At 42.7% G+C, this 115,343-nt stretch carries 96 protein-coding genes, 1 tRNA gene and 1 riboswitch (1 of these 98 cut by a window edge); of the genes, 62 read left to right on the top strand and 35 right to left on the bottom strand.

Annotated features, from left to right (window positions below; genetic code table 11):
* The 5 genes from AC1RM2_RS10700 to AC1RM2_RS10680 all read left to right on the top strand — a co-directional run.
* Positions 1-558, top strand: partial view of a LytR/AlgR family response regulator transcription factor gene (locus tag AC1RM2_RS10700; RefSeq protein WP_492985088.1) — the 3' portion only. It extends 198 nt beyond the left edge of the window; the window shows 558 of its 756 coding nt (coding positions 199-756); its start codon lies off the left edge, out of view; its stop codon occupies positions 556-558.
* Between the two features lie 34 nt (positions 559-592).
* Complete coding sequence (locus AC1RM2_RS10695; RefSeq protein ID WP_492985087.1) at positions 593-1,504, top strand: alpha/beta hydrolase; 912 nt, start codon at positions 593-595, stop codon at positions 1,502-1,504.
* On the top strand, positions 1,468-1,947 hold the full coding sequence (locus AC1RM2_RS10690; protein ID WP_492985086.1) for a hypothetical protein: 480 nt from the start codon (positions 1,468-1,470) through the stop codon (positions 1,945-1,947). Before AC1RM2_RS10695 ends, AC1RM2_RS10690 begins: the two co-directional genes overlap by 37 nt.
* A 90-nt stretch (positions 1,948-2,037) precedes the next feature.
* The gene (locus AC1RM2_RS10685; protein ID WP_492985085.1) at positions 2,038-3,582 is read left to right on the top strand and encodes a glycoside hydrolase family 10-like protein; all 1,545 of its coding nucleotides are present in this window, start codon (positions 2,038-2,040) and stop codon (positions 3,580-3,582) included.
* A 474-nt stretch (positions 3,583-4,056) separates the two neighbouring features.
* Entirely contained in the window at positions 4,057-4,524 is a 468-nt protein-coding gene (locus AC1RM2_RS10680) for a hypothetical protein (RefSeq protein ID WP_492985084.1), read from the top strand.
* 31 nt (positions 4,525-4,555) lie between these two features.
* Here AC1RM2_RS10680 and AC1RM2_RS10675 read toward each other — a convergent pair whose 3' ends face one another.
* Positions 4,556-5,413, bottom strand: coding sequence for a transglutaminase family protein (locus tag AC1RM2_RS10675; RefSeq protein WP_492985083.1), 858 nt, complete (start codon positions 5,411-5,413; stop codon positions 4,556-4,558).
* 43 nt (positions 5,414-5,456) lie between these two features.
* On the opposite strand from AC1RM2_RS10675, the gene AC1RM2_RS10670 reads away from it, so the two are divergent.
* The gene (locus AC1RM2_RS10670; RefSeq protein ID WP_492985082.1) at positions 5,457-6,071 is read left to right on the top strand and encodes a hypothetical protein; all 615 of its coding nucleotides are present in this window, start codon (positions 5,457-5,459) and stop codon (positions 6,069-6,071) included.
* Positions 6,072-6,197: 126 nt separating this feature from the next.
* On the opposite strand, the gene AC1RM2_RS10665 is transcribed toward AC1RM2_RS10670, so the two are convergent.
* Positions 6,198-7,331 (bottom strand): BamA/TamA family outer membrane protein, encoded by a 1,134-nt coding sequence (locus AC1RM2_RS10665; RefSeq protein ID WP_492985081.1) that lies wholly within the window; start codon positions 7,329-7,331, stop codon positions 6,198-6,200.
* Positions 7,332-7,455: 124 nt separating this feature from the next.
* Between AC1RM2_RS10665 and AC1RM2_RS10660 the strand changes: the two genes are divergently transcribed.
* From AC1RM2_RS10660 to AC1RM2_RS10560, 21 genes are all read left to right on the top strand, one after another.
* The gene (locus AC1RM2_RS10660; RefSeq protein WP_492985080.1) at positions 7,456-7,929 is read left to right on the top strand and encodes a hypothetical protein; all 474 of its coding nucleotides are present in this window, start codon (positions 7,456-7,458) and stop codon (positions 7,927-7,929) included.
* A gap of 123 nt (positions 7,930-8,052) precedes the next feature.
* Positions 8,053-9,033 carry a deoxyhypusine synthase family protein gene (locus tag AC1RM2_RS10655; RefSeq protein WP_477354056.1) on the top strand — a complete coding sequence of 327 codons (981 nt, stop codon included), beginning with the start codon at positions 8,053-8,055 and terminating at the stop codon, positions 9,031-9,033.
* A gap of 251 nt (positions 9,034-9,284) precedes the next feature.
* Complete coding sequence (locus AC1RM2_RS10650; protein WP_492985079.1) at positions 9,285-10,544, top strand: c-type cytochrome; 1,260 nt, start codon at positions 9,285-9,287, stop codon at positions 10,542-10,544.
* A gap of 37 nt (positions 10,545-10,581) precedes the next feature.
* Positions 10,582-13,638, top strand: a complete 3,057-nt coding sequence (locus AC1RM2_RS10645) for a TAT-variant-translocated molybdopterin oxidoreductase (RefSeq protein WP_492985078.1) — start codon at positions 10,582-10,584, stop codon at positions 13,636-13,638.
* Positions 13,639-13,665: 27 nt separating this feature from the next.
* On the top strand, positions 13,666-15,138 hold the full coding sequence (gene nrfD / locus AC1RM2_RS10640; protein WP_492985077.1) for an NrfD/PsrC family molybdoenzyme membrane anchor subunit: 1,473 nt from the start codon (positions 13,666-13,668) through the stop codon (positions 15,136-15,138).
* A 2-nt stretch (positions 15,139-15,140) separates the two neighbouring features.
* Positions 15,141-15,677 carry a DUF3341 domain-containing protein gene (locus AC1RM2_RS10635; RefSeq protein WP_492985076.1) on the top strand — a complete coding sequence of 179 codons (537 nt, stop codon included), beginning with the start codon at positions 15,141-15,143 and terminating at the stop codon, positions 15,675-15,677.
* Positions 15,661-16,245, top strand: coding sequence for a c-type cytochrome (locus AC1RM2_RS10630; RefSeq protein ID WP_492985075.1), 585 nt, complete (start codon positions 15,661-15,663; stop codon positions 16,243-16,245). The genes AC1RM2_RS10635 and AC1RM2_RS10630 overlap by 17 nt, the downstream gene beginning before the upstream one ends.
* Positions 16,246-16,258: 13 nt before the next feature.
* Positions 16,259-17,521 (top strand): quinol:cytochrome C oxidoreductase, encoded by a 1,263-nt coding sequence (locus AC1RM2_RS10625; RefSeq protein WP_492985074.1) that lies wholly within the window; start codon positions 16,259-16,261, stop codon positions 17,519-17,521.
* Positions 17,522-17,568: 47 nt separating this feature from the next.
* Positions 17,569-18,762, top strand: a complete 1,194-nt coding sequence (locus tag AC1RM2_RS10620) for a cytochrome c oxidase subunit II (RefSeq protein ID WP_492985073.1) — start codon at positions 17,569-17,571, stop codon at positions 18,760-18,762.
* A gap of 122 nt (positions 18,763-18,884) precedes the next feature.
* Complete coding sequence (locus AC1RM2_RS10615; RefSeq protein WP_492988245.1) at positions 18,885-20,684, top strand: cytochrome c oxidase subunit I; 1,800 nt, start codon at positions 18,885-18,887, stop codon at positions 20,682-20,684.
* Positions 20,685-20,817: 133 nt separating this feature from the next.
* Positions 20,818-21,879, top strand: a complete 1,062-nt coding sequence (locus AC1RM2_RS10610; RefSeq protein WP_492985072.1) for a COX15/CtaA family protein — start codon at positions 20,818-20,820, stop codon at positions 21,877-21,879.
* Positions 21,876-22,757: a heme o synthase gene (cyoE, locus tag AC1RM2_RS10605; protein ID WP_492985071.1), complete on the top strand. Its 882-nt coding sequence runs from the start codon at positions 21,876-21,878 to the stop codon at positions 22,755-22,757. Before AC1RM2_RS10610 ends, cyoE begins: the two co-directional genes overlap by 4 nt.
* 4 nt (positions 22,758-22,761) lie before the next feature.
* Entirely contained in the window at positions 22,762-23,346 is a 585-nt protein-coding gene (locus AC1RM2_RS10600) for a cytochrome c oxidase subunit 3 (protein WP_492985070.1), read from the top strand.
* 21 nt (positions 23,347-23,367) lie between these two features.
* The gene (locus tag AC1RM2_RS10595; protein ID WP_147053244.1) at positions 23,368-24,090 is read left to right on the top strand and encodes a cytochrome c oxidase subunit 3; all 723 of its coding nucleotides are present in this window, start codon (positions 23,368-23,370) and stop codon (positions 24,088-24,090) included.
* A 13-nt stretch (positions 24,091-24,103) separates the two neighbouring features.
* The gene (locus tag AC1RM2_RS10590) at positions 24,104-24,448 is read left to right on the top strand and encodes a cytochrome C oxidase subunit IV family protein (protein WP_147053243.1); all 345 of its coding nucleotides are present in this window, start codon (positions 24,104-24,106) and stop codon (positions 24,446-24,448) included.
* Positions 24,448-25,146 carry an SCO family protein gene (locus tag AC1RM2_RS10585; RefSeq protein ID WP_492985069.1) on the top strand — a complete coding sequence of 233 codons (699 nt, stop codon included), beginning with the start codon at positions 24,448-24,450 and terminating at the stop codon, positions 25,144-25,146. Before AC1RM2_RS10590 ends, AC1RM2_RS10585 begins: the two co-directional genes overlap by 1 nt.
* 5 nt (positions 25,147-25,151) lie before the next feature.
* Positions 25,152-25,727, top strand: a complete 576-nt coding sequence (locus AC1RM2_RS10580) for a DUF420 domain-containing protein (protein ID WP_090642399.1) — start codon at positions 25,152-25,154, stop codon at positions 25,725-25,727.
* Between the two features lie 264 nt (positions 25,728-25,991).
* Positions 25,992-26,273, top strand: a complete 282-nt coding sequence (locus AC1RM2_RS10575; RefSeq protein ID WP_492985068.1) for a hypothetical protein — start codon at positions 25,992-25,994, stop codon at positions 26,271-26,273.
* 163 nt (positions 26,274-26,436) lie between these two features.
* Entirely contained in the window at positions 26,437-26,841 is a 405-nt protein-coding gene (locus AC1RM2_RS10570) for a DUF983 domain-containing protein (RefSeq protein WP_492985067.1), read from the top strand.
* Positions 26,819-27,481, top strand: a complete 663-nt coding sequence (locus tag AC1RM2_RS10565) for a DUF2461 domain-containing protein (RefSeq protein ID WP_492985066.1) — start codon at positions 26,819-26,821, stop codon at positions 27,479-27,481. Before AC1RM2_RS10570 ends, AC1RM2_RS10565 begins: the two co-directional genes overlap by 23 nt.
* A 23-nt stretch (positions 27,482-27,504) precedes the next feature.
* Positions 27,505-28,311 carry an OmpA/MotB family protein gene (locus AC1RM2_RS10560; RefSeq protein WP_492985065.1) on the top strand — a complete coding sequence of 269 codons (807 nt, stop codon included), beginning with the start codon at positions 27,505-27,507 and terminating at the stop codon, positions 28,309-28,311.
* A 167-nt stretch (positions 28,312-28,478) separates the two neighbouring features.
* On the opposite strand, the gene AC1RM2_RS10555 is transcribed toward AC1RM2_RS10560, so the two are convergent.
* The 3 genes from AC1RM2_RS10555 to AC1RM2_RS10545 form a co-directional block, all read right to left on the bottom strand.
* Complete coding sequence (locus AC1RM2_RS10555) at positions 28,479-28,712, bottom strand: hypothetical protein (RefSeq protein WP_492985064.1); 234 nt, start codon at positions 28,710-28,712, stop codon at positions 28,479-28,481.
* 168 nt (positions 28,713-28,880) lie between these two features.
* The gene (locus AC1RM2_RS10550) at positions 28,881-29,183 is read right to left on the bottom strand and encodes a DUF4286 family protein (RefSeq protein WP_492985063.1); all 303 of its coding nucleotides are present in this window, start codon (positions 29,181-29,183) and stop codon (positions 28,881-28,883) included.
* A gap of 194 nt (positions 29,184-29,377) precedes the next feature.
* Entirely contained in the window at positions 29,378-31,183 is a 1,806-nt protein-coding gene (locus AC1RM2_RS10545; protein ID WP_492985062.1) for a tetratricopeptide repeat protein, read from the bottom strand.
* 152 nt (positions 31,184-31,335) lie between these two features.
* Here AC1RM2_RS10545 and AC1RM2_RS10540 point away from each other — a divergent pair, with 152 nt between their 5' ends.
* From AC1RM2_RS10540 to AC1RM2_RS10530, 3 genes are read left to right on the top strand one after another with little or no spacing between them, the layout of a single operon-like run.
* Positions 31,336-33,222, top strand: coding sequence for an alpha/beta hydrolase family protein (locus tag AC1RM2_RS10540; RefSeq protein ID WP_492985061.1), 1,887 nt, complete (start codon positions 31,336-31,338; stop codon positions 33,220-33,222).
* Between the two features lie 5 nt (positions 33,223-33,227).
* Positions 33,228-34,871 carry a sensor histidine kinase gene (locus tag AC1RM2_RS10535; RefSeq protein ID WP_492985060.1) on the top strand — a complete coding sequence of 548 codons (1,644 nt, stop codon included), beginning with the start codon at positions 33,228-33,230 and terminating at the stop codon, positions 34,869-34,871.
* 3 nt (positions 34,872-34,874) lie between these two features.
* Positions 34,875-35,567, top strand: coding sequence for a response regulator transcription factor (locus tag AC1RM2_RS10530; RefSeq protein ID WP_492985059.1), 693 nt, complete (start codon positions 34,875-34,877; stop codon positions 35,565-35,567).
* 87 nt (positions 35,568-35,654) lie between these two features.
* Here AC1RM2_RS10530 and AC1RM2_RS10525 read toward each other — a convergent pair whose 3' ends face one another.
* The 3 genes from AC1RM2_RS10525 to AC1RM2_RS10515 are packed head-to-tail and all read right to left on the bottom strand — an operon-like array spanning position 35,655 to position 38,469.
* The gene (locus AC1RM2_RS10525) at positions 35,655-36,272 is read right to left on the bottom strand and encodes a class I SAM-dependent methyltransferase (RefSeq protein ID WP_492985058.1); all 618 of its coding nucleotides are present in this window, start codon (positions 36,270-36,272) and stop codon (positions 35,655-35,657) included.
* A gap of 1 nt (position 36,273) precedes the next feature.
* Positions 36,274-37,161 (bottom strand): UbiA prenyltransferase family protein, encoded by an 888-nt coding sequence (locus AC1RM2_RS10520; protein ID WP_492985057.1) that lies wholly within the window; start codon positions 37,159-37,161, stop codon positions 36,274-36,276.
* A 27-nt stretch (positions 37,162-37,188) separates the two neighbouring features.
* Complete coding sequence (locus AC1RM2_RS10515; RefSeq protein ID WP_492985056.1) at positions 37,189-38,469, bottom strand: metallophosphoesterase; 1,281 nt, start codon at positions 38,467-38,469, stop codon at positions 37,189-37,191.
* Between the two features lie 133 nt (positions 38,470-38,602).
* On the opposite strand from AC1RM2_RS10515, the gene AC1RM2_RS10510 reads away from it, so the two are divergent.
* Positions 38,603-39,571, top strand: a complete 969-nt coding sequence (locus AC1RM2_RS10510; protein WP_492985055.1) for an Rpn family recombination-promoting nuclease/putative transposase — start codon at positions 38,603-38,605, stop codon at positions 39,569-39,571.
* 144 nt (positions 39,572-39,715) lie between these two features.
* On the opposite strand, the gene AC1RM2_RS10505 is transcribed toward AC1RM2_RS10510, so the two are convergent.
* The 3 genes from AC1RM2_RS10505 to AC1RM2_RS10495 all read right to left on the bottom strand — a co-directional run bounded on the left by AC1RM2_RS10505 (position 39,716) and on the right by AC1RM2_RS10495 (position 43,545).
* On the bottom strand, positions 39,716-41,221 hold the full coding sequence (locus AC1RM2_RS10505) for a sigma 54-interacting transcriptional regulator (protein WP_492985054.1): 1,506 nt from the start codon (positions 41,219-41,221) through the stop codon (positions 39,716-39,718).
* 109 nt (positions 41,222-41,330) lie between these two features.
* Complete coding sequence (locus tag AC1RM2_RS10500) at positions 41,331-42,428, bottom strand: vWA domain-containing protein (protein ID WP_477360016.1); 1,098 nt, start codon at positions 42,426-42,428, stop codon at positions 41,331-41,333.
* Positions 42,429-42,666: 238 nt separating this feature from the next.
* Positions 42,667-43,545, bottom strand: coding sequence for a carbohydrate kinase family protein (locus tag AC1RM2_RS10495; RefSeq protein WP_492985053.1), 879 nt, complete (start codon positions 43,543-43,545; stop codon positions 42,667-42,669).
* 163 nt (positions 43,546-43,708) lie between these two features.
* On the opposite strand from AC1RM2_RS10495, the gene AC1RM2_RS10490 reads away from it, so the two are divergent.
* Both AC1RM2_RS10490 and AC1RM2_RS10485 read left to right on the top strand, forming a co-directional pair.
* Complete coding sequence (locus AC1RM2_RS10490) at positions 43,709-44,128, top strand: YybH family protein (protein WP_492985052.1); 420 nt, start codon at positions 43,709-43,711, stop codon at positions 44,126-44,128.
* Positions 44,129-44,184: 56 nt separating this feature from the next.
* Complete coding sequence (locus tag AC1RM2_RS10485; protein WP_492985051.1) at positions 44,185-45,177, top strand: AAA family ATPase; 993 nt, start codon at positions 44,185-44,187, stop codon at positions 45,175-45,177.
* Between the two features lie 4 nt (positions 45,178-45,181).
* Here the strand turns inward: AC1RM2_RS10485 and AC1RM2_RS10480 are convergent, their stop codons facing one another.
* Positions 45,182-46,030 (bottom strand): helix-turn-helix domain-containing protein, encoded by an 849-nt coding sequence (locus AC1RM2_RS10480; RefSeq protein WP_492985050.1) that lies wholly within the window; start codon positions 46,028-46,030, stop codon positions 45,182-45,184.
* A gap of 124 nt (positions 46,031-46,154) precedes the next feature.
* Between AC1RM2_RS10480 and AC1RM2_RS10475 the strand changes: the two genes are divergently transcribed.
* Complete coding sequence (locus tag AC1RM2_RS10475) at positions 46,155-47,132, top strand: phytanoyl-CoA dioxygenase family protein (RefSeq protein WP_492985049.1); 978 nt, start codon at positions 46,155-46,157, stop codon at positions 47,130-47,132.
* Between the two features lie 64 nt (positions 47,133-47,196).
* Here the strand turns inward: AC1RM2_RS10475 and AC1RM2_RS10470 are convergent, their stop codons facing one another.
* The 3 genes from AC1RM2_RS10470 to hemW form a co-directional block, all read right to left on the bottom strand.
* On the bottom strand, positions 47,197-47,751 hold the full coding sequence (locus AC1RM2_RS10470) for a hypothetical protein (RefSeq protein WP_492985048.1): 555 nt from the start codon (positions 47,749-47,751) through the stop codon (positions 47,197-47,199).
* A gap of 179 nt (positions 47,752-47,930) precedes the next feature.
* Positions 47,931-48,812, bottom strand: a complete 882-nt coding sequence (locus tag AC1RM2_RS10465; protein WP_492985047.1) for a cupin-like domain-containing protein — start codon at positions 48,810-48,812, stop codon at positions 47,931-47,933.
* 206 nt (positions 48,813-49,018) lie between these two features.
* Complete coding sequence (hemW, locus tag AC1RM2_RS10460) at positions 49,019-50,140, bottom strand: radical SAM family heme chaperone HemW (RefSeq protein WP_492985046.1); 1,122 nt, start codon at positions 50,138-50,140, stop codon at positions 49,019-49,021.
* 661 nt (positions 50,141-50,801) lie between these two features.
* On the opposite strand from hemW, the gene AC1RM2_RS10455 reads away from it, so the two are divergent.
* Entirely contained in the window at positions 50,802-55,370 is a 4,569-nt protein-coding gene (locus AC1RM2_RS10455; protein WP_492985045.1) for a T9SS type A sorting domain-containing protein, read from the top strand.
* Between the two features lie 90 nt (positions 55,371-55,460).
* Here the strand turns inward: AC1RM2_RS10455 and AC1RM2_RS10450 are convergent, their stop codons facing one another.
* Positions 55,461-57,968 carry a mechanosensitive ion channel family protein gene (locus tag AC1RM2_RS10450; protein WP_492985044.1) on the bottom strand — a complete coding sequence of 836 codons (2,508 nt, stop codon included), beginning with the start codon at positions 57,966-57,968 and terminating at the stop codon, positions 55,461-55,463.
* 144 nt (positions 57,969-58,112) lie between these two features.
* Here AC1RM2_RS10450 and AC1RM2_RS10445 point away from each other — a divergent pair, with 144 nt between their 5' ends.
* The 9 genes from AC1RM2_RS10445 (at position 58,113) to porN (ending at position 66,438) form a co-directional block, all read left to right on the top strand.
* Entirely contained in the window at positions 58,113-58,703 is a 591-nt protein-coding gene (locus AC1RM2_RS10445; RefSeq protein WP_492985043.1) for an ATPase, read from the top strand.
* A complete protein-coding gene (locus AC1RM2_RS10440) occupies positions 58,681-58,872 on the top strand; it encodes a DUF8506 family protein (protein ID WP_492985042.1) in 192 nt (63 codons plus the stop codon). The genes AC1RM2_RS10445 and AC1RM2_RS10440 overlap by 23 nt, the downstream gene beginning before the upstream one ends.
* Positions 58,873-58,922: 50 nt before the next feature.
* Positions 58,923-59,633: a hypothetical protein gene (locus tag AC1RM2_RS10435; protein ID WP_492985041.1), complete on the top strand. Its 711-nt coding sequence runs from the start codon at positions 58,923-58,925 to the stop codon at positions 59,631-59,633.
* Between the two features lie 83 nt (positions 59,634-59,716).
* Positions 59,717-60,694, top strand: coding sequence for a DUF4271 domain-containing protein (locus AC1RM2_RS10430; protein ID WP_492985040.1), 978 nt, complete (start codon positions 59,717-59,719; stop codon positions 60,692-60,694).
* Positions 60,695-60,706: 12 nt separating this feature from the next.
* Complete coding sequence (locus AC1RM2_RS10425; protein WP_492988244.1) at positions 60,707-61,471, top strand: uroporphyrinogen-III synthase; 765 nt, start codon at positions 60,707-60,709, stop codon at positions 61,469-61,471.
* Positions 61,472-61,723: 252 nt separating this feature from the next.
* The gene (gene porK, locus AC1RM2_RS10420; protein ID WP_477357616.1) at positions 61,724-63,037 is read left to right on the top strand and encodes a T9SS ring complex lipoprotein PorK/GldK; all 1,314 of its coding nucleotides are present in this window, start codon (positions 61,724-61,726) and stop codon (positions 63,035-63,037) included.
* Between the two features lie 46 nt (positions 63,038-63,083).
* Positions 63,084-63,893, top strand: coding sequence for a type IX secretion system motor protein PorL/GldL (gene porL / locus AC1RM2_RS10415; protein WP_477357614.1), 810 nt, complete (start codon positions 63,084-63,086; stop codon positions 63,891-63,893).
* 40 nt (positions 63,894-63,933) lie between these two features.
* The gene (gene porM, locus AC1RM2_RS10410) at positions 63,934-65,448 is read left to right on the top strand and encodes a type IX secretion system motor protein PorM/GldM (RefSeq protein WP_492985039.1); all 1,515 of its coding nucleotides are present in this window, start codon (positions 63,934-63,936) and stop codon (positions 65,446-65,448) included.
* Positions 65,449-65,454: 6 nt separating this feature from the next.
* Positions 65,455-66,438 carry a type IX secretion system ring subunit PorN/GldN gene (porN, locus tag AC1RM2_RS10405; RefSeq protein WP_492985038.1) on the top strand — a complete coding sequence of 328 codons (984 nt, stop codon included), beginning with the start codon at positions 65,455-65,457 and terminating at the stop codon, positions 66,436-66,438.
* Positions 66,439-66,629: 191 nt separating this feature from the next.
* Here porN and uvrC read toward each other — a convergent pair whose 3' ends face one another.
* The 4 genes from uvrC to AC1RM2_RS10385 form a co-directional block, all read right to left on the bottom strand.
* Entirely contained in the window at positions 66,630-68,441 is a 1,812-nt protein-coding gene (uvrC, locus tag AC1RM2_RS10400) for an excinuclease ABC subunit UvrC (RefSeq protein WP_492985037.1), read from the bottom strand.
* Between the two features lie 162 nt (positions 68,442-68,603).
* Positions 68,604-70,856 carry a penicillin-binding protein 1A gene (locus AC1RM2_RS10395; protein WP_492985036.1) on the bottom strand — a complete coding sequence of 751 codons (2,253 nt, stop codon included), beginning with the start codon at positions 70,854-70,856 and terminating at the stop codon, positions 68,604-68,606.
* A gap of 5 nt (positions 70,857-70,861) precedes the next feature.
* Positions 70,862-73,921, bottom strand: a complete 3,060-nt coding sequence (gene porW, locus AC1RM2_RS10390) for a type IX secretion system periplasmic lipoprotein PorW/SprE (protein ID WP_492985035.1) — start codon at positions 73,919-73,921, stop codon at positions 70,862-70,864.
* A 52-nt stretch (positions 73,922-73,973) separates the two neighbouring features.
* Entirely contained in the window at positions 73,974-74,129 is a 156-nt protein-coding gene (locus AC1RM2_RS10385) for a hypothetical protein (protein WP_492985034.1), read from the bottom strand.
* Positions 74,130-74,314: 185 nt separating this feature from the next.
* Here AC1RM2_RS10385 and AC1RM2_RS10380 point away from each other — a divergent pair, with 185 nt between their 5' ends.
* The 12 genes from AC1RM2_RS10380 (at position 74,315) to AC1RM2_RS10325 (ending at position 88,695) form a co-directional block, all read left to right on the top strand.
* Entirely contained in the window at positions 74,315-74,545 is a 231-nt protein-coding gene (locus tag AC1RM2_RS10380; RefSeq protein ID WP_492985033.1) for an AtpZ/AtpI family protein, read from the top strand.
* A complete protein-coding gene (locus AC1RM2_RS10375) occupies positions 74,545-74,931 on the top strand; it encodes a hypothetical protein (RefSeq protein ID WP_492985032.1) in 387 nt (128 codons plus the stop codon). Before AC1RM2_RS10380 ends, AC1RM2_RS10375 begins: the two co-directional genes overlap by 1 nt.
* A gap of 16 nt (positions 74,932-74,947) precedes the next feature.
* Complete coding sequence (atpB, locus tag AC1RM2_RS10370) at positions 74,948-76,108, top strand: F0F1 ATP synthase subunit A (protein WP_492985031.1); 1,161 nt, start codon at positions 74,948-74,950, stop codon at positions 76,106-76,108.
* A gap of 40 nt (positions 76,109-76,148) precedes the next feature.
* Entirely contained in the window at positions 76,149-76,358 is a 210-nt protein-coding gene (gene atpE, locus AC1RM2_RS10365) for a F0F1 ATP synthase subunit C (protein ID WP_492985030.1), read from the top strand.
* 81 nt (positions 76,359-76,439) lie between these two features.
* Entirely contained in the window at positions 76,440-76,952 is a 513-nt protein-coding gene (gene atpF / locus AC1RM2_RS10360) for a F0F1 ATP synthase subunit B (protein WP_492985029.1), read from the top strand.
* 133 nt (positions 76,953-77,085) lie between these two features.
* Positions 77,086-77,634: an ATP synthase F1 subunit delta gene (gene atpH / locus AC1RM2_RS10355; RefSeq protein WP_090642521.1), complete on the top strand. Its 549-nt coding sequence runs from the start codon at positions 77,086-77,088 to the stop codon at positions 77,632-77,634.
* A 33-nt stretch (positions 77,635-77,667) separates the two neighbouring features.
* Positions 77,668-79,242 (top strand): F0F1 ATP synthase subunit alpha, encoded by a 1,575-nt coding sequence (atpA, locus tag AC1RM2_RS10350; protein WP_477449130.1) that lies wholly within the window; start codon positions 77,668-77,670, stop codon positions 79,240-79,242.
* Positions 79,243-79,383: 141 nt separating this feature from the next.
* Positions 79,384-80,265 carry an ATP synthase F1 subunit gamma gene (gene atpG, locus AC1RM2_RS10345; RefSeq protein WP_492985028.1) on the top strand — a complete coding sequence of 294 codons (882 nt, stop codon included), beginning with the start codon at positions 79,384-79,386 and terminating at the stop codon, positions 80,263-80,265.
* A 626-nt stretch (positions 80,266-80,891) separates the two neighbouring features.
* A complete protein-coding gene (locus tag AC1RM2_RS10340) occupies positions 80,892-84,128 on the top strand; it encodes a SusC/RagA family TonB-linked outer membrane protein (RefSeq protein WP_492985027.1) in 3,237 nt (1,078 codons plus the stop codon).
* 26 nt (positions 84,129-84,154) lie between these two features.
* Positions 84,155-85,591 carry a SusD/RagB family nutrient-binding outer membrane lipoprotein gene (locus AC1RM2_RS10335; RefSeq protein ID WP_492985026.1) on the top strand — a complete coding sequence of 479 codons (1,437 nt, stop codon included), beginning with the start codon at positions 84,155-84,157 and terminating at the stop codon, positions 85,589-85,591.
* A 27-nt stretch (positions 85,592-85,618) separates the two neighbouring features.
* Complete coding sequence (locus AC1RM2_RS10330; RefSeq protein WP_492985025.1) at positions 85,619-86,680, top strand: DUF1735 domain-containing protein; 1,062 nt, start codon at positions 85,619-85,621, stop codon at positions 86,678-86,680.
* Positions 86,681-86,967: 287 nt separating this feature from the next.
* A complete protein-coding gene (locus tag AC1RM2_RS10325; RefSeq protein WP_492985024.1) occupies positions 86,968-88,695 on the top strand; it encodes a glycosyltransferase family 39 protein in 1,728 nt (575 codons plus the stop codon).
* A 7-nt stretch (positions 88,696-88,702) separates the two neighbouring features.
* Here AC1RM2_RS10325 and AC1RM2_RS10320 read toward each other — a convergent pair whose 3' ends face one another.
* The 6 genes from AC1RM2_RS10320 to AC1RM2_RS10295 all read right to left on the bottom strand — a co-directional run bounded on the left by AC1RM2_RS10320 (position 88,703) and on the right by AC1RM2_RS10295 (position 97,204).
* On the bottom strand, positions 88,703-89,644 hold the full coding sequence (locus AC1RM2_RS10320) for a PIG-L family deacetylase (protein WP_492985023.1): 942 nt from the start codon (positions 89,642-89,644) through the stop codon (positions 88,703-88,705).
* Between the two features lie 25 nt (positions 89,645-89,669).
* Positions 89,670-89,742, bottom strand: a tRNA-Cys gene (locus AC1RM2_RS10315).
* Between the two features lie 123 nt (positions 89,743-89,865).
* Positions 89,866-91,305, bottom strand: a complete 1,440-nt coding sequence (locus AC1RM2_RS10310; protein ID WP_492985022.1) for a SusD/RagB family nutrient-binding outer membrane lipoprotein — start codon at positions 91,303-91,305, stop codon at positions 89,866-89,868.
* A 5-nt stretch (positions 91,306-91,310) separates the two neighbouring features.
* Positions 91,311-94,493 carry a SusC/RagA family TonB-linked outer membrane protein gene (locus tag AC1RM2_RS10305; protein WP_492985021.1) on the bottom strand — a complete coding sequence of 1,061 codons (3,183 nt, stop codon included), beginning with the start codon at positions 94,491-94,493 and terminating at the stop codon, positions 91,311-91,313.
* Between the two features lie 457 nt (positions 94,494-94,950).
* Positions 94,951-95,523 (bottom strand): peroxiredoxin family protein, encoded by a 573-nt coding sequence (locus AC1RM2_RS10300; protein ID WP_492985020.1) that lies wholly within the window; start codon positions 95,521-95,523, stop codon positions 94,951-94,953.
* Between the two features lie 119 nt (positions 95,524-95,642).
* Positions 95,643-95,756: riboswitch (SAM riboswitch) on the bottom strand.
* 449 nt (positions 95,757-96,205) lie between these two features.
* Positions 96,206-97,204 (bottom strand): phosphotransferase enzyme family protein, encoded by a 999-nt coding sequence (locus tag AC1RM2_RS10295; protein ID WP_492985019.1) that lies wholly within the window; start codon positions 97,202-97,204, stop codon positions 96,206-96,208.
* A gap of 534 nt (positions 97,205-97,738) precedes the next feature.
* On the opposite strand from AC1RM2_RS10295, the gene AC1RM2_RS10290 reads away from it, so the two are divergent.
* From AC1RM2_RS10290 to AC1RM2_RS10270, 5 genes are all read left to right on the top strand, one after another.
* Positions 97,739-98,728 carry a WG repeat-containing protein gene (locus AC1RM2_RS10290; RefSeq protein WP_492985018.1) on the top strand — a complete coding sequence of 330 codons (990 nt, stop codon included), beginning with the start codon at positions 97,739-97,741 and terminating at the stop codon, positions 98,726-98,728.
* A gap of 13 nt (positions 98,729-98,741) precedes the next feature.
* Complete coding sequence (locus tag AC1RM2_RS10285) at positions 98,742-100,412, top strand: M1 family metallopeptidase (protein WP_492985017.1); 1,671 nt, start codon at positions 98,742-98,744, stop codon at positions 100,410-100,412.
* Between the two features lie 187 nt (positions 100,413-100,599).
* On the top strand, positions 100,600-102,270 hold the full coding sequence (locus tag AC1RM2_RS10280) for a M1 family metallopeptidase (RefSeq protein WP_492985016.1): 1,671 nt from the start codon (positions 100,600-100,602) through the stop codon (positions 102,268-102,270).
* A gap of 228 nt (positions 102,271-102,498) precedes the next feature.
* The gene (locus AC1RM2_RS10275; RefSeq protein ID WP_492985015.1) at positions 102,499-103,236 is read left to right on the top strand and encodes a head GIN domain-containing protein; all 738 of its coding nucleotides are present in this window, start codon (positions 102,499-102,501) and stop codon (positions 103,234-103,236) included.
* A gap of 87 nt (positions 103,237-103,323) precedes the next feature.
* Positions 103,324-104,691 (top strand): IS4 family transposase, encoded by a 1,368-nt coding sequence (locus AC1RM2_RS10270; protein WP_492985014.1) that lies wholly within the window; start codon positions 103,324-103,326, stop codon positions 104,689-104,691.
* Between the two features lie 113 nt (positions 104,692-104,804).
* Here the strand turns inward: AC1RM2_RS10270 and AC1RM2_RS10265 are convergent, their stop codons facing one another.
* From AC1RM2_RS10265 to AC1RM2_RS10255, 3 genes are all read right to left on the bottom strand, one after another.
* Entirely contained in the window at positions 104,805-106,172 is a 1,368-nt protein-coding gene (locus tag AC1RM2_RS10265; RefSeq protein ID WP_492985013.1) for an IS4 family transposase, read from the bottom strand.
* Between the two features lie 87 nt (positions 106,173-106,259).
* On the bottom strand, positions 106,260-106,985 hold the full coding sequence (locus AC1RM2_RS10260) for a DUF2490 domain-containing protein (RefSeq protein WP_492985012.1): 726 nt from the start codon (positions 106,983-106,985) through the stop codon (positions 106,260-106,262).
* 63 nt (positions 106,986-107,048) lie between these two features.
* Complete coding sequence (locus AC1RM2_RS10255) at positions 107,049-108,080, bottom strand: lipid A deacylase (protein ID WP_492985011.1); 1,032 nt, start codon at positions 108,078-108,080, stop codon at positions 107,049-107,051.
* Positions 108,081-108,252: 172 nt separating this feature from the next.
* Here AC1RM2_RS10255 and AC1RM2_RS10250 point away from each other — a divergent pair, with 172 nt between their 5' ends.
* Positions 108,253-108,717 carry a DinB family protein gene (locus tag AC1RM2_RS10250; protein WP_492985010.1) on the top strand — a complete coding sequence of 155 codons (465 nt, stop codon included), beginning with the start codon at positions 108,253-108,255 and terminating at the stop codon, positions 108,715-108,717.
* Between the two features lie 279 nt (positions 108,718-108,996).
* Here AC1RM2_RS10250 and AC1RM2_RS10245 read toward each other — a convergent pair whose 3' ends face one another.
* Genes AC1RM2_RS10245 through AC1RM2_RS10220 form a run of 6 tightly spaced genes read right to left on the bottom strand, consistent with a single transcriptional unit; the run spans position 108,997 to position 115,219 of the window.
* Positions 108,997-110,097 (bottom strand): hypothetical protein, encoded by a 1,101-nt coding sequence (locus AC1RM2_RS10245; RefSeq protein ID WP_492985009.1) that lies wholly within the window; start codon positions 110,095-110,097, stop codon positions 108,997-108,999.
* Positions 110,078-111,727, bottom strand: coding sequence for an FAD-dependent oxidoreductase (locus tag AC1RM2_RS10240; RefSeq protein WP_492985008.1), 1,650 nt, complete (start codon positions 111,725-111,727; stop codon positions 110,078-110,080). The genes AC1RM2_RS10245 and AC1RM2_RS10240 overlap by 20 nt, the downstream gene beginning before the upstream one ends.
* Positions 111,728-111,740: 13 nt before the next feature.
* A complete protein-coding gene (locus AC1RM2_RS10235; RefSeq protein WP_492985007.1) occupies positions 111,741-113,249 on the bottom strand; it encodes a polyamine aminopropyltransferase in 1,509 nt (502 codons plus the stop codon).
* 5 nt (positions 113,250-113,254) lie between these two features.
* A complete protein-coding gene (locus AC1RM2_RS10230) occupies positions 113,255-113,434 on the bottom strand; it encodes a hypothetical protein (protein ID WP_492985006.1) in 180 nt (59 codons plus the stop codon).
* A 5-nt stretch (positions 113,435-113,439) separates the two neighbouring features.
* Positions 113,440-114,864, bottom strand: coding sequence for a DUF4178 domain-containing protein (locus AC1RM2_RS10225; protein ID WP_492985005.1), 1,425 nt, complete (start codon positions 114,862-114,864; stop codon positions 113,440-113,442).
* A gap of 1 nt (position 114,865) precedes the next feature.
* Positions 114,866-115,219 (bottom strand): S-adenosylmethionine decarboxylase family protein, encoded by a 354-nt coding sequence (locus AC1RM2_RS10220; protein WP_492985004.1) that lies wholly within the window; start codon positions 115,217-115,219, stop codon positions 114,866-114,868.
* Between the last annotated feature and the right edge of the window lie 124 nt (positions 115,220-115,343).

Raw genomic sequence — 115,343 nt, 5'->3', positions numbered from 1 at the left:
GTGTTGAGGGCTTTTGATAAAATAGATTTTGAAGTGATATTCATCACTGCCTATGATAAGTATGGTATTCAGGCCATTAAATTTTCGGCGCTGGATTACCTGCTGAAACCGATAGACATTGCCGAATTTAAACTGGCCATTGAAAAGGCAACGCGAAAAATTAACAGCAGGCAGCAAAATTATAGCATCCAAAACCTGTTGGCGTACATTAAGGCTGGCCAAAAAGAAACACCCAAAATAACCCTGCCCACACTAACCGAGATCAGGTATGTGAAAATTACCGACATCACCAGATGCGAGGCATCAAACAACTATACCACTTTTCACCTGCACAGCGGTGAGCAGGTATTGGTGTGTAAAACGCTGAAGGAGTTTGCCGATATTTTAAAACCTCATCATTTTGTACGTACCCATCAATCGCATTTAGTGAACGTTCAATTTGTAAAAAGTTATCTAAAAGAAGATGGAGGAACCTTGTTGCTGAACGATCAAACCAAAATACCCATCTCCCGGCAAAATCGCGAATTGGTAAAAGATATCTTGGGTAAAAGTTTATAATAAAAAACCTATAATTGCATATACCCAATAAATTATGAAACCCATTTTATCAGCCTTTATTTTCACCATGGCAACAACCATAGCCTATAGCCAGGAAAAACCGATGCCTTTGTATCCTAAGGGTGTACCAAATTCAAAACCTACCCCGGCAACATACTTAGAGAAAACCAATGGCGACTGGATTACCGGTGTAAGTGTCCCAACGCTAACCGCATATCTGCCCGAAAAGGGTAATGCTAATGGCGCGGCTATTGTGGTTTGCCCGGGCGGAGCTTACGCTGGTTTGGCTAATGCTCACGAGGGTATGGCCATATGCAAGGAATTTAATAAGATAGGTGTAACCGCCTTTTTACTGAAATATCGCTTGCCAAGTGATGAAATAATGGTTGATAGGTCGATTGGCCCCCTGCAGGATGCGCAGATGGCCATATATACCGTTCGTAAAAATGCAAAGGAATGGGGCGTTAACCCTGCAAAAATAGGTATCATCGGCTTTTCGGCGGGCGGGCACCTGGCATCAACCGAGGGGACACATTTTGATAAGCCGGTTATTGATGATAAAGACGACATCAGCCTGCGCCCTGATTTTATGATGCTGATTTATCCCGTAATCAGCTTTGGCGAGCAGGCGCACGTGGGCTCGCGCGAAAACCTGATTGGCAAAACACCATCGCAGGCACAGTTGGACCTATACTCAAACGAAAAACAAATTACTGCCAATACGCCGCCTACATTTTTGGTACATGCCGGGGATGATGGTGCAGTACCCGTACAAAACAGCCTGATGTTTTACGATGCCTTATTGAAAAATAAAGTAAAGGCCGAAATGCATATTTTTCAGGAAGGCGGCCATGGTTTTGGCATGAATAATTCCAAAAACAAAGGCAAATGGTTTGACTGGGCAGCCAATTGGCTGGAGGAGAATGGTTTTTTGAGCGGGAAGTAATTATAAGCCGAATGAAGAGCCTTTTATTAACAATACTGCTGAGTGCCTTGGTTTTACCTGTGCTGGCGCAAAAAATCGCTTACAAAAATGTTGCGAATGAAGGCCTTGTGGAAGTTTTGAATAACATAGAGAATTATCATACAATTGAAGCAAATAGCTTTGCTGCTAATGTTTTTGTTGTGGCCAGGCCCCATGAAAGTACCGGAAACCCCGAAACAGATGAAACTATGGAAGCCATTTACATCGCCACTTCCGAGTTTGATTTGGCACCGGAACAACATTTATTCAAGCTTACATCAGTTTATAATGCTAAAATTATCAGTTGGTCTAAGTCAAAAAAAAATCCGCAGTTTGTATTTACGTATGGACCTGTGAATAAGCTCAGCAAGGTGACAGTTTCGATATCGTTAAAAGGTTTGAAGATAGACGAAAAAGCAATGTGAAAGGTATAAAGTAGTGCAGCATTTTGATGTGTTTTAATTTATAAATCTTAGTTTTCAAAACTTCACGACCCTGGATTGGTTTAAATTACGATGCAACACAAACTGTCTTTTATAACTCTCCTTCTTCTCATTTTTCTTAAATCGAGTGCACAGCAAATCGTTGATAGTACTTCTGCCGCTCACCCTAAACGCGAATTCCGCGGCGTTTGGGTAGCTACTGTCGAAAATATCGACTGGCCGGCTACGCCCAATGAAACTACAGCCCAACAGCAACAGGAACTATTAACCATTTTAGATGTCCATCAAAAAACGGGTATCAATGCTATTATGCTCCAGATTCGGCCGGCGGCCGACGCTTTTTATGCCAAAAGCCGCGAGCCCTGGTCCAAATGGCTTACCGGGAAGCAGGGCCTGGCACCCAACCCTGTTTATGATCCCCTGGAGTTTGCCGTTACCGAAGCGCACAAACGCGGGATGGAGTTGCATGCCTGGATAAACCCATACAGGGCTACCAAAGATAGCGCCTACTCACTGCTTAGCCCGCAGCATATTACCCGTATAAAACCCGAATGGTTTTTTACTTACGGCGGTATGAAGCTTTTTAACCCCGGCCTGCCCGAGGTAAGGGAATACATAGTTCAGGTAGTGTTAGACCTGATTGATAATTATGACCTGGACGGCATCCACATGGACGATTATTTTTACCCTTACCATGTAGCAGGCCAGCAGATAAACGATCAGCAAGCCTATCAGCAATACGGCAAAGGTTTTACCAATATTGACGATTGGCGGCGCGATAATGTAAACACCCTGATTAAAATGCTGAATGATAGCATCCATCAGCACAACCCACGGATGAAATTCGGCATTAGTCCGTTCAGTATCTGGGCCAATAAAACCCAGTTGGCCGATGGCTCTGATACACATGGCAGCGATTCGTACTTTGCCCTGTATGCCGATTCGCGCAGGTGGGTGCAGGAAGGTTGGGTAGATTATATTAACCCGCAACTGTACCGCCCCATTGATGATAAACTGGTGCCGTTTAAAACAATGATTGACTGGTGGGGCAACAATGCCTATGGCCGGCATTTGTACATTGGGCAGGCACCATACCGCATTATCGAAAATAAACTGCCCGGTTTCAGATTGCCCGGCCAGCTTCCGGGCCAAATTCAGTACCTGCGTAAAAATTCAAGGGTGCAGGGTAGTGTATATTTTAGTTCCAATTCATTAATGAATAATCCGCTGGGTTTTACAGATTCGCTGCGGGCCAATTATTACCATTACCCGGCACTGCCGCCGGTGATGCTCTGGCGCGATTCAATAGCGCCAAATGCGCCGGTAGGGCTTATCGCGAAGCCAGAGGCCAATGGCGTTAAACTGATGTGGCAAACGCCACTGATGGCCAAAGATAATGAGCCGGTTTATGGGTATGTAGTTTATCGTTTTAGCACAGGTGCTAAACTAAACTTAGATAATGCCGAAAACATATTAAGCATTCAATATAACAACAATACCATTTATTTGGATACTACCGCCGAGAAAGGTAAAACCTATATTTACGTAGTTACGGCAATTGACCGGCTGAAAAACGAAAGTGAAAAAGCGTTGCCGGTGGAAGGTATGAGATTTTGACGCTAAATAATTCAATGGAAGCTTTGGTATCGTTTTTAACAATTGTATTTTTCCTAATGTCTTATTGCTGGCTTTTTTATAAAACTATCAATATACGGATACGCTTGTTGTTTGCCTCGATGACTAGCCTGCTTATAGGCTGTATCATGGTAACCCTTTCGCTATTTGTAAAGAGTGACGCGCTTATTGGTGTTATTTATGTGTATTTTCTATTTGTTTGGATGAGTATCCTACTTAATATGGCTATCATTTTCATCAGTTGGATTAGCACTAAAGGAAGGCGATGATCATATCTGCCATAATTAACCCTCCCTTAATAAATATCGGCAAGAAAATATGAATTTATTAATTGGGAGACGGCTTTTCTTTAAATATTAGTTATTTGTAACCCAGTTAATAATTCATAAGTTTGAATTGAAGCAGCGGGTGTATTACTTGTATAGCTACACAACATTATTAACCCAGCTAATCCACATGGAAGTTTTATCCTTGATTATTGGTGTCAAAAATTCCAACCCGGGGGATCTCGAAAATCTAATAAAAGATATAGGGTTAAATACATCATTATTTAATGCTTGTCAGGTAAATTTACATGTTATGGATCTTCGTGAGGAGTATGCAACCATGAGTAAATTCCTAAAGGAGCAGGGACTTGAAGATGATAACCCTTTTTTTAATGAATTTGATATAGATCCATTTGGGCTTAGTATTAACTTTGATATAACAAGAAAATTCAAAAACTTGGAATTGCTTGAGCCCATAGTTTTTACACTGGCCCGGAAGGTGTCTGAAATGCTTGAAACAGAAACTATCGTAATGTTTCAAACAACACCTGTAGGCCTTTTCAATAATGGCGTTTTAATAAATACTTTTGAGAAGTATAGTGTGGCCTTTTTTAAGAACAAGGTATGGAAACCCAATATTAACCCGAAGGTTTTATAACTCTCGATTTTATATCCTTTTGCTCTAATTCCTACCCCAAAATAGCCAATAGTTCATTCAACTCCACCACCTTCTCGGCCGATCCTAAATTTTCGTAGGCGCTTATCAGGTTGCGGATAACCCGTTTAATGATATCGGTGTTGGAGCAGGGTTCATAAAACTGCTTATCAAATTTAAGGTTAAGCTGTTTTAAAAACATATCTACATCCCGGCGGCCAAAAATGAACCCTTTATTAAAAGCATTGATGTAAAACAGCACGCCGCCTTCAAAATTGTTCTCCATACTTTCATCAACATAAGCCAAAATAAAATGCTGGGGCAGGTTTACGCCATATACGGGCACATCCAGTTTTTGGGCAATGATGGAGTAAATGATGGCCAACGATATCTGGTTGCCTTTTTTTGTTTCCAATACCTGGCTCAGGTAGCTGTTTTGTGGGTCGAGGTGGTTGGACGTATTGCCGCTGAAACCGTAAATGTTGTAAAATACGTGGTTAATAAGCTTAATTTGTTCCTTAGGGCTGGCCTCGTTCATCATGTGAATCCAGATGTCGCGTTTGATGGCTTCTATCTGGTTAATTACTTTTTGCTCGTCCAGGTCGGGGTATTGATAGCGGTTGATGATCAGGACGCCTTGCAACAGATCGAACGCGCCGCTTTGGTGCCACAGCTGCAGGTCGGTTTTTAACGATCTAAACTGAATTTCATGCACAAGGTTGGCTATCCGTTCTTGTTGAACAGCATCAAAAGCCTGCTCAAAAGCGGTTTCAAGGTAGGCAATTACCTCGCTGCCGTAGCCAAGCAGTTTTTCGTGAACGTGATCATATATCTCGTTATCGGGGTCGTCCAGCAATCGGATCAAAGAGTTTACTTCTGTCGGATTTATCATACGCTATCATGCTAAAATACTAAACTTTTTTACTTTTGCGGCGATGTGGAATCTCAGATTTGTGCAAGATTATCTAAAACACCGGTTTACGGCCAATAACCGCCATGGTATACACTCGCCATTTGTATATAAACTGATAGACCATGTAATTTATGATTACACCAGTCAACAAGTATATCAGGAGCCCGGATTTGCATGTGGAACAGGCGAGGGGAGACCCGGGTTTAAGCCGAAAGTTGCCCAATTGGTTTACCGGTTAACAAAACATTTTAACCCGGCGATAGTAGTTGAGTTGGGGACAAATAACCAGCAAGCAAGCCCTTATCTGCAAAAAGCAGCGTCCGGCGCCAAATTCTACCTCCCCCAAAATGAAACCGAATTCATTACATTAAATAAAACACTATTGGGTCTGGTAGTTTTTCATGGCGAAAATCTCAAAGAAAAAATACTGCCTTACTTCAATGAATACCTGGACAAAATTAATCCGGATACCGTGATGCTTTTTACAGGTATGTATACCACTAAAAACCTGAAGCAAGCCTGGAGCCAAATCAAGCTAAACCCCAAAGTTACCCTCACCATTAACCTGTTTTGGATAAGCCTGGTATTTTTTAAGCAAGACAGGAAAGAGCGGGAACATTTTAAGGTGAAATATTAATTTGTTCATGGTTGATAGTTCATGGTTCATGGCTGTTTAGGGAGTTCCTGGTGATTTAAGGAAATTTGATTTTTTACAACTTATTAAGTTCGGGCTATGAACCATGAACTATAAACCATGAACAAACTAAAACGCCTGCCCCAGCGCCGCATAAAACCCGCTTTGGCGTTTTTCGCCGGGGTTCTTTTGGCCTATGCCATAGTCGGCGCGGATGCTCAGGCCTTTTTCAATGTCGAAAAAGTAGCGTACGCCGCCACCATAGTTGGGTTTTAGCTGTGCCCAGCTAAAGCTTTTGTTAAATACTTCGCCGGTTCCTGCAAAGCCTACCAGGCCAACCCGCCGGCTCAGGCGGTAGCGCAGCTCTGTTTGGCCGGCAAGCATGTTACGGTCGCGGTACCGGCCATTATAATAACCGCGCATGAGCTCATCATTCCCCAGCGCAGGCAGCCAATAAAACGGCGAACTGTGGCCTGTAAGACTCTGTTCTTGTATGTCTAACCCTAAAACCAATTTTTTTGTCAAAGCAAAAAACTGTGAGTATTCTATATTGAAAAAGCCGCCGTTATAGCCCTTATTGCCAAATCCTTTAATTATCTCAAACGAGCTGGTAATTATCATCCCTTTTGTAGTGTAGGTATTGTTATTGCGGCTATCAAATGTTATACTTGGGCCAATATATATGTTACTGCCCCCGCCGTGATTTTCTACCCTTGGGTCGGTGTAAAAAATAGTATTGGTTGGTTCGGGGGGGATTCTGTATTGAATAGCCCCGGCCACTATGCCTGCGTAAAGCCTGTCAGATAGTTTCTTTTCAACGCCTGCATACAATTTAGTTCGTTTTTGACCAATGCGCACCACATCGGCGCTACGGGTATCGTTGCCAATACCATAAAAGTTAACCGGAAAATTGATGAAACCAATACCTGCGGTATAATGGTAGCCATTATCGGGTGTCCAATAGCTGGTATTTAAACTTAAGCGACTTTGGCCTTTGGTGGTTATTGTGGCGTAGCCAAAAATACTTGATACCCGGGTGCTGCTTTTTAACGAATCGCTGTAAAACGAATACAGGCCTGCTCCGCCTACCTCGAGGCCGGTTTCGGGTGCCGAGCTAAGCACAGGTAAAATTACAAAACTACTTTTTTTGCTGGTATCCTTATTTAAATACATTTTGCGTAAAAACTTTGGGAGAATGTGCGATTGTGAAAAAGCGGTTTGCAGGCAAAATATCAGCAGCAGCGAGGTAAAAAATGTTTTCATATAAATTCAGCTAATATAACCCCATTTTTGTGATAAGGTTGATAGGGGAGGACATTTTAAAGTAAAACCGTATAATTCGGTAAAATGATTACATTAGTTTCATCGAAACCATATCTGATAATCAATGCGTTTTTACGACACCTACCAACAAAAGGTGAACACCTGGTGTTTTATTATTTTAACGGGAACCATCATCTGGACATTCTTTTTCAGGGAATGGGATAACCGAACAGAGAGGGCTACGCAATTAGCAAAACAGGATCACAATATACCGGCGGATACCGACATTGTTAAAATAAAAGCCCTGCTGGTTAAGTTATCCAACAGATACGATTTTCCTGTTGATAGTATAGCAGAAAAAATCAAAATGATACATGACCTGTCATACAATAAAAAAATGATAAACTATCTCGATACAAATAGCTTCGGAAAATACTTTCTTAAAGTGAACAACCTTAAACTTTTGCAAATGATTGATAAACTTGATGATGGAAAGATTCCGGGTGGAGGTTCAGGTTTACTTAACTTCCGGATTCAAATGGGCATATTAATGTTGGGGCTTAAAGAATTTAGTGGCGATACTACTAAATCAAAGTGATGAGTCCCGGCAAGCTTTGTATAATACCGGTACTTCATCAATGTAGCTAAAAGGTAATATTAATTTAAAAATCATAATCCCGCAAAATTCCTACTTTTGCAGCTGAATTTTTATTGATACATTATGAGCATCACACGAGGACCAATTTCGCAGTTTATTGAACGCAACTACCTGCATTTTAACTCCGCAGCATTAATGGATGCCGCCAAGGGGTATGAAACCCACCTTGATGAAGGCGGTAAAATGATGGTTACCCTTGCCGGCGCAATGAGCACCGCCGAACTGGGGATTTCATTGGCCGAGATGATTCGCCAGGATAAAATAGCCATTATCTCCTGTACAGGTGCCAACCTGGAAGAGGATATCATGAACCTGGTAGCGCACTCGCACTACAAAAGGGTGCCCAACTACCGTGATTTAAGTCCGCAGGAAGAGTGGGATTTGTTAGAGAATCACTACAACCGCGTTACCGATACCTGTATTCCCGAAGAGGAAGCTTTCCGCAGGCTACAAAAACACATCCATAAAATATGGAAAGATGCTGATAACAGCGGCGAGCGTTATTTTCCGCACGAGTACATGTACAAGATATTGTTAAGCGGCGAGCTGGAGCAATATTATGAGATAGACCCTAAAAATTCATGGATGCTTGCCGCTGCCGAAAAAAACCTGCCTATTGTGGTACCCGGATGGGAAGATAGCACCATGGGTAATATATTTGCATCATACCTTATCAAAGGCGAGCTTAAAGCATCGACCATGAAGAGTGGTATCGAATATATGGCCTGGCTTGCCGATTGGTATACCAAAAACTCATCGGGCAAGGGCATAGGCTTTTTCCAGATAGGTGGGGGTATAGCAGGCGATTTCCCGATATGTGTGGTGCCTATGCTTTACCAGGATATGGAGATGCATGATGTGCCTTTCTGGAGCTATTTTTGCCAGATCTCGGATTCAACAACATCATACGGTTCTTACTCGGGCGCAGTGCCAAACGAAAAGATAACCTGGGGCAAGCTGGATATTCATACACCTAAGTTTATTGTTGAGAGTGATGCCACCATTGTAGCCCCGCTTATATTTGCCTGGATATTAAAACAATAAAAAGTTTATAATCGATATTGATGGTGAAACCATTAATAAATTTTCAAAATGGCATTAATATGCTTTAAAGAGTATTTAAATGACATTTTTGTGTTTATTTAGAACGATTATAAATTATAGGTTACTGTCATTTATGTGTCAGCGATACTGTAATAAATTTTACTTTTGTGGCTGTAAAAAGCAGATGGGTTACACATCTTTACAGCAGAATAAAACATTAATATAAAAATTATTTAGCATAAATACACTTTATGAGAAGTTTCTCATTGATTTTTAAACAATTCTCAAGGTCGGTTTTACTGATTGTTGGGTTTGCTTTCTGGGGTTTTTCTGCTGCTTACGCGCAAACAGACGCTGCTAAGGGCGAAACCATTTTTAAAGCCAATTGTACGGCCTGTCACAAGATAGCAGAGCGAATGACCGGCCCTGCACTTGGTCCGCAGCTTACCTCTGAAACCGATGATAAGTACCTTATCAGTTGGATTCAGAATAACCAGGCCTTAATTGCTGCCGGTAACCCTAAGGCTCTTAAAATTGTTAAGGAGTTTGATGGTAAGGCAATGACCACCTTTACCAACCTTTCTGACGCCGATGTTAGTAATGTAATTACTTACATCCGTGCCGATTGGAAAAGGATTCAGGACGAAAATGCAAAAAAACCGGTTGGCTCTGTTGAAGCAAAAGGCCCAAGCGAACTGGTTGTTTGGGGTTTAATCGGTATTGTGATTATCGCTTTCATCCTGATCATTGTTTTAAACAAAGCTGCAGGTTCGTTAGAGCGTGTTTTGGCAAGCAACCCAAACATTGTAGTTGAAGAAGACGCAGTTGTTGCCGAAGCCGACAAAAACGTACTGCTTAAAAAAATCCTTAAAAACAAAAAACTCGTATTCTTCATACTGGTTTGCGGCACCATTGCTATGGGCAGCTGGGGATGGGTTACCTTGTGGAACACCAACGTGCACACTGGTTACCAGCCGGTACAACCAATAAAATACTCGCATGAGTTGCATGCCGGGCAAATGAAAATTGATTGCCAGTATTGCCACGGCGGTGCTTACAAATCAAAAAATGCTTCTATCCCATCATTAAACGTGTGTATGAACTGTCACAAGGTTGTTAAAACCGAATCGGCAGAGATTCACAAAATCTACGATGCTTTGGGTTACGATCCTAAAACTGATAAATACGATAGCACCGCAGCCAAGCCAATCCAATGGATTCGTGTTCATAACCTGCCCGATCTGGCTTACTTTAACCACTCGCAACACGTAAAGGTTGCCGGTATTAAATGCCAGGCTTGCCACGGTCCTGTTGAAACCATGAAAGAGGTTTACCAATACTCGCCGCTTACCATGAAATGGTGTATCCAGTGCCACAAACGCACCGAGGTTAACGCCAAAGGCAACGCTTATTACGACAGCATACTTGCAGCACATGATAAGATAAAAAAGGGCGAAAAAGTTACTGCCGCTGTTTTAGGTGGTATCGAGTGCGGTAAGTGCCACTATTAATAAATAAGAATTTAGCATTACAGTTTATATAGCTTAAATGGACAGCAATAAAAAATACTGGAAAGGTTTAGAAGAACTAAACAAAACCCCAGAATTTGTTGAGAAAAATAGAAACGAGTTTGCAGAGCCTATCCCTATTGAGGATTTGCTGAGCGGATCTGGTTTATCGGCTAAAACCCCACGCCGCGACTTTTTAAAGGCGCTTGGCTTTGGTGTTGGTGCTGTTACGCTGGCTGCTTGTCAAAAAGTGCCTGTACACAAATCAATCCCTTACCTTATAAAACCTGAGGAAGTTACACCCGGTGTAGCTAACTACTACTCTTCATCATATGAAGGGCAGGCTATTTTGGTAAAAACCCGTGAAGGCCGCCCTATTAAAGTAGAAGGTAACCCTAACGATATTTTTGCAAAAGGTGGTTTAAGCGCGCAGGGCCAGGCTTCGGTGCTTGACCTGTACGATGCAAACCGCACCCAGGACCCTAAAATTAATGGCGCAGATGCAGCATGGCCCGAAGTAGATGCGTATGTATTACGCGAGCTTGCCGCTGTTGCAGCATCAGGTAAAGGCATCCGTATAGTTACGTCAACTGTACACAGCCCATCTACCTTAGGTGTTATTGCCGATTTTATTGCAAAATACCCAACTACAAAACACATCAATTACGATGCGGTATCCTACACCGGTATTATCCAGGCTAATCAAAACAGCTTCGGTAAAGCGGTATTGCCACATTACAATTTTGATAAAGCAGAAGTGATTGTAAGCTTCGGCGCCGATTTCCTTGGTTCATGGATCTCGCCTGAAGAGTTTACCCGCCAGTACGTATCAAATCGTAACAGCAAATCGCTTGAAGCAAAGAAAATGTCCCGCCACATTCAGTTTGAGGCAGGAATGAGCTTAACCGGTACCAATGCCGATAACCGTTTCCCGGTTAAACCATCTGAAGAAGGTATCGCTTTATTAAGCTTATATAACGCTATTGCCGGTACAAGCCTTGCAGGCGCAAAAAAATTAAGCAACAAGGCAGCCGATACAGCTATAACTTTAGTTGCTAAAGAATTAGTAGCGGCAAAAGGTAAAGCGCTGGTAGTTGCAGGTTCAAATGATGTGGCTACACAAACTTTGGTAAACGCCATCAACTCCTTATTAGGAAGCTACGGCAACACTATTGATTTGGATAACCCGTCAAAACAATATGCCGGTAACGATCAGGATTTTGTTGGCTTTGTAACTGAATTAGCCGCTGGCTCAATTGGCGCGGTTTTATTCCTGAATGCTAACCCTGCTTACGATTACTTTAAGGCAAAAGAATTTACAGAGGCACTTAAAAAAGCACGTTTAACGATATCATTCTCTGATCATGGCGACGAAACCGCTTTACTGTCAAAAGTAGTAGCTCCAAATCACCATTATTTAGAGTCATGGGGCGATGCCAACGCTGTTGAGGGTTATTATACCATAATACAGCCAACCATCAACCCGGTTTATACTACCCGCCAGGCTGAGCATAGCTTATTAGTTTGGGCCGAAAACCCGGTTAAAGACTACTACACTTATGTACGTAACACATGGGATAAAGGCTTATTAGCAAAAGGTGGCTTATCCGGTCAAAAAGGATGGGAAAGCTTATTGCAGGCAGGAATGGTAAAAACTGCTCCTGTAGCTGCCGGAGCATACACTTTCAGCCACGATTTAAATGCAGTAGCACAAACTATTGTTGATCATAGCAACAGCCTTGTATCTGGTGATAAATTTGAATTACAGGTTTATCAATCGGTAGCGATGGGCGATGGTAAACGCGCCAACAACCCATGGTTACAGGAGCTGCCAGATCCGGTATCTAAAGTTACCTGGGATAACTTCGCGGCCATGTCGATGACTGATATCCAGAAATTGGGTTTCGAAGAAGGTGATGTAATTAAAGTAGAAGCTAACGGCTACTCGGTTGAAGTTCCCGTATTGGCTCAACCAGGCCAGGCACAGGGCACTATATCAATTGCTGTTGGTTACGGCCGCGTTAGCGCAGGCCTTGTAGGTAACAACGTTGGTAAAAACGCTTTCCCTTTCTATAGCTACCGTAACGGTACTTTCCAAACTACTGCGGTTATTACCGACTTCAAAAAAACAGGTATTATATCGCCGCTTGCGCAAACACAAACCCACCACTCATACGAGGGCAGGAGCGTTATTCGTGAGGCTTCATTTACAGCATACAAAAAGAACCCTGCTGCCGGTAGCGGTAACGAGGGCGAACATAAAGATTACAACAAAACATCGCTTTGGGACGATCATGACCGCCCTGTTTATAACTGGGTTATGGCTATTGACCTTAACGCCTGTACTGGTTGCGGCGCCTGCGTTGTAGCTTGTAGTGCCGAAAACAACATCCCGGTTGTAGGTAAAGACGAGGTAAAACGTCGTCGTGAAATGCACTGGATCCGTATTGACCGTTATTACAGCTTTAACGATCATGGCGACAGCGAAGAAGCGATAACCAAAGAGAAAGATATTGCCAAGCTTACCAATTTTGATAACGTATCGGTTGTTCACCAGCCAATGCTTTGCCAGCACTGCGACCACGCACCTTGCGAAACAGTTTGCCCGGTATTAGCAACCGTTCACTCATCAGAAGGTTTAAACCAAATGGCTTACAACCGTTGTATAGGCACACGTTATTGCGCAAATAACTGCCCTTACAAAGTACGCCGCTTTAACTGGTTTAACTACTGGAACGACTCGCGTTTTGATAACTACCTGAACAACGAGCACACACAATTAGTATTAAATCCTGATGTTACCACACGTTTCCGTGGGGTAATGGAAAAATGCTCTATGTGCGTTCAACGTATCCAGGCCGGTAAGTTGAAAGCCAAAATCGAAAAACGTCCGCTTAAAGATGGCGAGATCAAGGTTGCCTGTCAGCAAACCTGTTCTGCAAACGCTATCGTTTTCGGTAACGCCAATGATCCTGAATCTGAAGTTTCAAAAGCATTAAAGAGCGAAAGAACTTACTACGTACTTGAAGAGTTAAACGTACAGCCAGGTATTGGTTACCAGGTTAAGGTTAGAAATTTATCAGAATTAGAGGCTTAAATTTTTTATATACAGATAACAAAATATATGTCATCTCATAGTGAATCAATAATAAGGGAACCGTTAATTACGGGTGAAAACATCACCTACGGTCAGATTACTGACGATGTATTACGCCCCGTAGAAAATATGCCGGGTAAGGCCTGGTGGATCGGTTTTAGTGTAGCATCATTGGGCGCCTTACTTTGGGTTGTTGCCATCAGCTACACATTCTGGTTTGGAATTGGCGCCTGGGGCTTAAACAAAACAGTTGGATGGGCCTGGGACATTACCGGCTTCGTGTGGTGGGTAGGTATTGGTCACGCCGGTACGCTTATCTCGGCAGTATTGCTGTTGTTCCGTCAAAACTGGCGTAACTCCATCAACCGCTCGGCCGAGGCGATGACCATCTTCGCGGTAATTTGCGCCGCCACGTATATCGGTGCGCACATGGGCCGCCCATGGATGGCTGTTTATTCATTACCATTGCCAAACCAATACGGCTCATTATGGGTAAACTGGAACTCTCCGCTTATCTGGGACGTATTCGCGATATCAACTTACTTCTCGGTTTCATTGGTATTCTGGTACACAGGTTTATTGCCTGACATTGCTACCATCCGTGACCGTGCAACAGGTTTACGTCGCCGTATATATTCAGTAATGTCATTCGGCTGGACAGGTTCAGTTAAAACCTGGCAACGTTTCGAGACTGTGTCATTAATCCTGGCCGGTATCTCAACACCACTGGTACTATCGGTACACACGATTGTATCTATGGACTTTGCAACATCACTGGAACCAGGGTGGCACACTACCATCTTCCCTCCATACTTCGTTGCGGGTGCTATCTTCTCGGGTTTCGCCATGGTACAAACGCTGTTATTAGTAGCGCGTAAAGTATTAGGGTTAGAAAACTACATCACCATGTTCCACATCGAATCGATGAATAAAATCATCCTTTTAACCGGTTCAATAGTGGGTGTAGCTTACTTAACCGAGCTTTTCATCGCATTTTACTCTCAGGCGGAATACGAGCAATACGCGTTTATGAACCGTATCTCGGGTCCGTACTGGTGGGCGTATTGGAGCATGATGACTTGTAACGTAATTACGCCGCAGTTATTCTGGTTCAAAAAAATCCGTACCAATATTCCATTGGCCTGGACACTATCTATCGTAGTAAACATCGGTATGTGGTTTGAGCGTTTCGTTATTATCGTAACCTCGCTGCACCGTGACTATATCCCTTCAAGCTGGGCTATGTTTTACCCAACCTGGGTTGATGTGAGCATCTTTATCGGGTCTATCGGTTTATTCTTTACCATGTTCCTGCTGTTTGTGAGGGTACTGCCTTCAGTAGCAATGGCCGAGGTGAAACTGATCCTGAAAAGTTCAAGTGAGCAAGCTAAGAGAAAATTACTTGCAAGTGGCCATGTTGAACCAGCCGAGGCTGAGTTCTACATCAATTCATTAGGCAAGTTTGATAGTGTTGACCAATCATCATACGAAAAAGTATAAAAATGAGTAGCACCAAATATATATTAGGAATTTTTGATGATCCCGATGATCTGATGCACGGTATCGACAAATTACAAAAAAATAGTGTCCCTATTTACGATGTTTATTCTCCATGCCCAATTCACGGTATCGATGCTAAATTAGGCATTAAGGATTCGCGCCTGGGTTATGCAGCCTTCATGTTTGGCTGTTTAGGCGGCACCATCATGTTCAGCATGGTTTATTACATGCTTGTACACGATTGGCCAATCAACATCGGCGGTAAAAACTTTTTTGCCATCCCCGATTTTGTACCGGTAACCTTTGAGTGGACCGTATTGTGGACAGCCTTTGGTATGACATTTACATTCTTTTTTGCCACGCACCTTTTCCCGGGCCGTGCACCAAGAGTAATGGACCTGCGTGCCACCAATGATAAATTTGTTATTGCCATTGATGCAAGGGGCAACACGCCAAACGCAGATATTGATAGTATATTAAAAGAAGCAGGAGCTGTAGAAGTTAAGCATAACGACAGAAAATATGTTAGCTATGAATAAGATTAAAATAATAGGAACATTGGTTATGATTATCGCTGCTTCGATAGTTGTAACATCATGCAAAGATAAAAGGAGTACAGGTTGGGAATATGCGCCTAACATGTATGAGCATCTCGCTTACGATCCTGATCAAAAGAACAATAATTTTAAGGATGGTAAAACAGCACAGTTACCACCGGCCGGAACAATCCCGGTAGGTTTTACTAAGTTTGATTATCCTAATACTAAAGAAGGTTATGAGCTGGCAAGCGTTGAGGTTAAAACCGTAATTGCGCAAACCCAGGCAAATTATGCTGATGGAAAATTGCTTTTTGCACACTACTGCTCGCCATGCCATGGTTTAAGCGGCCAGGGTGACGGTTTAGTGGTTGCGCATGGTTATCCACCTCCGCCGTCTTATTCAAAAGGACAATCATCACGCGGCGGCGCTATGAAGGATTTAACTGACGGTAAAATTTATCATACTATTACTTACGGTGTAAACGCGATGGGCTCTTATGCTTCGCAGTTGAACCCCGAAGAACGCTGGAAAGTGATCATGTATGTTCACCATTTACAAACTTTATAAGAAATAATATTTAATGAGCACTCATAATAGTTTCGACGAGCAATTTGTGTTTACCGGTAAGGTAAAGACATTGAGCCTGATTCTAATTGTAATCGGGCTGGTAGTTACGATTGCCGGTTTTTTTGTTGAAGGCGAACGTACATTTGCAAACTTGTTGTTGATGGGCTACTACTTTTGCTGTGTTTGTATGGCCGGTGTATTTTTCTGTGCTTTGCAATACGTGGCACAGGCTGGTTGGTCAGCATCGCTTATTCGTGTACCGCAGGCATTTGCAAAAACTTTGCCTATTGCTGCAAGCATCTTAGTTTTGATAGTTATTGCTGGATTATTTACTACCCATACTACCGAGATTGAAGGCAAGCAAGTTGTTGCGCCTTATTTATACAAGCTTTGGGCGATAGCAGGTGTTGAAATAAAAGGTAACGCCAATTTCGACCCAATCATAGCCGGGAAGCACATATTTTTAAATAAAGGGTTCTTTTTAACCCGTCTGGGTGTGTTTTTGGGAAGTTATATAATTTTCGGACGGCTTTTGGTTTCATACTCTGAAGGTGAGGATGAATTGGGTGGAATGTTCTACTACAAAAAGAGCTTCGCTATTTCATGCTTGTTCCTGGTAATATTTGGTTTCACAACGCCAATATTTGCTTTCGATGTTATCATGTCGTTGGAAGCACACTGGTTTTCGACCATGTTTGGCTGGTACAATTTCGCTGCCATGTGGGTTAGTTGCTTAGCTATCATTACCCTAACAATTATTTATTTAAGGCAAAGCGGTTACATGCAGTGGATTACACAAGATCACTTGCACAACCTGGGCCAGCTGATGTTTGGTTTCTCTATCTTCTGGACTTACGTATGGTTTGCTCAGTTCTTACTGATCTATTATGCCAATATCCCCGAAGAAACAGTTTACTTTATCCGTAGATGGGAGCCTGAATTTAAACCATGGTTCTGGTTAAATATTGTAATTAACTTTTTAGCGCCGTTGTTGATCATCATGTCACGTGATTCAAAACGTACCACTCAGGTGTTAAAGGTTACCTGCTATATTTTAATTGTTGGTCACTGGTTAGATTATTTCCAGATGATAATGCCTGGAGCCGGCGGTCCGGCAAAGCCGTGGTATTTTCAAATCCTTTGGATCGAAATTGGTATAGCAGCGGGCTTCGTAGGTTTGTTTATATTTTTGACGATGAACGCGTTAAGCAAGTTTAAATCGATAATACCTAAGAAACACCCTTTCCTGCAGGAGAGCCTTCATCATCACATATAATAATTGTTATTTTTGCATCAAATACAGAATACCAAACAAACATTAAAATGGCATTCAAAAAATTAATAAATTCTAAAACCATACTATCGTTTTTTGCAGCGTTTATGCTTTTTGGCACAAACCTGCTGATGGCGCAAACTCCGGCTACTTCAGCCGGTACAGGCGAAGATGCCAACCAGGTTGACTGGACGGGCGTTGCCTATTATGTGCTGATATTTTTTCTGATATGCCTTGGTGTAGCTGTAATAGGTAAAATTCTAAAGATCTATGACCTTACCCTTAAAATTCAAGGAAAGAAAGGTTTAAAGTGGAACAATGTAATGGGCTTTATTTGCCTTATATTCCTTATAGCAGGTGTATACGGCTCTTATTGGTCATTTACTGTTCAAGGCAGCATGACATTGCCCGAAGCTGCTTCGGTTCACGGGGTGAAAATAGATGAAATGTTCACGGTTACTACTATTTTAACCATGATCGTTTTCTTTATCACCCAGATTTTGTTGTTTGGCTTCCTGTTTCAGTACCGTCACTCCGACAAACGCCGCGCACACTTTTTACCGCACAACAATACCATCGAAAAAGTGTGGACAATTGTACCGGCTATAGTGCTTACTATTCTGGTAGTGTTTGGTTTCTTTACCTGGCAAAAAATTATGGATGATACTGATGCCAAAGGCGAGGTAAAATCTATAAACATTGATATCACCGGTCATCAGTTTAAATGGGAATTACGTTACCCTGGTAAAGATGGTAAATTAGGCCCTAAAAACTTTAAGCTGACAACTGCCAACAACAAATTGGGTGTGGATTTTACCAAGAAAAGCAGCTTCGACGACTTGTCTGCTGATACCATGTATCTACCGGTAAACAGATCGATAAAATTAAACATACAGGCACAGGATGTAATCCATAGTGTTTATATGCCACACTTTAGGGTGCAGCTGAACGCGGTACCGGGGTTACCGACATACTTTAAGTTTACCCCGACCATTACTACCGCGGAGATGCGTCACAGACTTGATGACCCGAAATTCGAATATTTAGTGTACTGTAATAAAATTTGTGGCGGTGGTCACTACAACATGCAAATATATGTGCGTGTAGTTTCAGAAGCCGAATACCTGGAATGGTTGTCGCACCAAAAACCTTATTTAACCGATGGTTTAAAAAAGGAATTGCATTTCGCTGATGCGGAGCCGCAAAAGGCAGTGTCACAAAACAGGTTAGCGTTAAATAATTAATATAAGATAAAAGAGCGATTATGTCAACAGTAGCAGTTCACGATCACGTAGTAGCACACCACGACGAGCACGGTCACGAACATCACCATAACGAAACTTTCGTGTCTAAATACATATTTAGCATGGATCACAAAATGATCGCCAAGCAATTCCTTATCACAGGTATTACTATGGCGGTTATCGCAATGATTTTATCAATCCTTTTCAGGATCCAACTGGCTTATCCAGATAAAACATTCCCTTTATTAACTACATTACTGGGTCACTTTGCGCCAAACGGCCGTATCAGTACCGAGTTTTACCTGTCGCTGGTTACCATTCACGGTACCATCATGGTATTCTTTGTATTAACTGCCGGCTTGAGCGGTACTTTTGCCAACTTATTGATCCCCTTGCAGATTGGTGCACGTGATATGGCTTCGCCATTCATGAATATGTTATCGTACTGGTTCTTCTTTATGGCCAGTGTGATTATGTTATCGTCATTTTTTGTTCAAAGCGGCCCTGCAAGCGGTGGCTGGACAATTTATCCGCCGCTATCTGCATTGCCAAAGGCTATGCCGGGTTCTGGTGAGGGTATGACATTGTGGTTAATCAGTATGGTGCTGTTTGTAGCCTCTTCATTAATGGGTGGTATCAACTATGTAAGTACCATATTAAATATGCGTACAAAAGGTATGGACCTTTGGAAGATGCCTTTAACTGTATGGGCTTTATTCCTTACCGCTATATTAGGTATCCTTGCATTCCCTGTACTTGTTGCAGGTGTAGTGTTGCTGATATTTGACCGTAGCTTTGGTACCAGCTTTTACTTATCTGACATTGTATTGAACGGTGTGCCGCAGCCTTATGAAGGTGGTAGCCCAATCCTGTTCCAGCATTTATTCTGGTTCCTGGGACACCCTGAGGTATATATCGTTATTATGCCTGCAATGGGTATCTCTTCTGAAGTTATGTCGGTAAACTCACGTAAGCCAATTTTTGGTTACCACGCGATGGTTTACTCACTGATAGGTATTACTGTGTTATCGTTTATTGTATGGGGTCACCACATGTTTGTGACCGGTATGAACCCATTCCTTGGTGGTGTGTTCATGATCACTACATTGATTATCGCGGTGCCATCTGCAGTAAAAACCTTTAACTGGCTGGCCACACTTTGGCGTGGTAACATCAGGTTTACACCTGCCATGTTATTCGCTATCGGGATGGTGTCATTCTTTATCTCTGGTGGTTTAACAGGTATCTTCCTGGGTAATGCTGCTTTGGATATCAACCTGCACGATACTTACTTTGTTGTTGCCCACTTCCACCTGGTAATGGGTTCGGCAGCTATATTTGGCATGCTTGCCGGTGTTTACCACTGGTTCCCTAAAATGTTTGGTAAACTGATGGATGAGAAGTTAGGTTACCTGCACTTTTGGTTAACATTCATTGGTGCTTACCTGGTATTCTTCCCAATGCACTTTATGGGTCTGGATGGCGTTCCCCGTCGTTACTATGCGTTCACCGAGTTTGCTTCCATGCAAAAATGGTTAACTATAAATACGTTTGTTACATGGGCGGCTATCATGGCGGCTTTGGCGCAGGTGGCCTTCATTTATAACTTTATCGTATCGATATTTGCTGGTAAAAAAACCACTCAAAACCCATGGCAGTCAAACACCCTGGAGTGGACAGCACCGGTAGAGCATTTACATGGCAACTGGCCGGGCGAAATTCCAACAGTTTACCGTTGGCCATATGATTACAGCAAGCCAGGGGCCGAAGAGGATTTTATACCACAAACAGTACCTTTCTCTCAAACCATGAGCTCAAACCTGCCTCACGATTTTGAAGATAACCCTGCCGGTATGGATGAGTTGAAAAAATTTAACGACAAGCTGAAAGCAAACGACAGCGAATCACCAAAAGAATCTTAATACTGATCTGATCTTTTAGGGTACCGTGTTAAGTCTTAAGTCGGTAGTCTTAAGTTCTCAGTAACAACTAAGAACTTGAGACCTGGAACTTCCGACTTGACGAGGTACCCTTAATTTTTAGAAGATATTTTAAATGAACACAGCCGCACCCAACAAACGTTTTCAAAAAACAGGCCTCATAACAATCGTTCTACTTTTTGTTTTGATACTTGCGGGTGGCGTTGTACGTAGTTCAGGTTCGGGTATGGGATGCCCTGATTGGCCTAAATGTTTTGGCCGCTACATCCCGCCAACAAGCAGCGCCGACCTGCCTAAAGACTATAAGCAAACTTATGTTGAAAAGCGGCTGGCCAAAAATCAGCGTTTTGCCAAGACACTGGATGTTTTTGGTTACAGCGAGTTGGCCCGCAGAATTCGTGAGGATAGGTCGATCCTGGTACCCGAGGAGTTTAATGCCGGCAAAACCTGGACAGAATATATAAACCGTTTAATCGGCGCAATATCCGGGATATTTTTGTTGCTATCTGCCGTTTATTCGTTCGGCTATTGGAAAATCGATAAGAAGATTACCATATTAAGCATATTTAATTTGATCCTGGTGGTTTTCCAGGCCTGGCTTGGTTCTATCGTGGTATCAACCAACCTGGTGGCCTGGATAGTTACGGTACATATGTTATTGGCCCTGGCCATACTTGCCATATGTATTTATACTTACCATTTGGCCCGGGTTTATGGTAATGGTAAATTAAATACAAGCCCGGTTATATACATTGTAACATTGGCTGCATTGGTGCTAAGCGTGTTGCAAATAACATTTGGTACCGAAGTAAGGGAAAAGATAGATGCGGTTGCAGCCCATTTTCAGGGCGGTTATCGCAATAACTGGATAAAAGGGGCGGGCGAAATTTTTACACACCATCGCGATATGGCAATTTTAGTATTCGTGATAAACGTGGTGTTGTATGCATTGATCCGCAAAAAGTTTAACCGGCATTCAATCCATCAGCAGTTAATGAGTTTTAACTTTTTAATGATCATGCTGCAGATTGTTACCGGCATCCTGCTTTCGTATGCGGCCTTGCCGCCGGTAGCGCAGGCAGCACATATTGTATTGGCAAGTTTAATATTTGGGGCGCAGTTTTATTTGCTGTTGAATTTACATCAATCGGTTAACGTTAGGGGGGTAAGCAAATGAAATGGAATGATTATTCGAAATTTGTAAAATTGAGGCTCACTTTTATGGTGACGTTATCGGCCTCGATATCTTTTTTGATTGGCAGTATGGCTAATAACCATGCACACTGGGTAAGTGGTATCAACTGGGGAAACTGGGTAAAACTGATTGTAGGTGGTTTTTTGGTTACATCAGCGGCCAATGGCTTTAACGAGATGATTGAAAAAGACCTGGATAGGCTAATGAAACGCACTATGGATCGGCCTTTACCATCAGGTAAAATGACTAACGGACAGGCGCTTGTTTTGAGCCTGGGTATGGGTATGGCCGGTACCTATTTATTAGGAAGCCTTAACCTGCTAACAGGCTTGCTATCGGTGTTTTCTATATTGCTATATGCTTTTGCTTACACACCACTAAAACGTAAATCGCCGATAGCGGTATTTGTTGGGGCTATCCCTGGCGCGTTGCCCGCGCTTATTGGATATGTAGCCGCGCAACAGCACGGCCGCATTGACGAAATAGCGTTAATATTATTTGCTATCCAGTTTGTGTGGCAGTTTCCGCACTTTTGGGCTATTGCCTGGGTGTTGGATGACGATTATAAATTAGCCGGTTTCAGGCTGTTGCCTACAGGCAGCCGCAATTTAGGAAGTGCGGTAATTACCTTTATATTTACACTGATATTGGTACCGGTAAGTTTGTTGCCAACTATTTATCACTACGGCGGTTACTATGTTGGAGCGGTATCATTAACATGTAGTATTGTTTTTTTATACCAGGCTTATAACCTGTTGCGCACACAGCAAATTGAAGCGGCCCGTAAATTGATGTTTGGGTCATTTATGTATTTGCCAATAGTGCAATTAATGTTTTTATTTGATTTTATAGGAAAGTGAAAGTATGATGGCTTCGATTCAAAAAAATCCTGACAGGCTCGATCTGGAACCCAAAAAATTCAACATGTGGATTTTTATATTCACGTCGTTTATGTTTTTTGCGGCTTTTACCAGCGCGTTTATAGTTTATAGTGGGGGCAGGGGACATGGCCTTAACGTGATTATGCCCAGTGCTTTTATGTATAGCACGGCCGTAATTATAATGAGCAGTGGTACGTTATTTTTGGCGCAAAGGGCAGCTAAAAATATGCAGGTTGGCGTACAACAATTTTATTTGTGGCTAACATTTTTGCTGGGCGCGGCTTTCTTTGCCATCCAGGTTTATGGCTGGTACGTGTTAACCTACAAAATGAATGTATATTTAACAGATCCTAATGCGTCGCGTTCCTTCGTTTTTGTAATGACGGGCTCGCACCTGGTACACATTGTTGCAGCTATATTACTATTATTGAGCACCCTTTGGGGTACATACAGAAGTGTTCCGCAGGTACGTAACCTGTATAAAATGCAAATGACTTCTATTTTTTGGCATTTTCTCGGAATTATATGGATTTATCTGTATGTTTTTTTACTTTTGAACCAAAATTAACACACCATTATTTAAGTACAAATGAGTACAACAGTATCACAAATTGATGAAGTAAAAACAACTCCGTGGTCTGGAGGGAGGTCTCCCTTCAATGTTGAGTACGGAAAAATTATGATGTGGTTTTTTCTCCTTTCGGATGCATTTACCTTTTCGTCATTATTAATTTCTTACGGTTCACTTCGTTTCAGCGCAAGTGTTTGGCCGGCAGCAGATAAAGTTTTCCAATCGGTACCTGGCTTGCTTGATAGCGGCGCCCCGTTAGTTTTCGTGGGTATCATGACCTTTATACTTATCCTTAGTTCTGTTACTATGGTATTAGCTGTTGAGGCTGGTCATCGTAACGCAAAAAAGGAAGTTGTTTGGTGGATGATAGCCACAGTTATTGGTGGTTTTATGTTCCTGGGTTGCCAGGCATTAGAGTGGGCTCACTTACATCATGAAGGATTTTGGTGGGGTAGTACGCCTGCGTTAGATGAGTTAGGTAAATTCTTCAATGAAGGCGGTACCGAAGCAGCAAGGCATATGACCGCGCAGGAGTTTGCCAACCTGTTTTTCACCATCACCGGTTTTCATGGTTTCCACGTATTTACAGGAGTTATCATCAACATCATCATTACTGTTAACGTATTGTTAGGCACCTACGAAAAAAGAGGCAGCTACTTGATGATTGAGAAGGTTGGCCTTTACTGGCACTTTGTAGACCTTGTTTGGGTATTTGTGTTTACCTTCTTTTACTTAGTTTAAAAATATTACATATATGTCAACAGAATCACACGAAGTTCACCACGAGGCTGGCGATCATCAATCAATGACCAGGGGGAGAATAGTAAAAGTTGCCCTTATATTGTCAGCTATTACAGCGGTTGAATTTATTATCGCTTTATACCTGGTGCCCAAAGGTATCCTTCCGATACATTTTGCTAATCCTGTGTACATTGTATTAACACTGTTTAAAGCGTTTTACATTGTTGCCTACTTTATGCACTTAAAGTTCGAAAAGCTTGGTTTGGCTTTGGCTATTATTGTCCCAATTTTATTTATAATCGGTTTAATCCTGGTGCTTACTAACGAGAGCCATCACTGGATTGATCTTAGGGGGTAATGAAAACTGCCATCTGGAAAAAAATTACAGTCCTGGTGCTCATATTAGCAGTACCAGGATTTTTGTATTATTTACTAACCGCAAAAGGCAAAAACAGGTATAAGCCGCTTGCCCATTTTGGCCCAAAGGAGGTAGCCAAAACCAGCCACCGGTTTCACGGTAAGGATATCCCCGATACCAATTACTACCAGCTGCCCTCATTTAAACTAACCGACCAGGATGGTAAAACCTTTACGGAAGCCAACCTTAAAGGAAAGATATTTGTGGCGAGTTTTTTTTATACCCATTGCCCTACCGTTTGCAGCACCATCAATAATAATTTAAGTTACCTTGTAGGTACTTATTGGAAAAACAAGATGGTGTATTTTACATCAATTACGGTTGATCCGGAAAGGGATACGCCGGATGTTTTAAAAAAATACCTGCAAAGTTTTAAGCCCGAATCAAACCGCTGGGTGTTTTTAACCGGCGATACCACATCAGTATATAACCTGGCCCGCAAAGGCTTTTTGGTTGATGCAGTACAAACAGGCAAAGACGATTTTATATACAGCGACAAGCTGATATTGATTGACCAGGACAAGCACATCCGTGGTTATTATTCAGGAGCCAACACCAATGATGTAAACCGCCTGAATGATGAGATAAAGGTGCTGATAGCCGAAGAGCTGCGTAAAGTTGATAAAGCCTTATATTAACAGATATGACCGATAAATTTATACTTCGTTTTGTTGCAGCCGTTACCATATTTGTAATAGCGGTTGTTGTAGTATTAAACAGGCACCTGATTCCGGGCCCCGCGGTTGCACCGGCATTTACGCCATACCTGCCTATGCTTAACGCGGTGCTAAATGGCGCCTGTACGGTGCTTTTATTGCTATCCTTATACTTTATTAAGCAAGGCAACATCACGGTGCATAAGCGGCTTAATATCCTTACGTTTTGTTTGTCATCAACATTCCTGGTATCCTATATCCTGTTTCATTACCTTATGCGCCATGATACCTTGTATGGCGATGCCAATTTCGACGGCATCCTGTCTGATTCGGAACGAGCGCAGGCTGGTGGAATGCGTACTTTGTACCTTTCTATTTTAACGCCACACATCATACTGGCGGCAGGTGTATTGCCGTTAATATTATTAAGTTTTTACCGCGGCCTGCAAATGCAGGTTGAAAAACACCGTAAACTGGTACGCTGGACGTTTCCGATATGGCTGTTTGTAACCATTACCGGGGTAATTGTTTATTTGATGATAAAGCCTTATTATAATTTTTAACAGGTAGGTATATAGCCCGGCATGCTTATTTGGGCGATGCCTTTGGCCCGGGCTGTGCATTCATACGCCTGCAGGCGTTGCGCTCGTGGCCGGTATCCATTTCCATCCCTATCGCATGGTCTGAATCAGAATTCACAGAATTAGCAAATTTTCAGAATTTACATTGCAACTGACTTAACCATATAATTTGATAACCTTATTTCATCAAATAACCCAATCGGTCCCCATTCGATTTATCCCAATTTATTCCTTAAATTTGCCTTTATGAAACGGGTTTCAAAAATCATTCTTTTCGTAATAGCGCTTGGTTTAATGGTGGGCGTAAGGCAGCCTGTAAAGGCCCAGTGCGCGCAATGTGCTGCAACTGTAGAGACTAACACCAAAAGCGGCGGTAACGCGGCTAAAGGCCTTAATAAAGGCATTCTGTTTTTGCTTGGCGCTCCTTACTTTGCAGTTGCCGTAGCAGGTTATATCTGGTACAAAAAATATCGCCGTAAAAACGTCAACCTTAACGAATTGCGGCACGAGACGCTTAATCTTAACTAACATACAGAGAAAGATCGTCATTGCGAGGTACGGCGCAATCCCCTACATGCACATCACCATGCCTATCGGGGATTGCTTCGTGCCTCGCAATGACGGAGAAATATGTTAGGATAGTAATCAAAATAAAGAAGGCTTTACGTTAACATTTTCCCCATTACCCACTATGCCCGAAACGCCAAAATCATGGGCTATGCTCAATTGTAAATGCCCGCGTTGCCGTAGGGGCGATATGTTTCGGGGCGGGCCATATAGTTTTGCAAACAAAATAAATTTAAACTGCCCGCATTGTAACCTGTACTTTGAAATTGAGCCCGGTTATTTTTATGCGGCTATGTATGTTAGTTACGCGCTTAATGTGCTGGAGGCCTTATGCCTTGCCTGGCTCACTTACTTGGTTACGCACAATTCCGATTCGCCATGGTTATATCTTGGTGTATTAATAGGCGGCTGTATTTTTCTGGCACCTATTAATTTCAGATATTCGCGGGTGCTTTTGTTATACTGGTTATCGCCAAAGATACATTACCAGGCTTATTTAGATACCGATGATTTACCAGGAAAGTCTTGAGTTTTTAAAAGATCTGGCCGAAAATAATAACCGCGAGTGGTTTACGGCCAATAAAGAACGCTACGATGCCGCGCGTGAAAACGTGATTGATTTTACCGGCCAGCTGCTTGCCAAATTGCAAAAGATCGACCCGGCCATTGATGAAACCATCGACGCCAAAAAACGCGTGATGCGCATTTACCGCGATATCCGTTTCAGCAAGAATAAAACACCATATAAAAATAATTTCGGGGTAAGCATTCCGTCCGACGGTTCAAGAGGAGGTACGGTGGAGTTTTATTTGCAAATTCAGCCGGGCAATTCTTTTATAGGTGGTGGTTACTGGATGCCCGAGGCGCCCCACCTGAAAGTTATCCGCCAGGAAATTGATTATAACGCCTCGGAATTGAAAGCTATTATTGACGATAAAGCCTTTATAAAGCTATTTGGCGATTTCAGAAAACAAGAACAGCTAAAGTCTGTTCCTCGTGAATATAGCGCCGAAAATGAAAACATCGATCTGCTGAAACTAAAAAGTTTTGTTGCCTGGCACAAAATTACCGACGAGGAAATAACTGCAGAGGGGGCCGTGCAACTGGTAGCCGATATTTGCAGCAAAATATACCCGTTGAATGTTTTCCTGAAAAATGCGCTTGCATAGTATACCCATTTAATATCTATTTTATGAAAATCAAATATCTTGTATTAGTCGCTATTTTTTGTTTGGGCTTTAACTCATGTAAAATATTATCGCCAAAAGAGTATAAATCATTAGTAGCGCAGCGCGATTCATTGAATACCCGTACCGGTAACCTGGAAGAAGAACTTTCGCGTCTGCAAAACGATACCGCGCGCCTGCACCGCCAGATTAACGATTTGCGCGACAACAACAACGCCTTAAATAACAACCTGGATGTTACATCAACCAAAGCAAATCAATTGGCAGCCGACTTGCAAAAACGCGAAGCGCGTTTAAAAGAGGTAGAAGAAATCCTAAAAAAACGCGATGAGGCTACCAATGCCCTAAAAAACAAATTGCAAAAAGCATTATTGGGCTTTCAGCAAAGCGGCTTAACGGTTGATATCCGTAACGGCAAAGTATATGTATCACTTACGGATAAGCTGTTGTTCCCCTCGGGCAGTATCATTATTGACGATAAAGGTAAAGAGGCGCTCAAACAACTGGCTGCAGTATTGAACAAAGAACCAGACATTAACATGGCTGTTGAAGGTCATACCGATGATAAAAAAGTAAAAAACCTTGGCCAGATAAAAGATAACTGGGACTTGAGCGTGCTGCGTGCCACATCGGTAACCCGTTACCTCACCGAAGTAGAAATGGTAGATCCGCACCGCCTTACCGCCACAGGCAAAGGCGAGTTTCAACCCATTGACACCGCCGATAGCGACGAAGCCCGCACCAAAAACCGGAGGATAGAAATTGTACTCACCCCCAAACTGGATGAACTGTATAACCTGATAAGTAAATAAACAAAAAGCTCCCGCATTATCCGGGAGCTTTTTGTTTATATGCGCTGCTGCCGCGGGTTTTCAACCCGTGGTGATTATGGTTTCAGCTTTCAGCTGAAATTTGGCTAAAGGCTTAAAGCATGCAACCGAAGAGTTAATAAGCTACTCAACAGCTTTAGGTGTCCAGACTATTTTAAGCCCCATTTTCCAAATAGCTTTACAACTTCATCATGGGTGACAATTTCGCTACCATCGGCCTGAGCGATTCCTTCTAACACATCTTTTTGTTGATCGTCAGTTAACTCGTCAAACCAATCAGCTTTTCTATCTGATAAAAAAGCTTTTACATCCATAATTAAGCTTTCGTCATTAATACCGATAATGGTTTGCAAAATATCTAATTTCTCTGCTTGTATATTCATGACCTAAAGTTTAATACTAAAATAAACATTTATTTTGTCAATTTAGATACAAAAAACCAAGCCCGCAGCCCGCGTTAGTGATAGCAGCGGATACCGGCCATGTGGCTAAGGCCTGTGTAGTATGAGCGGATAGCACGGGCCGCAGGCAACGCCCTGAAAATTGAAAGTTTATTCCATCTCTTCCATTAGCGTATTAAAAATCACAAACTTTTCATCAAACATTTGCTGATGGGTAGCCTGCAACTTGTGCAAGTGATTCATGTAATACTGCTGAAACTGATCAATGCTATTGGCATTATATTGAATACAGTAGGTAACCCCCTCGTTCGGAGAATCGATAACCCTTAAAACGCGGTGCGAGCTAAAATGCCCGGTAGCCATTACAGCCGGAATATGGATGGTTTTCATATAATGAAGCCACTCATCATGAATAGCTTCGTCAAGTATTATGGTATCGTTATATACAATCATGGGGCAAATTTAGTTCATTGGTTTATTAGTTCACTGGTTCATTGGTATTAATTTGCCAATAGCACGGGTGATCTGTAACCTTTTTATCAGGTTAGTTCATTGGCTCATTAGTACACTGGTTAATTTGCCAATAGCACCGGTGTGCTAATAAACTTTTTACCAATGAACTAATGAACCAGTGAACCAATGAACGATCAGGAATCCGCTTTATCGCCCCTCAATAATCTAAACCGTTTACGGGCTTCATTAATCCAGAGACTGCCGGGATAATCGGTGATTATTTTTTGATACCAGGCTTTGGCGTTTGTTTTATCATCAAGGTGGTTTTCGTAAATATCGCCCAGCATAAAAACGGCGTCATCAGCCCAAAGTTCGGTAGGGTGATCGTTGAAGATTTTTTTGAGCAGGGGTACCGCATCGTTATAGTTTTTCTGCTGAATGAAAATGCGCGATTTGGCCATCAATATATCGTCACTAAGGCTGTTGCCCGGGAATTTTTTGTCGATACTATCTAAAGTCATCAAGGCCTTTTCGGGTTGTCCGGCAAAAATCTGGAGGTCGGCCCGGGCATATATTTTTAACGCAGCGCCGGCGCTATCGGCCGCGGTATTGTCATTAATTAACAAGAGCAGGTTGAGGGCGTCATTTGCTATTAATTGCGATGTAGCCGCCTTTAATACATCCAGCTGCCCTTTGGCCCAGGTAAAATCGCCGGTATAATAGGCCATTTTTGCATTGCGAAATTTGGCATCCTGGCCTATATTGGTATTCTCAAAGCTTTTTTCAACCTGGCTATATGTCAGGGTAGCTTCCCAGGGTAGGTTATTCAGCATGTATACATCGCCCAAATCAAGCTTACAGCCGGCAAGCAACTCGGCGCGGATGTTAGGGATACTGATAGCACTCTCCAATAATTTTTGAGCATCATTAAGCTTGTGGAGTTTAAATGCCTGTAAATTGGCCAGCTTTTGCATGGCAAAAACCGTATTGTTGTTGCGCCCAAATTCGGTAAGCAGGGCTATGTAGTCCTGTTCAAGGCCCAGCAAGTCGGCAGGCAGGTATTTGCCGGTAGTAACTTTTAAGTTTTTGGTGTTGATAAGTTCGATCTTAGCGGGGATATATAGCGGATTGCCTGCACCTTTGGCAATAATATATTCATAACCACGAATGGCTGCATCATAAGCCTCACTGCTGGTGAGGGTGCGGCATAGTTCGTAAATGTTGTTACCGTCATCATTTTGCCTGCGGCTGAGTGCCAGCGCCTGGTTAAGTGCCAGGTCGTATTCTTTTTGCTGCATATACTGCCAGGTAAGCAACTCAATATAGATGGTTTGTTGCGGGTCTTTTTGAATGCGCCTAAGGAGTGCTGCCTTAAGCAGGTCATAATCGGCGGCGCCTTCAAAAACTATGGCAAAATTGCTTTCGGCCTGGGTAATAAAACTTGGGTTTGCCGGCAAAAAATTAAGATACTCATCGGTGAGTGATATCTTATCGCGTTTAAAGCGATAAAGATTAATGAGCTCATAGGTAAAAGCTTCGTCGTTTTTAAGTAGTTTACGGCCTTGTATAAATATTTTTATGGCATAGTCAATATTCGCATTCTGGTAAAACTGGTTTGCCAGGCTGGCAATCTCCATTTGGTCGGGCGGCAGATTTTTCAGCAGATCGTCATATATGCCGTTTGCTTTATCAAGTTTGCCCTGTTGGGTGTATATGGTGCCCAGCATTATCGGGTACTGGTTTATGTTGGGGTGTTTGCGCTGCAATTTTTTGGTAATGCTTTCGGCCTCGTCAAATTTTTTGAGGTTTAAAAGGGTATTTACATAATAGGAGTAATAAGTTTCGTTGTTTTGCTTGTATAGTTTTTGGTAAATTTCAAGCGCTTTTTGGATTTCGCCATTGGCATTGTATTGCATGGCCAATTGAAGTTCGTTATCTTGCGCAAACAATGTACTGGTACTAAGTAAAACAAAACTAATAATTGTAAATAAAACCCTCATCTAATCAAAAATAAGTAATTAATACGAATGCTGAAGCCATTTTTAGTTAATATCCGTATAAAGGTAATACCGGGTAAAATTGTAGTGACATTTTGATAACGTTAACTAATTTTATCTAATTTGACCTGATTAATAAAATGGCATAAGCAAATATGTTTGGGCGTTTAAGGTTTTTTCTTTTTATTGTATTTACAACAATTATATGTTCATGCAAACATGTAAAGCAAATTCCAATTGCCGATTTTTTTAAAACCCCTGAGAAAACTTTCTTTAAAATATCTCCCGACGGTAAGTACATAGCATACCTGAAGCCATATAAGGATAAACAAAACCTATTCATACAATCGCTGGCCGATGGTACCGAACACATGGAAACATCCTTTGAGGATTATCCTGTAAACGGATGGTATTTTTGGACTTATAATAATCAACTGGTTTTTAACCAGGATATTGTAGCAAACGATGGGTTTAAAATGTACGCGCTTGATATATCTACACACCAGATGCGTACAATCCTGTCGCTCGAAAAAGTACGGGTAAACCTGGTTAACCGCAACAAGCAGCAGCCAGACGTTATCACCATCAGGATGAACAAGCGCGATCCTGCTAATTTTGACATCTACCGCCTGAATATTAAAACAGGAGAGCTTTCGCCCTATCTCATCAACCCTGGTAATATAACCGAATGGTTCCCGGATGCGGACGGGAAAATCCGACTGGTAAAATCGTCAGATGGGGTAGACGAAACTATTTTATACCGGCCCGATGATAACTCGGCCTTTAAACCAATTATCCAGAATAATTTTAAAAACTCGGTAAGGCCGATTGCTTTTGCTGGCCTGAAAAATAATTTTTACGCGTTATCAAACGTAAACCGCGATAAAATGGCGCTGGTTGAAATTAATGCCGAAGATGGAAAAGAACAACGTACCATTTTTAGTAATAGCAATGCCGATTTAATGTATGTTGAATATTATAAAAATAAACATCGCCTTGAGTTTGCCAGCTGGGATGAGGCCAAACCGCGAAAATATTTTTTATCACCCGATATACAACGTCTTTATAAAAAGTTGGGAGACTTGCTAAAAGGTAACGAAGTAAGGGTAGTTGACCGGGACAGTTCTGAAAATAAGTTTATCTTGTATACCTATACCGATCGCAGCCCGGGCACCTACTACCTTTACGAGGCCAGCACGAGTAAGCTAACTAAACTGGGTGATACTAATCCATCTTTAATTCCTTCGGAGTTGTGTTCCATGCAGCCTATTGCCTACAAAGCCAGCGATGGCCTGACTATTAATGGCTATTTGACCATGCCCTTGGGTAATAAAAAAACTAATTTACCTGTGGTGGTAATGCCGCACGACGGCCCCTGGGCGCGCGATACCTGGGGCTATGACGAGCAGGTGCAGTTTTTGGCCAACAGGGGTTACGCGGTTTTCCAGATGAATTACCGCGGATCAACCGGCTATGGCAAAGCTTTCAGAAGTGCGGGTTACAAACAGGTTGGGGGTAAAATTCAGGATGATATAACCGATGGTGTACATTGGCTGATTGATAAAAAAATAGCCAACCCTAAAAAGATAGCCATTTTTGGCGGCCGCTTTGGTGGTTTTTCGGCATTGTACGGTGTGTCTTTCCATCCTGAGTTATACAATTGCGCGGTTGTACAATATGGGCTCATTAACTTTTTTACCTATATTAAAGATGCCCCGCCGTTTTTTAAACCTTATTTGCAAATGACATATGAAATGGTTGGCAACCCCGAAACGGATGCCGATAGGTTAAGGGCCATATCGCCGGTGTTTCATACCGATAAAATAAAGGTGCCTTTAATTATTTTCCAGGGCGCTAAAGATCAGCGCGCCAATATTAGCGAACTGAACCATTTTGTGTACGAATTACGGAAGCATGATGTGGATGTAAAGTATTTTTTGAAACCCAATGAACGCGCTTTTTTCAGGAGTGAGCGCAACCGCCTTGAAATGTATACCGAGATAGAAAAATTCCTGGATTACAATATGAGGGTTAAACCATAACGGTTATGCCGGCACAAAAAACTGCTTACCGGAAAAATTTTTTGCTGATCATCATATTCCTGGTGCTCATATCCATAACATTTGTGGTAGCGCTTTTTATATCGTACAGCCTTACATCTAAATACGTTGAAAACGAGTTCTCGTCAAAAAAGGTAGATGTACTGGAGCAAACGTTAAAACCATACTACGATTTTTTCCAGAATAAGATCCCCGAGATACAATTTTACGGTGGCTTTTTGGATTCGGCTTCGGCCCGCAAATATGCTTCAACGGTTTTTAAAGAATACCGGTTTGTAAAAAAGATTGTTTTTTATGATGTGCAGATAGGTACCCGGGTGCCAGTGGTGCCGCATGCCAATAACCTGGATATCTCGGTAAAAGCAATTTACCTTTACGGCCAGGGCAAAGATAAAATATGGGGCGCAAGGCAACGGCATATCGGCGACGAACCGGATTTTGCCGCGATGGCGTCCAAATTACGCAACTATATTGCCTTTTCGGATACAACACGCCTGCCCAGCCAGGATGAGATGTATAAAACCTTCTGGGACGTAAAACCTAATAAAATAACCTATACTAATACTTTACGTCCTCTTGATGTTAAAAACTACCGCGAGCTGCTGAGGGGCAAAACAGTATCGGAGCCGTATAAACAAAATATGATGACCTTTTACCTTGAGCCACTTTTGCTAAAGGTAAAAAATACCCATCATGAGCTTTACCAAAATGTATCGATACAGCCGGTAGTTTATGATCCTATTGATAGCGAAGGAAACAAACTGATAACCGAGGTTTCATTTCCTGGCGCTTTTTCTGATTATAAGTTATTTTTTAGCTCAGAGCAAGGATACCTCACTGCCGAAACCAACCGGCGATTTATGCCTATTGGGGCTGCAGTATTGGTGATAACGCTTTTTTTGGTTGCTATAGGGTGGCTTATTTACCGTAACCTTAATGTGAATATCAAGTTGTTTAAACTCCAGTACGATTTTATAAACAACTTTACCCATGAGTTTAAAACCCCTGTAAGCGTAATAAAAATTGCCGGCTCAAACTTAAAGGGTGATGGGGAGCTTACCGAGCGGCAACGTAAACATTATGGAAAAATTTTGGATGAAGAGGCAGATAAGCTAAACGATTTGATGAACAAGTTGTTGTCATTCACCCAGTTGGAAAATAAATCGATCAATATCAAGAAAGAAGAAATTGTTGTGGCCGATTTTGTAGAGCGCTATATTGACACTTTTAAAATTAAATATCCCGATTTTAAACTGAATTATACCAGTAACGGCGTACATACTTTTTATACCGACCCGGTGCTTTTGGGTAGTGTTTTTCAAAACCTGGTTGAGAATGCTTACAAGTATTCGCACCCTAAAAAAAAGGAGCTTAACATTAATATCATACAAAAAAAGGGAAATATCGTGTTCTCTTTTATAGATAAGGGGATAGGGATTCCCCGGCATGAGCAGCACAACGTGTTTAAGAAATTTTACAGGATAGAGAACCAATATAACCAAAACGGGAGCGTTGGTTTGGGTTTGGCATTTTGTAAAGAACTGGTTAATTTTATGGACGGCGAGATAACGGTGAACAGTAAGATTAACGAAGGTTCGGAATTTATAGTTACGCTCCCAAACGAAAATTAAAGTATGAACAAAGAAATCAAAATTGCGCTGGTTGAAGATGACGAAAACCTGCGTTTCCTGGTTGCCGAGCGTTTGCAAACCGAAGGTTACAAAGTGCTGGAAGCCGACAACGGCGAGGATGCGGAAACCATGATACTGGCCGAGCAACCCGATATTGTGCTGCTTGACTGGATGCTGCCAGGCAAAACAGGATCGGAAGTTTGCGGTAATATCAGGGAAAGCGGGTATGATAAGCTGGTGATTATGATGACCGCCAAAGCCCAGGATGTTGATAAAATTGAAGCTTACAATTTTGGAGTATCAGACTACATCACCAAACCGTTTAATATGGATGTGCTGGTGGCTATGATTGACAGCAAAATCAAATTCAGCCTGAATAGCGAGAAGGCGGAATCATATAAGTTTGCCAACATGGAGCATCTGCCTAATACCCACTTGCTCATTCGTGATGGCCGTAAAATTGAACTTACTATATTGGAGAACCGGATATTACTATACTTCCTTAAAAACAAAAACAAGGTTATTAACCGCGAAGAACTGATGATGGAAGTGTGGGGTTACAATGCCGACGTAAATACCCGCACCCTGGATATGCATATTGTACGCCTGCGCAAAAAGATAGAAACAAATGCCGATTCGCCGCAATATTTACAAACTGTGCGGGGGATAGGGTATAAGTTTGTGTATAATCAGTAAATGATTTCGGAATTGGGATGTTCGATTTCGGATTTGGAATTGAATAGATATATGATAACGCCATTGCTATACCAGGTAATGGCGTTCCTATTTCCTATAAACCCTCGCTACAATAAAATCGCCAAAAAAAGTTCGTTCGCTTTTGGGGGAGTACTTGTTGCGATTAAAGCAAGCCTCAATCTCCGGTAGCTTATTAGCTTCTATACCGTCAATCAGCCTGAAAAATAAAAACATGCTTTTTAAAAGGACGCGCTGCCACCATTTACCTGTTACCTGAAAATCGCAATTGAGCCAAAGTGCAACAGGTTTTAGTAACGAGTAGATCTTATTGAATACCGTTTTTAATGTTGCTTCGGTAAAATTATCGAATAAAAAAGGGGTTATCGCTACATCAAAGCCTGGCGGTAGGCTTACGTTTTCAATAACATCATTTATAAAAATAATCTCATTACCGCCGGTATCCCTCTTTCGGGATAATGCCATCATCCGTTCTGCTGCTTCTACATAAGTTATCTTTAGCCCTGTTGGGTGTAACCGTGTAATTTCTTCCAATATCCAGCCCGTACCGCCGCCAACTATGAGTACATTATTGTTAGGCTGTATATGATCGATTAAATAAAGCTGCGTATTGATTATAGCTTTACCATAAACTAAACGCGAAAGGAGATCATAAAAACTGGCCGAATTATTAAAGCTGGCAGCCATATCAATGGCCTTTGAAAATGAGGTTAACGGCTAACAACACTACGTATTGAAGGATAAGTACGCCATCCATAAAGAAGAAGTAATAGTATTCGTCTTTTTTCCAGGCCGATTTAAAAATAAGCCAGCCTGTTAAGAATACTGTAAGTGTTAGCGCGAAAAAATCGAGGCTAAAGCCGTTATTCCTGAAGATGAATAATAACACCACGTAGCCGGCCAGCAACACCTGGCAAAACAGGTAAGCATTTTTTTCGCCCCAGACTACCGGGATGGTTTTCAAACCCATTTTGCGGTCGTCAAAAAGGTCGCGGATATCAAAAGGGATAGTAAGCGCACCTATGAATAAAAAGCGCTTGGCAATCAATATAGTAGTATCGCGCATGGATACGCTGGCGGCATGAAAATGCATGGCCTCCAGTATAGGGAATAGCACGCAGCTCATTGTCCATACCAGGGTAATAAGAAATGGTTTTAGGCCAGGTATATTGCGCAGCCCGAATTTTTGCTCGCCTACAGCAAACAAGGGGAGGCCATAGGCAAATGATAAAATACCCAGAAAAACGAGAAGGATTTTTGATTCAATGGTGATCAAAAAAAATAACGGTACCAGCGATAACAGCGAAACTATGGTAAACGTAACCATGAGCCGGTAATGGGCAAAAAACCAGCGTACGCGCTTATAAGGCGATGTTTCGGGTTTTTGAGGCTTGGTAATAATAATACAGAAGTTATATATTCCTAATGTAGAGGTAAACAGCAAACCCAATACCGGCAACACCGGTTTTGACCCTATTAAATGGAATGTTACCAACGCCTGCGCCACCGCGCAAAGCGACATAAAGATATTACTGAACAGCAGGAAATCAAAAACAGACTGAAGCGTTCTTTTCATTGGTAATGAATGTGCCTGGGGTTGATGTTACGTAAGCTTACCCAAAGGAGCATGCCCGGCTTTTAATGTAAATATCGTAATCTCTGGTAATATTCCAACTCTGCCGTATAAACCAACAAAGCCATAGCCTACATTTACGTATAATTGTTGCATGCCTTGGTGGTAGTGGCCCGCCCATTCGTTATAAACGTATTTTATTGGGCTCCACTGAAAATCATTTGTACGCACACCAAATTGCATACCATGCGTATGGCCCGAGAACATGACATCAATTTGCGGGTAATCTTTTAAAACCTGTGCCCGCCAATGTGAAGGATCATGTGATAGCAGGAGTTTTACCGGCAGGTCATCCGTGTTTTTGGTGGCCAGGTCCATGCGGCCGTATTTAGGGAAGCGGCTATGCAGGCTCCAGTTTTCGATGCCAAGGATACCTATTTCTTCGCCATTTATTTTAAGGCGGCGGTTCTCGTTGCGCAATAAGTCCCAGCCCATGTTTTTGTGGGTGAGTATCAGATCCTGGTGATCCTTTATTTTATCGGCTGCATTTGGCCAGTCGCCATAATCGCCATAATCGTGGTTACCGAAAGATGAGTATACGCCAAGCGGCGCTTTTACTTTGCTAAAAATATCCTGGTAATCTCTCATTTCGTTGGCCTGGCTGTTAACCAGGTCGCCGGTGAAAAATATAAAATCTGGCGCCTCTTTCAAAAGCATCTCTACCCCGCCCAGTACAGCTTTTTTATTGTAAAAACTCCCGGAATGGATATCAGAAATTTGCCCCAGTTTAATGCCGTCAAATGCTTTTGGCAAGTTGGGCACGTATAGGGTTTGATAACGTACATGGTAATCATATAACCCCTTGGGCATCTTTATTTTTATAGCAGCCAACGGAATAGCGCCGGCAAGCAACCCGGCTTTCAATAAAAATTCTGACCGGGGAATGGTATCCGGAGGAACCAGGGTATTATGCGCAGATGTTTGATTTTTAAACCTGTTTTTACGCCATACCAGCAATCTCTTTACATCGTCAATGAGCAGGAAGGGTAAAAATGTGAGTTTACCTATAAATAACAGCGAAAATATGAGCAGGCCGGCTGCACGAACGCCAAGGCCTGCAAAATGTACATAAACACCGGTAAGTAAGCCCAAAATGACAATGAGGCACGCTGCCCAATACAAAAAGGTAAATGCTTTTTTTTGCAGGAAATACCATTTCTGAAAAGCTCCGCGAATGCCGTTTAATACGTAAAGATCAATTAGCAAAAGTGCCGAAATGATTAATATGATATTAAGTGCCTGTTCCGTCATCTATAGCAAAGGTATCAATATTAAAGTTTTTTTGTGATTGAATAAAAGCTAATCTGGTGTAGTTCGGTAAATCCGCGGGGCATTAAGCCTTTCAGGAGCAATTTGGGAATAATATATTCTTTTATATTTGACGATGCACAAAAGTAAACCACCTGTTATCGGGAAATATATAGATCCCCTGGTAGATTTTGCCTTTAAAAAGATATTTGGAAGCGAACCTAATAAGGATTTGCTGACTGCTTTTTTAAACGAAGTTTTCAGAGGGCGCAAACACATTGTTGATTTAGTTTATAATAAGAACGAGCATCCTGGAGATTTAAAAGATGAAGGTGCTGCTATATTCGATTTACTTTGTACTGGTGCCGGCGGCGAACAATTTTTGATAGAGGTGCAAAGGGGGCGGCAGGGGTACTTTAAGGAAAGAGCTTTGTTTTATACCAGTCGCTTAATAAGCGACCAGGCACCAAAAGGCAGGCGTAGCGATTGGGCTTATAATTTAACCGAGGTATATCTGGTTGCTTTGCTGGAAGATTTTACATTAGAGATTGACACTGAGCTGGGCTACTTACATGATATTTGCCTGTGTAACAGGGAAACCGGTAAAATATTTTACGATAAACTGGGTTATACATATATTGAATTGAGTAGATTTGTGAAAACGGAGACCCAGTTGGAAACCGATTTAGACAAATGGCTGTACGTTTTAAAAAACATGAGTCAAATGGATAAGATTCCGGTTTACCTGCGGAAACCGATATTTGAAAAACTATTTAACATAGCGGAATATACTAACCTGAGCAAGGAGGAAAAAACGATGTACGATAGCAGCTTAAAATACAAATGGGACAATAAAAATGTACTGGATTATGCTTTAAATGAAGGTAGAGAGGCTGGTAGACAGGAGGGTATTAAAGAAGGTATTATAGAAGGCAGGCAGGAAGGTATTAAAGAAGGCAGGCAGGAAGGTATTAAAGAAGGCATGGAAAGGGGTAAATATGAAGAAGCCGTTGCAATTGCCCGTGAAATGAAAAAGGAGGGCTTCCCGGCTGTTCAAATAGTAAAGTTCACCAAACTATCAATTGAAGAGATAGAAAAGCTTTAGTTTATATATTGGAAAACCTGCAACTCGTAAAAGTTTGCAGGTTTTTTAATTAGATTTGAAGGGCTGGTAATTTAATCCTTCTCCAGCATCCAAATAGTGCTATATCTAAAGTTGTAGAACGCTAAAATTTCTTCAAGGATTTAATTAATAACGGTCATCATCTAAATCAAGGTCGTCTTCATCAGGTTGCAGGTTAAACAAACTGTTAAACATATCTGAAAAGGCAAAGCCATTATCCAAAAAGCCTTTGTTTAATTGAGAAAATTCAGACAGGCCGTGCAGTACAAACTCCATCAGCAATAAAGTTTGATTTTCGTTCAGGCGTGGATGCATTTTTTTAACCAGGTCTTTTAAACCGGCAACTTCAGATAGTTCTCTTTTATAGTCAATTGCCGACATGTCATCAACTAAAGCCAGGTTATTGCCTTCGCCAAACCAATTGATAATGCTGGCATAAGGGTTTACGCCTTTAGTCTTTTTAGCCTTTTCAGGGTCGGGGAAAAACGTTAGCAGCAATGTTTTAATAGCTTTACCTATCAGGATGTTGGCCACTTTGCCGGGGCCTTCCAGTTCGCCCTCATAAACCAGTTCAATTTTGCCGGTTATAGCCGGGATGACGCCCAAAAAGTCGGTAATACGTACAAAGGTGCTTGGTTCATGGTTCATGATCATGCGGCGCTCGGCATTGCTCACCAGGTTTTCATAAGCCGATATGGTTAAGCGTGCCGATACGCCCGATTTTTTGTCGATATATTCGGAGTTGCGGGCCTCAAAAGCAATTTGCTCAATAAGGTCTTTTACCAGGTCATCGGCTTCAACGGTGTTACGCTGCTCGTCGGTCAATGATGCTTCCTGCTGGGTGATCTTCCTTGAAATTTCGACCGTACGGGGGTAGTGTGTTAATATCTGGCTTTCAATCCTGTCTTTCAGCGGTGTAACAATGGAGCCGCGGTTGGTATAATCTTCAGGGTTGGCTGTAAACACAAATTGGATATCTAAAGGCAAGCGCAGCTTAAAACCGCGTATCTGGATATCTCTTTCCTGTAAGATATTAAATAATGATACCTGGATACGTGCCTGTAAATCGGGCAGTTCGTTAATTACGAATATACCGCGGTGTGCACGCGGGATTAATCCAAAGTGAATAACTCGTTCATCAGAATAGGTTAGCTTTAGGGTGGCAGCTTTAATGGGGTCCACATCGCCAATTAAATCGGCTACGGTAACATCGGGCGTAGCCAGTTTTTCTGTATACCGCTCTGAGCGGTGGATCCAGCCTATTGGCGTTTCGTCTCCTTTTTCTTCGACAACGCTATGCCCGTACCATGATATCGGATTATACGGGTCATCAAACAAATCTGATCCTATAATATAAGGCACATATTCATCAAGTAAATTGATTAGCAAACGCGCTATACGGGTTTTAGCCTGGCCACGTAAGCCTAATAGTAAAATATTGTGGCGCGATAAAATGGCTGTTTGTAAATCGGGTATTACTGTATCCTCAAAACCGATGATACCTGCAAATCCACCTTCGCGTTTTTTAAGCTGTTCTATAAGGTTAGCACGTAATTCATCTTTTACCGAGCGACTTTTATAGCCACTTTTTTTTAGCTGACCGAGGGTTTTTATATCTAATAATTTACTCATGTTTCTTTTATAGTCCGGAAGTCGGCAAAAACCGAAAATCCGAAGGTTATTGATGATTTGATGTGGCTTCTTTCGGACTTTCCGGACTTCCGGTCTTTCCGACTAAAGCCTATCTAACCGTTTTTCTTCTATTCTTAATATAATCTTCAAATATGTATTCACCTAAACCATTCAACGAACTGTAAAAGGCCTTGCCGCCGTTAGTTTCGGTAAATTTACGTACAAACTGCTGCAAATAAGGGTCTTTGGCTATCATAAAGGTAGTTATAGGTATTTTTAAACGCTTGCACTGTGCGGCCATGTTCAGGGTTTTGTTAACCACTTTTCTATCCAGGCCAATGCTATTTTTATAATACTTGGTACCTTCCTTTAAGCAGGTAGGCTTACCATCGGTAATCATAAATATCTGCTTGTTGTGCGTTTTACGGCGGCGCAATAAATCGGCGGCCAGCTCCAGCCCTGCATAGGTATTGGTATGGTAGGGGCCAACCTGTAAATAGGGCAGGTCCTGCAGGGTTATAGGCCAGGCATCGTTACCAAAAACAACAATATCCAATGTGTCCTTAGGGTATTTAGTGCGTATGAGTTCGGCCAAAGCCATGGCTACCTTTTTGGCCGGAGTTATCCTGTCTTCGCCGTAAAGGATCATCGAGTGTGAAATATCTATCATCAACACAGTAGAGGTAAGGGTTTTATAATCCATTTCCTCTACTTCCAGATCGCGCTCGGTCATCATAAAATCGCCTATGCCATGATTAACCTGGGCGTTATGGATAGATTGGGTCATATCTATCTGATCCAAACTGTCACCAAATTCAAACTCCCGGCGTTCGGCATTTTTTTCATCGCCCTGCCCTGATTGTGGCGAGCGGTGATTGCCTTTACCTGATTTTTTAAGTTTGCCAAAAATCTCCTCTAATGCCGATTGGCGGATGCTTTGTTCGGTTTTAGCCGTGATATTAAAACCACCGGTTTGCTGGTCGTCGCTTAAATATCCCTTTTGTTTAAGTTCATCAATAAAATCGCCCATACCATAATCATCGTTGGTAAGGTTGTATTGTTTATCAAGTTCGTTTAGCCAGGCTAAAGCTTCGCCTGCATCGCCCGATGTATAATTGAGCAACTCGAGGAATAATTTCAGTAATTCTTCAAATCCGCCTTTAGGGATCTGGTTGGGGGTAAACCTGGAAAATCCAAAACCACGCATATCTTGTCCTTTCTGTACTATAAAGGAACGGATAATTATTCTGAAAAGTTTCGCGGTATGAGGATTAAAACAAATTGTTAGGTATGTATGACAATTGATTAGATGTGTGGATTTCAGATTTCAGATGTGCAGATTTTATTTGAGAATTTGAAGATTTGAAAATGAAAAGGCAAGATTATCCAGCAGTAAATGATATTACTATCAACCATAAAGGTATTTTTGAATTTTTACTTTTGAATTAAATATACACCAAACTATTCAAAAGCTCGGTAGGGTAAATAGGGTTGGCACCACGCTGGCTGGCAACATAGGCACCTACGGTACATGCTTTATCCACAACCATTTGCATAGGGTGATTGGCCAGCAGCCCTGCCACAAATGTGGCCAGGAAGGCATCGCCCGCACCTACCGAATCGCCAACTTTTACGGGGCATCCGGGGCTTTCATAAAACTCATAATCGTGCCACACTATAGCGCCGTGCTCTCCGCGGGTTACGCAGATGGTACGGTTATGGTATTTGGAGCGGAACTCGGTTATCTGGTCGCGTAACGAACTGCTGCTGCCACCAATTAAAAGGTTGGCCTCATCTTCGTTCATTTTTACTACGTCGGCACGGGCTACCAGTGTTTCGATAGTGGATAGTGTATAATGCGGCGGGCGCAGGTTTACATCAAATATTTTTAGGGCATCAGTTTCGTCGAGCAGGTTGAGCAACGTTTCACGAGTTTTGGTTGAGCGGCAGGCAAGGCTGCCGTAAACAATGGCTGCCGAGTTTTTGGCTGCGGCATTTAGCGCATCGGTTGTTTCAATACAATCCCATGAAACAGGCTCGGGAATGATGTAAGTAGCCTGGTTATTCTCGTCAAGCTGCACGGTAACCTCGCAGGTTGGGTATTCATCCTCTTGCTGGATGAGGTCGGAATACAGGCCGTTTGATTTCAGGAATTCAATCAGCATGTCGCCACTGTTATCCAAACCAACCGAGCTTGCAAAGGCAACGTTTACGCCTTGCTGTACCAGGTGCCTGGCCACATTCATAGGCGCGCCGCCCGCTTTTTTACCATCGCCAAAAGCGTCCCATAAAACTTCGCCGAAGCTTAATACCTGGTTTTTCATAAAAGAGTTTTTTGTTAAGGCAGTGAAATCAAAGATAACAGGATTTTTGACACGGTTTAAGGATTTAGCAGGATTTTAATGTAAGACAAAAGTCATCGAATGTGTACAAAACAAAATCCTGTTAATTCTGTCAAATCTTGAAAATCGTGTTTATATTCAACGTATGAAAAAACTTACATTTTCTTTTCTTCTTATCCTTACGATTTGTGTGTGCCGTGCGCAGGATAAACAAGCAATAGCAAATTTAATGTATACCCAGGAAAAAGCCTGGAACCGTGGCGATGTTGAAGATTTTATGCAGGGCTACTGGAAATCAGATTCGCTGGTGTTTATAGGCAAAACCGGACCCGATTATGGCTGGCAAACCACGCTTGATCATTATAAAAAGCGTTATCCGGGTAAGGCGGCCATGGGGCAGCTTAAGTTTACCCTGTTGCAGGTTAAAGTACTCGATGCAACCAACGCTTTCGTTTTAGGTAAATGGCACCTTAAGCGAATTAAAGATGAGCTTGGGGGTTATTATACTCTTTGGTTCCGCAAAATTAAAGGCGAGTGGAAAATAGTATGCGATCATACGAGCTAAATATCATATTTGAGATTTGCTTAAAAGCTTTATACATTTGGCCGGGATTTTAATGGATGAAAAGAGGTTTGGTTATAGGCAAGTTTATGCCTTTGCACAAGGGGCACATTGCATTAATTGATTTTGCTTTACAGCATTGCGATGATCTTATTGTTTTGGTAAGCGCCAGTTATGACGAACCTATATGGGGAAGTCAGCGGTTGGAATGGGTTAAGGAAACCTATAAAGACAACAGTAAAGTGAGGCCGTGGCTGTTAAACTACGACGAAGCCGTATTGCCAAATACCTCCGCATCCTCAGAAGGGGTGTCCCGCATCTGGGCCAATTACTTGCAAAAGGAGCTGCCAGCCATTGATATTATTTTTGCTTCAGAAACGTACGGTGCCTACATGGGGAGGTTTTTGAATTGCGAAAGCATGATATTTGACGAGCCACGAAAAATTGTGCCTGTATCGGCTACCCAGATCAGGGAAAAACCTTTTGCTTTCTGGAACTTTTTGGCCGATGCTGCCAAGCCTTATTTTACCAAAAAGATATGCCTGCTGGGTACCGAGTCTACCGGGAAAACCACGATGGCAAAACGGCTGGCCCATCATTTTCATACGCTTGATGTACCCGAAATGGCCCGCGATATTTTGGAGCACACCAACGAATGTACCGAAGAAGATTTACTGCAGATAGCCGAACTGCACGCCAAGACCATCAACGAAAAGATAAAAGAAGCAAACAAAATTTTGTTTGTAGATACCGACCTGAATACTACCCGGTCATATAGCCACTTTTTGTTTGATAAGGATTTACAAGTGCCCGAATGGGTTGAAGCAACCAACCATTTTGATTTGTATATATACCTGGATGTTGATGCACCCTATGTACAGGACGGCACCCGCCTTAACGAAAACGACAGGAACCGGCTGGACGAAAGCCACAAACAGGAGTTAGCTAATCATGGTATCCATTATGTGTTAATACAGGGCGATGATTGGGACGAAAGGTTTGAAAAAGCAGGTAAAGCAGTAGTGCAGTTTATTAAAACGGGGTCCGTTTAGGATTTTACTTGTTAACCCAATGCCTTTTAAAATCCGACGGATTTTGGCCCACCATTTTGTTGAATAGTTTGTTAAAGTACGATAGGCTTTCAAAGCCAACAGCGTAACACACTTCGGTTACATTTTTATCCTGCATCAACAGGTTTTTGGCAACATCAATACGGTACTGGTTTACAAAATCGGTGAAGGTGATGTTGGTTTGTTTTTTGAAATACCTGCAAAATGCTGCTGTGGTAAAATTTACTTTGGCCGCTACCACATTTACATCGGGGCTGCGGTTGTAGTTACTGCCTATGTATTCATACACGGCCCCCATCCTGATTTTATCTTTCAAAAAAAATTGCAGGCTAATATCGTCATCATTTAAAATGATCATCTCGGCAGAATTGGCCAGTACCTGGAAAATCTCCATCAGCGCCAATAACTGCCCGAATGAGTTTAACGCCGGTAACTGCTTTAACTTTTGTACGGCAATACTTTTGGTTTCGCCATGAAATGCAATGCCGTTGGCCGCTTTTTTAAATAGCTGGTTAATAGGGGTAAACTCGGGTGTTATACCAACCGCTGTGCCCAAAAAATCTTCCCTCAACTGAACAACAATCTGGTGGTATTCGCTACGGAGGCGGTAGTCAAAATTAAGGTGGGGCAAATTACTGCCGATTAAAACCAGGTCGCTTTGGGTATACCCTGATATATGAGAACCAACATGCCTTATTCCGGCATCAGCCTCTACGTATACCAACTCATATTCGGGGTGGTAATGCCACAAGAAGGTGTTGCGGAGCCTGGGCGAAAATAGCTTGAATGATTTGCCCGGTTCAAAATCAACTACCTCTAACTGTATTTTATCCATGCCTTATTGTCAACCGATGTTTAATAAAGGTACATATTTGGTCAATGTAGAGCAAATAATGGTCATTGTAAAGAATAGCCACCTTTGCCATAGACGGTAGATTTGTATTATTAAACCAATACAAATGATGAAGACGACAGACGCCACCATGACCATGACACCCGGACCGGAAAACGCTCATAAAGAAATCCCCGGCAATCCATCTACAGCCAAAACCAGCAGCATTCGCCTCAACGAACGAAAGAATAACGAACCATTGTCCATACTCACTGAAGCAGACTGGAAGTTTTGGGTAGACAACGGATACGTGATCATAAAAAATGCCGTTCCTAAAGAACAGGTTGCCAAGCTGGCCGCTTACCTGTGGCAATACGAAGGTAAGGATGCTGATAATATAGAAACCTGGTATAAAAGGCCCAACGCCCAAATGCAAATGACCGAGCTGAATAACACGGGCATGGTTGAGATTTATAACCAGCAATTGATGTGGGATAACCGCCAATACCCCAAAGTTCATGCAGCCTTTGCCGATATTTGGGGCACCGAAAAACTTTGGGTTACTATTGACAGGGCCAACCTGAATTTTCCGCTTAGACCAGGTTTTGAATACAAGGGGTTTATCCATTGGGATTATGACCCCGAAACCAGGCCGCAAAACGTACAGGGTGTACTTGCCCTGGCCGACCAGACAGACGAAACCATGGGTGGTTTTCAGTGCATCCCCGAATTGTACCGTACTTACGACACCTGGAAACTTACCCAGCCCGCCGACAGGGATCATTACAAACCAGATACTACCGGATTTGAGATAGAGAAGGTGAAACTGGAAGCCGGAGACCTGTTGATATTTAACAGCCTGCAGCCCCATGGTATTCGCCCCAATACCAGTAACAACAAAGTGAGGATAGCCCAATATATAGCCATGATGCCCGCCCAGGAAGATAATGAAGAATTGAGGCAGTGGCGCATTAACAGCTGGCAAAGCCGCGAAGCCATGCAAGGTTACGCCTTCCCCGGCGACCCGATGGAGCGCGAAAAACAAAACCCGGTTGCGGAATTATCTGATTTAGGAAAGAAACTCCTGGGATTGGAGAGATGGTAGAAAGATGATGTGCTTTGGTTTCCGTTGGCTGTTTCCTCACAGCCAACTTTCCCCACATTGGTGTTTATTCCTTTTTAGCTTTTTTCTTTCGTAAGTACTTGCTGAAAACGTTAATATACCTATCGTCAAATTTTACTTTGGTTATATCCTCAAAATCAATTTTATCCGGGTTGTCTGAGATGAAACCTTCGGCATCAAAATACTCAATGTGGACTTTTTTTGTGGTGATTTTTAAGATTGGACCTATGCTAAAAATAATGTTGGCCGGATCTTCAACCTCTACAATAACATTCAGCCCGGTAGCTTGTATACTTTTAAAAACGGATTGCCAGTTGCTCAGGTCGATTTTGTAGCTGATACCTGCTTTGGCCGCCTCGCCTTCGGCTATCATGATTTGTTTAAAACACTTGTCAAATTTGTTGTGCCGTATTTTCTTTACCTGTTTAACAGGTATTACACTGTATCCCTGCAATGTAAAGTCGCCTGCTTCGTGTAGTAAAATAAGATCATCAGAAAAATCAAGAATATATCCGCTGCTTGCTTCGTCGACTCCCTGGGCTACCGTTCGCGTTATTTTGACATAATTACCTAGATGAAGTTTTAATTTATCAGCGATCATTGAGGATAAGATTTGCCTTAAAGATATAAATTATTGCAGCGATTGGCCATGGAAAGTTGTCTTTAAGGATACAGGCGACGGGACAGTTGTGAGGACTATCTGAATGGCAAAAAAATAGCGGTGAAGAAACTTCACCGCTATAAAAAGTCTTTAATAAAACACGAACCTGGTAACAGAAATCAGAAAGGTTTGCCCGCTGCCAACTCTTTATTAGCCCATTTAACAGCCAGTTCCTCGCGGAACTTTGCGTATTTCTCCTTAAAAGCCATTTTGAGTAAGCTATCTACACCGCCTTTAATAGCCAGGTTGTACAAGCTGGCGGCTTTGCGGGTCATGGATGCATCCCAGGCACGCAGGCTTAATGAATAGGAGCCGTCAATATATTTCATCCAGTGCCAATAGCCGGTAGGCATAAACAGTGTATCGCCGTGTTCTAAAAATACTTCGGTACCTTCTACACCATCCAAGGCGGGGAATTTTTTAATGTCGGGGTTTAGTACATCATAATCCTCCAGCGCGTAGGTAGCGTTAGGGATGCAGTACAAGCGGCGCTTCCATTTATTTTCAAACAATATAACGTGCTTGCGGCCGCCAAAATGAGTGTGGAAAATGTGGGGCAAATCGATGTCGTAATGTAAAAACGTTACCGAGTTTGACCCGCCGAAGAACATGCCGGGCATGCTTTCTAAAAAACCACCCATGAGTTCTTTTGGGAGTACAATATCGTTTAATAACTGGGGTGCCTGTTTGAAAATATTAAAAAAGAAGATACGCAACTCTGTTGGTTTACTACGTATCAGGTCGATGTATTCATCAAAAGGCATTTCGGTAGCCGATGAGTTGATGGGTTTTGATGGATCGGCTTTGGAGTTATCGTATAAAGGTACTACCTTATTGCCAACAACCTCTTTAAGGTATTCTGGAGTCCATTTTTCACGGGCAGGCCAGGTTTTTGTGAGGCCTTTAATCACCAAAGGGCGGCGTGGGGTTAAATAGTTCTTCTTGAAATCCTCAGGAGAAATATTTTCAACGGTATCAATCGGGTTAAGTATAAAACTCATATATATCACCTTCCGGTTGTGCTAATTTAATTAGGGTATCTTTAATATTACCAAAAAGTAAACAAAGGAACGAAATAAAACGTCAAAAGGTAACCGGCAGATGTCAAAAAAAATGTATTCACCTTGTTATCAGTTATCAGTTTGAATTTTGAATTTTTTTCAATTGGAGTATCAGGTTACTAAAAAGTGACGGTATTTGATTCCGGTTAAAAAAAGAGGCCTGCTGCAATGTTATCGGCATATAGCTTGCCGGTGGCTGTAAGGTAGATGATACTATCCTTTTCTGCAATCCATTCTTTATCGAAAAACTCGCGGGCTTCTATCTGTAACTGATCGGCCGCACCTTTTGCAATGGCATTGAGCTTGTTAAGATTGAGCCCCCACATGGTGCGGATGGATGTCATGATGTACTCGTTTAGGCGATTAGCCTCGGTAAGGGTTTCTGTTTCGGCGGGTATTTTACCGCTTATGATGGCTTTAGTATATTTAGCGTTATTGGCAATATTCCACTGCCTAACCTCGCCATTGTAGGAGTGTGCCGATGGACCAATGCCCAGGTATTTAACCCCCTGCCAGTAATTGGAGTTATGTTTTGAGTATTTACCAGGTAAGGCAAAGTTTGATATTTCGTAATGCTCAAAACCATGGTCGGCCATGGCTTGCATCAGTACCATAAACTGGGCAGCGCTTTGCTGGTCGTTCATGGGTGGTTGCTTTTTTTTGCTGATGAAGGCTGCCAAGGCGGTTTGTGGCTCTACCGTCATGGAATAAGCCGATATGTGGGGGATAGACAATTCAAAAATCCTATCCAGGTTTTGCTTCCACTTGGTGTCGGTAAGTAGGGGGTAACCATAAATTAAATCGGCTGTAATGTTTTCAAAACCGGCATCCTGTACCCTTTTTACTGCCGTTTCAGATTCACGGGCACGGTGGGCACGGTTCATCCAAACCAAATCCTCGTCAAAAAACGATTGAATGCCAATACTAAAGCGGTTGATATCGGTTTGTTTAAACGCTTTTACTTTGGCCACATCCAAATCATCGGGGTTAGCCTCCAGCGTAATTTCGGCAGCTGAGGCTACGGTATGTAGTTCTGTTACAGTATTAATAAGCAGCTGAATTTCGTCGGCTGCCAGCACCGAAGGGGTGCCGCCGCCAAAGTAGATTGTTTCCACGGTTTCGCCGTTCAGGTATTTTTTTTGCAGCTTAATTTCGCTCACCAATGCCTGTACCAACTCGTCTTTGTATTGCGGCGATGTGCTGAAATGGAAATCGCAGTAATGACAAGCTTGTTTGCAAAAAGGAATATGTATGTAGATGCCGGCCATGTTTTATTTGATAGTAAATTGCTGTTAGCTTTAAGCTTTGTTCATTTTGCCTTTGGCTTTTTGTAAACGTTTGGGCCAATGCAAAACAGGGCAAAGGTAAACGCAATTGTGGATTTCTTAAGAAGAATTTGGTTTTACAACTTAGGGCTGTTGGTTATTAACCCATTTTATTTCAGGATGGCAATAGCGGCCTGATGTTAATTCAGGCATATGCCGTATTGTTAATTTTTAATCTTTTTATTGCCTTTCATCGCTAATAAAACGGTTGTTCCGGCATAGCTATCCCCCACTATATTTATCTTTTTGCCATAAACTATTTAAATGTACCGTAAATAAACAGGCAATCTGTATTAAAATACATTGCCTTAGCTTTTTTGGTTAAAATAATAAGTCGTAAAATAAAAAAAATTATCAATAAGTGATATTTTTGTAACTATTGGGTATTTTCTTTTGCCTAAGCCTGTTTTATCAATATTGGTTTCTCGGTAGGAAATATTTCTCCCTTAAAATCAGCAAAAAGCAATTTTTCATGGTATTTTTAATAAAATTTTCTTTAGTAAAAAGAAACCTTATTATCAATGTTTTACGTATCAAAGTTGGTAGTGCTTTCAAAAGTTTGCCGCACCCTGATTTTTACCACGGCTTTATTAATTATTTTTATATGAAAACAACTTTACTTAAATCTTTATGGATAGTATGTATTGTTTTCATTGCCCATATGGCTGTTGCGCAAGAATACTACGATGGAACTAATACCCCGAGGCAATATTACTATAACAGCTTAGAGTCGGCCACTGCCGGTACGCCGTCAACATTTTTACCGGCAGCGGGCTCTACCCGAAATTCTTCATCGGCTACCATTGATTTGGTTTCAAGCTCATCCTTAAATTCTTCTAAAAGTTTATCATCATTAGCCCTGGGGGCCGTGGGTTATCTTCGTTGGAATTTTATGAGCAGCGGAAGTTCTGCCGCCGCGCTCAGCATGTCGGGCCGTACCTACGAATGGGAGTTTGATTACAAGAATGTAACCGGTGCCGCAACTGCCGATAATTCTGTCACTATGGCTGCAAGCAGCTCATCAGCCACGGATTCCTGGCGTTACTGGCTTATTGCAAACACCTACACGGCTAACAGCGCTACCGATTATACTAAGGGCTTATACGTTACCCAATATAATGGCAACCTGGTTTTGAGGTTTAAATACGGCACGGCCAATAACCAGGTCACCAATTATGCAACCGTATCAATGCCGAACAGCAGTACCACTACTTACCAGATACGTATTGTAAAGTCGGTTATCGGTTACTATTACATTTATATTTTAAACAGATCAACAGGCGTTACTACTACTTCAGGGCCAACTAACGTGGGGACAACAGTAAGCAGCATTGATTTAAATACCTACAATTTTTCGTACCTGGAATCTTCAACTTCGGCCGCCAACCGTTTTCAGTGGGATAATTTCAATTTTTACCAGCAAAAGGTGGAGTATATCCCTATTACAAGCACTGCCAACGGTATTTCTTCCTCTATTTCGCCAGGACAGATCAATGTTATACCCTACGGCGTAAACGCGAACATCAGGGGAGATATCAATTTTGGTACATTGGTTTTTAACTCCGCAACAAACGGGCAGGCCATATTTTCGTCATATACCCTTTTCAAAACTACCAATAGCGTACTTTCGGCTGCAACAGGAACTTCGCTGGTAACAGGCGTGGCCGTAAATAGCACCAATACCGGACAAATGACCTTACCCACATCCGAATATTATTATTCGGCCGGCAATACCGATGGTACTACGGTAAATGCAATTAATTACTTTCTTGTGGGGCAGGCATTAAGTACTTTTAGCACACCAACGCCCACCAGTATAACCTACTCTGTAAGCACTGCAAATGCCGATAATTATCAAAGTTTTTATACCAGCGGATATTTTCCGTACAATGGCGCATCAACTACAGGCGCCGTGGTTGGAGTAGTTAATACAAACGACTGGACGGGTAATGTAAGCACCAGCTGGAACGCTACGGGTAACTGGAGCTTGGGCGTTGTACCAGGATCGATAGATATTGCACGCATTGGTGTTAAAGCTTTAACCGGCGTAAAGGCGTACCCCATTATCAGTTCCGGCGGTGCAACCTCAGTAGGAAGCATAATTTTTGGAACAGATAACTCTCAATTCACAACCTTTGCCGTAAATACACCCTTTACCGTTAATGGCGATATTACGGTAACTGCCTCCCTCAATGTTAACAGCACCAACGGTAGTAGTTATTCGTTAGCGGTATCAGGAACGGGTACATTGACGGCGACAGGCGCATTAAATATTGGCGATTACAGCTTACCAAAAGCAAACAACAGCCCTTTTTCATTTACATCGTCTATAAGCCAAATGAGTATTACGGGCAATATTAGCTTAATTTCAACTTTAGATAACGGCCAAAGAAACTTTGACGCTAAAATAAGTATTATAAGCGGAATAGTGAGCGCAAGCGGCATCGCATCGTCTAATCAAATTGCCAGTAATTTAACGCAGGTTGATAATACATCAACTGTCAGTGTAAGTGGTACAGGTACACTGAAGTTAACCGGATCATCGCCAATAAGCGCGTTATCCACATTAGGAATAAACGTAATGTCGTTTAATAATACGGGTGCAACAGTTGAGTATGGTGGGGCCAACCAAACTATTTATACCAGTGCAGCCATCAGCGGGCTGTCGGGTGGCGTTTCCTACTATAACTTAAAAACGTCTGGCACGGGCATCAAAACCGTACTTGGAAGTACCTTGTCGGTCGGCGGCAACTTTACTACTGCCAATGCCGGGGTTGATTTATATACCAATAACCCCACAGTAAATGTTACAGGTAACTGGACTAACTCTACAACCGTAACACAAGGCAGCGGGGCTATAACCGTTACCGGCAATGTTACCAATAACAGCAGTGGCATACTTGCCTTAGGCTCGGCCAATCTGAGCATTGCGGGCAACTATGCCAATAATTCGGGTGGGGTATACACACAAGGTACCGGTACAACTTATTTTAACGGTTCGGCTGCCCAGGCCCTTAGCGATGTAAGCTCCACCGGTACCGTTTTTAAGAATGTAAATTTTAGCGGAACATCGTTATCAAATGCAAAAACCATGTCTGGTTCGGGTGGTTTTGCGGTGGCAAGCACGGGTACGCTTACTATGGCCAATGCAACCACAACGCTTGATGCAGGCGGGGTATTAACTTTAATGTCTGATGCATCCTCATCGGCCACCGTGGCGCAAATTCCTACAGGCGCTGTAATTACAGGCAATGTAAATGTGCAGCGCTATATTACAGGCGGTTCCGGATACCGGGGCTATCGCCTGATGTCGCCACCGGTTAATATAAGTTCAAACACTTCGGGGGCAGGTAATATTGGCCTTAGCTATATCAGCACATCGCAAACTTTTGGCGGCGTTACTTACAATGGGGGCCTAACAGGCGGGCCGGGCACCGGTTTTTTTGTTCCCAATACCTATCCCACATTATATCTTTACAACGAAAGCTTAACTACAAATAATACTAAATCGTATGTTGCGGGTAAAAACGTAGGTATATATGATATTACAGCAACCGGGGCAACAACAATTTCGGGTTATCCGGTGGCGGTTCAAACCAGCGGGGTAACTATACCAGTTGGTAATAGCTTTTTGTACTTTTTTATCGGGGATAACAGCAGTACGCAAACATCATCGGCGATAAGAACGCCTGAAAATACAACTATTACGGCAGTAGGCTATCTAAATCAGGGTAATGTACCGGTTAAATTTTGGAATACCAGCAGCACATCAATACCTTACCATACCGGCACCGGTGCCATATTGCCCGGTTATAACCAGGTGGGCAATCCATACGCAAGTACTATAAGTCTTGATGTTGTTTACACTGATAATTATAATGCTTTAACCAACGCCATAAGCCCCATTTTTTGGGAAATGAGCCTCCCCGAGCAGGCCTACATTTCTTACAATGCTTCAACCCACACTACATCAAATACCAGGGCCGGTAAATACATAGTTAGTGGCCAGGGCTTTCTTATAGATGCAACAGCAACCGGGCAAACCATCACTTTCAAGGAAGACCAAAAGATTAGCTACCCGGCCATCACAAAATCAACTACTCCGGCATTGTTGATGAGCACTAAAAATGATATCAGGATGTTAAAAAAATCTTTTAATGTTCCGGCTGATGAATGGACGGCTGCCGGCCTGCATTTACAACTTACAAAAGATAGTATGGTAAATGCACAATGTGGCATATATTTTGCCAAAGAGTGGGACGATAAATTCCACAATACCGAAGATGCAATTGATTTAGACGGGGCTGCGCCCGATGTATACATCTCCAGTTATTCGGCAGATGGCGTAAGGACATCGATAAACCAGCTTGCCGATTATAAGGGGACAGGAAAAAAAATTAAGCTGTTTGTAAAAGCTACTGAAAGCGGCCTTTATAAAGTTGATCTTGCCGATCTTAAAAATGCCGATACAGTACAGTATAAATTTTACCTGATTGATCATTATAAGCAAGATTCGCTCGATATTGGCAAATACAAGTCATACGCATTTAATATTGTAACTGCGGATACGGTTACTTTTGGGGCCAATCGTTTTGAATTGTCCGTTCAGCAACAGCCTGCATCAAAATATAAGCTGGTTACTTTTACCGCTCAAAAAGCCACCGATGGTATTTTAGTTACCTGGCGAACTTATAATGAAGGCAATAATTATTTTTTCACTTTAGAAAAACAGGGAACCAACAGTAGCGACTATGCCCCGGTTTACCAGGTACAAAGCAATGGCGGCACCATTTATAAATATACAGATCGGTTACCTAACACAGGCAATAACGTTTATCGTTTAAAACAGGTTGATTTATTTGGCAATATTTCCTATTCAAACCCTGTAAATATTTACTTTGACAACAACGGAAACGCTGATATGTTTAGTGTTTACCCTAATCCTACAGCCGAGACTTTAAATGTGAGTGTCACCAACGGCAAAATTACAACCGCAGCGTCAAGCTATAAACTAAGTATTTACGATGTAACCGGAGCACTTGTGGTACAAAAAACATCTGTAAATGATAGTTGGAGCGAAAACGTATCGAAGTTTATACCCGGTGTTTACGTTGTTGAGCTGAAAGATGCAGGCGGTAATTCGTTAGGCAAAACAAAATTTGTGAAAAAATAAAATTCAATAAATGGAGATGACAATAGTGTTGGCTTGTTAAAATGAATAGCCATATTTAACAAGCCAACACTAAACCCAGCAACAATACCATTATTGAGTCGCAGGCGGGGCAGTGGCATCGCCGGCCTTATTTGGTGGTGCCTGGTTGCCCAGGCCGGCCGGAAAATTAACCTGTATATCTTTTTGTCCCTTTGGTATTTCTATCCCCTCTTTGTCAAACTCAATATATATTGCCAGCATCACGCTGCTTTTTAAGCCTTGCCATTTAGAGATATCGTCGGCCCAAAATAAAGCCTTGAATTCGATGGCCGAGTCGCTGAAGTTATTTAAAAATACCGTTGGCGGCGGGGTTTTCATGATATCATTATTACCCTTTATAATGCCGTTAAGAATGCTTTCTACCTTAGCTATGTCCGATCCGTAAGCAACCCTGATCAGAAGTTCTACCCGGCGGTTATTATTACTTAAGGTCCAGTTTATCACGTGCTGAGATATAAGGTCGCCATTAGGTACAATAAGTTCAGATCCATCGCCACATTCAATTTTGCTTGACCGGATTCCAATTTCTTTAATTGTGCCCGATTTGCCGCTTACCTCTATAACATCGCCCACCTGTACCGGTTTTTCAAAAGCCAGTATAACGCCCGATACCAGGTTGTTCACTATGTTTTGTAAACCGAAACCAATACCTACGCCCAATGCACCAATAATAATAGTTACCCTATCCATCGGGATGCCGGCCGCCGTTATAGCCACAAAAAAGCCAACAACAAAAATGGTTAGCCTGATAAGTAGTATAGACGACCTGGTTTTTTTAGCCTGCGGTGTTAGTTTGGTTTGTTGCCCGGCAAAATCATAAAAATAGCTGATAACCCTGGCTATTAAACCCGATATCCATATTACAATTACAAATACCAGTATGCTGCGGAAAGTGAAAGCCGTACTGCTTACCTGGTGCGGCGAATTTAAAAAATCATTAGCCTGGTCATATATATAATCGTCGATGGTTAGGTTTTTAGCTAAGGCCACAAGCCATAATATACCAATAATTTTAACCAGGAACCCTTTTGACTTTTTCTGCAATTCTTTAAAATCCAAAAACGAAGTAATTTTATTGCCCGATTTTTTGTTACCCTCTAACTGTAAAAACAAGCTTTCCATCAGTATTTGCAACAACAGATAAAAGCCCATGGCCAGGCACAGGTTTAAAGTAGCAGTTACACTAAATATTTTGGCCAGGCTAAACCGCCCGGTAATGTTTAACAGTATGGCAAAGCCATGCAGTGCTATAAATGCTTTTAATATCAACTGCATGTAAGGCGGGTATGTCTGTGCACCGTTTTTTACTTGTTTAAGCAGCTGCAATGAGTAATAAATTACAGCACCGGATAACAGCAGCAATAAAACCCTGTCTGTGTAGGTTATCAAAACCATTAGGCTGCTGATGCAAAAAAATACGGAAGCTATAAATAGCACGCCATAAAATTTATATAGCGGCCTGGGCCAGTTATTTTTAATCAAAACACCAATACTTGCCATCATGATTAAAAACATGGTATGTGTAAATGCCTGCGTAGGATGGTCATACAGGTAAGGCGATACCATGCTAAAAACGGTTAGGGCTGATAGGTAAGGATATTTTACAATATAATTTGTTTGCTCAAAGATGCTATCGTACCCGCTATTTAACCGGGCTATTTTTTTGCGGCTGTTATAAATCCATCCAAAAAAAACAACCAATATCAATAAGTTTACAATGTGCGCAACAAAGTTTGATTTGCTGGTTATAAAGTAGGCGTAAAGCAGGTAAATTAAGCGGCTCGTTTTTGTAAAAGCGGTACTTAGGCTATTAGGTGTTTTACTTGGGTGAGGGTTCCAGATAAAACCATATTCGTTGGTAAGTGCATTAACAGTAAACTCATGAATTTTTAAATCTATCCTATCATCAAGGTCAATCAGCAAAATAGATAAGGCCGATATCCTGTTTTCGAGCAGGCCAATCCTGATCATTGATTTTTTGGCGCTGCTATCTAAATTTTTCCATTTAGCATCCAGGTCCTGTACCTGTGCAATGGTTTTGACCCTCAGGCTGCTATCAGCGGGGGCATTTCGCAAAACAGTATCCGATTTAAAATCAGATACCTTGTCGCCGATAGCGTCAAGCTGATTGGTATAAATGGTTATCCGGTCTTCCCACGAGTCCATTTGATCTTTTAGGTGATCAATGATATCCCTGATGGTAACCAGGTTACCTAAAGTAGATGAACGGTCAATGGCATTACGCATTAACGACATCCGTTTCTCTAAAGTTGGCAACTCCTGGCTTATCTCTAAAGTGTCAAAACCTCGCGACAAGTCAGAATTGGTTTCCACGTATGAGGTGGTATAATCCTCAATTTTACCAAGCAGTATATTTACCGGGCCATCTACATTCTTAAACGAACGGATTACAGAATCTCTTCGCAAAACCTTTTTCCGTAATGAGTCCCTGACAGATAGGTGGGGCTTCTTTTTTTTGACCTGGGCAGGGCAATCCTGGCTAAAAGCCAATGCAGCAATTAAAAAGAAACAGATGGTTTTAAATAGGTTTTGCATCATCAATTATATGTAATAGATATTGTTGAAGTATTGCCGGCAACCAAATAGTTTTAACACTACCCGGTTAGTTTTGGCAATTATAATGATAACGGAATTAACAAAGCAATTGTGTTTTTTAAACTATCTTTATTATTTTAAAGCCGAATGCCAAATTTATATATTATAGCGGGCTGCAATGGCGCCGGTAAAACAACGGCAAGTTACACCGTTTTACCCGAACTGCTTAACTGTTACGAGTTTGTTAACGCCGATAATATTGCAGCGGGTATTTCGCCGTTTAACCCCGAAAGTGTGACTTTGGCTGCAGGCAGGATTATGTTGCAACGTATTGATGAGCTTTTAAAACAGGAGGTTGATTTTGCCATCGAAACAACATTATCCACCAGGAGTTATGTATCGATGATAAAGAAAGTTCGGCAAAATGGATATAACGTAACCCTGCTTTATTTTTGGTTAAAATCGCCTCAAATGGCCATGCAACGGGTAGCAAAAAGAGTAAGTAAGGGTGGGCATAATATACCCGGAGATGTGATCATTCGCAGATATTACGGGGGAATAAAAGACCTGATAAAACTATATATTACTATCTGCGACAAGTGGCTGGTTGTCAATAACACAGATGTTGGATCAGTATTTGTTGCTCAGGGTGGATTTCGGTTTGAAACAAATATAATAAAAGCCGATATTTGGAATACTATTTTAAGGCAAAGCGATGATAACGAAAGCAAATACTAATATGGATATTGATGAATTTGCATCAAAGGTTATGGAAGGTTTGAAAAGGGCAAATCGTAAATTGGTTGAATCTGCCGCGGCGAATGGCGAAAGCCTCATTGTTGGCGATGATAAAGACGGTTTTAAAGCTGTTCCTGCAAAAGAGTTGTTAAAAAAACTGCCCCAATAAATACTTCCGGCTACGTATTGGTTTATATCTTTGGCCCAACCAACAACATTATGGGCCTCAAACCAGCTATTATTTTTACGGCCTTCCTTTTGTTTTCAACCGTGGCCAATGCGCAACGGGCAGGTAAAACAATTCAAATTAATATCGACACTTTGTTAAATGCCCGCCCGGTTAGTACTTGCTTTAATGCTTTACTCAAAAGCTGGACAAAAGGCATTGATGGTGACGGCGAGGGCGACGGCTACCTCACCATGTCCGCCGCCGTTTATTGCGATAATAGAGATCCACATGCCCTTCCGGATAATCCGCTGATACCTGCTTCGTACAGGCATCCGGCAATTAAACTGCACTATAATAATCGTGACAGTGTGAGCTACCAGGCCCGTTATGTTTCGGGTGAGGGCGGATTTGCTTTTAGTGTTCCGAAGAAGAAATATCAGGCGATCTATTTAAGTCTTACCAGTTCCGAAGGCCCGTCACAGCTTCGGATACAGCTGATTTATAAAGACGGTACCGAAATAAAGGATTTTACATTGCCCGATTACTACAATGATATAACTACGGGCGATGAAAACTTAAGTTATCTGGTACATAACCTGGCCAAATGGGGCAAAAAAAATATAATGACAGAAAGCGACCATCATAATATTGATGTGCTTAATATTCATCCAAACCCTAAACGGATACTCAGGCGTATCATTGTTAAAAAAAGCAGGCCTGGTTTCCTGGTTTTTTGGGCAGCTACGGGTACTGTTGATTAACGTTTATCTTTAATTACCGGGCATTACCAAACAACCAATTATTACCTTAATTTTGCAGCGAATTTTAAAGGGTTAATTTTTAAATGCGTTTAATTGCCTTAAGTTTTTTGTTGATATGCTGTGTAGTATTTGCCGCCCTTGGCCAGCAGGATACTTCGGCAGGCCGCAAGGCCCCATCTTACAGGCATATCAGCATTGGCGGTAATTCCCTGCTCGATTCTGTTGCCAACGCTATGCAGGCCCGGAAGCTTTTTGTGGCCGATTCAATAGCGATGCGCTTTATCCGTGTGCCCGATTCAAGCACCACCAATGAGTTTACTGATAGCTTACTTGCCCGCACCCAATATAAAGGATATGGATTTTTAGATATTCATCTAAAAACAAAAGGTAAGGTAAAAGATGGCCTTAGCCGTCCGCAGCGCGACCCCTGGGTTATTGCAATTATTATTGCACTGCTGTTATACACGGCAATATTAAATATAACCCTCAACAGTGATGTGAGCTTTGTATGGCATTCATTTTATAGTAAGCGCGTTTTATCGCAGGCCGGCAAAGAAGATGGGGTAGTAAGTCTATGGGCTTTTTTAGGATTATTTTTGCTTTTTTGTTTAACATTTAGCCTTTTTTTATACCAATTGGCGGCTTATAAAGGAGTTTATTATGTGGTGAGCGGCAGCAGGCTTTTTGTTTTGCTTACTATTGGTGTTATTGCTTTGTTTGCGCTAAAATTTGTTGTACTTAAACTGCTGGGTTTTGTGTTTGATATTAATAAACTGGTAACCGAATATCTGAACATATTACACCTTACTTATTTTAATATAGCATTCGTTTTTTTACCGGTAGTGATATGTTTTAGCTTATTGGGCGCTCAGTACATCCCGGTATTGCTTACCCTTACACTCATCATTGTTATCATCATTTTTATATGGCAATATCTCAGGAGCAGCGTAAACATAATTTCTACTTTTAGATTTCACAAATTTTATTTATTTACGTATCTTTGTGCCCTCGAAATTTGCCCTATTTTAATTTTGATAAAGGCATTAAACATTAGGATTTAGGTAGTTAAAAGAATTGACTTGGAAGACAGAAAGAAAAAGGTTAAAAGTATATTAGTTACTTTATCAAAACCCGAAAACGACAAAAATCCGTACGCCGAGCTGGCTAAAAAGCTGAACTTGAAAATTGATTTCAGATCATTTATTCATGTTGAGGGCGTACCGGCAAAGGATTTCAGGAAGGAAAAAATTAACCTGGCTGATTTTACAGCGGTTATTTTTACCAGCCGCAACTCTGCCGACCATTTCTTCCGCATTTGTGAAGAGATGCGCTTTGAGGTGCCTGTAGAAATGAAATACTTTTGTTTATCCGAAACAATCGCGCTTTACCTGCAAAAGTATATTCAATACCGCAAGCGCAAAATTTTTTTTGGCAAGCAAACAGCCGCCGATTTAGCCGAAGTGTTGAAGAAGCATTCTGCCGAAAAATTCCTGTATCCATGTTCAGATGTGGCTGCCGAAGAAACCCAGCGCTTTTTATTGGAAAATGGGTATAACTTTACCCCGGCGGTGCTATTTCGTACTGTTTGCAGCGATCTTTCAGATCTGGCCGAGGTTTTTTATGACGTTATCGCCTTCTTCAGTCCTTCAAGTATCCAGTCCCTCTATAAAAACTTTCCCGATTTTAAACAGAACAATACACGCATAGCTGCCTTTGGTGCAACAACCCACAAAGCAGTGCTTGAAGCGGGTTTAATACTGGATATTCCTGCACCAACACCAGCCGCTCCATCCATGACAATGGCTATTGAGCAGTATTGTAAATTGGTAAATAAATAAAAAAAAGGAAATTTATTTACCAGTTTGAAACTTTTTTGGGGTTAAAGGCGTATTAGTGACATCTAATTTACACTTAAGTAGTTAGTTAGTTCATTGTTTATAACACTGTAATTTATTAATAAAACAATGCCGTTGGCGTTTTAAAGGGCTTTTTATTGCTTAATTTAAATGTTTTTTGGCACGGTAACGCAAATTTGATATATTCGGGGGTCTTATAATGTTATATTTTTATAACTGATTTTTGATTTTAAAATGAAGCAGATATACTTTTTAATAGTTGTTTTAGCTGGTGGTGTATTAAGTGGTTGCGGTGGTGGCGGCGACAGAGGTGAGTTAACCGGTGTGCCGCAGCGTTCCTTTAAGGCCGAAGTGCCTTACGGAATGGTTTATATACCAGGCGGGTCGTTTATGATGGGCCAAACAGATCAGGATGTAACCTTTGCGCAAACTGCCCAGCCAAAACAGGTAACCGAGGCTCCTTTTTTTATGGACCAAACAGAAATTACCAACAGCGAATACAAGAAATTTGTATTTTGGGTACGTGACTCTATCGCTATTACCAATTATGTAAATGATAACAAATATTATCTGCAGCCAAAAGGCGGCCGTGGGGCCAACGCAAGCGGTAAAAAATATATCAATTGGGCTTATGTAAAAAAGAACCCGGTTTGGAGTAACAAAAAAGGCGCCGCAAGCAACAAATCGAAGCTTCAGGGAATGTTTTACCAGAATGAAGACAGGGTTTTTGACCGCGACGAACTGGATGTACGGTTGCTTAAATATAACTATGCGCTGATGGTACTACGCGATGCCGCAAACCACAGGAACGACCCAAAATCAAGACGTTCGGATTTCATTTTGCGCGATACCGTTACCGTATATCCCGATACATTGGTATGGTTAAGCGATTTTTCATACGCGGCTAATGAGCCTATGGTTGAGGCTTATTTTTCACATCCTGCTTTTCGCAATTATCCTGTAGTAGGTGTCACCTGGAGACAGGCAAGGGCATTTACCGTTTGGCGCACTCGCTACAACGAAGCCTATAAAAATTCAAGACATTTACCTCCACGTGCCGATTACCGCTTACCTACCGAAGGTGAATTTGAATATGCCGCCCGTGGCGGCAGGTTAGGTACCGATTATCCATGGGGCGGTCCTTACATTAAAAACGCTAAAGGTTGTTTACTGGCCAACTTTAAACCCGGCCGCGGTAATTATACAGATGATGGCGGCGCTTACACGGTAAACGTGCGTTCCTATTTCCCTAATGACTATGGCTTATATAACATGGCCGGCAACGTGGCAGAATGGACATCGTCAGCTTTTGACGAGTCAGCTTCAACCTTTGTGCATGACCTTGCTCCAACCTTTGCGGTTGAGGCAAAATCCTCTGACCCCGAAGTGCTTAAACGTAAAGTTGTGCGGGGCGGATCATGGAAAGATATCGGTTACTTCCTCCAAAATTCTACCCGTACCTACGAGTACCAGGATACCGCTAAATCATATATCGGTTTCCGCTGCGTAACAAGTTATCTGGGCCGGGATATCAAAGACAAACGATAAACAAAACAATAAACGTAAAATCTAAACAAAGTTATTTCTGATTATTATGGCTGGAACTGGAAAGAAAAAACCATTTGGAATAGGAAACATTATTTCAATCGGGGCAACGGTAGTTATCATCGGTTTGTTATTTAAAATTCAACACTGGAAATATGCTTCTGAGTTTATCACTGCGGGTTTAACAACCGAGGCTATACTTTTCTTTATTTTAGGATTACAACGTGAAGACAAAGAGGTTGATTGGGTGCGGGTATATCCTGAACTTAATGAAGATTTCCAGGGCGAACTGCCAAAGTCATCATCACACCCGGTTGCTATAGGAGCAACCAACACTACCGCAGCTTTAGATAAAATGCTTGATGATGCCAAAATAGGTCCCGATCTGGTACGTAGCCTGGGCGATGGTTTAAGAACTTTTGGCGATAAAGTTGCAGCTATATCAAGAGTAACTGATGCCGGCGAAGCTACTATTGCTTTTACTGCTAAAGTAAAAACAGCCACCGCAAGTTATGATAACCTGAGCGCAGCTTTTGAAAAAGCTTCGGCCAATTTAGCCGAGATGGCCGATACCAATGTAGATTCAAAAGCTTATCATGAGCAGGTAAACAAACTGGCTAAAAACTTAGGATCGTTAAACGCCGTTTATGAGCTGGAGTTGCAGGATTCAAACGCGCACTTAAAATCGATGAGCAAGTTTTACCAAAACATGGCCTTAACCATGAATAACTTTAACGAATCGTTAGATGACTCGAAACAGTTTAAGGAAGAGGTTGGCCGTTTAGCAAAAAACCTGGGATCATTGAACGCTATATATGGCAATATGCTTACAGCTATGAATCAGCCACGTGTTAGTTAATTTATTAAACAGATTTTTTTAAAAGCTAAGATTTATATAGATGGCCGGAGGTAAAGAAACCCCAAGACAGCGAATGATAGGTATCTTATACCTGGTGCTTTTAGGTTTAATTGCCCTAAACGTACCGGAGAACCTGTTGGATGCTTTTAAAAATATTACCAAAAGTTTGGATGCATCCACTAAGAATGTAAATGCCAGTTTATCAAACACATACAGTTCTTTCGAGACTAAGGTAAAGGCTCAGCCCGATAAGAAAAAATACTATGATGCTGCGAAGGAGGCTACCGCTATGACGGAGGATCTGAACAAGTATATAGATGGATTAAAGGAGGAGCTAAAAGAAAAAGGTGGAGGTATCAACCCTGAAATTGATGATATTAACGCAAGAGATAATTTAGATATATCATCAGAAGTGATGATCAATGGAAAAAAGGCCGATGTTTTAAAAGAAAAGATTGACGCTACCCGTGCCAAATTGCTGAAATTGTTAGGCAAGGACGCTGAAGGAGTGAATTTTTCTTTAAACGCCGATGCTCCAAAGGCAAACACCGGAATGCAGCAAAAAACCTGGCAGGAGGCTTATTTTGGTGAAGGTATCCCGTTGGGAGCGACTATAACTACACTTGCCAAGATAGAGGCTGATTCGAAAAATGCCGAGAATGAGGTTGTAAAGAAATTATATAGCAACGTTGATAAGGCTGAGGTTACGCTGAACGCATTCAGGGCCGTTGCCGTGGCGCCAAGCAGTTATATTTTGGCCGGACAACAATTTAAAGCAGACATTTATTTGACGGCTTATGATTCTCATACCAATCCAACTATTACTGTTGGAGGGTCTTCTGTGCCGACGAAAGATGGTATTGGAACTTACACAACTACCGCAAGTGGCGAAGGCAAGCATACTATGAGCGGCGAATTGGTTGTTAAAGCAGTTGATGGCGGGCCGGATAAAAGGTATACATTTTCACAGGAGTATATGGTTGCAAGACCATCGGCTGTGGTATCTCCGGATAAAATGAATGTATTGTATATAGGAGTTGCCAACCCGGTTTCAGTGTCGGCGCCAGGCGTGCCAACTTCAAGCTTAAATGTAAGCATGAGCGGTGGTTCCATTAGCGGTTCCGCAGGGCATTATACCGTCAAGGTAAGTAACGTTGGTGCTGCAAAGATTACTGTTACAGGTGAAAAAGGCATGGTTTTGGGCGCATCTGATTTTCGTATAAAACGAATCCCGGATCCTAAAGCGCAGTTTGGCGGCAAAAGCGGCGGTACAACCAGCGCTGCTAACTTAAGGGCACAAGACAGGCTTTTTGCTAAACTTGACAACTTTGATTTCGATGCCAAATTTAATGTTACCCGTTTTACGGTATTAATTATAAAACCGCGTCAGGATGCCATCATATATTCGGGCTCAAGCGGTGAGCTTACCGGGGCAATGAAATCGGCATTGAATACTGTTACACCAGGTACTACAGTTGTATTTAAAGATGTTGTGGCTGTTGGCCCGGACGGTACACCACGCGGACTGGACGCAATTGTATTATCCGCAAATTAAACGCGTATGAAAAAGAGAATTTTAATTATTTTACTTTGTATAGCCTGTATTGGCGCTTATGCGCAAAAGAAACCTGCAAAAAAATCAACCAGGAAACCAACAGGCACCTCGACAGCTGCAAGAAGGAGAGCCACGCCTCCGCCACCATCAAATACAGTGGCCAGCCAGCCAACTCCTGATACCGCTAACAAAAAGCCAATGAAGCCTTTTGAAAGGCCGCTTGATGGCTATTATAAAAAGAACAACATTTTAAGTGCCAAAGTAACCCCGTACCCTAACCTGCGCGAAAGCGATGTGGCATTTGCCAAAAGGGTATGGCGCGAGATTGACGTACGCGATAAAATGAATACTTACCTGGCATCGCCAAAGCGTCGGTTAATTGATGTTTTGCTGGACGCTATAACAGCGGGCGAACTAACGGCTTATGACCCAACACCCGGTAAAAAGGATGACGTTAACGGAGATAGCTTTAGTACACCCCTAACAGGCTCACAGGCCAAAGGACGTTTATCCGGTGCTGATAGTAGTGTGGTTAAGAAATTTGATGCCAACGGGAACGAAGTTGGATCTACAATGGTTGCCAGCGAATTTAACCCCGATAGCGTACTGAAATACCGTATAAAAGAAGATTGGGTGTTTGACCGCCAGCGGTCTATATTTGAGCCACGCATCATCGGCATAGCGCCGCTTGTTAAGCCAAAAGGCGTAGGCGGTGCAGATGTAGATTATCAGCCAGCTTTCTGGATTTATTTTCCTGAAGCCCGCCAGGTATTGGCAACCAAAGAAGTGGTTAGCCGCGCCAGCGATGCAACAGGCTTAAGTTTCGACGATGTTTTCATGAAGCGGATCTTCGCCAGCTATATCGTGAAACAAAGTAATGATAAAGACGAACGCGTTAAAGATTACGCCCAGGGCATAGATAAGCTATACGAATCGGAAAGGATCAAAAAGAGTTTAATGGATTGGGAGCTTAACCTTTGGCAGTACTAATTGTTAAGTAAAAATTCAAAAGTAAAAAGTCAAAACTGGTACGGTTTTGACTTTTTGCGTTTTGGGTAAATCAAGTCCAAAACTACCGTCATTGCGAGGCGCGAAGCAATCCCGGACTATGTGGGACTTAGCATGTAGGGGATTGCTTCGTACCTCGCAATGACGGTGGTTTGATAGCACAAGTCAATAACTTAATTTTGACTTTGATCAAAATATCCCAAAATCGCCTTGGCCTGCTTTAAATTAACAACTTCCAACAGTAACTCCTCATTGGCTTCGCGGATCTTTTTTACAGATTTAAAGTATTTTAATAGTTTTTCGGCAGTAGTTTTTCCAATGCCTTCTATCAGTTCCAACTCAGTAGCCAGCGTGCCTTTGTCGCGTATTTTACGGTGGAAGGTAATGCCAAAGCGGTGTGCCTCGTCCCGAAGGTGTTGGATCACCTTAAGTGTTTCTGATTTTTTATCCAGGTACATGGGGTACTGGTCGTTGGGGTAGTATAATTCTTCCAGGCGTTTGGCTATGCCTATCACGGTTACTTGTTTGTCTATACCTAATAGTTTTAAGCTGTGCATTGCGCTCGATAGCTGCCCCTTGCCGCCGTCTATAATGATGAGTTGCGGCAATTCCGTCCCTTCGTCAAGCATGCGGCGATAGCGGCGGTGCACAGCTTCTTCCATGGTGGCGAAGTCATTAGGGCCTTCTACTGTTTTTACGTGAAAGTGGCGGTAATCCTTTTTAAATGGTTTTCCGTCCCTAAATACTACGATTGCCGAGACAGGATATTTGCCCTGGAAGTTGGAGTTATCAAAGCATTCGATGTGGCGCGGCAATTGGTTCATCCGCAAATCCTTCATCATCTGCGTTAGTAAACGCTCGGTGCGGATTTCGGGATTGAGCTTTTCGTACTGGTCAATTTTTTCTTTTTTGAAATACTGTACGTTCTTTTGCGACAAATCGAGCAGCTTACGTTTTTCGCCCAGTTTTGGTACCGTAAATTTAATGCCCGGATGGTCTTCAACATCAATGTCAAACGGTACAATCACTTCTTTTGATGTGCTATTATACCGGTTTCTGAATTCAATAATGGCTAAAGTAAGCAGTTCCTCGTCGCTTTCATCCAGGCGTTTTTTAAGCTCAATGGTTTGCGTTTGAATGATGGTGCCATTCATTACCTTTAAATAGTTTACAAAGGCCAGTTTCTCTTCTGATGCAATGTTAAACACATCCACATCGGTAATGGACGAGTTAACTATGGTTGATTTGCTTTGGTAATTCTCCAGCAAATCAAACTTACGTTTCAGCCTGTGGGCAAGCTCATAGTTGTATTCGGCTACGGCTGCTTCCATCTCGCCTTTAAGGCGGCGTAGTATGGCACCTATTTTACCATTCAGGATATCGGTAATATCGGCTATGCTATTATCGTAGTCCTCTTCCGTTTGGTAGTTTTGGCAGGGCCCTTTGCAGTTGCCCAACTGGTACTCCAGGCAAACCTTGAATTTACCCTTATCAATATTTTCGCGGGTTAGCGCCAGATTGCAGGTGCGCAGGGGGTAAGTTTCCTTTATCAGCCCCAAAATGTTGTGCATCATGCTTATGGATGCATATGGGCCTAAGTATTTTGACCCGTCCTTAACAATACGCCTGGTCCAGAAAATACGTGGGAAGTTTTCGTTTTTAATAATTACCCAGGGGTAGGTTTTATCGTCCTTAAGCAATACATTATACCTGGGCTGGTGCTTTTTGATCATGCTGTTTTCCAGCAGCCAGGCATCCACCTCGGTATCAACAATGGTAAAAGTTATATTGCGGATTTTTGATACCAAAACCCGTGTTTTGGCATTAATGTTAATTTCTTTATTAAAATAAGACCCAACACGGTTACGCAGGTCTTTAGCTTTACCGATGTATATCAGTTCCTTCTCCTCGTCCCAATATTGGTAAACTCCCGGTTTATGGGGAATATTTTTCAGGGCCTCTCTGTAATCAAATTTATCACTCATATTCAATCGTCACTGATTGTTTGGCCACGTTATGCCGCACATGTCATTGCGAGCGATAGCGTGGCAACCTCGTCGCATGCATAGCAGGTTTGCAAAGTTTGCGATTGCTTCGTTCCTCGCAATGACATATTAAAATTGTCGTTTTGAGGTGACAATGATCTTCTAAAAATCTAATTTCTTATCCACCTCATTCGTACCCTGCTGCTGCTGGTTATACTGGCCACAATCTAAAACAATGCTTACACCTGTTTTTGGGGCGTCAAAATCAACTGTTTTTTTGATGCCGAGGGCGGGATTGGCGTACACCTTTTTCATATATAACGCAAATATAGGGAGTGCGCTGTTTGCTCCCTCGCCCAGGCGGGTTGATTGAAAGGCGATGTCGCGGTCTTCGCAACCTGTCCACAGGCCGGTTACCAGCTGAGGAGTGATGCCAATAAACCAGCCATCTGAGTTGCCGTTGGTAGTACCGGTTTTGCCACCTATAGGGTTACGCAGCCCGTATTTATAAGCCAGCCTTGAGCCTGTTCCATCTTCAATAACACCCTTTAACATATATGTCATTACGTAGGCGGTTTGGGGGTTCATGGCCTGCACTACTTTTGGGGTATGGCTATATAATACGTTGCCGTTTTTGTCTTCAATACGTAATATATAGGTAGGCTCGGTCCATAAACCGTGGTTGGCAAATACCGAGTATGCTGCTGTCATTTCAAATACCGAAGCATCAAATGTACCAAGGCATATGGATGGGTAGGCAGGTACGGCACTGGTTATTCCCATTTTTTTAATCAGTTCTACAACAGGTTCGGGCTTCACTTCACTCATTACGTGGGCCGTTACCCAGTTTTGCGAGTGGGCCAGTGCCTGGCGCAGGGTTATAAAGCCCGGCAAGGTTTCTGACGGAGACGAGCGGGGGCACCACGGATCGCCATAACCGCGGATGGTATCGGGTACGTTGTTTATTTTTAAACATGGCGAGTAACCATTATCAATAGCCACCGCGTAAGTAAATGGTTTTGCTGTTGAGCCTACCTGGCGGGTGCCATTTTTAACCTGATCGTATTTAAAATGCTCAAAGTTGGTGCCGCCCACCCAGGCTTTGACATAGCCGGTTGTAGGGTCCATGCTCATAAGGGCGTTACGCAAAAGCATCTTACAGTATATAATGGAGTCCGTTGGCCGCATTACGGTATCAATATTGCCGTGCCAGGTAAACAGGTTCAGGGTATCTTTGGTATTAAAATTGGTTTTGATATCCTCATCGCTCATGCCTTGCATTTTCAGCTGTTTGTACCTGTCGCTTTTTAGCATCCCCTGGTTTATCAGGAATTTAAAATTGTGGATGCTTTTGGCCAGGTTTTGCCCGCGCCAGTGATCGTTAAATTGCGCTTGCAGGTTTTTCATGTACTCCTGCTGTGCCTCTTCGGCATATTGCTGCATGGTGGCATCAATGGTGGTGTAAATTTTTAGTCCATCCAGATCCAGATCATAGGGTGTACCATCGGGGCGATTGATGCTTTGTTCTTTAAAAATCTTTTGAATCTCTTTTTTTAACACCGACCTGAAGTAGGGAGCCGGGCCATCAAAATGGTTATTTTGGTGAAAATCTAACCCAAGTGGTTTTTGTTTAAACTCGGCAACCTGGCCATCGCTTAAAAAGCCTTGTTCCTGCATACGGTTAAGTACAAGGTTGCGGCGATTTATAGCATTTTTCGGATGTCGGATAGGAGAGTAAATGCCAGGGCCATTAACCATCCCGATTAATAAGGCAGCCTGATCCGGCGTCAATTTATCTGGCGTGGTATTAAAATAGGTGCGCGCGGCCGATTTTATACCATATGTATTGTAAGCACCAAAATCAACAGTGTTTAAGTACATGGTTAGTATTTCTTCTTTGGTATAATGGCGCTCTAATTTAACGGCCGTTATCCATTCCTGCAGTTTTTGGGTTATCCGCACAAATGGGTTATTTGATTTTTCGGTAAATAAATTTTTTGCCAGTTGTTGGGTTATTGTACTACCGCCCTGTTTTTGGCCGATAAGCAGGTGCAGGAATATAGTAAAGCTGCGGCCGAAATCAATCCCCGAATGGTCGTAAAAACGTTTATCTTCGGTAGCAACTAAAGCATTAATAACATTAGGCGACAGCTGTTTATAGGTAACGTTTGATCTGTTTTGAACATAATACGTACCTAAAACCTGCTTATCAGATGATAACACTTCTGATGCGAGGTAGCTTTTCGGGTTTTCCAGGCGGTAAAAAGGTGGTAGCTGCCCAAAAACATCAAAAACGGTGAGTGTTATCATCAACGCCACAAAAACAAAAAGGGCTATTACGGCGCGCCATATATACCAGTTGTAGTGTCGTATTTCCTGCGGACTAAGGGCTGGTTTTTTATTGTAGATCTTCATTTTTTTCAATAATATCTTTGATAGTACTCAATATAGCTATCTAATGTTTTTTTGTCGGCTAATTTATCCAGATTTTCCCTGGTAATGATAAAAAAACTGTATTTATCCTTTGGCACCTTCATAATATCGGGCATTACCGGGATAATAGAGCGGGCATACTTTTTAACATCCTCCAGGCTGTAAAACCGGCCCACAAATATCAGTTGATTATCGTCGCCCACGGGCTTTAGGTCGTGCTTGATTGTACTACCCGAAAACCTGCTGCGATTGAACTGCCCGATACCAAAACGCGACGACGCCAGGTTAGTTGTACCGGTACTTACATTTACAACAAAAAAGTAATTGCTGCTATCGCGTAAGCTAAATATATACGTTACTGGTGCAGCTGTTATTACAGCTGGGGCGCTTGCTGGTGGTTGTGTTTGTTGTGCCTGTTTGGCTGCGGCAAATTGATCAAGTAATTTCCTGACCGAATCAACACTTGGCGCGGCATTGGCGTTAACTGGTTGTACAGCGGGCTGAACTACTGTTTTTACCGAATCTTTGCGGGACACGATTACTGTGCTAACCGATGTTTTTACGGAATCTTTACGGGATACGACCACCGTGCTAACGGTTGGTTTAATCGGCGGGGCGGGTTTAGGCTTTTCGACGGGCGGGGCTGGCTTTGCTACGACTACCGGAGGCGGCACGGGTTTCCGCACCTCGGGTATCAGCGCAACCGCTGCTGATGGATGATACTCCGGGCGGTATTCTGTTTGTTTTTGATAAGCCACCGGAGGCGTAAAAGGTATATCATTAACATCGTTGCCGGTTAATACAACCGTACGTGTTTCCATCTCCATCCGGTTCGAGTCGATGTAAGTTAAATGCTGGGCAGCTAAAGGAGTTACCAGTTTATCATCCGGATATTTGGCTACTATCTGCTGCAAATCGGTCATGAATGGTGCAAGCTTTTCCTGGTGGCCGGCTGCTATGGTACGTAAATAAAATAGCTGGGCTGCAAAGCGATTGTCGGGATATTTGGCCAGCAAGTCGTTTGCGCGGGTAATTACTTCGGTGTATTTTCTTTGTGCATACAAATCATAAACGCCGTTATACAAAATAGTAAATTCTGCATTGGCATCGTCAAGGTGCTTGCTGTACTCAGGGTCCAGAATGATCTTTGCAAAAACACTTTGTCCGAATTCTTTCAGGATCATATTCTTGTACGCCTCGGATTTGGTTGCATCTATATTGGCATAAAGGCGGTACAGGTTATAATATACAGCCGCTTTATCGGTGCTTCTGGGGAAGCGCGTTAGTATCGCCTCGTACGTTACAATAGCTTCTTTTTTATCACCCAACAAATCGCGGTAAAAATTAGCCATATCCATGTAGGCATTGTAAACCCGCATGTTTGAGCGGTTGAGTAAATCTGGTGTCAGTGGCAGGTTTTTAATCAAATCCTGCCGGTAGTTTCCGGCGTCGCCATTGGCCTGTGTAGTTGCATCCTGTGTGGTGGGTGCAAAAGGATCATCGGCGGCCGATGCGATGGTGCTATTGCCATTGGCAGCTAAGTTTGCCGTAGATCGTTTACTGCGGCGCCAGTTATCTTCCAGTTTACGGTTGCCCCATTGCCTTTTAAAGTCATTTACGCCAAGGCTTATGGCGGTGGAATTATAAAAATAAAATGTACTGCTGCCGCTTTTATTGGCCTGTTGGTTATTGAGATTATTGCCGCTTCGGCTATTTTCAAACTGCCCGTTGTTGCTTGCCGCTGCAACCGTGGTCGCTTTATCCTGTAATATTTTACGGTTAACCATGGCATCAATGCGGGCGGCCCGTGTTTGCTCGTCAAGCCCGGCAAGCATTTGCAGGGTATCTTCGCGGCTGATAGTTTGCAGCAGGCCCGTTAGTATTTGCAGGTTATTGGCCTTTTTGCGAATGATTTGGTAACCCGGATAGGTTGGCGCCAGGTAGGTAAGGGTACTATCGTAATAAAGCTTGGCCCCGGCATAATCAGCTTTGTTTTTAAAATCGATATCGGCAATTCGTAGGTACGAGAGGCCTTTTTGATTTTGGTTTTTAACGCTGTTACGTACCGATAGCTGATAGTTTTTTACAGCGCCGTCAATATCGCCTGCGGCGTAAAGTTGCTGTGCTACCTGGTAGTAAATCTGATCGGTAAATTCTTTATTGTTTTGATTTTTAAGCAGCTTGCGCAGGCGTTCAATTTTATTTTGTTTGACGCCGTTTTCCTGGTCTTGCAGGCGGATGCGGTTCAGGTTGGCGTTAAAAGCCATCTCGAACGATGAATTGCTTTTAGCAATGCCGGCGTAATTAACTATAGCAGCATCGGGTTTTTGATTAAGCTCCTGTAACTGGGCCAAAATGAACGTCCAGCGAAGTTTCAGCTCATCGTCGCGGCAAAGTTTTAGGGCAGTTTTAGCGCTTTCCTCTGCGGCGGGATAATCTTCTGTATTAATATAGTATTGCAGCTGTGTAGCATAAATGCCTGCCGGAATACTTTTTTTAGGGTTGATGTTTTTGATGGCGGTATCTATGGCCACTTTGGCTTCAGCCGGGTTATTGAGGTACAGGAGTGCCCGGCCTTTCCATATCAAAGCTTCCTGTTTAAGGTTAGCCTGCTTGCCGTATGATGCAATCACGTAGTTAAAGTACTCAACGGCATCAAAGTAGTTACCTTCCAAAAAGCGTGCTTTGCCCATAACCAGGTAAGCATCGCCTAAATAATGGCTTTGTTCTTTAATATTGATGATCTTGTTGGCTTTGCTAAAGGCCAGTTCCAGGTCTTTATCGGGCGTGGCGCTTTGGGATACAGTATCGGGGTAAACATTTAGCAACTCGTTATAGGAGTCAACAAAACCAGCGGCATAGCTTTCCTGTTTAAGGCGCAGCAACTCGTTGGCGTTAAACAGGATATTGTAATGCGCGGTAAGGTTTTGCATCTGGCGGTTAAAGCCGCTTTCCTTTTCGAGCGAGCAGCCTGCTATGATAAGCAGAAACGCAAACAGCACAAAGTAGATTTGTTTGGTGAGAGTGAAAATTATGCTGCGCCTCAAAGGTTTTGTGTTAAAATATGTAGTTCTATTTATCAATCGTATTAATTGGCTGCTATAATTCTTTCAGTAATTCCTCGGCCGGCCTTCCTTTTAATTTTCCGTTTTTAATTTGGTTTACCTCTGCTACAGCTTCCTTTAGTTCGGCTAAAAACAAAAGATTGGCCTCAGTCAAAAAATCTTCTTCCGGTAGGTTTAAGTGCGCATCCATAATAATTCATCATTAAACGTTTTAATCAAGCCAACTTATTTTTCAAAAGCAACATTCTTTTATTTCTTAGCGTCTTTGCGCGAAATTCACCTATAAAAGCAGCCTGTCGGGTTTAACTAATGTTTACTTAATAAAAGCATTGCTAAAATACTAAAGATTATACAATAGGTTTAATAAATTTGCGCATGGCTCAAAATGAACAGCGAGATAATAGTGATAATCCCGGTAAGGAGGCTAAGGCCTATGCCAAATATACGGGTATCATATTCCAGATGATTGCCATCATAGTTGTATTTGCCTTTATAGGCTATGAACTTGATAAAAAACTAAAAACCCAAACACCATGGATAACTGCACTTTGCTGCCTGGTTGGTGTTTGCCTGTCTATTTTTCAAACGGTAAGACAGCTTAAATAATGAAACTCAAAAAATATTTAGTAACGTTTGCCGCTTTTAATGCGGTTATTGCTATCCCGCCGGCCATTTTGCAAACCTATTTTGCCGATAAACAATTGCTCATCCCTTATTTCTGGCTGATATTTGGCGTATCGTTAATCATGAATCTTGGGGTATATTTGGCAAGCTATTGGGGCATGCTTACAAGCGATAAAGCAACGGTAAAAACCTTTATTGGCGGTACCAGCATCAAATTTCTTTTGTGGATAGTGATTGTGTTTATTTACCTGTTTAATTTTGAGGTAGATGGCACCAAATTCATACTGAACTTTTTTTATCTTTATTTATTGCATTCGGTGTTTGAAATTTCTTGTTTGTTGCGTAACTTGCGCAACCAAAATTTATAGTACATTTCTTGCAATAATGGATAACAAACGCCTTTTTACTTCAAAGTTTTTTAACACTACTACTGCTTTTGCGCTTTTTTTATTGTTCATTACGGTTAGTGTAAAAGCAAATGTTGCCCAGGATACCCTGGTAAAAGCCGAAACTGACACTACAAAGGCCGCTGAGCATGGCGAAAAAGAACCAGATATTTCTGAAACCATATTGCACCACATTGCTGATTCGCACGAATGGCATTTCTGGGGCGAAGGCGAACATAAAGTTGCCATGCCGTTACCGGTTATTTTGTTTACAAAGGGAGGTTTAGTTACTTTCATGTCAAGCAAACACGATGCCGACGAGGAGGGAAAAGAGATATTCACCGAGAAAGGTCAGCAAATGATCAACTACGAAGGCAAATTTTACTACCCCGCTGCAAAAAATGCCGATGGAACTTATTTCACATTAGATGAAAATAAGATACCTGTAAACGATAAGCCTTTTGATATTTCGATCACTAAAAATGTTTTGGCATTATTTATCTCGGTTGCGGCATTGCTTATCATATTTGGTGTTGTGGCCAAATCATACCGTACCAGGGTTGGTAAAGCGCCTAAAGGTTTACAGGCAGTATTGGAGCCTTTTATTATTTTTGTGCGAGACGATATTGCCAGACCTCAATTAGGTCATAAGTACACCAAGTTTATGCCTTATCTGTTAACATTGTTTTTCTTTGTTTGGATAAACAATCTACTGGGTTTGGTGCCTGTTTTTCCGGGTGGTGCCAACTTAACTGGTAATATAGCTGTAACACTGATGCTTGCACTTTGTACCTTTATACTTACAACGGTAAACGCAAACGGAGCTTATTGGAAACACGTATTTAATACACCAGGCGTACCATGGTGGTTAAAATTACCTATCCCTTTGATGCCGGTTGTTGAGTTTATTGGCGTATTGGCCAGGCCTATAGCGTTAATGATCCGTTTATTTGCAAATATTACTGCCGGTCACATTCTTATTCTGGCACTGTTGTCATTAATCGTGATACTTAAGTCTGTGAGTGTAGCGGCGTTCTCAATTCCGTTTGTATTGTTCATCAGCCTAATAGAGTTGCTGGTTGGATTTTTACAGGCATTTATTTTTACAATTTTGTCGGCCCTGTTCATTGGTTTAGCCATACAGGACGATCATCATTAATTTGCATTTTTTTATTAACATATATTAATTTTTTTCAAAAATGGTAACAGGAAGTATCGCTGGTATTGGTGCCGGTTTAGCTGCAATTGGTGCAGGTATTGGTATCGGTCAGATTGGTGGAAAAGCAATGGAGGGTATTGCCCGCCAGCCCGAAGCTGCAAGTAAAATTCAGACAGCGATGTTGATCGCTGCTGCGTTCGTTGATGCGGTTGCATTATTCGGTGTGGTTGTTGCTTTCTTAACCAAGTAACATTGTATAATGCCGCAGCGATTGGCTGCGGTATTATCTTTTATTTTGATTCAATTAGTTATAGAGCACATTTATATAAACATGACTACCATATTATCAATAAATCCTTTAGTAAGCCCCGATCCGGGTTTGTTCATCTGGTCGGCAGTAGCCTTTATCCTTTTGCTGATTATATTACGCAAAATGGCTTGGGGGCCTATCACCGCAGCACTGAACGAACGTGAGCACTTTATTGAAGATGCGCTTCAAAAAGCGGAAGCTGCCAAACAAGAAATGGCAAGTCTGATAAGCGAGAATGAATCGTTACTAAAACAAGCCCGTGCCGAGCGCGATCAGATCCTTTCTGATGCCCGTAAGGTTAAAGACCAGATGATTGTTGATGCTAAAGAAATAGCACACAAAGAAGGCGCGCGTATGATTGAGCTTGCCCGTGTTGAAATTAACAATCAGAAAGCTATCGCGATGGCTGATGTTAAAAACCAGGTAGCTACCTTATCGCTGCAAATTGCCGAGAAAGTATTACGCAAGCAATTTGAAGATCAGCAAAAACAAGACGAGCTTGTAAGCCAGTTATTAAAAGAAGTTAAATTATAATTTCGGATTTCGGAATTGGGAATTCGGATTTGGAAATCCCAATTTTCAGAATTATTATTTAAATAGAGATTTGGGTTGGAGGATCGGGAAATAAATCCGAAATCGAAAATCCGAAATCCCAAATAAGAAAAATATGTCAGAATTAACGGTAGGAACCAGGTACGCTAAATCCCTTATTGATCTTGCACAGGAACAAAACAGTGTTGATGTGATTAAGGCTGATATGGATCTTTTTATCCATACCTTAAAAGCAAGCCCGGAGCTTAAAGCTGTTTTGAGCAACCCGATCATCGCCCACAGCAAAAAAACCAAAATACTTGATGCCGTATTTTTAGGTAAAGTGAATAAGGTTACCATTGCGTTTTTTAAACTGATGGTTGATAAAGGCCGTGGCGAGGTTTTATATACTACCGCACATGAGTATATAAACCAGTTTAACATTAAAAAGCATATCACTAAAGCTAAGGTTACATCGGCTACCGAGTTATCGGCTGCCAATAAAGCTGTGCTTACTGCCGAAGTGCAAAAAGCTGTTGGTGGTACTGTAATACTGGATGCTCATGTTGATCCGTCGCTGATTGGCGGCTTTGTATTAACCGTTGGCGACAGGCAGGTTGATACCAGCATTGCTGCAAGCTTGAAAAAATTGAAAAAAGAATTTGCCCTGAAGGTGATTCAATAATAGTAAAAACAAAACTCTAAATAAATTTAAACAATGGTAGAGGTAAGACCAGACGAAGTATCGGCAATTTTGCGTCAGCAATTGGCAGGCTTCAAGTCAGAATCTGAATTAGAAGAAGTGGGTACCGTACTCCAGGTAGGTGACGGTATTGCACGCGTTTATGGATTAACAAAAGTACAATCAGGCGAGCTTGTTGAATTTGGAACAGGTTTACAAGGTATCGTACTTAACCTTGAAGAAGATAACGTGGGTGTGGTATTGTTAGGTAAATCTGACGATATTAAAGAAGGTGATACCGTTAAACGTACCAACCGTATTGCATCAATTAACGTAGGTGAAGGTATGCTTGGCCGCGTTGTGGATACTTTAGGTACCCCGATTGATGGCAAAGGACCAATAACCGGTACTACTTACGAAATGCCTTTAGAGCGTAAAGCGCCAGGTGTTATCTACCGTCAGCCGGTTACCGAGCCATTACAAACAGGTATCAAAGCTATTGATGCGATGATCCCTATCGGCCGTGGCCAGCGTGAGTTGGTTATTGGTGACCGCCAGACTGGTAAAACTGCGGTTTGTATCGATACCATCATCAACCAAAAAGAATTTTATGATGCCGGTAAACCGGTTATCTGTATATATGTTGCCTGTGGTCAAAAAGCTTCAACAGTTGCAAACATTGTACGCACACTTGAAGAAAACGGCGCTATGCCATTCTCTATCGTAGTTGCTGCAAATGCTTCTGACTCTGCTACCATGCAGTTCTTTGCTCCTTTCGCCGGTGCTGCCATTGGCGAGTACTTCCGCGATACAGGTCGCCCGGCATTGATCATCTATGATGATTTATCAAAACAAGCTGTTGCTTACCGCGAGGTATCGTTGTTATTACGTCGTCCACCGGGCCGCGAGGCTTACCCTGGTGACGTGTTTTACCTGCACAGCCGTTTATTAGAGCGTGCCGCTAAAATCAACTCCAATGATTCTATCGCGCAGCAAATGAACGATCTTCCGGAGTCAATCCGTGGTATCGTAAAAGGTGGTGGTTCGTTAACCGCTTTACCTATCATCGAAACACAGGCTGGCGACGTATCTGCATACATCCCAACCAACGTAATTTCGATTACCGATGGTCAGATATTCTTAGAGTCTAACTTATTCAACGCGGGCGTTCGTCCGGCCATTAACGTAGGTATCTCGGTATCACGTGTGGGTGGTAACGCGCAAATCAAATCGATGAAGAAAGTTGCCGGTACTTTGAAACTTGACCAGGCCCAATACCGCGAGTTAGAGGCTTTCTCTAAATTCGGATCGGACCTTGATGCATCTACCAAAAGCGTACTTGATAAAGGTGTGCGTAACGTAGAGGTTTTGAAACAAGGCCAGTACTCACCGGTATCTGTAGAAAAACAAGTAGCTATCATTTACCTGGGTACAAAAAACCTGATGCGTAGCGTACCTGTAAAAGATATCAGGAAGTTTGAATTAGAATACACCAGTCAGTTAGAAGAACGTCACCCCGAAGTATTAGCTGCCCTTAAAGCAGGTAAATTCGACGATCAGCTAACAGGCGTACTGGAAACAGTGGCTAAAGAACTGGCAGGAAAATATTAATTAGATATGAGATGTTAGATATGAGATTTGAGACTTTCTTGAATCTCATACCTGGCAGATTAAATTAGATAAAGAGAAGAAATAGGAGCTTGTGAGATTTATCTCATATCTCATATCTCAAATCTCACATCTCAAAAAAGAATGGCTAATTTAAAAGAAGTAAGAAACAGGATAAAGTCTGTAACGTCAACGCAGCAGATTACCAAGGCCATGAAAATGGTTTCGGCGGCCAAGCTTAAACGCGCTACAAACGCTATTGTTCAATTGCGCCCATACGCCAATAAGTTGAAAGACCTTTTGGCAAATCTTTCTGAAAGTTTGGAAGACGGCTCATCACCTTATTTGCAGGAGCGCGAGCCCGTACGCATATTGGTGGTTGTAGTATCATCAAACCGTGGTTTGGCGGGTGCTTTTAATGCCAACGTAATAAAAACGGCCAATAACCTTATTGCCGAGAAATACAGCAAGCAATTGGCAGCCGGCAATGTTTCGATAGTTGCTATTGGTAAAAAAAGCCAGGAGTTTTACGAAAGGCGCAAATACAATGTAATTGGCAACAATAACGACCTGTACCTTGACCTTAACTTCGAGAATGCTTCAAAAATTACCGAAAGCATTATGGAAGGTTTTGTGAATGGCAAGTACGATAGGGTGGAGCTGGTGTATAACCATTTCCGTAATGCGGCCGTTCAGTTTTTAATTGCCGAGCAGTTATTACCTGTGCCAAAGCCCGAGAAAAAGGAAGCCGTTAAAGCTGCTAATGTTGATTACATCCTGGAGCCAAGTCAGCAGGAAATTGTTGAGCAACTGATCCCTAAGAATATCAAAATTCAGTTATACCGTGCCGTATTAGATTCAAACGCATCCGAGCATGGTGCACGTATGACAGCCATGGACAAAGCAACCGAAAACGCCGGCGAACTGCTGAAAGCTTTAAAACTTTCATACAACCAGGCCCGCCAGGCAGCCATTACTACCGAGCTTACCGAAATTGTGAGCGGCGCAGCGGCACTGGCCGGATAAACAAGCCCATCATAAACTTATTTTATATAGCCTCCTTGCAAAAGGGGGCTTTTTTGTGTTTTATGCAATGAATTTTGATTGGTATGTATTGATTGTAGATAATCTATAAGATAATAACGATTAAACCTGCGCGAAACCCGATAAAAAGATACCTATCAAAAAATCAGGCCAACTGTGACTATTATGTTGTGGTTTTAATTAAAAAAGGTCAGGTAAAACGATTTATGCGAAGAATTTTGACAAAAAACGGAGACAGCCAACAATGTAATGGCTTTTGCTTTCCTTAACTAAGGCTTAAATGGCTGTTAGGAGTTAAGGTATAGTTAACTATTTGGGTGCTTATTTATCCATTTTATGAATAAATATTCGCGATTTATAGCCATTTTTGGCTAAAAATAGAATTTTTTGGATAAAATAGCCTGTTTTCGCTTTTTAATTAGTCAATTAAGATGAGTTTTTTATGAATTTTTTGTTTTTTAACAAGTATTGCGCTTTTTGATGTGAAAATCACTTAAATTTTCGCTATTTTCAATAAAAAGTCAGCAACGTTAAAAAAATTAATTTATTGTTTGCTCATTGGTATGAAAATCATATTTTAGGAAATTAACTTAACTGATTTTTATACGATGAAAAAACTTTTATTCACAAGTTTTTGCGTCCTGTTGTTATGCTTAACGCAGGCGCAAGCACAAAACCGTACTGTTACCGGTACGGTTACCGCCAAAGATGATGGCCTGCCCATCCCGGGGGTAACAGTAATTGTAAAGGGTACAACCGCAGGTACCCAAACTAATGCCGCCGGTAAATTCTCATTAAGCGCTCCTGCAAGCGCTACACTTATTTTCAGGTTTGTTGGTTACTCGGCGGTAGAAATGCCTGCCGGTGCTGGTCCAATGACTGTAGTTCTTACATCGGTGAGTAACCAGTTGGGCGAGGTTGTAGTAACCGGTGCATTTAATACCAAACAAACATCACGCGCTATATCTTACGCGGCGCAGGTTGTAAAGTCTGATGCGTTAAACACCATCCGGCAGCCAAATGTTAACAATGCGTTGGCGGGTAAGGTTGCTGGTTTGCAGGTACGTAGCCAGTCGGTAGGTGCTTTGGGCCGTAACACACAGGTAAGGCTTCGTGGCGCTACCGGTTTCGGTAACAGTTCAGGTGCCCTGTATGTTGTTGATGGTACTATTCTGCCAAACTCTGATGACCTTAACCCCGATGATGTGGAAAACATCACCGTATTGCAAGGCCCGGCTGCATCAGCGCAGTTTGGTTCGGCCGGTGCAAATGGTGCTATTGTTATCACTACTAAAAGAGGTGGCAAAGTTAAAGGTGTTGGCATCGAGCTAAATGCCGGCGTAAACTTTGATAAGGTTTACATACTGCCTAACTACCAAAATACCTATGCCGGTGGTGCTTCTGCAGATTTGATGCAATATCACTACAAAGCAGGCGATCCTGAAGGATGGAAAGCATTGGATGGTAAATATTATCCGGATTATACAGATGATAGCAGCTGGGGCCCTAAAATGGTTGGCCAGGAGTATATTCCATGGTATGCCTGGGCTCCGGGAACCAAATATTCGTTTAAAACGGCAAAGCTTGTTGCCCAGCCAAACAACGCGCGCGATTTCTTTGAAACAGGTACTACCCTTAACAACGGCATTGCTTTCACAAAATCGGCCGATGATTATAACATCAGGATGTCTTACAACAATCAGCATGTAAATGGTATAGTTCCGTATACTGCCCTGATGAAAAACGTATTTAACTTAAATATTAACTACGATTTAGGCAAACACTTTACTGTTGGAGCCAATGTTAATTTTGTTAGCCAAAAAGTACATGGCAACATAAGCGATGGTTATGCCAATGCGTCGTCAGGTAACTTTAACCAGTGGATGCACCGTGACCTTGATATGGGCATCATAAAGGAATTGAAGGATTTAACAAGTCCCGATGGTACGTTGGTAAGCTGGAATCATCAGAACCCAACTTCATACACAACTGATGATCCGGGTTATTTTTACGCCGGTAATTACTGGTACAACATGTACAAAATAGCCGAGCTGAATACCAAAGACAATCAGCGCGACCGTTTTTATGGTAACATATATTTACAATATAAGCTTAACAAGGATTTTAATATTAAGGCAACTTACCGTAAAAATTCAAGGAGCGAGTGGCAAGAAGAATTCATTCCTGCTATCCTTCAAAAAAGCGGATCACAAACAGGTGTAAAAAATTACTACCGCACTTACAATGTTTACGAGAACCGCGAAAACTACGAGTTGCTGGCAAATTACAACAAGCAGATAGCTGATTTTAAAATTGATGTAAATGCCGGTAGCGATATTTATAACAGGAGCTATAAGGATAATGGTGGCAACACCGTTGATGGTTTAAGTATCCCCGATCTTTACAATATAACCAACTCGGTTAGTGCGCCATCTGTTTTTAACACCCGTACAAATGAACAATACAGGGCGTTATTTGCAAAGGCTACATTAGGCTACAAAAATTTCTTATTTATAGATGGTACTGTACGTAATGATTGGTACTCCTCATTATTCCCTAAAGATAACAGCGTATTAGCTAAATCATTTGGTGGTTCATTTGTGTTTAGCGAGCTATTGCCACAGTTTAATAACTGGTTAAGCTTTGGTAAGGTGAGGGTATCGTATGGTGAAACCCCACAGGCGCTTGCAACTGCAAACGATAACTACGGCGGATACAGGAATAACACGGTTTACGGTGTTAATCAATACAAATTCGGTACAAACATATTAATGAACACGCCCGACCAAAGCGTTGACCCTGCCTTACACGGTGCGGTGTTTAAGCAAACAGAAGTAGGTTTGGATTTGAGGTTCCTTAACGACAGGTTAGGTTTATCGGCCACTTACTACCAGGGTACAGATGTTGATTTCCCTGCATCAGTTACGGTAAACCCTGCCAGCGGTTTTTCAAGCATATTAACCAACTTTGGTAAAATTCAAAGAAAGGGTATTGAGCTTACGTTAAGTGGTACCCCTGTACGCATCAATAACTTTAACTGGGATGTAACAATTAATGGTGCACGCCAGCTCCAGAACAAAGTTATAGAGGTTAGCAAGAAATATGGTGTAACACGTTATATTAATCCGGACGACCACGTTTGGGGCAATGATATGCCTTATATGGTGTTCCAGGAAGGTAAGGAGTGGGGCCAGATATATGGTAACGGTATAAAACGTAATGCAGCGGGCGTTCCGATTATTGCTGCAAACGGTATGTATGCCAACGATCCGAACGTATATTTTGGCAGCGTGCTTCCAAAATGGACGGGTGGTATTCAAAACTCATTCACCGTATTTAAAAACTTCGTGGTTAATGCCAATATCGATTACCAGATTGGTGGTAAATTTGTTTCACTATCAAACAGGTGGGGCCAGTACAGCGGCTTAACTTCTGTAACTGCTTCGCTTAACGATAAAGGTGTTCCGGTTCGTGACCCTGTTGCCGATGGTGGCGGCGTTAAGGTTAGCGGTGTAGACGATACCGGGAAGGCTGTTTCAAGCTACGTCGACGCTAAAACCTATTTCCAGGGTTTAACCAACAACAAAACTTACGATTCATATATCTACGATTTAACATTTGTTAAACTTCGTGAGGTTTCAATCGGTTACAAAATACCGGTAGCTAAATTAGGTTTAGGAAAAGTTATCCAGTCGGCAAGGTTTGATATCACCGGGCGTAACTTGTTGTTGATCTATGCTAAATCAAAAGATTACGATCCGTCTGAAATTAGCTCACAACAAGGTGAAACAGGTCAGTTACCAGGCACCAGGGGCTTAGGTTTTAACCTTAAGGTAACTTTCTAAGCAAACACAAATTAGATTCAAAGAAAATGAAAAAAAGATATATTTATACACTAACAGCCGCGTTTGTTTGGTTAGGTACGGGCTGTAATAAGTTGAAAGACTTTGGTGGCGTTAACCAAAATCCTACTGCAACAACACAACCAATTATAGCCGGTTTATTAACCAATGCCCAGGTAAGTGTTACCGGCTTGTCATCAACAGGTACACCGGCAATAGCAGGAGGCCAGTACGCGCAATTTTTTACCGAAACCCAGTATTCCGGCACATCATTATACACTTTGCCACAGAATGATTTTACAACCTATTATTCTGGCCCGTTATACGATTTACAGAATGTCATTAACCTTAATCAAAGCAAGGCATCATCAGCAGTAGCCAAAATTTTGCAACAATATATATTTTGGGTAGTTACAGATTCATGGGGCGAGGTGCCGTATAGCGATGCTTTAAAAGGTTTAAATGCTATTCAGCCGAAATATGATACGCAGGAGACTATTTATAAGGGTATTATAGCCACGTTAACATCTGCCCAGGCCGAGCTTGATGGCTCGTCATTAGCAGGTGATGTAATTTACGGTGGTGATGTTGCGGCATGGAAACGTGCAGCAAACTCTATTAAGCTATTAGCTGCTGTTCAGCTATCAAAAGTTGTTCCTGCTGCAAGCGGTTACGCTGCAACAGCCGTTAAAGAAGCTATTGCTGCCGGCGTAATTGAATCAAACAGCCAGAACATGAAGGTAACTTTCCCTGGTGGCGGTATTAAAAGCCCCTGGTATACCTTGTATGATGGACGTAAAGATTTTGCAGAATCTAAAACCATGACCGACATTTTGAAGGGGCTTAATGATACAAGACTTGCTGTATATGGCGGTAAAAGCGAGGCTATTGGCAACACAGAATCATCTGATATCGGTGTAACCTACGGTTTGGCGCGTAACAACGTATTGGCATTTATTGAAGCTAACCCGAACTGGGCGCGTGTAATGCGTGGCGACTTCCGTACCACTACAGGTTCGGTAACCATTGTTACTGCGGGTGAAGTTTACCTTGCAAGGGCAGAGGCCGCATCGTTAGGATGGACCACCGAGGTTGTTGCAACCGATTACCTGGCAGGTATCACCGCTTCAAACGCACAATGGGGCTTAGCTGCGCCAAGTGCTGCTTACATTGCAGCTGCGCCTCCAACCATTGCAAACATTACCGTTCAAAGGTGGATTGCAAGTTATCCTGATGGTCACCAGGCGTGGGCTGTCTGGAGAAAGTCGGCCACTACTGCTAATCCAAAAGGTTACCCTGCGCTGAACCCTGCGCCGGATGCTGTTAATGCTTCTAAAAAGATTGTAAGCCGCTTTGTATATCCTACCAGCGAGTACAGCTCTAACGAGAAGAACGTTAATGCAGCGGTTGCCAGAATTACTGGCGGGGATATTCAGGATGCTCACGTATGGTGGGATGTAGACTAATTGATTATAACTATTAATAAAAAAGACATGAAAAGGAATAAATTTTTAAATCATATTCTTCTTGCCTGCTCTGTTTTGGTATTGTTTTCTGCCTGCCGTAAGGTGCCGGCCGGCGACTTATCAAATGAGAACCCAACGGCAGGAACCACCTATATCGGTATACCTACCGGCATGGAAAAATCGAGTTTTTTCGATCCGTTTACAGACATAAAAATAGTAAATGTGTTCACAGTTAAAAAGGATGCGGCAAATAACACGGACCTTAAAAAACCCGAAAAAATCGTTTTAACGGCTCTTCCTGATGCCATAGCCAAATACAATGAAAAAAATGGTAAATCGGTTGAATTACTGCCTCAATCATTTTATACGTTAGGCACCGGAACTGATATAACTCAGGCTTCGAGCGGTAATCTTACATTTGCATTCGCCTCAGGTGATTTTTCAAAAGATTTCATTATCAAGCTTGATGGTAGCAAATTGGATCTGTCTAAAACCTATGCGTTGGCATATAAAATTACCAGTACCGATGGCATAGCCATACATGCTGCAAGCAAGGATACTATGTACGCATTTTTTAGCGTGAAAAATAAATGGGACGGTGTTTACAAGGTAACAAGCGGAACGATGGTTGATAAAACTAATGCCGCGTTTACACATCCCAATAACTGGTTAGCGGTCTTTGGTATTTCAGAAAATAAATCTCCGACAAATGGCCCGATGGAATACGAGTTGAGGACCATATCTGCTACGCAGTGTGTATTGTATGATAATTATATTTTCGGTACAGTGGCTACGCCAATAACAACTGGTACGGCGGCTGATGCCATAAGCTATTATGGTAGCTTCGGATTGATTGTTACCTTCGATCCCGTTACTAATAAGGTAGCAAGTGTTACAAACTATTACGGTCAGCCTGCGGGAAATTCGCGTTACGCGCAATTGGACGCCAGTGGTGCAAATGTTTATGATCCAAGTGCTAAAACCGTTACCATTAAGTATAATATGTGCCAGCCATCAGTAGTAACTGTTGCGCCATTTATTAGAACAACATGGGACGAGGTTTGGACTTACAAAGGTGCAAGAGAATAACCGATAAATGATATGATAGCAAAATCTTAAATCTGTAGTCTAAGCTACGGGGAATTCTGGCGGCGGCTATCGCATTATCCAGGAAGACATTGCTCATAAATAAAATCTTTGTTCTATAGTTAATTAAAGGGCTGCCCCGTTTGGGGTAGTCCTTTTTTTATTGGTGGAGAATTAATTTTTTTGCTGCTTTTTGTTTTTTAACAATGTAAAAGCGGCAACCTGCAAGGTGTTTTTTCCCTTTCCTGTTTTATTATACCTTTACAGTATCAAATAAATAGCAGCAGCTGATGCAGGATACCGCCATAAATGATGTACAGGCCAAAGGCAGGCAAAATAAGCTTATCATCTATTTTTTACTGTTATGGACAGCGCTGAACATCCTACAGGCTGCCACGTTGGAGGTGCATGCCGATGAAGCCTACTACTGGCTTTATTCGCGCTTTATGGATTGGGGCTATTATGATCACCCCCCTATGGTGGCCGTATTTATCCGTGCAGGATATGGGTTAATTCATAACAGTTTTGGTTTGAGGTTGCTTACTGTTATCTGCAGCAGTTTGTCGCTATGGTTTATCTGGCTAACGCTTAAAAAGTACCGCGTAGATGCGCTTACGTTTATCCTGGTGGTATCTGGTATTTTTGTGTTTCATATTTATGGCTTCATTACCACACCCGATGCGCCGCTGCTTATTTTTACTGTATTGTTCCTGTTTTTTTTGCAGCGATACCTTGAAGAAGATAGATGGAAACTGGCGCTGATATTGGGTGTAATAGCCGCCTGCCTGCTGTATAGCAAATATCACGGCATATTGCTGTTGGCTTGCACTGTCATATCAAGCCCTAAATTGTTTAAGCGGGCGTCGTTTTATGGCATAGTGGTGCTGGCGCTGGTATTGTTTATACCCCATATTTTATGGCAGGTTAATAACCAATTTCCATCTATAAGCTACCACCTGGCCGAGCGGGCAGATAAGCCTTATGATTTGTCCTTTTCCTATAATTATCCATTAGGTCAATTGCTTATGGCGGGGCCTTTAATTGGCTGGCTGCTGTTTTATAAGGGTTTTACCCTGCGTATTAAGGATGCATTTACACGTGTGCTGCTGGTAAACAGTATTGGAATATTGCTGTTTTTTTTCCTGACATCGTTTAAAGGCGAGGTGCAGCTGCATTGGACGCTCATAGCCTACGTGCCGTTGTGCATGCTGGCGCTAATCCATTTTACGCAGCCGGGTGGCAAACCGGCCTGGTTTAACCGTTTGGCCGTTATCAATATCATTTTGATTGTTTTTGTAAGGCTGCTGATTATGACAGGCTTGCCCGTACTAAAACAAATGCATGCGCTGAGGATTTTTTACGATTTTGAAGATTGGGCAAAACTGGTGCACAACAAGGCTGGCGATAACTATGTAATTTTTAACGAGGGTTTCCAAAATCCATCAAAATATAATTTTTATAACAATACCTTAAAAGGATTTGATTACGACCCACGCTATTACCGCCGCACACAATACGAGTTTTGGCCGATAGAAGACAGCCTGCAGCACAAACGCGCCTATTATGTATTAGAACATCCTCAGCCGGGCTTCAGTACAGATACCATCAATACACCCGCAGGCACCTGGTACGGCGGCTGGGTAGATGATGTGCGCACCTATCAGAAAATTGAATTTGAAGCAACAGAAAAGGAAGAGGTGGTAGCACCGGGCCAACAAAAGGTTTTTGATTTAACATTTAAAAACCCTTATCGGGTGCCTGTTAGCTTTAGCAACAAGGGCCAGCTTCACCGGGTTACTTTGGAAGCCAGTTTTATTGTTGATACCGACGTGTTCAGTAGCCAAAGGGCCGACGACAGTTTTTACAACATCAGCCTGAAACCTGGTGAAACAACCCACTTTAAGTTTAATGTAACCGCGCCAGCCAAGCCGGGTAAGTACCAGTTGGTGTTTTCGTTACTAACCGATCCGTTTAACGGCGGGCGTAACAGCAAGGCGATAAGCTATACCGTGAAATAAACGCAGATTATTTGGATTTTGAGTACAACGGCTTTGCATCCTGGTAGCTTTTGGGCAGGTAAGGGGTATAACTCAGCGCCCGGAATAAAGCCTTTGTTTTTTGTAAGCCGGCATTACCATTCACGGCGAAATACCAAAAATCTTCTACATCGCCATCGTTCATTGTCATTTGGGTAACGCCTTGCGATTTGTGCTCGGCAATTTCCCAGTTGGCTATTACTTTGTAGTTTACCCTGTTTTTGTAGCTGAAGGATGCTGTGCGGTCTACGTTAAAATTTGCCGTATCCGTCAACGGCACGGTTTGCGCATAGCTGCTGTAGCCTGTAAACCGGGTAATGGTATCGGCCTTGTTGCAGGTAGCCGCACCTAAAATAACCGGCCTGTTATTGGCCGGCAATGTTGCTATGGCATTTAGGGCAATCAGGGCGGCGGCTTTATGGGCGCCGTGAGTACCAGCCTCGGGCAACAGGGTAAATATAAAATCATAATGGTTGTTTGTTAAAACCTGGTGCAGGCGGGTGTTTACGGTATTAACATTCCAGCTGGTATCCAACGGCTCCCGTTCATTTAAGGTATAGTGGGCATCTTTTTGATCGATGAAATAATAATTGTTTACGCCTAAAATATGGCCCGCGTTTACCAGCTCGCGCTTGCGGATGCGTGGCAGGTTGGCGCGGCCGGTTTTCTCGTCGGTTAGCTCAATTCCGTAATAGGTTTCGGCCAGGGTGGCGTACTTGTATCCGGCTTCACCGTTGGTTATCACAAACAAGTCGACAATACCGTGCTGCTCTTTGGCAATTTTGTACAGCGTTACCGAAAATGTGCTCTCGTCATCTGGATGTGCCATTACTACCAGTACACGCGGGCTGTGGGCTGTAGCCTGGGCGTTTGCCTGTTTTAATCCCACCAAATAAAAACCAACAATTAATAATAAAGCCAGCTTTTTCATAACATATATTTAAGGTTAAACCCGGAGGCGTGAGGGTGGATTCGAACCACCGTAAAGGGTTTTGCAGACCCCCGCCTGAACCACTCGGCCACTCCGCCTTTTATAACGCCTATCAATTAATATCACCCGAAGCAAATCAGCTTTAAGCTTTTAGCATTCAGCTTTCGGCGTTAAAAGCGGCCATGCCGGGTATCAACCCCAAACATGGCCGTTTATAATTTTTAATTTACATCAAACCATAATTTGGTTGTCAGCACATCGGCGCCCTGGCTGGCTACCGCCGCCTTGTAGTTGGCACCGTTTAACGATTGCTCCGTGCCCGGGTAAATAAACCGTACGGGCAGTTTGCCGCTTAACGTACCCGCTACAGCAGGCTGCAGCTGCGGGTAATCAAGTCTGCGCCACTCGGTGAAGCCTTCCAGTCCCTGGCCAAACAGGGCTATCCATTTTTGCTCGCCAATTGATTTTTTATAGTTGGTGGCATCGTATTGCACAGCAGGCAGGGCAGTGTAAGTGGCAATATCCGCATCGGCAATGCTGTATTGTTTTAATGCCGCAGTTACAGCCTGTTTGTATAGCGCGGCAGCGTCCCCGGCAATAAAGCCGCGTGCCACTGCTTCAGCCTGATCAAACAAAGTTTCAGCATAGCTGAGGATTACGGCAGGCGCATGCGGCGCTAAAAAGTACGTTCCCGGTTTGGATGTTTTGGTAAAACCCAGGTTGCTGGCATCGCCAACCAGCAAGCCGTTGGGTATGCCCACATAGGTTTGCGGTGTGGCATCTTTGGTTTTACTGGCATACACAGGCAGGCGCGGATCATTCAGCGCAAACAACTTATCGACAATAGTTTTGCTGATGCGGTAATCGTCGCGGGTATCAAACAAATTGCTGATGGGGTTTTGGTTTGGCGAATCTACATAGGTAAACTGCGCGGTTTCGGTATTGGCACTTATAAAGCTGCCGCCCTCGGTTTGTATATCGGCCAAAACCTGTTTGGCTTTTGCAGGCTCCCTATCGGCTATGCGCAAGGCAATACGCAGGCGCAGCGAGTTGGCAAACTTTTTCCACAAGGCTATATTGTTGCCATAGATAACATCGCCGGCAATGGCTTTTCCTGAGGGGTCAAGCGCGGTTTGGCCGGCTTTTAAATCATCAAGCAGGGCAAAATAAACATCCTTTTGGGTGTCATAAGCCGGGGTGAGGTACTGATCGATATTGGCTGCCTGCTTGTAAGGGATATTGCCGTATGCCTCGGTCAGCAAGGTAAATACCCACGAGCGCAGCACCAGCGCTACACCTTTGTAATTGGTATTGGCCTGCGCATCGCCCAGTTTAATGATCTGGTTAAGATTAACTATACTTTTTGAATAGCCTACCGTCCACAGCTCCTGGAAAGCACTGTTGCTGTATATATACCTGTCGGGATCGGTGTATTGAATTTTGGCCCAGTATTGTACAAACAGCAAGCTGGCATCCATGTTGTTGGCCGTGCCCCAATAGGTATCGGCGGTAACCTTGCTGGCTGCGGTAAGCAGGTAATCGGGCTGTGCCGTTTGCGAGTTATTGGGGTTTTTGTTAATATCTACCAGGTCTTTTTTGCACGATGCTGCCGATAACAACAGCGCGCCTGATAATATGAGGGTTGTATATTTAAGTTTCATGGTTATTAAAATTTAAGGTTGATGTTAAAGCCTATGTTGCGTACGGTTGGCAGGGTAAGGTCTTCAAGGCCCTGGCCGTTGCCGTTGTTAAAGGCGGTTTCAGGATCGATGTTTGGCGCGTTTTTATGGATTATCCACAGGTTGCGGCCAACAACAGATAGAGTTGCCGATTGCAGGCCTACGCTTTTTACCCAGTTTGAAGGGAAGGTGTAACCCAGTTTAACCTCGCGCAGTTTAATGTACGATGCATCGTAAACAAAAGCTTCATCAACATTGGTAAACCCTTTGTAGTATGATTGGGCAGGCAATATGGTGGTATTGGCCGTACCATCGGCTTTTACGCCTTTAAATATCATACCATCGTTGTACACGGTTACACCTGCCGGCGCGCTGCCGCTTACCTGTACCGCACCTGCTGATGCATTATTGCCCGGATAATAATAGCTGATACCACCATTTGCCGCTCCGCGCCCCGGCAGGGTAGAGGCCAGCACGCCGGTATAGGTGCCCGTGCGGTTGGTATTTGAATAGATAGACCCGCCAAACCGGGCATCAATTAAGAAACCAAGGTTTATGCGTTTGTAGGTAAAGTTGTTATTAATGCTGCCCAGCCAGTTGGGCGTAAATTTGCCCAGGTATTGTTTGGTTGGATTGATAACCGGTGTACCATTGGCGCCTATTACAATTTGCCCGGATGCATCGCGGGTGTAGGCGTTGCCATATAGGGTGCCGTAAGGCTGGCCAAGGGCGGCCAATACCTGTACGGTACGGTCGCTTCCTAATATGATGCTTTGAAGGCGGCCTTCATCATCAAGCTTAACTACTTTACTGCGGTTAAGTGAGTAGTTGGTGGTAATATCCCACGTAAATTCTTTTGATTTGATGGGCGTTAGGCCCAACTGTACCTCGATACCTTTATTGTTGATGCTGCCGCCATTAATCAGTTTTTGGCTGTATCCGGTTGATGGGCTTACATCAACCGTAACAATCTGGTTTATACTATTGGTATTATAAGCGCTTACGTCCAGGTGAACCCTGTCCTGGAAAAAGCCCAGTTCAAAACCGGCCTCGGCCGATGTGGTGGTTTCCGGTTTCAGTTTGCTGTTTAAATCAACAGTGCCCAGGCTTTGCTGCGGGTTTGAACCAAAAGGTGCGGTAAAATTGTAGTAATTGATAAGCTGATAAGGGGTTGTAGCCTTACCTACTTTCGACCATCCGCCGCGTAACTTGGCGTAGGTTAAAATGTCGCTTTTAATATCAAGCGCCTCTGATAGTATCAAACTGCCGTTAACCGAAGGGTAAAAGTACGACAGGTTGGCCGCGGGCAGGGTCGACGACCAATCGTTACGGCCGGTAAGGTTAATAAAAGCGTAGTTTTTAAAACCAATTTGTGCCGATGCAAAGTAGCTGTAAGTTTTAAGTTTGCCATAGTAGTTGGATGATACCAGCGGATCGCGCGAGTTACTTAAGGTATACAAACCGGCTACAGCCAGTTTAGGCGCTACCTGGTCGTTTTGCTCATTTAATATAGTGCTGATGTTACCGCCTCCTAAAACATCTAACGAAAAATCGTTATTCAGTTTTTTGGTGTACTGCAGCCTGGCTTCGGTATTGGTTTCGTTTACGGTGTAGGCATCTTCTTCGTATGATCCAAATGGGGTGCCGTTGGTCCCGTAAGCTACTTTAATTTTGCGCCTGTCGTTATAATAATCAGTCCCGGTACGGAAATTGGCCGATAAACCTTCGATGATCTTATAATTCAGTTCAACGCTTCCTATAATGCGGTTTTTGTGTTGCCCTACCGTGTTTTCATAAGCCAGCCAATAAGGGTTGCTATAGTAGCTGTTATTCCAGTTAAAGGTGTTGCCGTTTGCATCTTTATAATTTTTAAGCTGGCTGATATCAACCTGGCGGCCAAACCATGTAAACTGTAACATGGTGCTGGTTGCACGCCTGCCACCGGCGCCAGGCAGGTTATCGGCATCGTCTTTAATATAATTGGCAATGGTTGTAACCGTTAATTTAGGGCTTAGCTTAAAGGTAGAGTTCAATAAAAACGAGTTGCGGCCCTGCGAGGTGTTAGGAACAATACCGGTTTGGTGCAGGTTATTGTACGATAAGCGGTAGTCGGCTTTATCGCTGCTGCCTGCCAGTGCTACGCCGTTATTTAAGGTAACGCCCGTATTAAAAAAGTTTTTTACATTATCCGGATGGGCTACAAACGGAACAGCCTGGCCGTTGGAGTAAAACTGCGGAATAAGCGATCCATCCAAAGCGGGGCCCCAGCTTTCGTCAACGCCATCGTTAACGCCGCCGCCTTTGCCGTCTACATAGCTAAACTTGCCGTTTGATCCCTGTCCGTATTCGTTCTGGTAAGCGGGCAGAATGTTTACGGTAGAGAAGCTGGTGTTGGAGTTGATGGTAACGCCAAGCCCTTTTGCACCTTTACCTGTTTTGGTTTTAATAAGGATAACACCCGCTGCGGCCCGGTAACCATAAAGAGCCGCCGCGTTTGGCCCCTTAAGCACACTTACCGATTCGATGTCTTCGGAGTTAAGATCGGCTATGGCGTTGGCGAAATCCCTTGAACCGTTGGTGCCTAAAAACTGGCTGTTATCAACAATAACGCCATCAACCACAAATAAAGGCTGGTTGTTATTGCCTATCGATGTTTCGCCACGGATAATGATACGCGACGAACCCATATCGCCCTGGCTGTTGGTAACCTGTACACCGGCAATTTTACCTGCCAAAGCGTTCACCAGGTTGGTTTCTTTGGCTTCGGAGATGTCTTTTGATTTTAAGCCCTGAACCGAATAGCCCAGTGTCTTTTTATCTTTAGAGATGTTGAGCGCGGTTATCACCACTTCGTTAAGCGAGTTGGGGGCATCTTGCAGCACAATTTGCAAGTTGGTTTCGGCTTGTTTAACCGTAATTTCCTGCGTTGCAAAACCCAGGTAGGACACTTTAAGCACATCGTTAATATTGGCGTTCAGGCTGAATTTGCCATCGGCGCCGGTTTGTGCACCATTGGTGGTGCCTTTAACAGCTACACTTACACCGGGTAGGGGCAAGCCATCGGATTTAGCGGTTACCGTACCGCTTATTTTAACAGATTGCGCTGCAACTGTTTGGATGAGAAAAAAAGGCAACAGGATTGCCAGTAAAAATTTGTAGTTTTTTAACATGATAGTTAATGATTAATAGTTTTTATTGCCAGTACAGCAAAGCCAGCCAACAATATTTTGGGCATAGCAATGCCCGCTGTTGAATTTTTAGTACCGGTAAATTGATTGTTGATTGTGTTGGTTATAAGCCGGAACGGCCAGCTGCAGCAGGGGACCCGGGGCTAATAACCGTTGCCGTTATTTAACAGCAACAACGCATACCCTGCATATACAGGTAAACAGAAGCGGAAGAGGATGATACGGATTTGCGGGCAGGGAATACGTTTGGGAAAGGTGTCCTTGTTGTTTTCATAACAATTTGATATATAGATAGTAGTATTAAGTAGATAGTACTAAGTCTTGAGTCAAAAGTCATATTTATCTTTTTTTGACTTGGAACTTAAGATTTCCGGCTAAAGGCATTTCTCAAACCTAAAAATTAGCGTTTAACTTTAAGCCTTCTGCTTTTAGCTTTTAGTTAGTTTACAGATGCAGTTTTATTGTTCACCAATGCATCAACTACTTTTAGCATCGATGCAAACTCCTGGGTATCATAAAGGCGGGTGAGGTAAACAATTTTACCGTCTTTATCAATAACCACGTTGCGGGTTACGCCACTTTTTTTGTTGGCAAAGCGCCCGAAAATATCGGCACCCGGATCAAGCGCCAGCGGGTAGCTGATGTTCATTTCCTGCTGAAAATGCTGCACTTTTTCAAGCGGCTCGTCCCTGTCGACCCCGATGAGCACCAGGCCTTTGTTTTTATAGGCCTGCCATACATCTTTTTCAAGGTGCGGCATTTCCTGGCGGCATACGCTGCACCAGCTTGCTGTAAATTGCAGGATAACTACCTTACCCCGAAGCTGTTTTAGTGAAGTTTGGGTACCATCGGCCAACACCAGTTTAAAATCGTCGGGTGCCTGCTCGCCGGTTTTAACAATATAACCGCGATCAGTTGATGCGGGCAGGGGAGCCGGCGTTGCGGTTTGCGCAACAGCAAAATAGCCGGTTATTAATAATGAGCAGGTGATGAGTAGCTGTTTAATTTTCATAACGTAAATTTTAACTGCATTTAATGCAGGGTTAAAAGCGCTGAAACTTAATTAAAACAAGAAATTTGGGCGATAACGATATGATGGGTGCAGTTATAAAGCTGCCGGTAACGTAACATACATTATCTTTTCCGCGAATTATTAGCGGACAGGAATTAGCACCTTTATAACAATTGGGCTTACAGGTTGCTAAGACATCACAGGGCCTTTCCCTCCGTCTTTCTTGATAATTAAATTAAAGAACTGTTTGATGATGCAAATGTATAATATATTCTACTAAATACATAGACATTATATAATTTAATTGTCATGAAATGGGAAGGGGTGGGGACACGTGCGGTGAACGTTCAAATCGCTTTTCTACTCGTCGCTTGTATAAACCCCTCCCGGCCTTTACCCTCATTTCAACCGCACCCCTCCTGTTGGGCTACCGTGTGTACACATCTTTTGGAAACTTATCAATAAATAGAAAAATATCATTTCGAACGAATCAGAGGTGGATTTGAGAGGAGGGGTGAGGAGAAATCTTCTGCGACATGCTTGCAAATTTGCATGGTTGAATGCATGTCGTATAGGATTTCTCCTCGTACCTCGTTCGAAATGACATTTTCTTTTGTTTTAAAGATGTGTACACACGGTAGCCCGTGGGGAGGTAATTAAAAAAACCTTAATATTCTATAAATCACCCCTCACAGTACTTATCCACCCACACTTTTATCAACGCAACCCGATCCTTAATAAACTTCGGCCCAAAAAACGGGTTCGACCAATCGTCAAAATGTTCGTATTGAAACCCGAGGTAAAAAATCCAGAAGCCAACGCCAAGGTAAGGGATGGCTTTGAGTTCATCGTCGCTCAGCGCTCTCGTTTCGCGGTAGGCAGCCACAAAAACAGCAAACATCCGGTCGGCTTCGTCATCCTTAAGCTTACCCGTATATACATGCATAAAAAAATGGACGAAGAACGACATCAGGTCGTTAACAAGAAACCCTTTACCGGCAAAGTCGAAATCAAAAAATGTTAAATTACCGGCATCATCAAAATGAAAATTCTTGGGCAAAAAATCGTACTGGCCATAGCCATAGCTAAAGTTAACGGTATCCAGCGAAGTTAGCTTTTGCGCTACCTTACCTGCCAGATCTTTTAAATAAGCATACTCATCAGGCAGATCTTTAAAAGCAGGTTCAAAGCTTTTTATAGGATTGATAAGCGTAGTTTCAATGCTATATTCCCTGCGGGGATAACTAAGTTGGACCACCGAGGTAATGTTGTGAACCATAGCCATCTGCCATCCAATAGTTTTTAACTGATCGTCGTTTAAATCCATAACCGGGGCACCCTCGGCGTATGAGAACAGGATGCCGTAGCGGGCACCTTCGGGCGCGTCGAATTGTTGCAGCTGGCTGCCATCGATAGCTGTTATAGGATAAGCTACATTTGCGCCGCCATTTTTCAACAAGTTAAGCAGTTCCACCTCTGCCTGGATTTCATCGTGCGAGCGGTGCTGTTCGCGGTAAATCTTTAGTACGTATTTGGCATCAATCGCCTCGATGATATAGGTGTCGCTTACCCCGCGCAATAAAAATTTACAGCTAATGAGTTGCAAACCATAGGCAGCTTCGATATAATTTTTTAATGCAATGGCCGATAGGGTAGAATATTGTGCCGGAAAATGTGCCATAGTTTTAAAAATTGAAAAGGGCTGCAATGATACGAAAATGAATAAAATCGGGACGGGTTTTATCCTATTTTACAGGAAAATCGCGTTTAAACTTTTTTACGTCATGTAATAGGATTTTTAATGCCGAGACAGGTAACCCCTACGGGGCACAAAAAGAATTTAGATAAATATTGCTACAAACGGGTAGCCTCTACGAGGCAGCATAAACAACCTGCAAATACATAACAGGATTATCTAAAAAAACCGTAAACTTTTTTTTAGGACGATACATGACTAATAAAGGCGCTTGCCTCGTAGAGGCTACCCGTTTGTAGAAAAATGTCAAATTTATTTTTATGCCCCGTAGGGGCTACCTACCTTCCTATATCAAATTTAAAACGCCATTTCCCTGTCGTATTTTAGCTAACATTGGCTATTTATTAGCTGCTTACTGTAACAGTGTTGTATTAAATTATTTGTTAGCAATTATGTTGCTAAATTAGGCTGTTATTTTGACTGACTGCACCATCATTATTAAATTTTATTCATTGTAAGATGAAGTTATTTGCTTTCTCATTTTTCTTGACAACAACGAGGATTCAAATAAAACAGATATTTTTTGCCGGGTTATTATTGCTGTTATCTACAACATGCTTTGCGCAGGTTGACACCACAAAATATCCCTTTGACAAAAATATATTGGAGAGGTTTTCATACAGTCTTACTCAAAATGATTCTATAATTCCCGTTTACAGCGGCGGGAAATATGGTTACATAAATTCGGTTAGCAGAAGTAAAATAACAGAACAATTATTTGACCAGGCATATCCCTTTGAAGGCAAATGTGCCCTGATAAAACAAAACGGGAAATATGGTATAATTGACAAGCAAATAAATTATATAATCCCTCCCACGTTCGAAAACCCGGCAGATCTAACCGAGAAAAAAAACATAATTACCAGTACTGGCGACGCATTGGTTAAATGGTTTAACTATTATCAGGCTCGTTTTGATACTACTGCGTTTATTTTTGATGAACCGGTTGGACCTCAGATTTATTTTTTTAAAGAAGGGCATAAATTTTATTACGAACTAAATGACGGCAAAAAAACGAGATCGGCTGCCATTTACGATGCCGGCTTTACATTTAATAATTACATGGCTATTGCCAATTTACGGGGCAAATTAGGAGCGCTTTACAGCAATGGTAATATTGCTGTTCCATTTATATACAAGCAATTTGCAGGGGCAGAGGCAGGTAATCAATTTAATACCTTTTTTTATGCGATGAAGAAAGGGCGTTACTGGCATTACTTTAACGGAGGCAAACAACTATTTATAAGCAAACAAAAGCCTGTGTCAATGACCGAAAACGTGTTTGTTTTTAAAGAAGGCGAATTATATAATTATTACAATAAAGAAGGGATTAAGGTTTTGCCGCATAATTACAAGTGGATTTCTGCTAATGGCTGCCTTGCCATCAACCAAAGACATGAATTTGTGTTACTAATCCGCAAAACAGAAGAGTTTACTTATTTTAACTGATACAGTATCATACATGAATATAAAACAACTATACCACACCGCGCTGCTCCTGTTAAGCACCACGGCATTTTCTTTAACGGCCCACGCGCAACTCCTACAGGAAAAAGAAGCCTTTACCCATGCCGATAGCCTGCGCGGCAACTTAACCGCACCACGCACATGCTACGATATCAATTACTACCACCTGGATGTTAAGTTTGATATCGACCATAAAGCTATCAGCGGCAGCAACCTGTTTAAGTTTACCGCCACACAGGATTTTACATTGCTGCAGTTTGATTTGTTTGCTAACCTTAGTGTAGATAAAGTAGTTTACAAGGGCAAAACACTGCCTTTTAAGCGCGATGCCAATGCAGTGTTTGTAACTTTTCCAAAAACCGTTACCAAAGGCAGTAAAGATCAGTTCACGGTTTATTACTCGGGCAAACCAACCATTGCCATAAACGCGCCCTGGGATGGCGGCGTTGTTTACAAACAGGATTCGCTTAAAAAACCATGGGTGGTTACCGCCTGCGAGGGTGTGGGTGCCAGCATCTGGTGGCCCAATAAAGATCACCTGAGCGATGAGGTTGATAGCATGCTCATCAGCATCAGCGTACCCAAGGGATTAAAAGATGTATCTAACGGCCGCCTGCGTAAGGTTACGCCCTTAAAAGATGGCTATAGCAAATTCGATTGGTTTGTGGCCAACCCGATAAACAACTATGATGTGGTTGCCAACATTGGCGATTACGTACATTTTGGCGATACCTACATGGGCGAAAAAGGCAAACTTACCATGGATTACTGGGTGCTGCCCACCAGTTTAGAGAAAGCAAAAAAGCATTTCGGCGCCAATGCCAAACCTATGCTTAAAGCTTTTGAGCACTGGTTTGGCCCCTATCCTTTTTATGAGGATGGCTATAAACTGGTAGAGACCCCGCACCTGGGCATGGAGCACCAGAGTGCAACGGCCTATGGCAACCATTTTTTAAACGGTTATCTGGGCTACGATATGTCGGGCACCGGCTGGGGACTTAAATGGGATTACATCATTATTCACGAAAGCGGCCACGAGTGGTTTGGCAACAACATTACCGGGAAAGATCTGGGCGATATGTGGATCCATGAAAGCTTTACCTGCTATTCCGAATCGTTGTTCATTGAAGATAACTGGGGCAAAAAAGCCGGGCAGGATTACAACTTTGGTTTAAGGGAAGGCATTAACAACGACAGCCCTATTGTTGGCCCTTACAATGTAAACAAAGAAGGCTCGGGCGATATGTACCCCAAGGGCGCGGTAGTGCTTAACATGGTACGCACCATTATTAATGACGATGAAAAATGGCGCACCATCCTGCGCGGCCTCAACAAAACTTTTTACCACCAAACCGTCACTTACGATCAGGTGGTTAACTACATCACCGAACAATCGGGCAAAAACCTGTTACCGGTATTTGACCAGTACCTGCGCTATAAAGACTTGCCTATCCTGGAGTTTGCAACCGTAAGGGGCAAATTCAGCGCCAGGTGGATAGCCAACGCAAAAGATTTTACAATGCCGGTATTAGTGCGCGCAAAAGGCGGCGAGTATAAATTTATTACGCCTACAACACGGTTTACCCCTGTTGATGTGGATGGAGTAAATAAGGATAATATTGAGGTGGATAAATTGAATTTTTATATAGGGGTGTTGGTTGATTGAGAAGCCCCACCAGCTCCACCCAAACCCTCCCCGGTAGGGAGGGCTTAAAAAAATAACTATCAAAAGACTACCCTACCGGGGGAGATTTAGAGGGGCTGGGGGCTATGCTTAGAGTTAAACTATTTACAAACAATAACAAATCAAAAAGTCTCCCCTACCGGGGGAGATTTAGAGGGGGCTTATGAACATGGAAAATCTATACAAATACACACTCGGCCTTTTAATAGCCGGGGCAAGCGTTTTGCCGGCAAAGGCACAATTAGGTACAGTAAAAGAAAAGTTTACCCGCGCCGATACTTTACGCGGATCGTTAACTACACCGTTGCGTACCTGTTACGATATCAATTACTATCACCTGGATGTGAAGTTTGATGTCGATAAAAAATTCATCAGCGGCAATGTGCTGTTTAAGTTTACCGCAGTAAGCGATTTTGATAAGCTGCAATTTGACCTTTGGAATAACCTGAAGATTGAAAAAGTGGTTTACAAAGGGCAGGAGTTAAAATATACCCGCGAGTTTAACGCCGTGTTTTTAACCTTCCCAAAAAACATCAGCAAGGGCAGTAAGGACGAGTTTACTGTTTACTACTCGGGCAACCCAACTATTGCCAAGCGCGCACCATGGGATGGCGGTGTGGAGTATAACACCGATTCATTAGGCCATGCCTGGGTATCAACCGCCTGCCAGGGTATGGGGGCCAGCGTATGGTGGCCAACTAAAGATCAGCAGGAAGATGAGGTTGACAGCGCCCTCATCAGCATCAGTGTACCTAAGGGCTTAAAAGATGTATCTAACGGGCGCTTACGCAAAGTAACCGACCTAAAAGATGGCTATACCCGTTTCGATTGGTTTGTGGCAAATCCTATCAACAACTATGATATTGAAGCCAATATTGGCGATTACACCCATTACGAGGGCGTATACGATGGCGAAAAAGGTAAGCTAACCATGGATTTTTGGCCCCTAAGCTATAACCTTGATAAAGCCAAAGCACAATGGGGGCTTGATGCACCACGCATGCTCAAAGCATTTGAACATTGGTTTGGCCCGTACCCTTTTTACGAGGATGGCTATAAACTGGTAGAAAGTCACCACCTGGGTATGGAACACCAAAGCGGCACAGCTTATGGTAATCATTATAAAAACGGCTACCTGGGTCGCGACCTTTCGGGAACCGGCTGGGGCTTAAAATGGGACTTTATTGTAATACACGAAAGCGGTCACGAATGGTTTGGCAACAACATTACATCTAAAGACCTTGCCGATATGTGGATCCACGAAAGTTTCACCAACTACTCCGAATCGTTATTTGTAGAAACATTTTACGGCAAACAGGCCGGCCAGGAGTATGTACACGGCACCCGCATGGCCATTGCAAATGACAGACCGATTGTTGGCGCTTACGGCGTAAACAAAGAAGGATCGGGCGATATGTATTATAAAGGCGGTAACATGCTTAACATGATCCGCACGATTATTAACGACGATGAAAAATGGCGTGGTATCCTGCGTGGCCTCAACAAAACATTCTACCACCAAACCGTAACTTACAACCAGGTGGTTGATTACATCAGCAAAGAGGCAGGCATGAACCTTGCACCAGTATTTGAACAATACCTGCATTACAAAACCATCCCCATCCTCGAGATCATGTTCCGCGAAGGTAAAAGCTATGCCCGCTGGACCAGCACCGACGCTAAAGACTTTGCCATGCCGGTTAAAGTGCGCGTAAAAGGCGGCGATTACAAATTCATCACCCCAACAAAAGAGTTTAAACCTTTTGAGTTAGAAGGCATAACCAAGGATAACATTGAAGTTGACACATTTAATTATTATATTGGGGTGTTGGTGGAGTAGATGTTGGTGAGTGGTTGATTGGGTTGGATTGAGTTAAGTAGTTGATTGGGTTGGATTGAGTTGGATTGGGTTGATAAGTTAGAATAAGGATATTCTTTTCAGATCAATCCGTGTCCCTACTTAACTCAATCAACTACTTAACTCAATCCAACCCAATCAACTATTTTACAATTCCATGCAACCTCGCCAAATAACTTGCGTCATATAGCTACATAAGAGATAATTAAGATGAAAACATTAAGCAAAATATTACTGATTGCAGCTTTGATAACAGGTGCTGCAGGCTATACAATTGCAAAAACAAATACCCCAACCGACGAGGTTACTCAAAACACAGAAGACCGCCATTTATCTGGTTTCACATCGGTAAGCGTTGCCGGCTCGTTTGATGTGGTTATTACCCAGGGATCAACAGAATCTGTTAAAGTACAGGCACCTTCTGATGTTATCAGCCGCATTATTACCGAAGTGGAAGGTAACACCCTTAAAATTTATACCAAAAGCGATAACGACTGGCACTGGTTTGATGGCGGTCACAAAAAGATTATGATCTACGTTACGATTAAAGATGTAAACGGCGTATCACTTTCAGGTTCGGGCGATGTATCATTCAGGGAAGGTTTGCGTGCTGGTTCATTTAAACTGAAACTAACCGGATCGGGCGATGTAAGCGGCAAGCTTTGGGTTAAAAGCCTGGATGTGAACCTGGCAGGATCGGGCGATATCAAACTAAGCGGTACCGCAGATAACTCAAACATTAGCGTAGCCGGTTCTGGCGATTATACCGCAAGGGATTTAACAACCAATACCGCCTCGGTACGTGTTGCAGGATCAGGCGACGCCAGGGTGAACGTAAGCCAAAAACTGGAGGCATCTGTAGTAGGATCTGGTGATGTTTATTATACCGGCAGTGTAAAAAGTGTGAGCAGCTCTAAGATAGGAAGCGGCGATGTGAGCAGGATGTAAGAGCCTCACCCAACCCTCTCCAAAGGCTACCCCTTACCCAAATTTTAAATAAAGTGGGTTAAAACTGATATTTGGAAAAATAATTCCATGCATCAGGTAAGTATAAAGGATTTCCCAGATTTGGATCTTGGCGATATTCGTCGGAATGAGCGTTTTGTATCTATAATTAATAATTTAAGCAGTAACCCTGGCAGCAGTATTCCAGGGCAGAATGGTGGCTGGTATTCTACGAAGGCTACCTATGAGTTTTACAAGAATGAAGATGTAAGCCTTCAGGCACTTGAGCAAATTATATCAAGTTATGGAAGCAGCCAGGTTGCTGGAACAGATAAAGTATTGGTTGCTCATGATTTTTGCCAGATTAGTTATAATGATAGTGCAGCATCGGGTCTCGGATATCTGGCTAATACGGAGGCAAGGGGCATTATCGCTTACAACAGTATAGCTATCAGCACCACAGGAGTTCCCCTATCATTACTTTATCAGCATAATTTCGTACGTCCATTAGAAGAATTGGGCAAGTCTAAAAAGAGATCATATACACCCTTTGAAGCTAAAGAGAGTTATCATTGGTATAAGGGAATAACTACAGTCAACGAGCTTTTAGGGAATACCATACACAAAATACACATCGCAGACAGGGAAGCAGATATCTATGAATTGTTCTTTTGCGCTTATGAAGAAAATACCGATTTACTAATCCGGGCAAAGCATAATCGTAAGCTAAATGATAAAAGCCTGCTTTGGGATGCAGTTGCAGCGGAGCCCTTAGCAGCAAAAACAACATTGAATATCCCGGATAAAACAGGTAAAAAGACAGCTGCAATTGAAGTTGAAATCCGTTATCACCAAATAGAAATACTTCGTCCTCAGGGAAGCAGTAATCAATATGAAAGCGTGTCGATGTCAGCCATTGAACTTAAACAGATTTCAGCAAAGCAGGACTGGCAGGAAGAGGTGCTGTATTGGAAACTATTGACTACTTTACCGGTTAACACCGTAACAGAAGCTCTGCAATGTGTAAAATGGTATTGTTACAGGTGGCTGATAGAGCGTTTTCATTACGTGCTTAAAAGTGGTACACAGGTAGAAGAATTACAGCTAAAGAAAGCCTCTTCTTTGCAAAAAGCGATACACTTATACAGCATATCGGCTATGCGGATGATGCAGTTGGTTTATCAGTCAAGACAAAGCCCAAATGTGAGTTGCGAGCTTGTACTGACTAAAGACCAATGGGTTGTTCTGTACATGCTAATACACAAATCGAATAAAGTGACAAGCCAACCGCCGACATTAGCAGAAGCCGCCGCATGGATAGGTAAACTGGGAGGGCATCTGGGTAGAAAATCTGATGGACCTCCCGGTTTAAAAGCTATATGGACCGGTTACCGACGATTGATCGACGCTGTGAAAACTTATCAAATCTTGAATCAACAAAATTTGGGTAAGGGGTAGCTCCAAAGGAGAGGGCTTTTTGATTTGCATGGAGAACTAAAAGAAAAAGCGATGAATTGAACTCATCGCTTTTTCTATTTTCAATATTGTTTTTTCCTCCCTCTCCTTTGGAGCTACCCCTTACCCAAATTTTGTTGATTCAAGATTTGATAAGTTTTCACAGCGTCGATCAATCGTCGGTAACCGGTCCATATAGCTTTTAAACCGGGAGGTCCATCAGATTTTCTACCCAGATGCCCTCCCAGTTTACCTATCCATGCGGCGGCTTCTGCTAATGTCGGCGGTTGGCTTGTCACTTTATTCGATTTGTGTATTAGCATGTACAGAACAACCCATTGGTCTTTAGTCAGTACAAGCTCGCAACTCACATTTGGGCTTTGTCTTGACTGATAAACCAACTGCATCATCCGCATAGCCGATATGCTGTATAAGTGTATCGCTTTTTGCAAAGAAGAGGCTTTCTTTAGCTGTAATTCTTCTACCTGTGTACCACTTTTAAGCACGTAATGAAAACGCTCTATCAGCCACCTGTAACAATACCATTTTACACATTGCAGAGCTTCTGTTACGGTGTTAACCGGTAAAGTAGTCAATAGTTTCCAATACAGCACCTCTTCCTGCCAGTCTTGCTTTGCTGAAATCTGTTTAAGTTCAATGGCTGACATCGACACGCTTTCATATTGATTACTGCTTCCCTGAGGACGAAGTATTTCTATTTGGTGATAACGGATTTCAACTTCAATTGCAGCTGTCTTTTTACCTGTTTTATCCGGGATATTCAATGTTGTTTTTGCTGCTAAGGGCTCCGCTGCAACTGCATCCCAAAGCAGGCTTTTATCATTTAGCTTACGATTATGCTTTGCCCGGATTAGTAAATCGGTATTTTCTTCATAAGCGCAAAAGAACAATTCATAGATATCTGCTTCCCTGTCTGCGATGTGTATTTTGTGTATGGTATTCCCTAAAAGCTCGTTGACTGTAGTTATTCCCTTATACCAATGATAACTCTCTTTATCTTCAAAGGGTGTATATGATCTCTTTTTAGACTTGCCCAATTCTTCTAATGGACGTACGAAATTATGCTGATAAAGTAATGATAGGGGAACTCCTGTGGTGCTGATAGCTATACTGTTGTAAGCGATAATGCCCCTTGCCTCCGTATTAGCCAGATATCCGAGACCCGATGCTGCACTATCATTATAACTAATCTGGCAAAAATCATGAGCAACCAATACTTTATCTGTTCCAGCAACCTGGCTGCTTCCATAACTTGATATAATTTGCTCAAGTGCCTGAAGGCTTACATCTTCATTCTTGTAAAACTCATAGGTAGCCTTCGTAGAATACCAGCCACCATTCTGCCCTGGAATACTGCTGCCAGGGTTACTGCTTAAATTATTAATTATAGATACAAAACGCTCATTCCGACGAATATCGCCAAGATCCAAATCTGGGAAATCCTTTATACTTACCTGATGCATAGAATTATTTTTCCAAATATCAGTTTTAACCCACTTTATTTAAAATTTGGGTAAGGGGTAGCCTTTGGAGAGGGCCGGGGTGAGGCTTTAAAACCTTGTATAAAACGCCAACTGCGCTACGTGGTTAATTGTGTAGGCTTCGGCTTGTTTTATGTATTGGTTAAGGTAGCCGGTTTCCACATCAATCATTTTGTTAATGCGATAACCAATGGCTACATAGGCGCGGTTTTGGTCGAAAAAGTGTTTGTTTACTTTGTTTTTGTTTTGGATGTTTACAAACACCTCGTTTTGTAAGGCAACAAACGGCCCTTGTGCAAACACAGCCGAATCCTTTTTCAAAGGCACAATGGCCCGTGCAAAATATCTGAAGCGTTGGGCAAAATAATGGTCATTCTTGGTAGCTGCTGTATTACCCAAAAAACGCTGCTCCAAACGGAAACGGTGCGCCAGGTTAACATTCTTAGTAAGCTTATGGGTATAAGTATATTGCTGCCAGATACGGCTTTCCGGGCGAAAGGTGTGATCACCTGCAGTGGTGCGGCCATAGGTGGCTATGTAGGCATAACCCAAAGCGCCAACCTTGTTTTTGGCAAAGTAGTAATTGGCCGATGGGCGCAGCAAAATATGTTTCAGGTAACTCAGCTCGTCATGTGAGCGTAGTTGTCCGTCGAACGAGTAGCCCCAATGTTCGGATAGTTTTTGCGAGTGGAACACTGCTGCCCAACCCGAAAACTGGTTATCCTGCGCAAATAACCGGGCAGGTATCATTAACAATAAAGCGGCAAAAACTAATAACTTTCTCTTCAACTGCATAGATGTATATATTTTATAATAAAAAATTCAACCACTCACCTAATCAACCCAATAAACCACTCACTAATCTTTTATCCTGATCAATGTTTTGCGGCCCAGGTCAACAGTTATCCTGAAGGCTTCCTGGTTACTCATCCTGAAACCCGGTGTTTGGTGGAAGCTTAAAATAAACTGTCCCTTTACCCGGTTATATAAAAATGGCGTCCAGATGATATCCATCCGGTTATACGTTTTCTTCTCAAACCACGAATCGCCGTAGGTAATTTCATGCCCCTGGCCTTTGTAAAATTCATCAAACAAGGCAAACTTGTGGTAGCTCAAATAAAGGTTTGCAACAAATCCCGCCGGTTTATGAAACCCATCTACACCTCGTACCCGCTCTAATGACATCATACCACCGGCTTCAACTGATAACGAATCTAAAAAGGTTTTATGACTAAAGTCTAAGCCTAATCTTATTTGCCCTGCACCGTTATCCCTTATATTATCATTAGGAACGGCAATTTCGGCACCGGCATCATGCATCAGCATAAAATAATGCGATACATAAAACGGGCCTTTAACCGATGGCTTATACTTACCCGAAAAACCGAATAAAAACTGTTCCCTGTCGGTTTGGGTTTGGCGGCTTACCCAGTCAATCCAGCCGGTTTCGGTAAAATGCTCGTTGTGCACACGTGCCAGCAAACCCTCAATATTAGGCCGATAGTAGCGCAGCGTATCGTTCAAAATAGCGCGCGGATAATCGTCAAGCAAACCTTCGCGGGGGAAAGCACCGGCATAAAACAGCCAGCTTTTACCGGTAAAATTATAATAGGCTACCGGGTTTACTTTTAAAAAGTAAGGTTTGGCGCCAAACTCATGAATGCCGTTGGCCCCAAAAACAAAATGGTTTAGGCTATCAATATTCCAGCCTAAATCAAGCTCGGTACGCATGCCGCTATAGGTGCGCGAGCGCGGAATAAAAGCCTTGTACTCACGATTATCTAAAAAGCCCAGAGCATTAAAATGAATATCGATGGTTTGTTCCTGCGCCAGGGCGGCGGTTGTAGTAACTATAGTGAAGATGACGAGTATGTAAATCTTTTTAATCATATCTTTTGATGTTGTAAATCAAGCGGTATTTAGCTAACGTAACAGAAGCCGCAAAGGTATAATAAAAGCCTAAACACCTAAAGCTACACTATCACCATTAAGTAATTTGATAAAATAATACACCAAATCTTCATACTTTAGCCGGGCGATAAACCAACTAAAAATAGCTCAAATGCGTAAATCGATAGAAATTGTACTGAAACCCCGCCTCATGGTACTTAACGCCATTAAAGACCTTAGCGCCGAACAACTGAACCTGGTGCCACCGGGATTCAACAACAACATTATCTGGAACTTAGCACACATGATATCGGCGCAGCAGGGTATTTGCTATACCCGCGCGGGTTTGCCTATTGTTACCGAGGATAAATTCTACACCCCCTATCGCCCCGATACTAAACCTGCTGATTTTGTAGGCGAAGAAGATATCGCTACCATCAAAGATCTATTCGTATCCACCATAGAGCAACTGGAAACCGACCTGGATAAAGGCATTTTCACCAATTACCCTGCCTGGACCACCCGATATGGTGTCGAGCTTGATTCGATAGATACGGCGGTGGCATTTTTGCCTTTTCATGAGGGTTTGCATGCCGGGTATATCATGTCGCTGAAGAAGTTTATACCTAAGGGGTAAGTTTGGGTGTTCGGTTTGGAGTGAGGATGCGTTCGTGTTTTTAGCCGAACACTTAAGATGCTGATATAAAATAACTTAAGTGTTCGGAATATCTATACCCTAACCACGTATGGTAAATTGCGCATATTTTACGGATTTACGGCTAATATAAATTTACCACACCTTGGCAATCCCTCCCAGATACTTCGGGAGTTCTTTTGGAGTACTGCTGGTGTACCAGTGGTATACTTTTGCGCCATCTTGGGCCACCTTTTATATCAATATCGCAAAAGGGCGATTTTAAAACACTCCGCTACCAGCGGCATCCTGTTTCTTCATCTTCCAGATAAAACCGTCCAATACATAATGCGTAGATTGTGGTAGCGCCAGCAGGGGTACAATAAGCGCCAGCAGCATGTCGCTGTTGATGGTGGGCAGGGTGGCAAAGGGTTTAAAAACAGAAGCGTGTTCCTTCCACACCAGGCCATCCCACAGGCCTTCTTCAAAATAGGCAAACAGGATGAGCAGGCCCACAAAGGAGAGTACACCATACCGGCTGAAGGTAATTTTAAGGAAAGTTGTTTTGGGCTTAGCCTCGCCGGTAAATTTCTTTTGCTCGTAAATCCATACCAGCGCCATGTAGGGAATGCCGTGCGAAACCACATTGAGGGTAGTAAAAGCCATATCGCCGTTATAGTAAATGATGCCGAAATACCACGACAAAAAAGTGCCAAAAACCAATACATTTTTAGCAATATTAAACTGTTTTGTGGTAATAAAAACCCAAGTTTCTTTAACAAAATACAACAAAATAGTAAGCAGGTAAACCGCCTTGCAAACCACCAGGAGATGGTCAAAATGGAACAGCACAAAATCGCCATCGACAAACCAGTTGAAGTTTTTTTTGTAGCCGGTGAAATGCCAGTATAATAAGGGGTAAATGGTAGCGATGTAAATGGCCGCGTTATCGATATACCTGGACACCCGTGCCTGTTTTTCCTGGCGCGAGTAGATGCGCATAAAACCGTACTGCTGCCTGATGAAGTGGAACACCGCCAGGTAGGCCAGTGCCCGCCAAAAATAAATGCCGCCTCCAACGTACAGCATCACCCCGCCTATGTAGCAAAACAGGGGGATGGCCAATAGTAAATGCCGCTGCTGTTTAAAAGATACCGGGTTAAAATAAGTACGGTAAAGCGTGCTGTACACATGGGCTACATCTATCATCACAATAAGCACCACCCAATATTGTACCGGCATCAGGCCCGAGTTTTTAAACTGCGCCGGGAATAGCGCCACAATGAGTAAGGCAATAAACGGGGGCGACAGGATAAAAATGCCATCCACCAGGCGGCTTTTTATCCAGGGTTGTTCCTTGTTATTATATTGCTGCGTGCTCATGTGCTAAAACCTGTTGTGCTGCCCTGATGCCCTGGTGAAATGCCTCTTCAAAAATAGATACCCCGCTCAGATCAGTATGGGCAAAAAATACCTGGTTGTTGATGGGTAAATGCGCCTGTTGCCTGTTATCGCCCCAGATATAATTGACCGAAGGGCTGATCATGCCGTGGCCCCACAGCCAAAACTCCACGTGCTCAATATACTCCGTTATGCCGGGGTGCATTTGTTCCATTTCGGGTACTACAATATCCATCCACTGATCGTAGGTACGGGTATAAGCCGCCAGCCGCGCAATGCGGGGCTCTTTATCGCAAAGGGGCAAATAATAGGTGAGCACCTTTTGCTGTTCTACCAGTTTAATATCCTGCTGGTTGGCATTCACGTACCCTACCGATGCCGTGTTGTAGGCCACATTATCCCAGCACAGCACCATTCCCTTGGCTGCCGAGGGTAATTTATTAACCGTAATATTGGCAATAAGCCATGGCGAATAATGCAGCTTACTCACATCAAACCCCGGCCTGGCCGCATTTTTTAATAGTTTTTGGTTAACATACTGCGGTGATGCCATAATCACCTTATCCGCATTAATAACTGCGGATGTATTTTGCTTAAGGTCGAGCACCTTTACCGCCACCTTGCCGCCTGCCGCTACCTGGACATCATAAGCCAGGTGCCCGGTTTTAATGTGGTCTTTCACCGTTTCGCGCAGCCGTTTCATAAGCCAGCCGTTACCTTCGGGCCAGGTAATTACCGCGTTGGGATCGGCGTTGGATGCCGTGCCTTTGCGGGCCGAAAAATAGTGCAGCCCCGCCCAGGCGCTTACATTTTGCGCCGGCGTGCCATAATCGTCCTTACAGCAATAGTTTAAATACCAAAGCAGGTAAGGCGAATCGAAGCCATTATCTTTCAAATATTCCTTAAATGATATCCTGTCCAGCTTCCGGTAAGTATCATCGGCCGAACTATTATCCAAAGGGATATCAAAGGCATACTTACCATCGTTGCCCTTCGCGTTTTTCAGCTGGGTAACCAGGGCAAAAAAACGGATGATCTGTTTCCTGTCATTATCAGTCACACCAAAATCGGGTACAATGCCCTCCTGCCAGTGGCCGTTTATCAGTAGCCGCTCTTCGGGGTCAAAGCACAGGTAAAACTCGTTGTAAAAGGGCAGCCCTTTTTCGTCAAAATGGGTAATTACCTGGTGTTCCTGCAAAAAGTCAACCAGCAGCTTATCATCGTTATTTACAATGGGGATATAATGCGCACCCAAGGGATACGCCGATACTTCATTCGTTCCGAAGTAAGCATTACCGCCAACATGATCTTCCAGCTCCAGCAATTGAAAGTCTTTTTCGCCCTGCTTTAACAGCCACCTTGCGGCCGATAAGCCCGAGATACCGCTGCCGATAATTAATGTTTTAACCGTTTGCTGTGTGGTGGGTGCCGGCATGGGCAGTTTATCGCGCAGGGCATGGCCGGCTTTGGCGTTGGGGCCGGCCAATTTGCCTTTTATATGGGCATACTCAGGTTTGCTGCCGCTTAACCTGCGGATGCAGCCATTAAGTAAAATGGCCCCGGTAACCAAACCCGCCTGCAAAATAAACCCGCGGCGACTGGTCGGCTTCATCCCGCTGCTGCGGCTATAAAACGGTCGACCACTCATCCTCAAAATATTTTACCAGTATCTGGTTGTTCAGTTTGTTAACCTGCGCCGGTACCCTGGCCATATCCGCCGGAAAATATAACATCTGCTCCAGGCAAGCTTTCGACATAAAACGCAGGCCCGGCAAATAGTGATCGGGCACTTTGTATGCAGGCTTGGTCATTGCCATAATATAGCCCCACTCGCCAAACGAGGGCACATAGTTATGGTAGGGTACGGTATGCAAGCCAACTGATTGCAGGGTTTTCTCCACCGTCCAGTATGATTTTGGCGCTACATAGGGCGATGTGGATTGTATCACCATAATGCCATCGGGGTTAAGCAAATGCTTTACAATGGCATAAAAAGTATTGGTGTATAATTTGCCAACCGAGTAATTGGACGGATCGGGAAAATCAATAATAATGGCATCGTAAGTTTTGTGCTGCGCCCGGGCCCAGGAAAAGGCGTCGGCATTCATTACGGTTACTTTGGGTGATAATAACGACCGGCGATTCAGCTTCAGCAGCATATCATTGGTGCGGAACAGTTTGGTCATTTCCTTGTCCAAATCAACCAGGGTAACGGTTTCAATCTGCGGATACTTTAAAATTTCGCGTACGGCCAGTCCGTCGCCGCCGCCCATCACCAAAATATTTTTGGCATCGGGCAGGGCCTGTAATACAGGGTGAATGAGCGCCTCGTGATAGCGGTATTCATCAACCGAGCTAAATTGCAGGTTCCCGTTTAAAAACAAACGCAGGTCGCGGCCTTTTTTGGTGATGATGATACGCTGGTACGGCGTACTTTTCGAAAAAATGATAGTATCGCTATACGTTAAACTTTCCGAGAAACTGGTAATGGTATTGGCATACACAAAACCAACCAGCAAGGCCAGCATACTGATGATGGACGCGCTTTGCAGGTACCTGGCCCCTTTAATTTCGTGCCTGAAATTGATACAGGTTATTAAAGCCACCAGCACATTCAGCATCCCAAACAGGTAAGCTGTACGCACCAAGCCCAGGTAAGGGATAAGCAACAGCGGGAATACCAGCGAGGCTATTAAAGCGCCGATATAATCAAACGTAAATACCTTTGATACCAGGTCTTTAAATTCAAACCGATCCTGCAAGATGCGCATCAGCAGCGGAATCTCTAAACCAACGAGGATCCCCGTAAACGATATCAGCCCATATAAAATAATGCGGAACGAGCTTACACTTTCAAACACTAAAAACAGGATAGATGAGCTTGTACCACCCACCAGGCCAACCAGTATTTCGATACGGATAAACCAGGCCAGCAGGTTTTTATCAAAGTATTTGGATACCCAGGAGCCCAGCCCCATCGAAAACAGGTACACGCCGATAATGGTAGAAAACTGGGTAACCGAATCGCCCAGCAGGTAGCTGGCCAGTGTGCCTGCTATTAGCTCATAAATAAGCCCGCAGGTGGCAATAATAAAAACCGATACGAGTAAAAGAACGGGAAGTTTTTTGTTCATGACTGTTATTTATGATAAAACCTAACCCCGTAACCCGAGTGCGCTACGGTGCCATTATAGCTGGCGTTGCGCTGCACATCGTTACTTTGCCAAAAGGCCAGGCCATCAAAAGCGGCGTATGAATAATAGCCTACAATTGCAGCCACAATGGCTATGTATATTGCATTTGATTTTATGATTCCCATTTTCATTATTCGTCATCTTTTTGATAGGGTGAAAAATCGCTGTTCATCCAGCGGTTTGTTTCAAATTTGCGCATCCGGTACCAGCAGTACAAAGGATAAAGGCAAAGCAGGAACAATGTAACCAACACGTTGCGCCAAAGTGTAACACTTTCTGTAACCTTAATAAACAGCGATGAAACGTCCCTTGTGCCTGCATAAGGATAAATGTTGATGTGGTACTTACCGGCAGGAATCTCTGATAACAGCACAGTTTGTGTATATGACCCTTCCGACCAGCTTTCGCCGTCCTCATAACCATGATAATACTCAATATCCTTTGATATGCTCCAGGTTTGGTTGTCCTTTTCGCTTACTAGCTCCACCGTTGCCGATAGCCAGTTGTTATCAACCTGCGAGTTCAACTCAAACTCTAAAGGTACAGGTCCATCAGGTATTATAAATGTGGGGGTTTTAAAGGACTTAAACTCATAATTGCCATTAGCATCAGGGGCAAAGGAGTTTAAGGAATCGGCCGGCGCAGGCGCTGTGCGGTTTCTTAAAGAATCAAGCGCGGTGCTTACATGTTTTGACGTATCCGGCACATGGGGAGGCATAGCTAACGCATAAGTATCAGATAGTAATACCTTTTCGGGCCTAAGCCAAATAACAGAAAGCTGCACCAGCAGGAACGCTAATGCGGCAATGCCGCTTATTTTATAAGCGGCCAGCCACCTGGCTTTGTATTTTGATGGCTGGTTTGCACCAATACCAATTTTTTCGGGAAAGCTTTCAACAGGTATATTAAAAGCTGCCGCTATTTCCACCTCTTCCAGGTATTCGCCCAGGTACCAATCGGTAACATACTTTTTGATGTTTTCCTCGCTGGTAAGCATATAAGGCGGATCTATGAACTCTTTAGCCCTTAATTTTTCGGAGAATATATCCCAGTCGAACTCGCCTATCATGGCCGTTATAACCGGGCTGTAAGCGTTATATTTAAGATAGGTATTGCCGTCATATTCGGCCTCGTTGCCATAAATACTATTTACCTTTGCCAAATCGGGGTAAAAACTGGCGCCGGCTATCAGGCTCCAGTGGCCATCATACTCCGATAAAAAAGCATAGCCTTTGGCGTAGTTATATAGCATGTATTCGCGCCACTCGTACCTGGTTGCCCCCTCCTTCTTTTCCAGGTAGGCAATCAGCTTGTACTCCACACCTTTTAATGTACCTGTAGTGCCTAACGGCATAACAGGCTTAAATTTTAAAACGTGAATTTTCTCCTCAACATAAGGCCTGCCCGCATCATTAAAAAGCAGGTAAGACCGGCATTGAGAACAAACTACAGCCTCACAGCCTATCTGATCATACAAAGTAATACTGTGCTGGCAACCGGGGCAGGTTATCTCGCTCGAAAAAGGGAACGCTTTGGGGTTTAGTGTAGCTGCCATATTACCTTTTTACTTCGTTTTTCTGTATTTCCACGCCTTCAAAAAAAGTGATAACACCCTGGTAAATAGCGCGTGCCTTATCGTCGTTCTCTTTTTGATAGTTAGATAAAAACACATCAAAAGTGGCTATCCCATACTCGGGCCAGGTATGGATAGACATATGCGATTCAGTTAAGCATACCACAGCGGTAAACCCACCGCCATCAAAATCGTGGTAAACTTCGCCAACTTTGGCTAACTGATAGGTATCGATGAGCTGATCAAACAACTGCCTGCAGGCCGCACTTGATTGTAACAGGTTAGGTTTATCGGTACTGAATTCAGATAATAAATGTAATCCGGGTTTATAAGGCATCAAGGTTATTCATTTTCGGGAATAAATATATAAATTTTATTTGATGAGAATGGGTGAAAAGAATTGCGTGGCGGAGACGACTCACCCCGGCGAGGCTGCGCCCGCCTGCCCCTCTCTCCGGCTG

It is taken from the genome of Mucilaginibacter sp. GW822-FHT03E02 (assembly GCF_058801545.1).
This window is presented reverse-complemented; position numbering and strand designations above follow the sequence as displayed.

Bases quoted from the DNA above. Each gene is read 5' to 3' on its own strand.
- AC1RM2_RS10695 (WP_492985087.1), top strand. From the start codon at position 593: ATGAAACCCATTTTATCAGCCTTTATTTTCACCATGGCAACAACCATA.
- AC1RM2_RS10685 (WP_492985085.1), top strand. From the start codon at position 2,038: ATGCAACACAAACTGTCTTTTATAACTCTCCTTCTTCTCATTTTTCTT.
- AC1RM2_RS10680 (WP_492985084.1), top strand. From the start codon at position 4,057: ATGGAAGTTTTATCCTTGATTATTGGTGTCAAAAATTCCAACCCGGGG.
- AC1RM2_RS10675 (WP_492985083.1), bottom strand. From the start codon at position 5,413: ATGATAAATCCGACAGAAGTAAACTCTTTGATCCGATTGCTGGACGAC.
- AC1RM2_RS10670 (WP_492985082.1), top strand. From the start codon at position 5,457: ATGTGGAATCTCAGATTTGTGCAAGATTATCTAAAACACCGGTTTACG.
- AC1RM2_RS10665 (WP_492985081.1), bottom strand. From the start codon at position 7,331: ATGAAAACATTTTTTACCTCGCTGCTGCTGATATTTTGCCTGCAAACC.
- AC1RM2_RS10660 (WP_492985080.1), top strand. From the start codon at position 7,456: ATGCGTTTTTACGACACCTACCAACAAAAGGTGAACACCTGGTGTTTT.
- AC1RM2_RS10655 (WP_477354056.1), top strand. From the start codon at position 8,053: ATGAGCATCACACGAGGACCAATTTCGCAGTTTATTGAACGCAACTAC.
- AC1RM2_RS10650 (WP_492985079.1), top strand. From the start codon at position 9,285: ATGAGAAGTTTCTCATTGATTTTTAAACAATTCTCAAGGTCGGTTTTA.
- AC1RM2_RS10645 (WP_492985078.1), top strand. From the start codon at position 10,582: ATGGACAGCAATAAAAAATACTGGAAAGGTTTAGAAGAACTAAACAAA.
- nrfD (WP_492985077.1), top strand. From the start codon at position 13,666: ATGTCATCTCATAGTGAATCAATAATAAGGGAACCGTTAATTACGGGT.
- AC1RM2_RS10635 (WP_492985076.1), top strand. From the start codon at position 15,141: ATGAGTAGCACCAAATATATATTAGGAATTTTTGATGATCCCGATGAT.
- AC1RM2_RS10630 (WP_492985075.1), top strand. From the start codon at position 15,661: ATGTTAGCTATGAATAAGATTAAAATAATAGGAACATTGGTTATGATT.
- AC1RM2_RS10625 (WP_492985074.1), top strand. From the start codon at position 16,259: ATGAGCACTCATAATAGTTTCGACGAGCAATTTGTGTTTACCGGTAAG.
- AC1RM2_RS10620 (WP_492985073.1), top strand. From the start codon at position 17,569: ATGGCATTCAAAAAATTAATAAATTCTAAAACCATACTATCGTTTTTT.
- AC1RM2_RS10615 (WP_492988245.1), top strand. From the start codon at position 18,885: ATGGATCACAAAATGATCGCCAAGCAATTCCTTATCACAGGTATTACT.
- AC1RM2_RS10610 (WP_492985072.1), top strand. From the start codon at position 20,818: ATGAACACAGCCGCACCCAACAAACGTTTTCAAAAAACAGGCCTCATA.
- cyoE (WP_492985071.1), top strand. From the start codon at position 21,876: ATGAAATGGAATGATTATTCGAAATTTGTAAAATTGAGGCTCACTTTT.
- AC1RM2_RS10600 (WP_492985070.1), top strand. From the start codon at position 22,762: ATGATGGCTTCGATTCAAAAAAATCCTGACAGGCTCGATCTGGAACCC.
- AC1RM2_RS10595 (WP_147053244.1), top strand. From the start codon at position 23,368: ATGAGTACAACAGTATCACAAATTGATGAAGTAAAAACAACTCCGTGG.
- AC1RM2_RS10590 (WP_147053243.1), top strand. From the start codon at position 24,104: ATGTCAACAGAATCACACGAAGTTCACCACGAGGCTGGCGATCATCAA.
- AC1RM2_RS10585 (WP_492985069.1), top strand. From the start codon at position 24,448: ATGAAAACTGCCATCTGGAAAAAAATTACAGTCCTGGTGCTCATATTA.
- AC1RM2_RS10580 (WP_090642399.1), top strand. From the start codon at position 25,152: ATGACCGATAAATTTATACTTCGTTTTGTTGCAGCCGTTACCATATTT.
- AC1RM2_RS10575 (WP_492985068.1), top strand. From the start codon at position 25,992: ATGAAACGGGTTTCAAAAATCATTCTTTTCGTAATAGCGCTTGGTTTA.
- AC1RM2_RS10570 (WP_492985067.1), top strand. From the start codon at position 26,437: ATGCCCGAAACGCCAAAATCATGGGCTATGCTCAATTGTAAATGCCCG.
- AC1RM2_RS10565 (WP_492985066.1), top strand. From the start codon at position 26,819: ATGATTTACCAGGAAAGTCTTGAGTTTTTAAAAGATCTGGCCGAAAAT.
- AC1RM2_RS10560 (WP_492985065.1), top strand. From the start codon at position 27,505: ATGAAAATCAAATATCTTGTATTAGTCGCTATTTTTTGTTTGGGCTTT.
- AC1RM2_RS10555 (WP_492985064.1), bottom strand. From the start codon at position 28,712: ATGAATATACAAGCAGAGAAATTAGATATTTTGCAAACCATTATCGGT.
- AC1RM2_RS10550 (WP_492985063.1), bottom strand. From the start codon at position 29,183: ATGATTGTATATAACGATACCATAATACTTGACGAAGCTATTCATGAT.
- AC1RM2_RS10545 (WP_492985062.1), bottom strand. From the start codon at position 31,183: ATGAGGGTTTTATTTACAATTATTAGTTTTGTTTTACTTAGTACCAGT.
- AC1RM2_RS10540 (WP_492985061.1), top strand. From the start codon at position 31,336: ATGTTTGGGCGTTTAAGGTTTTTTCTTTTTATTGTATTTACAACAATT.
- AC1RM2_RS10535 (WP_492985060.1), top strand. From the start codon at position 33,228: ATGCCGGCACAAAAAACTGCTTACCGGAAAAATTTTTTGCTGATCATC.
- AC1RM2_RS10530 (WP_492985059.1), top strand. From the start codon at position 34,875: ATGAACAAAGAAATCAAAATTGCGCTGGTTGAAGATGACGAAAACCTG.
- AC1RM2_RS10525 (WP_492985058.1), bottom strand. From the start codon at position 36,272: ATGGCTGCCAGCTTTAATAATTCGGCCAGTTTTTATGATCTCCTTTCG.
- AC1RM2_RS10520 (WP_492985057.1), bottom strand. From the start codon at position 37,161: ATGAAAAGAACGCTTCAGTCTGTTTTTGATTTCCTGCTGTTCAGTAAT.
- AC1RM2_RS10515 (WP_492985056.1), bottom strand. From the start codon at position 38,469: ATGACGGAACAGGCACTTAATATCATATTAATCATTTCGGCACTTTTG.
- AC1RM2_RS10510 (WP_492985055.1), top strand. From the start codon at position 38,603: ATGCACAAAAGTAAACCACCTGTTATCGGGAAATATATAGATCCCCTG.
- AC1RM2_RS10505 (WP_492985054.1), bottom strand. From the start codon at position 41,221: ATGAGTAAATTATTAGATATAAAAACCCTCGGTCAGCTAAAAAAAAGT.
- AC1RM2_RS10500 (WP_477360016.1), bottom strand. From the start codon at position 42,428: ATGCGTGGTTTTGGATTTTCCAGGTTTACCCCCAACCAGATCCCTAAA.
- AC1RM2_RS10495 (WP_492985053.1), bottom strand. From the start codon at position 43,545: ATGAAAAACCAGGTATTAAGCTTCGGCGAAGTTTTATGGGACGCTTTT.
- AC1RM2_RS10490 (WP_492985052.1), top strand. From the start codon at position 43,709: ATGAAAAAACTTACATTTTCTTTTCTTCTTATCCTTACGATTTGTGTG.
- AC1RM2_RS10485 (WP_492985051.1), top strand. From the start codon at position 44,185: ATGAAAAGAGGTTTGGTTATAGGCAAGTTTATGCCTTTGCACAAGGGG.
- AC1RM2_RS10480 (WP_492985050.1), bottom strand. From the start codon at position 46,030: ATGGATAAAATACAGTTAGAGGTAGTTGATTTTGAACCGGGCAAATCA.
- AC1RM2_RS10475 (WP_492985049.1), top strand. From the start codon at position 46,155: ATGATGAAGACGACAGACGCCACCATGACCATGACACCCGGACCGGAA.
- AC1RM2_RS10470 (WP_492985048.1), bottom strand. From the start codon at position 47,751: ATGATCGCTGATAAATTAAAACTTCATCTAGGTAATTATGTCAAAATA.
- AC1RM2_RS10465 (WP_492985047.1), bottom strand. From the start codon at position 48,812: ATGAGTTTTATACTTAACCCGATTGATACCGTTGAAAATATTTCTCCT.
- hemW (WP_492985046.1), bottom strand. From the start codon at position 50,140: ATGGCCGGCATCTACATACATATTCCTTTTTGCAAACAAGCTTGTCAT.
- AC1RM2_RS10455 (WP_492985045.1), top strand. From the start codon at position 50,802: ATGAAAACAACTTTACTTAAATCTTTATGGATAGTATGTATTGTTTTC.
- AC1RM2_RS10450 (WP_492985044.1), bottom strand. From the start codon at position 57,968: ATGATGCAAAACCTATTTAAAACCATCTGTTTCTTTTTAATTGCTGCA.
- AC1RM2_RS10445 (WP_492985043.1), top strand. From the start codon at position 58,113: ATGCCAAATTTATATATTATAGCGGGCTGCAATGGCGCCGGTAAAACA.
- AC1RM2_RS10440 (WP_492985042.1), top strand. From the start codon at position 58,681: ATGATAACGAAAGCAAATACTAATATGGATATTGATGAATTTGCATCA.
- AC1RM2_RS10435 (WP_492985041.1), top strand. From the start codon at position 58,923: ATGGGCCTCAAACCAGCTATTATTTTTACGGCCTTCCTTTTGTTTTCA.
- AC1RM2_RS10430 (WP_492985040.1), top strand. From the start codon at position 59,717: ATGCGTTTAATTGCCTTAAGTTTTTTGTTGATATGCTGTGTAGTATTT.
- porK (WP_477357616.1), top strand. From the start codon at position 61,724: ATGAAGCAGATATACTTTTTAATAGTTGTTTTAGCTGGTGGTGTATTA.
- porL (WP_477357614.1), top strand. From the start codon at position 63,084: ATGGCTGGAACTGGAAAGAAAAAACCATTTGGAATAGGAAACATTATT.
- porM (WP_492985039.1), top strand. From the start codon at position 63,934: ATGGCCGGAGGTAAAGAAACCCCAAGACAGCGAATGATAGGTATCTTA.
- porN (WP_492985038.1), top strand. From the start codon at position 65,455: ATGAAAAAGAGAATTTTAATTATTTTACTTTGTATAGCCTGTATTGGC.
- uvrC (WP_492985037.1), bottom strand. From the start codon at position 68,441: ATGAGTGATAAATTTGATTACAGAGAGGCCCTGAAAAATATTCCCCAT.
- AC1RM2_RS10395 (WP_492985036.1), bottom strand. From the start codon at position 70,856: ATGAAGATCTACAATAAAAAACCAGCCCTTAGTCCGCAGGAAATACGA.
- AC1RM2_RS10385 (WP_492985034.1), bottom strand. From the start codon at position 74,129: ATGGATGCGCACTTAAACCTACCGGAAGAAGATTTTTTGACTGAGGCC.
- AC1RM2_RS10380 (WP_492985033.1), top strand. From the start codon at position 74,315: ATGGCTCAAAATGAACAGCGAGATAATAGTGATAATCCCGGTAAGGAG.
- AC1RM2_RS10375 (WP_492985032.1), top strand. From the start codon at position 74,545: ATGAAACTCAAAAAATATTTAGTAACGTTTGCCGCTTTTAATGCGGTT.
- atpB (WP_492985031.1), top strand. From the start codon at position 74,948: ATGGATAACAAACGCCTTTTTACTTCAAAGTTTTTTAACACTACTACT.
- atpE (WP_492985030.1), top strand. From the start codon at position 76,149: ATGGTAACAGGAAGTATCGCTGGTATTGGTGCCGGTTTAGCTGCAATT.
- atpF (WP_492985029.1), top strand. From the start codon at position 76,440: ATGACTACCATATTATCAATAAATCCTTTAGTAAGCCCCGATCCGGGT.
- atpH (WP_090642521.1), top strand. From the start codon at position 77,086: ATGTCAGAATTAACGGTAGGAACCAGGTACGCTAAATCCCTTATTGAT.
- atpA (WP_477449130.1), top strand. From the start codon at position 77,668: ATGGTAGAGGTAAGACCAGACGAAGTATCGGCAATTTTGCGTCAGCAA.
- atpG (WP_492985028.1), top strand. From the start codon at position 79,384: ATGGCTAATTTAAAAGAAGTAAGAAACAGGATAAAGTCTGTAACGTCA.
- AC1RM2_RS10340 (WP_492985027.1), top strand. From the start codon at position 80,892: ATGAAAAAACTTTTATTCACAAGTTTTTGCGTCCTGTTGTTATGCTTA.
- AC1RM2_RS10335 (WP_492985026.1), top strand. From the start codon at position 84,155: ATGAAAAAAAGATATATTTATACACTAACAGCCGCGTTTGTTTGGTTA.
- AC1RM2_RS10330 (WP_492985025.1), top strand. From the start codon at position 85,619: ATGAAAAGGAATAAATTTTTAAATCATATTCTTCTTGCCTGCTCTGTT.
- AC1RM2_RS10325 (WP_492985024.1), top strand. From the start codon at position 86,968: ATGCAGGATACCGCCATAAATGATGTACAGGCCAAAGGCAGGCAAAAT.
- AC1RM2_RS10320 (WP_492985023.1), bottom strand. From the start codon at position 89,644: ATGAAAAAGCTGGCTTTATTATTAATTGTTGGTTTTTATTTGGTGGGA.
- AC1RM2_RS10310 (WP_492985022.1), bottom strand. From the start codon at position 91,305: ATGAAACTTAAATATACAACCCTCATATTATCAGGCGCGCTGTTGTTA.
- AC1RM2_RS10305 (WP_492985021.1), bottom strand. From the start codon at position 94,493: ATGTTAAAAAACTACAAATTTTTACTGGCAATCCTGTTGCCTTTTTTT.
- AC1RM2_RS10300 (WP_492985020.1), bottom strand. From the start codon at position 95,523: ATGAAAATTAAACAGCTACTCATCACCTGCTCATTATTAATAACCGGC.
- AC1RM2_RS10295 (WP_492985019.1), bottom strand. From the start codon at position 97,204: ATGGCACATTTTCCGGCACAATATTCTACCCTATCGGCCATTGCATTA.
- AC1RM2_RS10290 (WP_492985018.1), top strand. From the start codon at position 97,739: ATGAAGTTATTTGCTTTCTCATTTTTCTTGACAACAACGAGGATTCAA.
- AC1RM2_RS10285 (WP_492985017.1), top strand. From the start codon at position 98,742: ATGAATATAAAACAACTATACCACACCGCGCTGCTCCTGTTAAGCACC.
- AC1RM2_RS10280 (WP_492985016.1), top strand. From the start codon at position 100,600: ATGGAAAATCTATACAAATACACACTCGGCCTTTTAATAGCCGGGGCA.
- AC1RM2_RS10275 (WP_492985015.1), top strand. From the start codon at position 102,499: ATGAAAACATTAAGCAAAATATTACTGATTGCAGCTTTGATAACAGGT.
- AC1RM2_RS10270 (WP_492985014.1), top strand. From the start codon at position 103,324: ATGCATCAGGTAAGTATAAAGGATTTCCCAGATTTGGATCTTGGCGAT.
- AC1RM2_RS10265 (WP_492985013.1), bottom strand. From the start codon at position 106,172: ATGCATCAGGTAAGTATAAAGGATTTCCCAGATTTGGATCTTGGCGAT.
- AC1RM2_RS10260 (WP_492985012.1), bottom strand. From the start codon at position 106,985: ATGCAGTTGAAGAGAAAGTTATTAGTTTTTGCCGCTTTATTGTTAATG.
- AC1RM2_RS10255 (WP_492985011.1), bottom strand. From the start codon at position 108,080: ATGATTAAAAAGATTTACATACTCGTCATCTTCACTATAGTTACTACA.
- AC1RM2_RS10250 (WP_492985010.1), top strand. From the start codon at position 108,253: ATGCGTAAATCGATAGAAATTGTACTGAAACCCCGCCTCATGGTACTT.
- AC1RM2_RS10245 (WP_492985009.1), bottom strand. From the start codon at position 110,097: ATGAGCACGCAGCAATATAATAACAAGGAACAACCCTGGATAAAAAGC.
- AC1RM2_RS10240 (WP_492985008.1), bottom strand. From the start codon at position 111,727: ATGAAGCCGACCAGTCGCCGCGGGTTTATTTTGCAGGCGGGTTTGGTT.
- AC1RM2_RS10235 (WP_492985007.1), bottom strand. From the start codon at position 113,249: ATGAACAAAAAACTTCCCGTTCTTTTACTCGTATCGGTTTTTATTATT.
- AC1RM2_RS10230 (WP_492985006.1), bottom strand. From the start codon at position 113,434: ATGGGAATCATAAAATCAAATGCAATATACATAGCCATTGTGGCTGCA.
- AC1RM2_RS10225 (WP_492985005.1), bottom strand. From the start codon at position 114,864: ATGGCAGCTACACTAAACCCCAAAGCGTTCCCTTTTTCGAGCGAGATA.
- AC1RM2_RS10220 (WP_492985004.1), bottom strand. From the start codon at position 115,219: ATGCCTTATAAACCCGGATTACATTTATTATCTGAATTCAGTACCGAT.